Genomic DNA, 112,910 nt, shown 5'->3' with positions numbered 1-112,910 from the left:
GCCGACGGTCCGCGCCACGGAGTCCTTGAAGTTGTTGTTCTTGACGACGAGCTGGCTGATGATCAGCCCGATCGCGGTCGGGACCATCATCCACGTCACGTACTTGAGGATGGTGGAGATGCCCGTACGCAGCTCGGAGTGGACGAGCGTGAAGCGGGACGCCTCTTCGGCGAGCTGCGCCGCGTACGCCTCTCGGCCGACCTTCGTCGCGGTGAACGCGCCGCCGCCCGCGACGACGAAGCTGCCGGACATGACCGCGTCACCGGGCTGCTTCACGACGGGGTCGGCCTCACCGGTGAGCAGCGACTCGTCGATCTCCAGGCCGTCCGCCTCGACGCAGGTGCCGTCCACGACGACCTTGTCGCCCGGCCCGAACTCGATGACGTCGCCGAGCACGATCTCGGAGGTGGAGATCTCGCTGGCGGTCCCGTCCCGGCGCACCGTCGGCCGGGCCTCGCCGATGACGGCGAGACTGTCCAGGGTCTTCTTCGCCCGCAGCTCCTGGATGATGCCGATGCCGGTGTTCGCGAGGATCACATAGCCGAAGAGGCTGTCCTGGAACGGCGCGACGAACATCATGATCACCCAGAGCACGCCGATGATCGCGTTGAACCGGGTGAAGACGTTCGCGCGGACGATCTCCTTGGTGGAGCGGGAGCTGCGGACGGGGACGTCGTTGACCTCGCCCCGGGCCACCCGTTCGGCGACCTCGGCCGTGCTCAGACCGGTCGCCGAGAGGGCGACAGGTATCGGCACCGGATGTACGGGATCGAGTTCGGCGCCCGCGTCGATATGCGTCATGCCTCTGACGGTACGTAACGAAAGTGCGGTTCACCCGCCGGGGGCCCCAAAGATCCGACCACGGGAGGAGGAATTTTCGCGAAAGGCGGTCCTGTGGGTGTACTCAACCCTGAGACGCGGGCGCGTTCCGGGTGGCGGCGTCGCGCTTGATGGCCGCGTCCCGCTTGCGCACGTACCAGATCCCGATCAGTCCGAGTCCGCCGCCGGCCAGGCAGGTCCACAGCCACCACAGGTGCCCGTGGTCGTCGAACCAGCCGTAGAAGGGGAGCTGGGCGAGGAAGAGGACGAACCAGAGGATCGTGCCGCCCACGATGGTGGGCACCACGGGGCCTTCCAGGGGCTCCGGCGCCTCGTGCCGGGGGGTCCACTTCTCCATGCGCACAGCTTACGGGGGCCTTACCGGGTCCCTGTCGGAGCCCCGTACAGCGCCTGTCCATGTGCCTGTCTACGCGCGGAGATGGCGTTGACCCCCTTGATATGTTCATACTGAACCGGTTCCGGAATGGCCCGTTTTCTTCGTACGAACATACAACTGAGGTTACGCATGTCCCCCTCGGCCACCGCCAAGGTCGACGCAGCGGCCGAGCCGCCTGCGCCCCAGTCGCCCACCAACGGGCTGGACCGTTTCTTCAAGATCTCCGAGCGGGGCTCCAGCGTCCCCCGGGAGATCCGTGGCGGCTTCGCCACCTTCTTCGCGATGGCCTACATCATCGTGCTGAACCCGATCATCCTCGGCAGCGCGAAGGACATGTACGGGCACCACCTCGACAACGGCCAGCTGGTCACCGCCACCGCCCTCACCGCGGCCTTCACCACCCTCCTGATGGGCGTCATCGGCAATGTGCCGATCGCGCTGGCCGCCGGACTCGGCGTGAACACGGTGGTCGCCCTCCAGCTCGCGCCCCGGATGTCGTGGCCCGACGCGATGGGCATGGTCGTGCTCGCGGGCTTCGTCGTGATGTTCCTGGTCGCCACCGGGCTGCGAGAGCGCGTCATGAGCGCGGTGCCGCTGGGGCTGCGCAAGGGCATCGCGATCGGTATCGGCCTGTTCATCATGCTGATCGGCCTGGTCGACTCCGGTTTCGTCTCGCGCATCCCGGACGCCGCCCACACCACCGTGCCGCTCCAGCTCGGCGGCGACGGACACCTCAACGGGTGGCCCATCCTGGTCTTCGTCCTCGGCACCCTGCTCACCCTCGCGCTGCTGGTGCGCAGGACGCCCGGCGCGATCCTCATCTCCATCGTCTCGATGACGGTCCTCGCGGTGATCATCGAGGCGGTCGCGAAGGTGCCGTCCTGGGGTCTGACGACGCCCAAGTGGCCCGGCAGCCCGGTCGCCACACCGGACTTCGGCCTGGTCGGCAAGGTGAGTCTGTTCGGCGGCTTCGACAAGGTCGGCGTCCTCACCGGCGTCCTCTTCGTCTTCACCGTGCTCCTGTCGTGCTTCTTCGACGCGATGGGCACGATCATGGGCATCAGCGACGAGGCCAAGCTGACCGACGCCGAGGGCAATCTGCCCGGCATCAACAAGGTGCTCTTCGTGGACGGCATCGCCGTCGCCGCCGGTGGCGCCTCCTCGTCATCGGCGACCACCTGCTTCGTGGAGTCCACGGCGGGCGTCGGCGAGGGCGCGCGCACCGGCTTCGCGAACGTCGTCACCGGCGGCCTCTTCACCGTCGCGCTGTTCCTGACCCCGCTCGCCACGATGGTGCCGTCCCAGGCGGCGACCCCCGCGCTGCTCGCGGTCGGCTTCCTGATCCTGTCCGGCTCGATCCGGCAGATCGACTGGGACGACTGGACGATCGCGATACCGGCGTTCGTGACGATGGTGATGATGCCGTTCACCTACTCGATCACCAATGGCATCGGCATGGGCTTCCTCACCTTCACGGTGCTGCGCCTGGCGGCGGGCCGCGCGCGCGAGGTGCCGGTCGCGATGTACGTGGTGTCGGCGGTCTTCGGCTTCTACTACCTGATGCCGGCGCTCGGGCTGACCTGAGGCACGGTGCCGGGCTGCCCGGCGGCCGTCCCCCGGCCGGGGTCCTCGGCCGGGAGTGGCTCCGGGGACGTCCCGTAGAACCGTTCCGTCTCCTCGACGGCCGCGCTGAACCGCGCGTCGAAGTCATCACGAATGAGCGTCCCGACGACATAGTCCTGGACGCTCATTCCCCTTCTGGCGGCATGCCGCCGGAGCCGTTCGAGCAGCTCCTCGTCTATCCGCAGGCTGAGCACTGTGGTCCCCATAGGGACGAGGGTCGCCGCCCCGACCCCGGCGATGGGTCACTTTCCGCATCCGACTCACTCGTACGGGTGATGGTGAGATGAAGTGTGCGGACTCACGCGTATCGCGGTGGTCTTTAGAGAGAGTAATGAGTTACGCTAAAGACTATGCCTGACCTTAGCCATGGCGACGACGCAGCCGCCGTGAACGCGCTGCGCTCAGCGGTGATGCGGTTGTCGCGCCGACTCAAACACCAGCGGGTGGACGAGTCGCTGAGCCCGACCGAGATGTCGGTGCTCGGCACCCTCGCCCGCTGCGGCTCCGCGACGCCGGGTGAGCTGGCCCGCAAGGAGCATGTGCAGCCGCCGTCGATGACCCGCATCGTCGCGTTGCTCGAAGCCAAGGATCTGGTCAAGCTGGAGCCGCACCCCGAGGACCGCCGCCAGAAGGTCGTCACGCAGACCGAGCGAGCCGAGGCCATGCTCGAAGAGAGCCGCCGCCGGCGGAACGCGTGGCTGGCCGGCCTGGTGGAGGACCTGGACGAGGACGAGTGGGCGAAGTTGCGCGCCGCCGCCCCCGTGTTGGAGAAGCTCGCCCACCTCTGACCCTCGACGCCCAGGAGGCGAACGCTTTTGAGTACGGGACCCGGAGCAGACTCCGCACCCGCACCTTTGCCCGACCCCGACCAGCCCGGTATACCGGGCGACCCCGCGCCCACCCGGCGCGGCAGCATGTTCTCCTCGCTGAAGATACGTAACTACCGGCTCTTCGCCTCGGGCGCCGTCGTCTCCAACACCGGCACCTGGATGGCGCGCATCACCCAGGACTGGCTGGTCCTCAGTCTCACCGGCTCGTCCGCCGCCGTGGGTGTCACCACGGCGATGCAGTTCCTGCCGATGCTGCTCTTCGGGCTGTACGGCGGGGTGATAGCCGACCGGTTCCCCAAGCGGCGGCTGCTGTTCATGACCCAGGGCGCGATGGGTCTCGGGGGACTGTTCCTGGCCGTGATGACCCTCAGCGGCAACGTCGAGGTCTGGCACGTGTACATAACGGCGTTCTTCACCGGCCTGGTCACCGTGGTCGACAACCCGACCCGGCAGTCCTTCGTCTCGGAGATGGTCGGCCCCGAGCAGGTGCGTAACGCGGTCAGCCTGAACTCCGCCAACTTCCAGTCCGCGCGACTGCTCGGCCCCGCCGTCGCGGGCGTGCTGACCGCCGCCGTAGGACCCGGCTGGGCGTTCCTCGCCAACGGCCTGTCGTTCATCGCCCCCCTCACCGGCCTGATGCTGATGAGAACCGCCGAACTGCACCACACGCCCCGCACCCCGCGCGGCAAGGGCCAGCTCCGCGAGGGCCTTCAGTACGTCTCGAAGCACCCGGAGCTGATCTGGCCGATCGTCCTGGTCGGATTCGTCGGCACCTTCGGCTTCAACTTCCCGATCTGGCTGAGCGCCTTCGCCGACGACGTCTACCACGGCGGGTCGGGGATGTACGGCATGTTCAACACCCTGATGGCCGTCGGCTCGGTCGTCGGCGCCCTGCTCGCCGCGCGGCGCGCCACCTCACGGCTGCGGGTCCTGGTCGGGGCCGCCGTCCTCTTCGGCGTCCTCCAGGTCGCGGCGGCGTTCGCGCCCTCGCTCTGGCTGTTCGTCCTACTCCTGGTCCCGATCGGCATCGTCGGCCTGACGACCAACGTCACCGCCAACTCCTCGGTCCAGATGGGGACGGATCCCGAGATGCGGGGCCGGGTGATGAGCCTGTTCATGATGGTCTTCGTCGGCGGCACCCCCCTGGGCGGCCCACTGTTCGGCTGGCTCACGGACGCGTACGGGGTCCGCCTGAGCTTCGCGGTGGGCGGCCTGGTCTGCGCCCTCGCGGCCCTGGCCATCGGCCTCATCCTGGCAAGAGCGGCCAACCTCCGCCTGAAAGTCGACCTGCGCAGGGGCCGGCAACACGTCCAGTTCGTACCGAGAGAGGAACTGGCACCAGCGGCGTGACGGTACTCCGGTCACCCGGAAGACTGACGGCATGAGACTCTTCGCCGCCGTTCTGCCGCCGGCCCCCGTGACCGCCGAACTCGGGCGGGCCGTCGACCCGTTGCTCGCATTCCCGGGCGCCGGTGATCTGCGGTGGACGGGGCGGCCGGGGTGGCATCTGACCCTTGCCTTCTACGGCGAGGTCCCGGACGACGCCGTACCGGAGCTGACCGAACGGCTGACGCGGGCCGCGCACCGTACCGCGCCGTTCCCCCTCGCCCTGCGCGGCGCGGGCCTCTTCGGCGAGCGGTCCCTGTGGGCCGGGGTCGCCGGGGACACCCGCGCGCTGCGGCACCTCGCGGACCGCTCGGAGGCCGCCGCGCGCCATGCGGGGCTGCCGACCGAGGAACACCACCGGTTCCGCCCGCACCTCTCGCTGGCCCGCAGCCGCATGGCCCCCGTCGACTTCGGCCCGTATGTCGCCGGGCTCGACGGATTCACCGGAAGCGAGTGGACCGTGGGCGAGCTGGCCCTGGTCCGCAGCAACCTGCCGCGCGGCGGCGTACCGGGGGAGCAGCCCCGTTACGAGACGGTCGCCGCACCGCCGCTCGAAGGCGCCCGTTAACCTCGGACACGTGGACCCCAAAACCCGTAACCGGATCATGGCCGGTGTGCTCGTGCTGATGTTCCTCGTGGTGGCCGTGGCGGCAGCGGCCGGCGGATGACCGACCGCGACCGCCACGTGCACCGGTGGTGACCCCTACCAGGCGAACGCCTCCGGGGAAGGACCCGGACCCGGGAAGATCTCGTCCAGGGACTTCAGCAGCTCGTCCGACAGTTCGAGTTCGGCCGCCCGCAGCGCCGATTCCAGCTGCTCGGTCGTGCGCGGCCCGACGATCGGCCCGGTGATCCCCGGCCGCGTCAGCAGCCACGCGAGGGCCACCTCGCCCGGCTCCAGACCGTGCTTGGCGAGCAGATCCTCGTACGCCTGGAACTGCGCGCGCGCCGTCGGGTCGGCCAGCGCCTCTGCGGCCCGCCCCGACGCGCGCCGGCCGCCCTCGGTCTCCTTGCGGATCACCCCGCCGAGAAGACCGCCGTGCAGCGGGGACCAGGGGATGACCCCGAGCCCGTAGTCCTGCGCGGCCGGGATGATCTCCATCTCGGCGCGGCGCTCGGCGAGGTTGTAGAGACACTGCTCGCTGACCAGACCGAGGGTGCCGAGGCGCAGCGCCGTCTCGTTGGCCTGGGCGATCTTGTAGCCGGGGAAGTTGCTGGATCCGGCGTAGAGGATCTTGCCCTGCTGGACCAGGACGTCGACGGCCTGCCAGATCTCCTCGAAGGGAGTGCTCCGGTCGATGTGGTGGAACTGGTAGATGTCGATGTACTCCGTCTGGAGCCGCTTCAGGCTCGCCTCGACGGCCCGTCGGATATTGACGGCGGAGAGCTTGTCGTGGTTGGGCCAGGCGTCACCGTCGCCTGCCATGTTCCCGTACACCTTGGTCGCGAGGACGACCTTGTCCCGGCGGTCGCCGCTCTGCGCGAACCAGGAGCCGATGATCGATTCGGTACGGCCCTTGTTCTCGCCCCAGCCGTAGACATTGGCGGTGTCGAAGTAGTTGATCCCCGAGGCCAGCGCCGCGTCCATGATGGCGTGACTGTCGGCCTCGTCGGTCTGAGGACCGAAGTTCATGGTGCCGAGGACGAGTCGGCTGACCTTGAGTCCCGTGCGTCCGAGCTGCGTGTACTTCATTCCCCCAGCCAACGACCTGGAGCCCACTCCAGGCAAGACCAACCGCCTCCGGCGCGTCAGTCGCGGGGGAAGTCGGCGGTGGCGAGGGTGAGCCCTTCGAGGGGGCCGCCGAGGTCGATGTCCCGGCCGAAGGTGACGGTGGTCTCGACGGTGTAGTCGCCGTCCTTGGGCTCGGAGTAGAGGTGGCACCTGCCCTGGTAGGGGTCGGCGATCAGGTAGACGGGTACGCCGGCTTCGGCGTACGCGACCTTCTTCGGGCCGTAGTCGTTGGCGGCGGTGCCCCGGGAGATCACCTCGGTGATGAACTCGATGTCCTCAACATGCCATCGGCCGTTGCCATCCTGCGTTGCGGTGTGCCGGAGCAGAGCCACGTCGGGGCAGAAGATGTTTTGGTCGCCGGGAAAGTCGATGCGGACATCCGACAGCACTTTGACGTTCATGCCGAATTGGTCTTCGAGCGCCCGCACGATCCGGCGGATGATCTCCCAGTGCGCAGCACGCTGAGGGGTCATAAAGAAGGTTCCCCCGACGATCTCGGCCTTGTATCCCTCGGGGACGGACACTTGCTCGAACAAGTCGTCGAGGTTTGACATGTCTCCGTCGGCCATCTCGATCCTGTCGGTCTCTGCGACGGTCATCGTGGCGCTCCTCCCCGGCCATACTCGGTCCTGTATGGCCGCGCAGTACAACGATACGCACGGTGAATGGGTTACGCGGGCGGCCCGCCCATGTCCCACCCCTGATACAGGGCACTCGCGAACGCCGCCGCCACCTTCCGCTCACCGGCCCCATTGGGGTGGGTCCCGTCATACGTGTCGTGGTCGATGTCGTACTGCGACGGCGGTGAGGCGAGCAGAAGAGGGGAACGGGGCTCGTCCAGGTCGGCGACCGTCTTGGCGAGGAGTTCGTTGAAGAGGGCGACCTCGGCGGCGAAGTCCGCGTCGTCGCGGGCGCGGACGTTGGGGATGACCGGCAGGACCACCATCCGGATCCGCGGGTTCGCCGCGCGGGCCTCGGTCACGAAGCGGCGGACGTTCTCGGCGGTCTGCCGGGCGTCCGTGTAGAAGCCGAGGTCGATCAGACCGAGGGCGACCAGCAGGACGTCCGCCCGCCGCACCCGTATCTCCTCACGGATCACCGGCGCCATATGCGTCCATCCCTCGCCCCAGCCGGCGAGATGGGCGCGCGGAAACTCCGGGTCGGCGTACTCGTACGACGACGGCTCCGCGCACGCCATGTCGTACAGCGCCTCACGCGGCCCCACAATCTTGAACGGCCCGTCCAACGTCTCCCGCAGGTGCTCCCACAGCCGAAACCGCCAGGTGTGATCGCCCGCGCTACCGATGGTCTGAGAATCGCCGACGAACATGAACCTGAGCATCGGGTCATCATGGCGGATCGGTGGGGGCGGTGGGGGCGGCAGGGGCGGTGGGGGTACATGGCGCATCTCACGGCTCCGCAGGACTCCGAACGCCCACCGTCGTTAAGGGAACCCCTCGCTGTTAAGGGAACCCCTCGCTGCGGTGCCGCCCCCGGCACCCCCTACCTCCCGCACCCGACACCTCCAAGGCCCGAACGCCCAGTGGGATGGCAATCTTGGGGCATGCGTTCGTATCTGTCGGCTGCTGGGGTCGTGCTGTTCGCCGCCCTGACCATTCCGCTCATCCCCGCCTCCGCCTCGGCCGAGGACATCGGGGCCGGTGGCTTCACGCTCAAGGATCCGCGGATCACCGAGTCCAGCGGGCTTGCCGCGTCCCGTACTCACCCGGGCGTCTACTGGACGCACAACGACAGCGACGACGGCGCGTATCTGTACGCGGTCGACGCCCGCACCGGTGAGACCGTCGCCACCGTGACGATGAGCGGCGTCGGCAGCCCCCGCGATGTCGAGGCCATCTCGCTGGGCCCCGACGGAAAGCTCTACGTCGGCGACATCGGCGACAACCTCGACGGCTCCTGGGACCACGTGTGGATCTACACGCTCCCCGAGCCGAAGGAGCTGCGCGACCAGACCGTCAAGGCCACGCAGTACGACGTGCGGTACGCGGACGGCGCCCGTAACGCCGAGGCGCTGATGGTGCATCCGAAGACCGGGCGGGTCTACATCGCCGACAAGAAGGAGGACGGCGGCTCCCTGTACGAGGGCCCGGCCCAGCTGTCCACGACCGGTACCAACGTGTTCCGGCGGATCGCGGCGACCGATCTGTGGGTGACGGACGGCGCGTTCTCACCCGACGGCACCCATCTGGCGCTGCGCGGTTACTTCGGCGGTGTCCTGTTCTCCTGGCAGGACGGCAAGCCCAAGCGGCAGGGGCGGCTCAGCGTCCCCCTCCAGGGCCAGGGCGAGTCCGTCACGTACACACCCGACGGAACGACCCTCCTGTACGGGAGCGAGGGCGAGCAGTCGGCGGTGCAGCCGGGGAAGGTGCCGGGCGCCGAGGGCGGGGCTTCGGCGGACGGGAGCGACCCGAAGGGCGACGGCGCGGATTCCGGCGCCGACGGGATGACCGCCGACTTCAAGGTGGGCGCCCTCGCCCTGGCCGTCGGACTCGCCGTGGTCTTCGGGCTGAAACGGCTGCTCCGGAGAGGCTAAGAGTTCCCGAGAGGCTAGGAGTTCCCGGGCGCCCGGCCCGGTGCCGTGTCGCCCGCCGCCTCCGGAGTCCGCAGCCGTACCTCGTAGTACACGTCCTTGTCCCGCTGGATCTTGTGCGCCAGCGAGACGATTACGCCGTGCGTCACGGGGTACTTGCGGCGGATCACCTTGGCCGCGTGCCGGAACTCGTCGCTGCCCTCGTCCAACTCCCGTACCCGCGCCTTCACCTCGGGTCCGGTCGGCTTGCCGCGCACGGTGGACGGGGCCAGCTCCACCTCGGGGTTGTTGCGCATCCGCTTCACCTTCCACGCCTTGCCGTACGTACGGACAAAGGCGTGGTCGCCCTCGACGGCGATGTTGACCGGGGTGCCGACCCCGGTGCCGTCGCGCTTGTGGCTGGTCAGCAGGGCCGCGTACCGCTTCACGAACGGGGTCAGCGCCCCGCTCGGTTCGTGTGCTGTCGTCATGAGTCCATGGAGGCACGTGACGAGCCGTCTGTCATCCGGCCGGCCACCATCAGCTCCAGTCCGTCGAGGATCCGCTCCAGTCCGAACGTGAAGTGGTCGAAGTCCGGCCCGAAGGTGTCCTCGGACAGCGTCGCCATGTGCGGATAACGCCCGCTCGTCATGACCTTCGCCAGATGAGGTTCCTGCGCAAGCCAGAACTCGGCGTCCGTCAGACCCGTGCGCTGCTCCGCCTCGACCTCGTGCACATGGGTCCGCGCGACCCCGGTGACATACCCGTCGACCAGGAGGATCACCGACAGCATCTCGGGGTCGGTCAGGCCCATCGGGCGGATTCTGCCGATCATCTTCTCCAGGCCGCTCATCGAGCCGGGGCCGAGCACCGGCCGGGCCTGGTTGACCTGGAGCAGCCAGGGGTGCCGCTCGTAGAGGGCGAGGATCTCGCGGGCCCTGATCTCCAGCGCCTCGCGCCATCCCGCGTCGAACGCCTCAGGTTCCTCGGCCGGCGCCTGCACCCGGTCCAGCATCAGGTCGAGCAGCTCGGCCTTGCCCGGGATGTAGCGGTAGAGGGACATCGTGCCGGTGCCCAGCTCGGTGGACAGGCGCCGCATCGAGACGGCGTCCAGCCCCTCGGCGTCCGCGATCCGGGTCGCCGCGTCCACGATCCGGTCCAGCGTGAGCGCGGGTTTGGGGCCCCGGCTGGGACGGTGGCCGGTGTCCCAGAGCAGTTCCAGGGTGCGTTGGATGTCACCGCTGCCGCTGCGGGGCGCGCTGCCGTCGCTGCCGTCCTTGCCGCTGTCCTTGCCGGTCGTAGCGCCCGCCGTGGGGTCCGCCGTAACGCCCGTCGTGGGATCCGCCGTGGCGCCCGCCGTGGGGCCCTTGCTCGCCTTGCTCGCCATGGGTCCAGCTTAATCGGTGGCAACCTGAATTGGGTGCGGTGTACTCTCAATAGAGTACGGTGTACTCAGTTGATGGTGATCGGTCGGGTGATCGGTCGACGGAGCCGACGGAGGGTTGGAGCCGATGGAGGGGATGAGCACGTTGCGCGAGGGCGGCTACCCGGACGGGTACGCGGTGAGAGCCGAGGGGCTGGAGAAGCGGTACGGCGAGAAACGGGCCCTGGACGGCTTCGACCTCGCCGTCCGCGCGGGCACGGTGCACGGCCTCCTGGGGCCGAACGGCGCGGGCAAGACCACCGCCGTACGCATCCTGTCCACCCTGATCAGAGTGGACGGCGGCCGGGCCCGGGTCGCCGGGCTCGACGTGGCGAAGGACCCGCGCGCGGTGCGCGGCCGTATCGGTCTCACCGGTCAGTACGCGGCGGTGGACGAGGTCCTCACCGGCCGCCAGAACCTGGAGATGTTCGGCCGGCTCTTCCACCTCGGCGGGCACCGCGCCGCCCGTCGCGCGACCGAACTCCTCGCCCGATTCGGCCTCGCGGACGCCGCCGACCTGGGCGTCGCCAAGTACAGCGGCGGTATGCGCCGGCGGCTCGACCTCGCCGCCTCGGTGATCCTCACACCGGACGTCCTCTTCCTGGACGAGCCGACGACCGGACTCGATCCGCGCGGCCGGGGCGAGGTCTGGGACACCATCCGGGACCTGGTCGCGGCCGGCACCACCGTGCTGCTGACCACGCAGTACCTCGACGAGGCCGACAAACTCGCCTCGCACATCACCGTGATCGACCAGGGGCGGGCCATCGCCGACGACACCCCGGACGGTCTGAAGAACACCGTCGGCGGCGACCGTATCGAGGTCGTCGTCGCCGAGGCCGCCGACATCCCGCGCGCGGTGAAGGCCGTCGCCCGGGTCAGCGACGGCGAACCCGGCACCGACGAGACCGAGCGCCGGGTGCACGCCCCGGTCACCGATCGCGTGGCCGCGCTCACCGAGGTGGCCCGCACCCTTCAGGACGACGGTGTCGCCGTCGAGGACATCGGGCTGCGCCGACCCAGCCTGGACGACGTGTTCCTGACCCTGACGGGACACCGGACGGAGGGGAAGGCATGAGCGTCACGACGAAGGCGGCCAAGGCGACGAAGGCGGCCGGGACGGCGGGGGCGGCGGGGGCGGGCGGGGCGACCGACGACGACCGGCTCGGCGCGGCCCCCGGCGACTCCCACGGCCGCCTGTACTGGGCGGTCGCCGACTCCTGGAACCTGGTGCGCCAGGGCCTCACCCACTTCCGCCGCCAGCCGGCCTTCATCGCCTGGCAACTCGGCTTCCCGATCATCTCGGTGCTCCTGTACGGCTATGTCTTCGGCAGCGCGATGGTCGTCCCCGGCGGCGGCGACTACCGGGACTTCCTGATGCCGGGCATGTTCGTCATGACGATGACCTTCGGCTTCATCAACACCGCGGTGATCGTCGCCACCCAGAGCACCAAGGGCGTGATCGACCGGTTCCGCTCCATGCCGATGGCGCCGTCCGCGGTCGTCAACGGGCGGGGCATGACCGATCTCCTGGTCGCCTGTGCCGAGTTGGCGATCCTGATGCTGACCGCGCTGGCCATGGGCTGGCGGCCGGACGGTCCGCTGGGTGTCCTCGGGGCGTTCGGACTGCTGATGCTGCTGCGGTTCGCGCTGATCTGGGTCGGCGTCTGGCTCGGCCTCCTGGTGCCCAACCCGGAGGCGGCGGGCAACCTGTTCGCGGTCGCCTTCCCGCTGACGATGATCTCCAGCATCTTCGTCGCCCCGCAGCTCATGCCGGACTGGCTCGGCTGGGTCGCCGCCTGGAACCCGGTCTCCTCGACCGCGATAGCCGCCCGCGAACTCCTCGGCAGCCCGGTCGGCGGCGGGACCTCCTGGATCGAGCAGAACGGTCCGCTGATGGCGGTGGTGTGGCCGCTGGTCCTCACCGCGATATTCCTGCCGCTGGCGGTACGGAGGTTCCAGCGGCTGAGCCGGTGACGTACACGGGTGACGTGCACCGGTGCGCGTACGGGGAGCTGCGTACGGGGGTGCGTACGGGTGTCTGTACGGGTGTGGGTACGGGGACGGGGTGGGCGGCACCCACCGGTGCCGTCCACCCCGTCCCCGTAACAGGCGCTCGGGCGCCCTCGGTCAGAGCTGCTCGATGACGTAGTCCACGCACTTCGTGAGCGCCTCGACGTCCGCCGGGTCGATCGCCGGGAACATCGCCACGCGCAGCTGGTTGCGGCCGAGCTTGCGGTACGGCTCGGTGTCGACGATGCCATTGGCGCGCAGCACCTTGGCGACCGCCGCCGCGTCCACGTCGTCCGCGAAGTCGATGGTGCCGATGACCTGCGACCGCTTCGCCGGGTCCGTGACGAACGGGTTCGCGTACTTGATGTCCTCGGCCCAGCCGTACAGCGTCCGCGCGGACGTCGCCGTGCGGCGCGTCGACCAGTCGAGACCGCCCTGGCCGTTCAGCCAGTTCAGCTGCTCGCCGAGCAGGAACAGCGTGGCGAGCGCGGGGGTGTTGTACGTCTGGTTCTTGCGGGAGTTGTCGATCGCCGTGGGCAGCGAGAAGAACTCCGGCACATGCCGGTCGCTCGCGTGGATCCGCTCGGCACGCTCGATCGCGGCGGGCGAGAACACGCCGATCCACAGACCGCCGTCGGACGCGAAGGACTTCTGCGGCGCGAAGTAGTACACGTCGGTCTCGGCGATGTCCACGGGCAGACCGCCCGCGCCGGACGTCGCGTCCACCAGAACGAGTGACCCCTCGTCCGCGCCGGAGACCCGCTTGATGGGCATCGCGACACCGGTCGAGGTCTCGTTGTGCGTGAAGGCGTACACGTCGACGCCCGCCTCGGCCGCCGGGTCCGGGTGCGTACCCGGGTCCGATGCGATGACCGTCGGGTCCGCGAGCCAGGGCGCGAGCTTCGCGGCCTTCGCGAACTTCGACGAGAACTCGCCGAACGACAGGTGCTGCGACTTGGACTCGATGAGCCCGTGTGTCGCGATGTCCCAGAAGGCGGTCGAGCCGCCGTTGCCCAGGATCACCTCGTACCCGTCGGGCAGCGCGAACAGGTCGCGTACGCCCTCGCGGACCCGGCCGACCAGGTTCTTGACGGGGGCCTGCCGATGGGAGGTGCCGAGCAGAGAGGTACCGGTGGCGGCGAGCGCGTCCAGCGCCTCCGTACGCACCTTCGAGGGGCCCGCGCCGAAACGGCCGTCCGCGGGCTTGATGTCAGCGGGAATCTGGATCTCAGCCACGGAACGAGCCTAGCCGCTCGCCGAGCGCACCCGGGTGCGCTGTCCGTGGGATGAGACGAGGGTGTCACCCCACGGACGGTGCCTCGTCCATGCTGGTGCCATGACCGATTCCGATCAAGACGGGGCAGGAGAACTGGCGGCGAGGCTGCGGGGCGTGGTGCGGGGTGAGGTCGACTTCGGGGTCACCGCACGGGCGTTGACCACGATGGACGCGTCCAACTACCGGCGCGTCCCGGTGGGCGTGGTCGCGCCCCGGGACGCGGACGACGTGATCGCGGCGCTCACCGTGTGCCGGGAACACGGCGTGCCGGTCGTCGCGCGCGGCGGCGGCACCTCGATCGCCGGCCAGGCCACCGGCACTGGCGTGGTCCTCGACTTCACCCGGCATCTGAACCGGCTGGTCTCCCTCGACCCCGGGACCCGTACCGCGGTGGTCCAGCCCGGTCTGGTCCTGGACCGGCTCCAGGAGGCGGCGGCACCGCACGGGCTGCGGTTCGGCCCCGATCCGTCGACGCACGGCCGGTGCACGCTGGGCGGGATGATCGGGAACAACTCCTGCGGTTCGCACTCGGTGGCGTACGGGACGACCGCCGACCAGGTCCGCGAACTGACCGCCGCTGTCTGCGGCCCCGAGTCCGTCGGCCTTCATCGGCTGGGCCGCGGCTGGTCCGGCGCCCCCGACGCGCTGCGCCCCCTCGTGGACGGCGACCTGGCCCTCCTGCGCACCGGCTTCCCCGATCTGCCGCGCCGGATCTCCGGGTACGCGCTCGACGCGCTGCTGCCCGAGAACGGCGCCGATGTGGCGCGTTCGCTCTGCGGTTCCGAGGGCACCCTCGGGATCGTCACCGAGGCGACCGTCCGGCTCGTCGATGCACCCCGCGCGCGTGCGCTCGCCGTGCTCGGGTACGCTGACGAGGGCGCGGCGGCCGACGCGGCGGCCGGGCTGCTGCCGTACGGTCCGCTCACCGTCGAGGGCATGGCGGCCGACCTGGTGCCGGCCGGTACCGGCGGGCTGCCCGGCGGCGGGGCCTGGCTGTTCGTCGAGACGGGCGGCGACAGCGCGGCGCAGGCACGCGCGCGGGCCGACGCGATCGTGCGGGCCGCCGACGTCGTGGACTCGGTCGTGGTGACCGACCCGGCCGGGCAGCGCGCCCTGTGGCGGGTCCGCGAGGACGCCAGCGGGACCGCGACCCGGATGCCCGACGGCAGCGAGGCGTGGCCCGGCTGGGAGGACTGCGCGGTGCCGCCCGCGCGCCTGGGCGCCTATCTCCGGGAGTTCCGGGCGCTGCTGTCCTCGTACGGGCTGCGCGGCACGCCGTACGGGCACTTCGGGGACGGCTGCATCCATGTGCGGATCGACTTCGATCTGCTGAGCGCGGAGGGGGTCGGCCGGTTCCGGGCGTTCTCGGGCGACCTCGCGGACCTCGTCGTCGCGCACGGCGGGTCCCTCTCCGGTGAGCACGGCGACGGGCAGGCCCGCGCGGAACTCCTGCCGAGGATGTACGGCGCCGAGATGGTGGGGCTGTTCGAGCGCGTGAAGGCCGCGTGGGACCCGGACGGCGTCCTGAACCCGGGCATCCTGGTGCGCCCCGCCCGCCTGGACGAGAACCTGCGCTTCGCCGTCCTGCCGCGCCGCCCGGTCGACGTCGCCTTCGGGTACCCGCACGACGGCGGCGACTTCGGGGCGGCGGTGCGGCGGTGCGTGGGGGTGGCCAAGTGCCGTACGGAGGCGGTGGTCGCGGGATCCGGCGCCTCCGGGGGTTCGGGGGGCTCGGGAGTCATGTGTCCGTCGTACCGGGTCACCGGCGAGGAGGAGCACTCCACGCGTGGGCGCGCGCGAATGCTGCACGAGATGCTGGCGGGCATGGCCGGTGCCCCGGACGCCGTGGTGAAGGACGGCTGGCGGTCGACCGAGGTACGGGACGCCCTTGACCTGTGCCTGTCGTGCAAGGGGTGCCGTTCGGACTGCCCGGTGGGCGTCGACATGGCCACGTACAAGGCGGAGTTCCTGCACCACCACTACGCGGGCCGCAGGCGTCCGGCGGCGCACTACGCGCTGGGGTGGCTGCCGCGCTGGCTGCGCGCGGTGTCGGCGACCCGTACGGCGCCGCTGGTCAACGCCCTCGCGCGCGTGCCTTTGCTGACGTCGGTGGCGAAGCGGCTGGGCGGTATCGCGCCGGAACGCGACATCCCGCGCCTGCCGCGCGAACCGCTGACGCGCTGGTTCACGCGCCGGACCCCGTCCGGCACGATGATCCTGTCCACCAGTGAACTCGCGGTGCTGTGGCCGGACACGTTCACGAACCATCTCGCGCCGGAGGTGGGTAAGGCGGCGACACGGGTCCTGGAGGACACGGGCCGCACGGTGGTACTGGCGCCGACCGGAGTGTGCTGCGGCCTGACATACCTCTCGACGGGCCAACTCGACCGCGCGCGAGCGGTGTTGCGCCGCACCCTTGACCTCATGGAACCGGCCCTCCTCGGCCTCCCCGTCACGGTCCTCGAACCGAGCTGTGCGGCGGCGCTGCGAGCGGACCTGCCGGAGCTGCTGCCGGACGACCCGCGCGCGCGGGAACTCGCCGATTCGGTACGGACGTTCGCCGAGGCCCTGGAGGAACTGGCCCCCGACTGGCGCCCCCCGCTCGTCTCGCGCCCGGTCGCGGGCCAGACCCACTGCCACCAGCACGCGGTCCTGGGCGACGCGGCGGACCGCCGGCTGCGCGAGGCCGCCGGCCTGACCGGCACCCTCGCGGCGGGCTGCTGCGGCCTGGCGGGCGACTTCGGCTTCGCACGCGGCCACTACGAGATCTCGAAAGCCTGCGCCGACGAGACCTTGCTCCCGTCGGTCGAGGCGTCCCCGGACGACGCGGTCGTCCTGGCGGACGGCTACTCGTGCCGTACGCAGTTGGAGCAGTTGGGGGGTCGGCGGGGGCGGCACATGGCGGAGGTGTTGGCGGCGGCGCTGGACGAATCGCCGCGTGACGCCTCAGGTCACTCCGCACGTGACTCCCCGCGCGCGGGAGGTACTTCGGGCTGATCCCCTTTGGTGGAGATGGCCTTTGGTGGGCGTGGCCCTTGGTGGACAGGGCGCTCAGTGGGTGTCGATCACCTCGTGGATCAGGTGGACGAAGGCTTGCAGGGAAGGGTGGGTCGGGCTGGGGCGCCAGGTCAGGGTGACCGGGAGCGGCGGGGCATCCGGGAGGGGGACGTAGGTCACCGAGGTGTGCGGGTGCATGTCCGCGGTGGCCGTTGTCGTGATCCCGATGGCGCAGGTCGCCGCGATGGCCGCCAGCCAGTCGTCCGTGTTCGCCACAGGAATCGTCGACGTCGGGCGGATCTCCGGAGGCCAGAGGTCGAGTGCCGTCGAGCCGGACACCCTGTTGAGGGCGATCGTGCGGTCGGACAGGTCGGCGAGGGTGAGTTCCGCGCGGCCCGAGAGCGGGTCGTCCGAGGGCAGGGCGGCCACCCGGGACTCCTCGTACAGGAACTCGGTGACCAGGCCCGGCACCCGTACCGGGCCTCGCAGCAGCGCCGCGTCGACAAGCCCGCGCGTGAGGCCCGCCGTCCGGTCGTCGATCCGGAGGAGTTCGAGCGGCACCTTGGGGTGCGTCTGGCGCCAGCGCCGCAGCAAAGGCGTGGTGTACGGGCCCGCCGCCGACCACGCGTGCCCGACCCGCAGCGGCCGGTGCGCCGCCCGCCCCGTGTCGAGGGCGTCCTCGAACGCCGCCACCGCGACCACCGCCCGCTCCCGGAACGCGCGCCCCTCCGCCGTCAGCTCCAGGTGATGCGTCGACCGGTCGACCAGGCGGACGCCCACTGCGCTCTCCAGCGCCGCCAGCGTGCGGGACACGGCGGGCTGCGTCAGCCGCAGCCGGGCCGCCGCGCGCGTGACGTTGCCTTCTTCGGCGATCGCCAGGAAGCAGCGCAGATGCCGAATCTCAAGAGCCCGGAGACCGCTCATGGCCGCCAGCCTGCCATGGCGGCGACCGTCATGCGTACGGTGCATAACGGGAGCGCGCTCGGCATTTCCCAGGGCGGGGCGTGGCGCTTAGCGTGAGGTATGCGCGCGGTGACGGGAGCGCGGCACGCGAGGGGTGCGCGTGAGGTGGGCGTGAGGGTGCGCGCGAGGGTGTGCGTGAGGTTCGGCACTCCGGGGGCGTACAGCAGCTAATTGGGTTCACAGTCCTGGTGTGGTCCATTACCGTGGACTGATGAGTTCAGTGTGATGGACCGTTCGATCGTGGCCTGTCCATCGCGCGTCATCTCGTTCTGGAAGGACACCCGTGAACGTCCCGTCCGCCGACCGGTCGGCAACCCCGGCCCCCGTCCCGGCCTCCGCTGTCGTCGCACAGCCCGAGGCCGTCGCCGCGCTCCCCGCGCGCGGGCGACCCGGCGGTACGGACAACGGACCCGGCGGCGGAACAGGTGCCGGCAAGGGTCGGCTGCGCGCCCTCGGTCCCGTCGGACTCGTCCTCGCGGGCGGCGTCTCCGTGCAGTTCGGCGCCGCCCTCGCCGTCAGCCTGATGCCCCGCGCGGGCGCGCTGGGCGTTGTCACGCTGCGCCTGTTCTTCGCCGCACTCGTACTCGTCGTTGTCTGCCGGCCCAAACTGCGGGGGCACTCGCGCGCGGACTGGGGCACCGTCCTCGCCTTCGGCGCCGTGATGGCCGCCATGAACGGGCTCTTCTACCAGTCCGTGGCCCGTATCCCGATCGGCACGGCCGTCACCCTGGAAGTGCTCGGCCCGCTCGCCCTCTCCGTGATCACCTCGCGCCGCCTGGTCAACCTGGTCTGGGCGGGCCTCGCGCTGGCCGGTGTCTTCCTGCTCGGCGGCGGCGACTTCGGCGGCCTCGACCCGGTGGGCGTCGCCTACGCCCTCGGCGCGGGCGGCATGTGGGCCGCGTACATCGTCTTCAGCGCGCGTACGGGACGCCGTTTCCCGCAGGCCGACGGGCTCGCGCTCGCCATGGTCGTCGCGGCCCTCCTGATCCTGCCCTTCGGGCTCGCCGAATCCGCCGCGAAGATGACCGTCCCGAGCACCCTCGCGCTCGCCGCCGCCGTCGCCGTCCTGTCCTCCGTACTGCCGTACACCCTCGAACTCCTCGCCCTGCGACGGATGCCCGCACCCACGTTCGCCGTTCTGATGAGCCTGGAACCGGCCATCGCGGCCACCGCCGGATTCCTGGTCCTGAGCCAGGCGCTGTCCGCCTTGCAGGCAGCGGCGATCGCGCTGGTCATCGCGGCAAGCATCGGCGCGATCCGCACCCAGGTGGGCGTCGGACGCTCCAAGTCGTCCCCACGGGAACGCTCCGTCGACTGATGCGAGCAGTGTTGTCGGCCAACTGACGCGACCAATACCGGTCGGCGGCGCGGAGATTAATGCAAGCATGCTTGCTTGTTTCTTCGCCCGCTGCCATGCTCCGGGGCACATCACCGTGCCCCGAGGGAGCGCAGCGTGTCCGACCCGTCGTCCGTGCCGCCCGATGCCTCGTCGCCCGTAGGTCCCGAAACCGCGTCCGCCGAACCTGCTGATCCCCCCGATCGCGCCGATCCGTCCGGGCCACCGGGGTCCGCCGAGAGCCCCGCACCCCGCGCCGACGTCACGGCGCCCGTGATCGATGATCTACGTGCCGAGGCGCTGGACCTCGACCGGATCGTCGCGGGGCTGCCTGAGGGCCGCTGGAGGGCCGCGACGCCCGCGCCGGGCTGGACGGTCGCCCATCAGATCGCGCATCTCGCCTGGACCGACCGCTCGGCGCTGCTCGCCGTAACCGATCACGCCGCCTTCGCCGCGCTGGTCGAACGGGCCGTCGCCGCGCCCGACCGGTTCGTCGACGAGGGCGCCGAGCGGGGCGCCGCGCTGCCGCCCGCCGAGCTGCTCGACACCTGGCGCACGGGCCGCGACGCCCTCGAACGCGCCCTGCGCGACGCCCCGTCGGGCACCCGCTTCCCCTGGTACGGCCCGCCGATGTCGGCCGCGTCGATGGCCACCGGGCGGCTGATGGAGACCTGGGCGCACGGCCAGGACGTCGCCGACGCGCTCGGCGTGACCCGGGTCCCGGGCGACCGGCTGCGGCACGTCGCCCGGATCGGCGTCCGCGCGCGGGACTTCGCCTACGCGGTACGGGGCCTGGACGCGCCCGCCGACGCGTTCCGCGTCGAACTCACCGCCCCGTCAGGGGAGATCTGGGCGTACGGCCCCGAGGACGCCGCCCAGCGCGTCACCGGGCCCGCCCTGGACTTCTGCCTGCTGGTCACCCAGCGGGCCCACCGCGCGGACCTCGCGGTACGGGCCGATGGCGCCGACGCCGACCGGTGGCTGGACATCGCCCAGGCGTTCGCGGGGCCACCGGGCGCGGGGCGCGCGGCCAAGGGGGCGGTGGGTGAGGGCGGCGACAAGGGCGGCGGAATGGGCGTCGGCGAGGGCGGAACCAGCGGAGAAGCCACCGACAAAGGCGTCACCGACAAAGGCGTCACCGACAAAGGTGCCACCGACAAAGGCGTCACCCGCAGCCATGAGTCCAAGGGCGCCACAGGCGAGGAGGCCGGCCGATGACGGCCCCGGTCACGTCGGCTCCCCGCCCCCGCCCCCTCCGCATCGGCAACGCCTCCGGCTTCTACGGCGACCGCTTCGACGCCCTGCGCGAGATGCTCACCGGCGGTGAACTCGACGTCCTCACCGGGGACTACCTCGCCGAACTCACCCTGCTCATCCTCGGCCGCGACCGGCTGCGCGACCCGGACACCGGGTACGCGAAGACGTTCCTGCGCCAACTGGAGGACTGTCTGGGGCTCGCGCACGAGCGGGGCGTACGGATCGTCACCAACGCGGGCGGCCTCAACCCGGCAGCGCTCGCCGACCGGATCCGTGCCCTGGCCGACCGGCTCGGTATCCCCACGCGCGTGGCGCATGTCGAGGGCGACGACCTCCTCGCGCGCGGGGGCTGGGGCGAGGGCGTCCTCACCGCCCACGCCTACCTCGGCGGCGCCGGCATCACCGCGTGCCTGCGCGCGGGCGCCGACATTGTCGTCACCGGACGCGTCACCGACGCCGCGCTCGTCACCGGACCCGCCGCCGCGCACTTCGGCTGGGAACCCGGGGATCCCGACTACCACGACCGGCTCGCGGGCGCCGTGGTCGCCGGGCACGTCCTGGAGTGCGGCACCCAGGCCACCGGCGGCAACTACGCCTTCTTCACTGCACACGCCCCGCGCGCGATGCGCCGCCCCGGCTTCCCACTCGCCGAGATTTACGAGGACGGCTCCTGCGTCATCACCAAGCACGACGGCACCGGAGGCGTCGTGGACGTCGGCACGGTCACCGCGCAGCTCCTGTACGAGACGTCGGGCCCCCGGTACCTGGGACCCGACGTGACCGCGCGCCTGGACACCGTGTGGCTCACCCAGGAGGGCCCCGACCGGGTCCGCGTCCACGGGGTGCGCGGCGAGGCACCCCCGGCCACGCTCAAGGTCGGCCTCAACCGGCTCGGCGGCTGGCGCGGCGAGATCGTGTTCGTACTCACCGGGCTCGACATCGACGCCAAGGCCCACTTGGTCCGCGCGCAGATGGAGGACGCCTTCGACGCCGCCAAGTCCCGCCCCGCGCACGTGCGGTGGGAACTGGCCCGCACCGATCACGCCGACGCCGACACCGAGGAGACCGCGAGCGCCCTGCTGCGTCTCGTCGCGCGCGACGCCGACCAGGACACCGTGGGCCGCCGCCTCGGCGCGGCGGCGGTCGAGCTGGCCCTCGCCTCGTACCCCGGCTTCCACGTCACGGCCCCACCGGACAAGGGCACGCCGTACGGGGTCTTCGACGCGGCCCGGGTCGAGCAGGCCGCCGTCGAGCACGTCGCCGTACTGCCGGACGGGCGGCGCCAAGTGATCGCGGCACCCAGCCGGGTCACGGCCCCCGTTCCCGTACCACCGCGGGAGCCTCAGGAAGCCCCTGAGCGGGCCCGGGAGTTGCCCGAGCCGCTGCCTACCGGGCCGACCCGCCGGGCGGCCCTGGGGCGCGTCGTGGGGGCCCGCAGCGGCGACAAGGGCGGGGACGCCAACATCGGCGTCTGGGCGCGCGACGAGGACGCCTGGCGCTGGCTCGCGCACACCCTCACCGTCGACCGGCTGCGCGCACTCCTCCCGGAGACCGCGGGGCTGACCGTCGTACGCCATGTCCTGCCGAACCTGCGCGCGCTCAACTTCGTCGTCGAGGGAATCCTCGGCGAGGGAGTCGCCGCCCGGCACCGCTTCGATCCGCAGGCGAAGGGCCTGGCCGAGTGGCTGCGCGCCCGCCACCTGGACATACCGGAGGTACTCCTGTGACCGTCCTGGCCTCGGCCCTCGACACCGCGGGGCCCGACTTCGCGGATGCCCGTGACGTGATGATCGGCAAGCTCGCCGACCTGGACGCCGAGCACGCCAAGGCGCTTGCGGGCGGCGGTGAGAAGTACGTCGGGCGCCACCGGGGGCGCGGCAAGCTCCTCGCGCGCGAGCGTGTGGAGTTGCTGCTCGACCCGGACACGCCGTTCCTTGAGTTGTCGCCGCTCGCCGCCTGGGGGAGCGAGTACGCGGTCGGCGCCTCGCTGGTCACCGGGATCGGCGTGGTCGAGGGCGTGGAGTGCCTCATCACCGCGAACGACCCGACCGTGCGCGGGGGTGCCAGCAACCCGTGGAGCCTGAAGAAGGCCCTGCGCGCGAACGAGATCGCGCACGCCAACCGGCTGCCCTGCGTCAGCCTGGTCGAGTCCGGCGGCGCCGATCTGCCGTCGCAGAAGGAGATCTTCATCCCCGGCGGCGCGATCTTCCGCGATCTCACGCGTCTTTCGGCCGCCGGGATCCCGACGATCGCGGTCGTCTTCGGGAACTCGACCGCGGGCGGCGCGTACATCCCCGGGATGTCCGACCACGTGATCATGGTCGAGGAGCGGTCCAAGGTGTTCCTCGGCGGGCCGCCGCTGGTGAAGATGGCCACCGGCGAGGAGAGCGACGACGAGTCCCTGGGCGGCGCCGGGATGCACGCGCGCGTGTCGGGCCTCGCGGACTACCTCGCGCACGACGAGCGGGACGCGATCCGGCAGGCCCGCAGGGTCGTCGCCCGGCTCAACCACCGCAAGGCGCACCCCGATCCGGGCCCGGCCGCACCGCCGACGTACGACCCGGAGGAACTGCTGGGGATCGTGCCGGGTGACCTCAAGGTGCCGTTCGACCCGCGTGAGGTCATCGCGCGCGTGGTCGACGGCTCCGACTTCGACGAGTTCAAGCCGCTGTACGGGCCGAGCCTGTGCACCGGCTGGGCCGCCCTGCACGGCTATCCGGTCGGCATCCTCGCCAACGCGCGCGGGGTGCTGTTCAGCGAGGAGTCGCAGAAGGCGGCGCAGTTCATCCAGCTCGCCAACCAGCGCGACATCCCGCTGCTCTTCCTGCACAACACCACCGGCTACATGGTCGGCAAGGAGTACGAACAGGGCGGCATCATCAAGCACGGCTCGATGATGATCAACGCGGTGTCCAACTCGCGCGTGCCGCACCTCAGCGTCCTCATGGGCGCCTCCTACGGTGCCGGCCACTACGGCATGTGCGGGCGCGCGTACGACCCCCGCTTCCTGTTCGCCTGGCCCGGCGCGAAGTCCGCCGTGATGGGCCCTCAGCAGCTCGCCGGCGTCCTGTCGATCGTGGCCCGGCAGTCGGCCGCCGCGAAGGGGCTTCCGTACGACGAGGAGGCCGACGCGGCGCTGCGCGCGATGGTCGAGCAGCAGATCGAGTCGGAGTCCCTGCCGATGTTCCTGTCCGGGCGGCTGTACGACGACGGTGTCATCGACCCGCGTGACACCCGGACCGTCCTGGGCCTGTGCCTGTCCGCGATCCACACGGCACCCTACGAGGGCGCGCGTGGTGGCTTCGGCGTCTTCCGGATGTGAGGCGTTCCCTGATGATCACTTCTCTGCTCGTGGCCAACCGGGGCGAGATCGCCTGCCGGATCTTCCGTACCTGCGCGGCGGCGGGCATCCGTACCGTCGCCGTCCACTCGGACGCCGACGAGAGCGCCCTCCACGCGCGCGTGGCCGATGTCGCCGTACGCCTTCCGGGGTTCGCCCCGGCGGACACGTATCTGCGCGGCGACCTGATCGTGAAGGCCGCGCTCGCGGCGGGCGCCGACGCCGTCCACCCCGGGTACGGGTTCCTGTCCGAGAACGCGGACTTCGCGCGCGCGGTCACCGACGCGGGTCTCGTCTGGATCGGGCCGCCGCCCGGGGCGATCGAGGCGATGGCGTCCAAGACGCGCGCGAAGGAGCTGATGGGCCTCGCGCCGCTGACCGAGGTCACCGAGGACGATCTGCCGGTCCTGGTGAAGGCGGCGGCGGGCGGCGGCGGACGCGGGATGCGGATCGTGCGCGAACTCGCCTTCCTGGACGACGCGTTGGCCTCCGCGCGCGCGGAGGCTCTGAGCGCCTTCGGCGACGGCGAGGTCTTCGTCGAGCCGTACGTCGAGGGCGGTCGGCACGTCGAGGTGCAGATCCTCGCCGACGGGCACGGCACCGTCTGGCCGCTCGGCACCCGCGACTGCACCCTTCAGCGCCGTCACCAGAAGGTCGTCGAGGAGGCCCCGGCGCCCGGCCTGGGGCAGGGGCTCACGGACGAGCTGTACGGGACGGCGGTACGGGCCGCCCGCGCGACCGGCTACCGGGGCGCGGGCACCGTCGAGTTCCTCGTCGTCGGCGACCGGGCGCACTTCCTGGAGATGAACACCCGCCTCCAGGTGGAACACCCCGTCACGGAGGCCGTGTTCGGGATCGACCTGGTCGCCCTCCAGATCCGGATCGCGGAGGGCGAGCCGCTGGCGAAGGACCCGCCGCGCGCGCGGGGGCACGCGATCGAGGCCCGCCTGTACGCGGAGGACCCGGCCCGGGACTGGGCCCCGCAGACCGGCACCCTGCACCGCCTCGCCGTACCGGACGGCATGCGTCTCGACACCGGTTACACCGACGGCGACACCATCGGCGTGCACTACGACCCGATGCTCGCCAAGGTCATCGCGTACGCCCCCACGCGCGCGGAGGCCATCCGCGCACTCGCCGGCGCCCTGGACCGGGCCCTGATCCACGGCCCGGTCACCAACCGCGATCTGCTCGTACGGTCGCTGCGGCACCCGGAGTTCACCGGCGCGGGCATGGACACCGGCTTCTACGACCGGCACCTCGCCGCCCTGACGGCACCGGACCCGGATCCGTGGGCGCCGCTCGCCGCCGCGCTCGCCCAGGCCGGGGGACGGTCCCGGTTCGGCGGCTGGCGCAACCTTCACTCGCAGCCGCAGACCCGCGCCTACCGCACCGACGCGGACGGCACCGAGCACGAGGTGCGCTACCGGCACACCCGCGAGGGCCTGGCCGCGGACGGCGTCCAGGTGGTGCGGGCCGCCGCGGACCTGGTGGTCCTCGACATCGACGGTGTGCGGCGCACGTTCCACGTCGCCGTGTACGGGGACCGTGTCCACGTCGGGAACACCGCCCTGACCGCCCTGCCCCGCTTCCCCGACCCCACCGCCCGGCGCGCCCCCGGCTCACTCGTCGCGCCGATGCCCGGCACCGTCGTGCGTGTCGCCGAAGGGCTGGCCGAGGGCGCCCGTGTACGGGCCGGAGAGGCTCTGCTGTGGCTGGAGGCGATGAAGATGGAGCACAAGGTCGTCGCGCCCGTCTCCGGCACGCTCACGGCCCTGCACGCCGCCCCGGGGCGCCAGGTCGAGGTCGGCGCCCTGCTCGCCGTCGTCCACGCGGACGACGAAGTCACCCTCGCGGAACCGGAGGAACAGCCCGTATGAGCACCGTCATCGAGACCGAAGAGCAGAAGGCGCTGCGCGCCGCCGTCGCCGCGCTCGGCAAGCGCTACGGCCGCGCGTACTTCACGTCCGTCGTGCAGGCCGGCGGGCACCCCGACGAACTGTGGTCGGAGGCCGCGAAACTCGGCTACCTCGGCGTCAACCTGCCCGAGGAGTACGGCGGCGGAGGCGGCGGCATCACGGAACTCTGCCTCGTCCTGGAGGAGTTGGGGGCCGCCGGAAGCCCGCTGCTGATGATGGTGGTGTCGCCCGCGATCTGCGGCACCGTCATAGCCCGCTTCGGCACCGACGCGCAGAAGCACGCGTGGCTGCCCGGCCTCGCCGACGGCACCCGCGCCATGGCCTTCGGCATCACGGAACCCGACGCGGGCTCCAACTCGCACCGCATCACCACCACCGCGCGCAGGGACCCCACCACCGGAGAGTGGCTGCTGACCGGCCGCAAGGTGTTCGTCTCCGGCGTCGACATCGCCGACGCGACGCTGATCGTCGGCCGCACCGAGGACGCCCGTACGGGGAGCCTCAAGCCGTGCCTGTTCATCGTCCCGCGCGACGCGGACGGTTTCCGGCGGCGGCAGATCGACATGGAACTCCAGGCCCCGGAGAAGCAGTTCGAACTCGTCCTGGACGACGTGCGGCTGCCCGCCGACGCCCTGGTCGGCGACGAGGACGCGGGACTGCTCCAGCTTTTCGCGGGCCTCAACCCGGAGCGCATCATGACGGCGGCCTTCGCGCTCGGCATGGGCAGGTACGCCCTCGCGCGTGCCGTCGACTACGCCAAGGAACGCAGCGTCTGGAAGACCCCCATAGGCGCCCACCAGGCCCTCGCGCACCCCCTCGCCCAGGCGCACATCGAGCTGGAACTGGCCCGCCTGATGATGCAGAAGGCCGCCCGGCTCTACGACGACGGCGACGACGTCGGCGCCGGTGAGGCCGCCAACATGGCCAAGTACGCGGCGGCCGAGGCGTGTGTGAAGGCCGTCGACCAGGCCGTGCACACACTCGGCGGGAACGGCCTCACGCGCGAGTTCGGGCTCGCGTCGCTCGTCACCGCCGCGCGCGTGGCCCGTATCGCACCGGTCAGCCGGGAAATGATCCTCAACTACGTGTCCCACCAGACCCTCGGACTGCCCAAGTCGTACTGACCCTGTCGTCGCCCGGCCCTGAGGAGAACTCATGGTGTTCCACAGCGAGTACGCCGATGTCCCGGCCGTCGAGGAGCCCATCCACGAGGCCGTCCTCAAAGGCGCCGCCGGGTTCGGTGACGCGCCCGCCCTGATCGACGGCGTGGACGGCACCACACTGTCGTACGGGACGCTCGACACGTTCCACCGCCGGCTGTCCGCCGCGCTCGCCGAAGCGGGCGTCCGCAAGGGCGACGTACTGGCACTGCACAGCCCCAACACGCTCGCCTTCCCCGCCGTGTTCTACGCGGCCACGCGCGCGGGGGCGTCGGTCTCACCGGTGCACCCGCTCGCGACGGCCGGGGAGTTCGCCAAGCAGCTCAGCGACTGCGGCGCGCGCTGGATCGTCACCGTGTCGCCGCTGATGCCCACCGCGCGCGAAGCCGCCGAACGCGCGGGCGGCATACGGGAGATCTTCGTGTGCGACCGTGCGGAAGGGCACCGGTCCGTCCTGGACATGCTCGGGTCGACCGCGCCGGAACCCGACGTGACCATCGACCCGGTGACCGACGTGGCGGCGCTGCCGTACTCGTCGGGCACCACCGGCGTCCCCAAAGGCGTGATGCTCACGCACCGGTCCATCGCGACCAACCTCGCGCAGTTGGCGCCCCTGATGCCGATGGGACCGGGCGACCGCATCCTCGCGGTGCTGCCGTTCTTCCACATCTACGGCCTGACCGCCCTGATGAACGCGCCCCTACGCCAAGGCGCCACCGTCGTCGTGCTGCCCCGCTTCGACCTGGACACCTTCCTCGGCGCGATCGAGAAACACCGCATCACCGGTCTGTACGTGGCCCCGCCGATCGTCCTCGCGCTCGCCAAGCACCCCGCCGTCGCGCGCTACGACCTGTCGTCCCTGAGCTACGTCATCAGCGCCGCCGCACCCCTCGACGCCCGGCTCGCCCAGGCGTGTTCACGCCGCCTCGGCCTGCCCCCGGTCGGCCAGGCGTACGGCATGACGGAACTGTCGCCCGGCACCCATGTCACACCCCTGGACGCCGTCGACGCGCCGCCCGGTGCCGTCGGCAAGCTCATCCCGAGCACCGAGATGCGCGTCCTGTCCCTCGACGACCCCGCGCGCGACGCGGAGCCCGGCGCGCAGGGCGAGATCGCGTTCCGCGGCCCCCAGGTCATGAAGGGCTATCTGGGCCGCCCCGACGCCACCGACGCGATGATCGACGCGGACGGCTGGCTGCGCACCGGAGACATCGGCCGGGTGGACGCCGACGGCTGGCTGTTCGTGGTCGACCGCGTGAAGGAACTCATCAAGTACAAGGGCTTCCAGGTCGCCCCCGCCGAACTGGAGGCCCTGCTGCTCACCCACGAGGGCATCGCCGACGCGGCCGTTATCGGCGTCTACGACGACGACACCAACGAGGTCCCCAAGGCGTACGTCGTCCGGCAGCCGACCGCGCACGGGCTCACCGAGGACGACGTCATGGCGTATGTCTCCGCGCGCGTGGCCCCGTACAAGAAGGTGCGGCGGGTGGAGTTCATCGACGGGGTGCCGCGCGCGGCCTCCGGGAAGATCCTGCGCCGGGAACTGCGGGAGCGGGCGTGACGTTGATCCTGACGAACCATGAGCGCGGTGTGCGGTCGCTCGCCCTGAACCGCCCCGACCGTCGCAACGCCCTGTCGGCGCCCCTCGTCCGGGCCCTCGCCGCCGCCCTGGACGAGGCGGTCGCCGACGGAGGCGTACGCGCGGTCGTGCTCACCCACACCGGGAACACCTTCAGCGCGGGCGCCGACCTGAAGGAGCCGCCGGACCCGGAGGCGTTCGTCGGCCTGCTCCGGCAGATCGTGGAGCTGCCCAAGCCGGTCGTCGCGCGCGTGACGGGTCATGTCCGCGCGGGCGGTCTCGGCCTGCTCGGCGCCTGCGACATCGCGGCGTCGGGCCCGGCCGCGACCTTCGCGTTCACGGAGGTGCGGATCGGTGTCGCGCCCGCCGTGATCTCGCTGCCGCTGCTGCCACGCGTCGACCCGCGCGCGGCGGCCCGCTACTACCTGACGGGCGAGCGTTTCGACGCGGCCGAGGCCGCCCGGATCGGGTTGCTCACCCTGACCGGCGACGATGTCGACGCGGCACTCGCACCCGTACTGGGGGGGCTGCGCAAGGCGTCGCCCGGCGCCCTCGCGGAGTCCAAGAAACTGCTCACGGCTAAGGTACGAGACACCTTCGACCGCGACGCGCGGGCCCTCACGGAGCTGTCCGCGCGCCTCTTCGCATCGGCCGACGCCCGCGAGGGGATGACGGCCTTCCTCGAACGACGGGATCCCGCATGGGCGTGGTGACACCACCGAAGCAGGACCGCAGCCGGGTCACCCGGCAGCGGCTGCTCGAAGCCGCCGTGGGGTGCCTCGCCGAACACGGCTGGGCGGGCTCCACGGTGTCCGTCGTCGCCGAGCGCGCCGGTGTCTCGCGGGGCGCGGCCCAGCACCACTTCCCGACCCGTGAGGACCTGTTCACGGCGGCCGTCGAGTACGTAGCCCAGGAGCGCTCCACCGCGCTGCGCGCTCTGTTCCCGGAGCGATCCGGCACCGGCACCAGCACTGGTCCCGGGCGGGGCGCCGGCGACCGCCGTGCCGTCGTCGTCGCGCTCGTCGACCTGTACACCGGGCCGCTGTTCCGGGCCGCGCTGCACCTGTGGGTGGCCGCGTCCGACGAGGACCAGTTGCGGGCCCGCGTCACCGAACTGGAGGCGCACGTCGGCCGTGAGACCCACCGGATCGCCGTGGACCTGCTGGGCGCCGACGAGTCCGTCCCCGGCACCCGGGAGACCGTCCAGGGCTTCCTGGACATGGCCCGCGGCCTCGGCCTCGCCAACCTTCTCACGGACGACGCGGCCCGCAGGGAACGGGTCGTCGCCCAGTGGGCGGCCATCCTGGACCGGACCCTCGCCTGACCCCCCGGACCGGACCCTCGCCCGACCCTTACCGAGCCCAGTACGCTGGCCGCATGCTCACCCTGGTACGCCGCCGCCACGTGGACTACGTCCGCGTCACGAGCACGGGCTGTCGACGCTCCGTCTGACCCCGGCCACCTCACCAGCTCGGCACCCGCGCCCCGCCGCCACCCCCGGCACGCGCGCGGGCACCCGTACACCCCACGGACACAGCCATGACGTACTCCTCGGCGCACCCGTCGCCGTACCAGCAGCTCCCCATCATCGATCTCTCCGCCGCCGACCGGGGCCCGCAGGCGCGCGGCCTGCTGCACGCCCAACTGCACAACGCGGCGCACGGCGTCGGCTTCTTCCAACTCGTCGGGCACGGCGTCACGGACGCCGAGACCACCGCGCTGACCACCGCCATGCGCCGCTTCTTCGCGCTCCCGGCGGCCGACCGGCACGCCCTCGACATCCTCAACTCGCCGCACTTCCGCGGCTACACCCGCACCGGCGACGAACAGACCGGCGGCGCCCGCGACTGGCGCGACCAGCTCGACATCGGCGCCGAACGGCCCGCCCGCACCCCGGCCCCCGGCGAACCTGCGTACTGGTGGCTCCAGGGCCCCAACCAGTGGCCCGCCGCGCTGCCCGAACTGCGCACGGCCGCGCTCACCTGGATCGAACGACTCAGCCAAGTCGCCGACCGGCTGCTGCGCGAACTGCTCACCGCGATCGGCGCCCCGCCCGGCTTCTACGACCCGGCCTTCGGCGACGGCGCCCATCCGCAGCTCAAGCTGGTGCGCTATCCGGGCAGCGCGGGCGACGGCGCGGACCAGGGCGTCGGCGCGCACAAGGACTACGGTTTCCTGACGCTGCTCCTCCAGGACACGGTCGGCGGGCTCCAGGTGATGCGTGAGGACGGCGCCTTCCACGACGTGCCGCCGCTGCCGGGCGCCTTTGTCGTCAACCTCGGCGAACTCCTCGAAGTCGCCACCGACGGCTATCTGCTCGCCACCAACCACCGCGTCGTCAGCCCGCCGGGCGGCACGGAGCGGTTCTCGGTGCCGTACTTCCACAACCCGCGCCTGGACGCGCGCGTGGCGCCCCTGCCGTTCCCCTACGCGGACACGGCGCCCGGCGTCACCGACGACCCGGCCAACCCGCTGCACGCGGTGTACGGCCTCAACGTGCTGAAGGGAAAGCTCCGCGCCCATCCGCAGGTCGCCGCCCGCCACCACGCGCAGCTACTGACCCCGGCCTGAGCACGGGTCCCGTACGGGAACGGACCGGCGCCGCGTCCGCGAGGGAAGCGGCGCCGGCCACGCGCGCGTGGAGGACGATCAGTTGCCCAGGTCGGGGATCCTGTCGAACCCCGGGATCGCGCGCGGATCGCGCGTGCCGGGGCCCACGTACCGGGCGGACGGCCGCACCAGCCGGCCGGTGCGCTTCTGCTCCAGGATGTGCGCCGACCAGCCCGCCGTACGGGCGCAGGTGAACATCGACGTGAACATGTGCGCGGGGACCTCGGCGAAGTCCAGGACGATGGCCGCCCAGAACTCGACGTTCGTCGCCAGGACCCGGTCCGGGCGGCGCGCGTGCAGCTCCGCCAGGGCCGCCTTCTCCAGGGCCTCGGCGACCTCGAAGCGCGGGGCGCCCAGATCGCGCGCGGTACGGCGCAGCACCCGCGCGCGGGGGTCCTCGGCCCGGTAGACGCGGTGCCCGAAGCCCATCAGGCGATCACCCCGGTCGAGGGCCTGCTTCACGTACGCCTCGGCGTCACCGGTGCGTTCGATTTCCTCGATCATGCCCAGCACGCGCGAGGGGGCGCCGCCGTGCAGCGGCCCCGACATCGCGCCCACGGCACCCGAGAGGGCGGCGGCGACATCGGCGCCGGTCGACGCGATCACGCGCGCGGTGAACGTCGACGCGTTCATGCCGTGCTCGGCGGCGGACGTCCAGTACGCGTCCACGGCGGCGACATGCCGGGGGTCCGGCTCACCGCGCCAGCGGATCATGAACCGTTCCACGACGGACCGCGCCTTGTCGATGTCGCGCTGCGGCACCATCGCCCGGCCCTGCCCGCGCGCGGACTGGGCGACGTACGACAGGGCCATGACGGCGGCGCGGGCGAGGTCCTCGCGGGCCTGCGCCTCGTCGATGTCGAGCAGTGGCTTCAGGCCCCAGACGGGCGCCAGCATGGCCAGCGCCGACTGGACGTCCACCCGGATGTCACCGGAGTGGACGGGGATCGGAAACGGTTCGGCCGGAGGCAGACCGGGGTCAAAGGCGCCATCGACGAGCAGGCCCCAGACGTTCCCGAAGGAGACGTGACCCACGAGATCCTCGATGTCGACGCCCCGGTACCGAAGGGCGCCGCCCTCCTTGTCCGGTTCGGCGATCTCCGTCTCGAACGCGATGACTCCTTCGAGCCCGGGTACGAAGTCGGACATCAGGCGGCTCCTCATGATGTGGACGACAGGGTGGATGAGATGCGGATGAGCTGAATACGGATGAACTCAATACGGTGCACGAGAAACGCTGGACGAGAACGCTGGACGGGAACGCTGGACGGGAACGCTGGACCGACCGCGTATGACTGGTGACAGGGGTGCTGCGGATCCGCGGTCGCTCTCAGGACTCGCGGTCCGGTCGGTACCCCGGTGATGCCCCGTGCGGCTGGCGGTCACCCAACCGGCTCGGCAGCAGGACGATATCCCGTAGTGCCACGGAAGGGGAGAGTGTGCGGCACTGAGTGCCACACGCCACTTCACCGACGCGGCCACGTCATACGGCAAGATGACCGCGTGAACGACCGCGAATCCGCCGTGTCCGAGCCCGTGTCCGAGTCCGCATCCGTGCCCGCGTCAGTGTCAGGTCCGGCCGATCCCGCCGCGATGCGTGAGCAGTACCGCACCGAGGGACTCTCCGAAGCGGAACTCGCCGCCCACCCCATGGAGCAGTTCGCGCTCTGGTTCCAGCAGGCCGTACGGGCGGCGGAACAGGGGGCGCTGTACGAGGCCAACGCCATGGTCGTCTCGACGGCCGACGCCGGAGGCCGCCCCAGCTCCCGCACGGTCCTGCTGAAGCAGTACGACGCGCGCGGGTTCGTCTTCTACACGAACTACGACTCCCGCAAGGCCCGTGACCTTGCCGCCAATCCGCGGCTCGCGCTGCTGTTCCCGTGGCATCCGATCGCGCGCCAGGTCGTCGTCACCGGTACGGCCGCGCGCACCGGACGCGACGAGACGGCCGCGTACTTCCGGACCCGGCCGCACGGCTCCCAGCTCGGCGCCTGGGCCAGCGCGCAGTCGTCGGTGATCGGCTCCCGCGCGGAACTCGACCGTGCCTACGAGGAGTTGGCGGCCCGCTATCCGGAGGGCGAGCAGGTGCCGGTGCCGCCGCACTGGGGCGGGTACCGCGTGACGCCCGACGCGGTGGAGTTCTGGCAGGGCCGCCGGAACCGTCTGCACGACCGGCTGCGGTACGTACGGGAGCCGGACGGCACCGCATGGCGGGCGGAGCGGCTCAGCCCGTGAGTAGGCGGCTCACGGGGTCGTGGCGGGTCGCTCAGCCCGTCAGGACGCCGTCCAGGAACGGTTCGATCGCGGTGCGCCAGGCGTCCGGCCGGTCGTAGTGCACCAAGTGGCCCGCGTCGGCCACCTCCGCATAGGCGCCGAGCGGCAGCACGCGGACCATCTCCTGCGCCTCCGCGCGGCCCAGCTCGCCGTCAAGGCCCCGGACCACCAGGGTCGGGCAGCGGACCTGGGCCAGCTCCTCCCAGTGCGCGTCGTGCACCCAGGTCTCACGGGACGTCAGCATCTGTCCGGTGTCGAAGACGGGCCGCCAGCCGTCGGGCGACTCGGCCATCACCTCGGCGTAGAACTCCCCGCGCGCGGGGAGGGGCCGTTCGACCCAGGGGTCGTCCTCGCCGAACCACTTGCGGACGTCGGCGAGGGTCGCGAAGGGCACCGGCCAGGAAGCGAACCAGTCCGACCACTCGCGCTGCGAGGCGGCGCCGAGCGCGGAGGCCCGCATGTCGCAGATGATCAGCGCCCGGACCAGATCGGGCCGGCGGGCTGCGACCTGCCAGGCGGTCAGCGCGCCCATGGAGTGGCCGACGAGGACGGCGGGCGCCAGATCGAGCTGGTCCAGGGCCGCGATGGCGTCCTCGATGTACGCCTCACGGTCGTAGGGGCCCGCCGGGGGCTTGTCGCTGCGGCCGTGACCGCGCTGGTCGAGCGCGACGGGGCGGTGCCGCTCGCCGAGCCAGCGGGCCGTGTCCGCCCAGTGCGAGGCGCGGCCCATCAGTCCGTGCAGTAACAGCACGCCCGGAGCCCGCGTGACCTCGCCGGACTTCGGCGGGTCGGCGAACTCCCAGGCCGCCAGGCGTACGCCCCCGGCTCCGGTGACGTCGATGCGCCGCATCATGGTCTGGCACCCCCCTCTGTCATGGGCTCACTCGGCCTGTGCTGGGCCACTCCTGCCAACGTACGGGCATCTTATCGAACAGTCGTTCGAAAGTGTCCTTTTGCCCGACAACACCCCTCGTTCGAGTGACCAGGTGCCGGGGTTGATGGGCGTGACCGGGGGGAGATCTTCTGCGGGAGGCGGGCCGCTCGGGGAAATCGGTCCGAAGGGGATGACCCTGGGAGCTCGGGGCTCCGGGTCAGCACAGGGGAGGACAGGCCCCGGCGCCGATGGGCGCCGGGGCCCTCTGTCGGTCCGTAGCGCATTGCCCCCGCCCCTCTCCGGCCGTGCGGCCGGACCCGTCCGACACGGTGCAAGAGCCCGTCAGGTCATATGCCTCAGCCCACAGCCTCGCACGCGAAACGTCCGAGCGCTGCGATTCCGCACACTGAATCTTGATTCCCGCGCACGGTCGAACAGACAACAACTTCCCCCGGGGTAACGGAAGTTGAATTCGGTCGGTAAAGGGCCCGGGGTTTACCTCTTGGCCACGAACACATGCGACGCGACGTCCGACTCCAGCTCCGCCGCCTCGCCGCCGCTGCCGACCAGGACGCCGCCCGCCGACTCCGTCACGCTGACCACGGAACCGGGCTGCACGCCCGCCCTGCGCAGGGTGTACATCAGCTGGGCGTCCGTCTGGATGGGCTCGCCGATGCGGCGGACCACGACCGTCTTGCCGTCGCTGCCCGGGTCCAGGTCCGCCAGGGACACCATGCCCTCGTCGAGGAACGGGTCGGCGCCGTCCTTCTCGCCCAGCTCTTCCAGACCGGGGATCGGATTGCCGTACGGCGACTCGGTGGGGTGGCGCAGCAGTTCCAGGACGCGCCGCTCCACGGCCTCGCTCATCACATGCTCCCAGCGGCACGCCTCCGCGTGGACCTGCTCCCACTCCAGGCCGATCACGTCCACCAGCAGACACTCCGCGAGCCGGTGCTTGCGCATCACGCGCGTGGCCAGCCGGCGGCCCTCCTCGGTCAGCTCCAGATGCCGGTCACTGGCGACCGACACCAGGCCGTCGCGCTCCATGCGCGCCACGGTCTGGCTGACCGTCGGGCCGCTCTGGTCGAGCCGCTCCGCGATCCGGGCGCGCATGGGGACCACACCTTCCTCCTCCAGCTCAAGGATGGTGCGGAGATACATCTCCGTCGTGTCGATCAGTCCGGACATACGTGCCCCTCATGGCTCTGCTACAGCTCTGCTGGATCGGCGGGTGCTGTTCTGGCGTTGCGCTGGCCCTCACCCCATACTGACGCATCGCACCGACAACCGGGCCTCACGAACGCAACAGCGCCACCCGCCCTCGGATTCCGGACCCGGCCGGGGACCGTGCCCCGGCCGTCCCGCCGTATTGACAGGCCACTGGTCCAGACCGCACCGTGATCCGCGACACGACACCCCCACCCCCGCAGGAGCCTCGCCGATGAGCGACAGCCAGCCCGCCGAGAGCAAGCTCGCCGACCGGTTCTTCGACGCCGCGATCAGTCTGCTCCAGCGGGTACGCGACGAGGACTCCGCCGCCATCGCCGCCGCGGGCACCCTGATCGCCGACACCGTCGAGGCCGAGGGACGGCTGTTCGCGTTCGGCGCCGGGCACTCCTCGCTGGCCGCGCAGGACGTCGTCTATCGCGCGGGCGGCCTCGCCCTGATGAACCTGCTCGTCGTCCCGGGTGTCGTCGGCGTCGACGTCATGCCCGCCACGCTGGGCTCCGCCCTGGAGCGGGTCGACGGCCTCGCGGGCGCCGTCCTGGACTCCAGCCCGGCCACCGCCGGCGACCTCCTGGTGATCATCTCGCTGTCCGGGCGCAACGCGCTGCCCGTCGAGATGGCGATGAACGCGCGCGCTTTGGGCATCAAGGTGATCGGCGTGACGTCCGTCGCGTACGCCACGGAGACCCGTTCACGCCATGTTTCGGGGACCTATCTCAAGGACCACTGCGACCTCGTCCTCGACACCAGGATCTCCGTCGGGGACGCCGAACTCACCGCCGACGGCATCGCGGCCCCCTTCGCGCCCGCGTCGACCGTCGTCACCAGCGCCGTACTTCAGGCCGTCATGGCGACCGCCGCCGGCGAACTCGCCGCGCGCGGGATCGAGCCCCCGCTGCTGCGCTCCGGCAATGTGGACGGCGGCCACGACTGGAACGGCCGAGTCATGACCGAGTACAGCGACCGGATCTTCTACCGCCACTGACCGCGACTCAGCCACCGCCTGTGCCTGAGCGCTACTCCGGTGCCACGCGCGCTAGGACCCGTCCCCGGCGTCCAGCACCTGCGCCAGATCGAGCGCCGCGGCGATCCGTACGGCGATGCTCTCCGCGTACGTGGCGTCCGCGCGCTCGAACTGGGTGCGGCTCGCGCCCCGCAGGAACGTCACCACGCCCAGGGTCCGCCCCCGGCTGCGCAGCACCGTGCACAGTCCGTGCACCGCGTCCGGCGGCCACTGCCGGTCCTCCGCCCACGCGCGGGACCGGTCGGGCGCGGTCGCCGGCGCACTGGCCCGTACCGAGTTGACGCGCTCCACGGACTGGAGTGCCGGGTGCCCGTCCGCGTACCGCACGGGCAGCTCCGTACGCCCCGCCGTGAGGGCCGCGCCCGGGGTGCCGGACGGTGTGCTCACCGCCCGCACGAGACGCACCGGGGCGTCGTCCGACGAGTCGTCGCCGACGACCAGGTCGAGCAACGCGTGATCGGCGAACCCGGCCAGCGAGAAGTCCAGCTGGACCGTCACCGCCTCGCCCGGGTCCTCGCACTCGGCCGCCGCGCGCGCGGCCCGGTGCAACTGGTTCGCCCGGAACCGCAGCTGCGCCGCCTCCTGCTCGGTCCGCTTGGCCGCCGTCACGTCCTGGAACAGCCACGCGACACCCAGCGGTACGGGCTCCTCGGCGAGCGGCGAGGCCAGCCGCACGAACCCGCTGCGCCAGCATCGACGCGCGTCACCTTCCGGCGTACGGACGGTCACCCACATCTCGGTGGGCGCCGGCGGTGCGCCTTCCGCGAGCACATGCGCCAGGGCGCTCTCCAGCTCCTCCACGCCCTGCGCGAGCAGTTCACCGAGGGGGCGCCCGAGCAGGGCCGTACGCCCGCCGCCGAGGGCCCGCGCGGCGAACGCGTTCACCACGGCCGGGCGCAGATCGGCGTCGACGAGGACCACGCCCCAGGACGCGTCGTCGAGCAGGGCCTCGCTCAGCGCGATGGACCGCTCCAGATCGATCTGCGCGTGCACCTCGCTGAACGCGCAGTACAGCCCGGCGGGCTTCCCGTCGGGACCGCGCACGGCCGCCGACTGCGTCCGCACCAGGACGCGTCCGCCGTCCTTGGTCAGCAGCGCGAACTCGTGGACCTGGCGGCCCGGCGCGTGCATCGCCGACAGCAGCCGTCCCTCGACCTCCGCCGCGTCCCCGGGGCGCACCGCCCAGCCGGAGAACCCGCGCCGGCCGACGGCCTCGTCGGCCGTCCAGCCGAGTATCCGTTCGGCCTCACGGTTCCAGTGCGTCACCACACCGTCCGCGTCGAACGCGCACAGCGCCGCGTCCATGCCGTCGAGCAGCGCGGCGAGCAGATCGGAACCGTCCCGCTCGGGCTCGGGCGGACCCAGCTCGTCGGTGGTTCCGCTACGCCGGGAAGCACTCACCTGGAACCCCCTGCGGGCCGTATCCCTGATGTCGGGGTCTTGGATGTCGGGGTCTTGCGGGGCTGAATCGTTGCTGGCCTTCCACTGCGCCACCGCAATCATTGAACTCGAACGTGACCCAGCACACACAGTGTTCACCGAAACAGCCGCCTTAGGGAAACGTCTCCCGGAAACCGGCGCACCTGCGCGATGGGGGGAGCGCACAAGGGGCGCACGAAATGCGTGTGTGATCCAGCAAACATCTTGAAAAACCGGTTGAGAGTCCCGGGCGACGTTCCTATGGTGGTGCGCAATCGGGAAAGGAGGTGGTTCGGCAGATGTATGAAATCCGGACGCGAGAGGTGGCTGCGGGCTAGCGGCCCGTCACCCTACGCAGTGCGGTGCCGGACCAGCGTGTGAACCAGACACGCAGCCGGCCCAATCCCAGCAGTCACCCGACCCGCGGGCCGCCGGTACGTCCGGCCGGCTTCCTCCGCCTCGTGCGGCAGGAACCATGGCCCGCGGGTCGCCTGCGTTTCCGGTCCCGCCCGAACCGGCCGGGACCACCCGGTCCCCCCGGCGCCCGGTCTCACCCCGTCTCACCCCGCGCTGACGTCACCCCTTGCTGACGGCGTACAGGATCTCCGGCAGCCGGTGCGCGGTGCGCGGCGCCGCCATCCGCAGGCCGAGGAGCGTGATCAGCGCCCCGTACCCGGCACCGAGCGGCAGCAGGAGCCAGGTCCACTCGTCGGCGCCCGACAGATGCAGCCACATGGTGAAGGCCAGGACGGGGGCGCACAGAAGCGCGGCGGCCACCATGCCGCCGAAAATTGCGATCCACGCGAGCCCGGCCTGCCCGGGGGCCACGTTCTTGTAGCCCTCCTGCGGAATCGAGTACGGGAAGCGCGCCGACGACCAGGCGCCCGTCGCGAGCATCGCGCCGAGCAGCGCGAAGGACAGCCCCAGCACCTCGGGCAGCGCGCCCCAGTCGCCCAGGAGGGCCGTCGTCACGACGGTCACGAGCGTCGCGTACGGCAGCGTGATCACCAGCAGCGCCAGCGCGCGGCCCCGCAGTTCGACGTACGCGTCCCGGGGCGAGGAGATGGTCAGGGCGACCATCCAGAACGCGGACGTGTCCTGCCCGAACTGGTTGTACATCTGGATGCCGAGCATGCCGGCGGCGAAGCACGCGAAGTACAGGGAGCCGGTGCCCTGGAGCGCGTTGAACACCGGCACGATGAGCCCGATCGCCAGCGAGGTCACCCACGCCGCCTTGGTCTTGGGATCGCGCCACACGTACCGCAGGCTGCGCTCCATGACCGTGCCGGTGCGGCCGGACGGCAGCAGCCGTCCCAGGCCCGTCGAACGGCCGCCCTTGTCGCGGCTCCCACCGGCGCCCTGGAGCGTCGAACCGTCGGCCGAGACCATCAGCTTGGTGAGGCTCTGCTGCCAGCCGTACAGCAGCGCCACCAGCGCGGCGGCCGTGAGCGCGAGGCGGGCCAGCGCCACCCCCAGGTCGCCCTCGCTCGCGGCGTGCACGGCGCCGATCGCCGCCGCCGGCGGGATCCAGTCCAGTACGGCCGCCACCGGGTCCAGCTTGGACAGGCCGCCCGAGGAACCGAGCGACTGCGCACCGAAGTTGACGAGCTGCGCGCCCACCGCGATCACCAGACCGCTCAGCACGGCGAGGTCGCGGCCCCTGCGCGACGTCAGCAGGCGGGTGTTGGCGGCGGCCATCGCGCGCGCGAGCGCGACACAGACCAGCAGGGTCAGCGCCACCGCGATCACCCCGACGGTGAGACCGGCCACCCCGCGCGCGACGGCGATCACCGAACCCACCGCGAGGCAGAGCGTGAACAGCGGCCCGATCCCGACGAGGGACGAGACGAGCAGCGCCCGGACAAGCGGCCGTGGACGCAGCGGCAGCATCACCAGACGGGTCGCGTCGAGGGTTTCGTCGCCGCTCGCGAAGAACAAAGGCATGAACGCCCAGCCGACCGCCAGAAGGGCGACCAGGAGCACGCACACGGTCGCCGCGTGCTCGTTGCCGCGCAGCGCGATCAGCCCGAGGAGTTGCAGCGCCGCGAAGAGCAGCACGACGACGACCGAGGCGATGTACGCGGCCCTGCGCCCGGACGACTGCCGCAGCCCGTTGCGCAGCAGGGACAGCTTGAGACGGACCATAACGGGCGTCAGGGAGGCCGTGGGGGCGGCTGTGGGCGCCGTGGGGCCCACGGGACCACCGGCGGTCACCGGGGCGGACCCGGGGCGGCTCAGCGGGTGCTCCAGCGGCCCGCTCATCGGGCGCCGCCGCCCAGCCAGTCGAGGTCGCCGCCCGCGTCCTGACCGCCCGCGCCGACGAGTTCGAGGAACGCCTCCTGGAGCGAGGGCGCCGCGCCCCGTACCTCGGTGAGCGGCCCGTGCGCGCGGATGCGGCCCGCGGCCAGTACGGCGACCCAGTCGCACAGGGACTCCACCAGCTCCATGACGTGGCTGGAGAAGACGACGGTCGCGCCGGACGACGTGTAGCGCTCCAGTACCCGGCGGATGGTCTGCGCGGAGACCGGGTCGACGCCTTCGAAGGGCTCGTCCAGGAAGAGCACTTCGGGGTTGTGGAGGAGCGCGGCGGCGAGCCCGATCTTCTTGCGCATGCCGGTCGAGTAGTCCACGACGAGTTTGTGCTGCGCGCCTGCGAGGTCGAGTACGTCGAGGAGCTGGGTCGCGCGCTTGTCGACCTCGTCCCCGGGCAGCCCGCGCAGCCGGCCCGTGTACGCGAGGAGTTCCCGCCCGGAGAGCCGCTCGAACAGCCGCAGGCCCTCCGGGAGTACGCCGATCCTGGCCTTGACCTCGGCCGGGTCCCGCCACACGTCGTGGCCGACGACCTCGACGGTGCCCTGGTCGGGGCGGAGCAGTCCGGTGACCATGGAGAGCGTCGTGGTCTTCCCCGCGCCGTTGGGGCCCACGAGGCCGATGAACTGTCCGGCGGGGAGGTCGAGGTCGATCCCGGCCACGGCGACGTGCGGGCCGAAGGATTTCCAGAGCCCTTGTACGCGTACCGCCGGGGCGGCGCTTGCCTCGGTCACGTGTTCTGGCCTTCCGCGGGGGTCTGTGGCTTCGGCCCCGCACGATACGTGACGTGTGCACCGGGCTTCGGCGACGGAATCCGGCTACCCCTTCCGGGGCTCCCTTCCGCACGCGTACGACAGTGGGCTGATCAGTTCTTCCGCGTCCGGGAGCCAGCGGTTGGCGGGCGTGGGGCGGCAGGCCCACTGGGCGGCGCCCTGGGTGCCGAAGCGGGTGGGCGGGGCCTCGACATAGGCGCCCTCCCCGCGCGCGACGAGGTCGAGTGAGGCCGGGGGCCAGCCCATCCTGCGGATCAGGTCGGGGACCTTGGCCGCGGCCCCGGGCAGTACGAAGAACTGCATCCGGCGGTCGGGGGTGCAGGTCACAGGGCCGAGCGTCAGCTCCATCCGCTCCATCCGGGCCAGCGCCAGGAAGCCCGCGGTCTCCGGTACGTCGATCGCGTCGAAGGTGCGGCCCGTCGGCAGCAGGATCGACGCGGTGGGCTGCTTCGACCACAGGCGGCGCGCGACGGTGGCGCTGCCCGTCGCCTGGGTCGCCCAGTCCTCGCGCGCGGGGTGGGCGCCCGGCGAAGCGCACTCCCTCTCGCCGCACGAGCACCGCGGGACCCCGTCGTGGGACTCCATCCAGGTGCCGGGGAACACGTCCCAGTGCCGCTCCTCGGCGTACCGCACGGCGGTGTCCGGGAGGGCTTCTCCACGCTGCTTCGGGATCTGGGCGGCCGATGTGACTCCGATGGTCTCTTCCACGTGCTTCTCAACTCCCGTCGCCACCTCGGGTTACGGCTTCCCGCGCGCGCGGGGGAGGTGCATCGATCCTGCATCCGGGGCGCACGGAGGCATGTTCGGGGGCGCGCGGAGGGAAACGCGGCAAGGGCGGGTAACCAGGGGAGGGGCGGGCAACAGGCGCGAACCCCGGCATTTCTGGAATGTCCCGCATCTTCCGTTTGTCACCGGGGCATTGGTGATCAGGGACGCGTACAGCGCAGGCGATCCGTACCGGGACGATACAGGCGCGACAGACGTGATAGACGCGACATATATGACACGACGAGACAGACGAGTCACTTCGACGCGGCGCACGGGCAGGTGCCGCAGCCTCAGGGGGTTATGCCATGGCCGCACGGCCACTCGTCGCGCGGCAGCCGAACGAAAGGCTGCAAGCGCTCATCCAGGAAGCCGCGTGCTCCAACGCGGGCCTCGCCCGCCGCGTCAACATGTGTGGCGCGGAGCACGGCCTCGATCTGCGGTACGACAAGACGTCGGTAGCGCGCTGGCTGCGCGGTCAGCAGCCGCGTGGCCGGGCGCCCGCGATCATCGCCGAGGCACTGGGCCGCAAGCTGGGCAGGACCGTGACGATCGACGAGATCGGCATGGCCAACGGCAAGAACCTCGCGTCCGGTGTCGGGCTCCAGTTCTCGCCGACCGTTCTCGGCGCCATCGAGCAGGTCTGCGAGCTGTGGCGCAGTGACGTGGGCCGCCGTGACTTCCTCTCGGGTTCCTCGGTGGCCGCGTCCGCCCTGGTCGAGCCCAGCCGCGACTGGCTGATCTCCGCGCCCGACGCGCAGGTCGCCCGGCAGGCCGGGCCGCGCGTCGGCATGTCCGACGTGGCGGCGGTACGGGCGATGACGCAGGCCCTGATCGACCTCGACCACCAATACGGCAGCGGCCATGTGCGGCCGGTCGTCGTGCACTACCTCAACAGCGTCGTGTCGGGACTGCTCGCCGGGTCGTACCGGGAGGCCGTCGGACGTGAACTGTTCGCGGCCGTCGCCCGGTTGACGGAACTCGCGGGCTACATGGCCGTCGACACCGGCCAGCCGGGACTCGCCCAGCGGTACTACATCCAGGCACTGCGGCTCGCCCAGGGCGCGGGCGACCGTGGTTACGGCGGGTATGTCCTGGCGGCGTCCATGAGCCATCTCGCGGCGCAGCTCGGCAACCCGCGGGAGATCGCGCAGTTGGCGCGCGCCGCGCAGGAGGGCTCACGCGGACGGGTCACCCCGCGCGCGGAGGCCATGTTCCACGCGGCCGAGGCGCGCGGGCACGCCCTCCTCGGCGATGTGCGGGCCGCGCACGGGGCGGCAGGCCGCGCGGTGACCGCGATGGACGGCGCGGACCCGGAGTCCGGTGACGACCCGGTGTGGATCGCGCATTTCGACGCGGCCTATCTGGCCGATGAGTTGGCGCATTGTCACCGCGACCTCGGGCAGGCGGACGCGGCGGCCCGCTGCGCGCAGGAGTCACTCGCCGGGCATCCAGAGTCGCGGGCGCGGCGGCGCGCCATCGGCCTGGTCCTGCTGGCCACCTCGCAGGTGCAGCAGCGCGAGGTCGAGCAGGCGTGCCACACGGGCCTGCGCGCGGTCGAACTCCTCGGCACCCTGCGGTCCAACCGGGGCGCGGAGTACCTGGAGGACTTCCAGCAGCGCCTGGAGCCGTACCGGGAGGAGCCGGTGGTAAGGGAGTTCGGGGCCAGGCTGGACCTTCAGGCGGCGGCGTGACCCTCGCGCGCGACGTGGGCGGAACGTGACGTGACACACGTCCGCCCGCGCGCGTGAGGGCCGTGTGAAGGCCCTAGGAGGGCGCGGGAGAGCCGTTGGGGTGCCATTACCAGCGTCCCGCGCGGGTGTTTCGTTACCTCGGTGCGCGGGGGCCGCCGGCGGTCCCTGAGCTGCGTGGCACCGGGGTCCGGACACCCGGTAGCGTAAACCGACGATTCCCGACGTCCCCCATTCGTAGGAGTCCCGGTGACGCAGAGCGGACAGGGCGATGATCCGCACCTTCCCTCGGTGAGACAGCCCCGCGAAGGCATCGTGCTGCCCGCTGACGGAAGTGAGCCGCTGATGCCCGGTACCGCCGGAGGCGACCACACGGCTCCGGCGGGCGGCGCCCCCTGGGGCAGCCCCTGGGGTCCCGACGCCGCCGGGCCCCCGCCGCCTCCCGCCGCCCCGGGACAGCCCTGGGGCGCGGCACCGCCCGCGGCGGCCCCCCTGCCGCCCGAGAGCGGGGCGCTGCCCTACGAGGGGCAGCCGACCGGGTACGACGGGCAGCCGACCGGATACGACGGCCGACAGGCCGGGTACGACGGTCAGCAGCAGGCCGGGTACGACGGTCAGCAAGCCGGGTACGCGGACCCGGGGGCGTACGGGGGCGGACTGCCGTACCCCCAGCAGCAGCCCCCGCACATACCGGCGCCGCAGCCCCCTCAGGTCCCGCCGCAGGTTCCGCAGCCCCAGGCTCCGCACTCCCAGATTTCCCACCCCCAGTTTCCCCAGGCGCCGCCCCTGCCGCCCGTGGCGATGCCGGGCGGTGACGTCGACGCCACGCAGTTCATCCCGCCGATGTCCTACGCCCCGCCCGGTGAGTTCCCCGCGCCCGGCGCGGCCGACGCCACCCAGCTCATACCGCCCGTAGCGCCGGGCGCGCTGCCGCCCGAGACGCCGCCGGACGTGCCGGCGGACGCCACGCACTACCTCGGCCGCGCGACCCCCGCCGGGCCGGTCGCCGGTCACGCCGCGCCGGGCGGTGACGCCGACGCCACGCAGTTCATCGCGCCGGTGCCCCCGGCGCCCGCCGCCGCGGCGCCCGTACCCGAGCCGCCCTCCAACGCCCCGTACGGCATCCGTCCCGGCGCGCCGGGCGACCGCCCGCCGCCGGCCGAGTTCGACAGCCTTTTCCGGACCGAACCGGAACCCGAAGGTCCGGCGGCCACCCAGCAGATGCCCCGCTTCGACCCGCGGGCGCACACCCAGGCCCCCCACGGAACGCCGCCCCAGGCCCCGTACGCGGCCTCGCACGCCGGTTCCGGCGGAGAGGGCGGGGGCAGGGCCGCGAGCCGTCGAGGCGGCGGCTCGGGGCGCGGTGGCCGGAGCGGGTCCAAGACGCCGCTGTTCGCCGCGCTCGGCGTGGGGCTCGTCGTCGTCGGAGTGGGCGTCGGCGCGCTGCTCAGCGGCGGCGGTGACGACGGCAAGACGGGGGACGACAGCACGCCCGTGTCCGCCACCGCGCCCACGGGCGACGGGTCGGGCAAGGAGTCGCCCGCCGAGGATCCGGCGAAGCAGCAGGCCGTGGAGCTGGACAAGCTGCTCGCCGACAGCGGCGGCAGCCGGGCCACGGTCATCAAGTCCGTCGCCGACATCAACAAGTGCGACAACCTGGACGGCGCCGCATCCGATCTGCGGGACGCCGCGAAGCAGCGCAATGACCTGGTCACGCGCCTCGGGGAGCTGTCCGTCGACAAGCTGCCGCAGTACGCGAAGCTGACCAGCGCGCTGACCACCGCCTGGAAGGCGTCCGCCGAGGCCGACGACCACTACGCCGCCTGGGCCGGCGAGGTCGACTCCGGCAAGGGCTGCAAGAAGGGCCACGCCCGGCAGACCGGACACTCCGCGTCCGGCAACCGCGCGAGCGGCGAGGCGACCAAGGCCAAGCGCGAGGCGTCCGCCCTGTGGAACACCATCGCGAAGAAGTTCGGGCTGACGACCCGGCAGCCCACGCAGCTCTGAGCCGTGCCGTACGGGCTCGTGCCCTACAGGCCGGTGCGGGCCCGTACGGCACGGGCCCGCACGCGTGGCGGTCAGCCTGTCCGCCGCCGTGGTCCGTCGGCGGCGGTCACCTCGCGGTGGGCGCCTTCTCCAGGGTCTTCGAGACGTTCACGAACCCGGGCCGCTGGGCCACCATGCGACCGCCCCGCACCACCTGGAAGGTGACCTCGGCGTTGACGATGCGCGGGTAGTCCTTGGCGGCCAGCATGTCCTGGAAGCGCCAGCTCAGCGTGGGCGTGACCCCGCCGGTGTCGACTTTGAGGCCGTCGTCCAGGACGCGCCGCACGGACCGCGCCGACACCTCGCCCTCGCCGATCGACTCGATCACCTTCTTGAACACGGTGTACGCGATCCACGTCGTCTGCACCCCGGCGTCCGTCGCGTCGATCCGGTTGTCGCCGAACGCCTCCTCGCTGATCACCTTGCGCATCGCGTTCCAGCGCGCGTCCGCGGCGACCGGGTACCAGCCGGAGACGTACGCCCCTTCGTACGGGCTCGACTTGCCGCCCGTACGGTCCACGACGGACTGGTCGACGCTGCCGAACACCGTGCCGACCCGTACCGCCGCGTAGTCGTCACGCGTGCGCCGGAACGAGTCGAAGAACGTGTCCGTACGGTCGCCCAGGGCGGCGGCGACACAGCCCTCCTTGGCCGGGTCCGAGGTGGCACGGGTCAGCGCCTGTTCGGCCTGCTTGGTGTACTCGGTGGCGTCCTCGGCGGCCAGGACGTCGATCGCGGGCGCCCGCTTGCCCGTGGAGAGGCCGGAGTTGAGCAGCAGCGGCAGGTCGTCGCCCGCGATCGTGTCGGGCCGGACGACCGCCACGCGCGCGCAGCGGTCGGCGAGTTGCTGCCCCATGCCGGCCATCAGCGCGGGCTGGCCGCCGTTGACGGGGTACGACACCGAGCTGGTGAACTCCGCGTCGGTGACGCCGTATCCGCCGATGTAGGCGATGCCCGCGGCTTCGAGCGGGGACAGGAACGACCGCCCGAACTGGCTGTAGGAGCCGACCACGGCGACCGCGCCCGCGTCGACGGCCTGCCGGGCGCACTGGTCGGCGCCGACGGTGTCGTTGTGGTCGTTGCAGGTGATGACGTTGAGTTCACGGCCCGCGATGCCCCCGTTGTCGTTCACCCAGCGCGCGTACGCGCGTGCCAGGGCGGGCATTCCGGGCATGTTCGTCGCTTTGGTCTTCTCCGGTGCCCACGTCATCACGGTGATCGGCGCCTTTGTGCCCCCGGAGACTCCTGGGACGACACCACAGCTCGCGGCCAGGGCGGCGGTCGCGCCGATCGCGACGACGGATGCCGCGGTGGCTCTCGCGCGCCGGGAGAGACGGGGCTTTCCGGGCGTGCCGGTGCCGGTACGGCCGGTGGAAACGGAATGAGGTGTGCGCTTGCGGCGCATGCCGGTCATACATCCACACGATTCCGCCGCATCCCTAACCTGCGAGTGACCCATGGGTAACAAGAGGTGTCACAGAGGTGAATTGAGGGGGGTGAAACCGGGGCGTACGCGCGGGAACGTACGATCGGTGACCGTGCAAGCTTCGGAGAACTCTTCCCGTCGTGGCCGCCGCTCCTCCACCATGGGCGACATGCCACTGAATGACATGCCGTGGTGGCGCTGGCGCAGCAATGTGCGCTCCGCGCTGCACATGCTCTCCGACCCGGGGTTCCAGCGTGAGTGCTGGCTCGCGGGACGCACCGAGTACGGGGACGTCACCGACGCCGTGTACCGACTGGTCGAGGACACCTGGCTGGACAGCTGGTCCGCCGAGAAGTACGTCGGGACGATCTTCCGCGACTCGCAGGAGGCGTCCCTGGTCGACGTCGCCGTGCTGCGGGTGCTGCGGATCATGCACCAGGTCGGCCCGGACGCGCCGGTGTCCGCGTATCTGGACCACCACGCCTGGCCGGAGGCGGTGCGCGCCGCGCGCGACGCCCATGTGCGGATGGCGACGGGCGACGGCGAGGACCCGGACCAGCCACCGCGCACCCTTGAGGTACTGCGGATCATGACGCGTACGGCGTGACGCGTACGGCGTGACGCGTACGGCGTGACGCGTACGGGCGGGACGGGGCGGTGCGAAACGTAGGCCCACGCGCGCGGGGGATCGCGTCGGCGTGGGACGCGCCCCGGGATGAGACGGGCACGCCGTCCGGGGCGGCACTGTGGGACGCTTGCGGGCATGACCGATCAGGCCGCCGCCCCCGCCGAGCAGTACGTCCTCACCCTGTCCTGCCCCGACAAGCAGGGCATCGTCCACGCCGTGTCGAGCTATCTCTTCATGACCGGCTGCAACATCGAGGACAGTCAGCAGTTCGGCGATCACGACACGGGCCTGTTCTTCATGCGGGTGCACTTCTCGGCCGAGCCCCCCGTCACCGTCGACAAACTGCGCGCGAGCTTCGCGGCGATCGGCGACGCCTTCCAGATGGACTGGCAGATCCACCGGGCCGCGGACCGGATGCGGATCGTGCTCATGGTCAGCAAGTTCGGACACTGCCTGAACGACCTGCTGTTCCGCGCCCGGATCGGAGCGCTGCCCGTGGACATCGCGGCGGTGGTGTCCAATCACACCGATTTCGCCGAACTGGTCGCTTCGTACGACATTCCGTTCCGGCACATTCCGGTCACCAGGGACAACAAGCCGCAGGCCGAGGCGGAACTCCTTGAGCTGGTCCGTGCCGAGGACGTCGAACTCGTCGTCCTCGCGCGCTACATGCAGGTCATCTCGGACGACCTGTGCAAGCAGCTGAGCGGCCGGATCATCAACATCCACCACTCCTTCCTGCCGAGCTTCAAGGGCGCGAAGCCGTATCACCAGGCCCACGCGCGCGGGGTCAAGCTGATCGGCGCCACCGCGCACTATGTGACCGCCGACCTCGACGAGGGCCCGATCATCGAGCAGGAGGTCGAGCGGGTCGGCCACGACGTCACCCCGGACCAGCTCGTGGCGATCGGCCGCGACGTGGAGTGCCAGGCGCTGGCCCGCGCGGTCAAGTGGCACGCGGAACACCGCATCCTCCTGAACGGCCACCGAACGGTCGTCTTCACCTGACGCACCACCGGTCCGCGCTCCACCGGTCCACCCGCCCACCTGCCCGCCCGGCCCCCGGACCGGAGCGGCGCTAAAGGCGGCTGAGGCTCGCGGCGGCCGAGAGCACGTCCCGTATGGCCTCACGGTCGCCCGTCTGGCCCGCTGCCGCGTCCTTCGGTGGTACATGGCCCGCCGCGAGGCGGCAGAACTCGACGCCGTCCAGGGCGATGTGCGCGACCTCGTGTGCCGCCGAACCGAGCGCCGCCGGCGAGTCGAGCGGAATGAACCAGTCGCCGCCGCCCACCCCTTCGATCTCCAGGCGCAGACTGCGCCCCGGCCGACCGGCCTCGGCCAGGCCACGGGCCGGGGAGGCGAGCCCGGCGCGGCGCCGCGCGGCCAGCGTCTCGGGCAGCATCCGGGCCGCCAGGTCGATCATGCGGTGCAGATGCCGGGGCGCGGGCGGGCCGTAGGGGTAGGCCACGGCGTCCGCGATGTCGGTCGCGTGGATCCAGCACTCGAAGGCGCGGTCCAGCATCGCGTCCCGCAGCGGCAGCGTGAAGTCGCCGTACGACACGGGCAGTTGTCCGGAGCCGGGAACCTTGGCCGTGGCGCCTCCGGCCGCGAACGCCACCGTGCGCACCAGGCTGTGACTCTGCTCACGCCACGGCGTGCGCACCGCGCGCGTGGGCGGCGGCCCCGCGCCCCGCCAGTACGCCTCCGTACGGTCCGCGGGTCCGAGCCCTTCCTTCGCGCCGGGCCCTTCGCCGGGCGCGGCGGCGCGCAGCGGGTCGTCGAGGCCGAGCGCGGTGGCCACCAGGCCGTCGACGGCGAGCAGATGCGCGATGACCCCGGCGACCGTCGTCTTGCGCGCGACCGGCGCCTCACCCTCGTACCAGCGCAGCCGTACGGGCGCGTGCCACTCGGAGTCGGCGATGTCCTGGAGCAGCGCGTCGAGCCGGGCCGTCTCCGCGTCGTACGCGGCGGCCCAGTCCGGTACCGGGATCCGCGGCGGACGCCGGTCGAGGCAGTCCTCCAGGACCCGCGTCCGCAGGCCCGGGTCGAGGTCCAGGGTCTCGGCGGGATGCAGCAGTGCGACGGCGTCCCGCAGCCGCAGGGCCTCCTCGGCGCAGGACCCGCAGCAGCCCAGATGCTCCTCGACGGCCGCCGCCTCCGGCGCGGAGCACGCCGCGAGCGCCCACGCGCCGAGCAGGGACTTCAGCACCCGGTGCGGCAGGAGCGGGGGCGGCGGGCCCTGCGGGTCGGAGGGCGCGGGCGCGGCGGGTGCGGCTTGTTCCGATACGGGCCTCTCCGATACGGGCCGCTCCGGTGCCGGGCGATCCGGTCCCGTGCGATCCCGTGCCGGGCGGTCCGGTGGCGTGTCATCGCTCGCCGCCGGCAAGTCCGGCAGCGGCCGGCCGCTGTCCTCGACGGACGTACGAGGTGTGGGTATGCGCGGCCCCGGCCGGGCGCCCCCGGATGCGCCGCCGTCGGGATCCTCGCCGTCGTCCCCGCCGCCGCCGTACGTCTCGAACCGTCCCGAGTCGCTCACCGGGACCTCCCCGGTCCGGGTGGCGTCCCGGAGGCGTCGTTCGCCGTCGCGAGCAGTTGCAGGCCGAGGCGGAGCCGGCGGCGGGCCTCCTCCTCCGTCACGCCCAGGTCGGCGGCGGTCTGGCGGTAGTCCCTGCGCTGGAAGTAGGCCAGGTCGAGCGCGCTGCGCAGCGGGGCGGGCATCGAGGTGGCGATGTAGTCGGCGCGGGCCGCGGCCGACGCCCCGCGGACCTTGCGTTCCAGGTCCTCCGACGTACCCTCGCCACCGCGCGCGAAGGCCGCCGTCTCCGTTGTGCGCAGCCGCTGCACCGCGAGCCGGTGCGTCAGGGTCGCGAGCCAGGAACGGAACGGTCCCTGCCGCGGGTCGTACCCCTCCGGGTGCTCCCAGATGTGGGCGAAGACCTCGCGCGTGATGCGGTCGGCGCCGGTCTCGTCACCGAGCACCCGGTGGGCGAGTCCGTGCACCAGGGAGGAGAAGCGGTCGTACAGCTCGCCGAGCGCGGCGGCCTCACCGCGCGCCAGCCGCTGTTGCATCTTGCGGTCCCAGCGCGGCGGAGTGTCCTTCGCCATCCGGCCCCCTCACCACGGGTCGTTTCTTGGCACCTGGCCTTGTTCGTCACCCTTCTCCGTCTTCTCGAATGTAGTCGGAGCAACCGGCGGCGCACGTCCCTTTGGGTTATGAGATTTCTTGTAAATCCGCAGATGGTGACCGTTCCGGCACTCTGCGCCGACGCTTCGGCGCCACGCCTACCAGGCGTTGTTCGCAGCTGTCCGAATGTGATCGTGACAGTACGAACACTTGTCTTCACGATCTGGAGGCGGGTGTTTCATGGAAGGGCGGCGGGGCAGCCGCGCAGTGGAAGCGTAGGGATTGCTTCCGGATCGGCCCAGTGACATCGACCGGCGATGTCGGCGAGCGAGAGGTATCAGCGTGACGCTCAAGGTGACCGAGAGCGAGCAGGACGGCTGGGTCGTGGTACAGGCCGCCGGCGAACTGGACCTGGTGACCTCACCCGTCCTGCGCCAGCGCGTCCACGACGCCGTGGCCGAGGGCCGGCACGAACTCGTCCTCGACCTCTCCGGTGTCTTCTTCTGCGACTCCAGTGGCGTCGGCGTCCTCATCGCGACACGCCGTCTGCTGCGTTCCTGTCAGGGCCGCCTGCGGCTGATACTCCCCGCGCGCGGGGCCCTCGACGGCTCCCATGTGAACCGCGTCCTGTCGGCGCTCGGTGTCCGTCGTCTGTTCGACGTGTACCCGGATGTCGAGGCGGCGGTGAACGAGGAGACGACACCGCTGTCGGCGTAAGGGGCGCACGTAAGCGTTTACGCAAGCGCGTACGTAAACGTTTGCGCCAACGCTTGCGCAAGCGGGTACGTAAACGCTTGCGCAAGCGTTTACCCCAGCGTGTGCGCGACCGTCGCGCCATCGCCACGCCATCGCCGCGGAACCGTCTGCGCAAGCGTGTGCGCAATCGTTTACGTAAGCGTTTACGCCGTCGGCCGCGGCGGCCCGCCCGCGGTGTTCGGACGTGCGCGTTCCGCGACAGTGGTACAGCGTTGTCGCGGAATTTCCGCGGTCTTGGCACAAGCGTCGGTTTCCAGGCCCGGGGCGGCCGTCCAGGACGTACGCTCCCGTGCAGACACACCAGGCAACCCCGTTATGTGAGGCGGTCCGACACCACATGGTCAGCAGTGAGAACGAGCGCAGGATCGCCGCCCGGTTCGCCACCTTCGACCAGGACGGCAACGGCACGATCGACCGTGAGGACTTCAGTTCGGCGGCCAAGTCGCTGCTCGCCGAGTTCGGTACGACGGCGCGGTGCGACAAGGGGCAGGCGCTGTACATGGGGGCCGAGGCGCTCTGGCAGGGCATGGCGGGGATCGCCGACCGGGACGGGGACCAGCGCATCACGCGCGACGAGTTCGTCAACGGCGCGGTGAAGCGGTTGCGGGACAACCCCGAGCGGTTCGCCGAGATCGCCCGCCCGTTCCTGCACGCCGCGCTCGCCGTCGCGGACCACGACGGGGACGGCGCGGCCACTGTCGGGGAGGTCGAGCGGGCGCTCAAGGCGCTCGGCGTGAGCCAGGACATCGCGGGCGCCGTGGCCGCCGCGCTCGACGCGGACGGCGACGGGCGCGTGACGGAGCCGGAGATCGTGACGTCCTTCGCGCGCTACTTCACGGTTCCGGAGTAACCCGGAGGTCCGAGAAGCGCTCCCGGAGCTTGTACTTGAGGACCTTGCGCAGCGTCTCGTTGCGCGGCAGGGCCTCGACGATCTCCAACTGCTCCGGGAGCTTGTGCACGGACAGCCCCTGATCCCGCAGGAACGCGGTCACCGACTCCAGGGTGAGCCCCTCCACCGCTCCCTCCGCCGACCCGTCCGCACCATCGGATACGACGAGTTCCACGACCGCGCAGACGCGTTCCCCGCGCTCGGGGTCCGGCAGACCGATCACCGCCGCGTCGCCCACGCGCGGGTGCGCGTGCAGCAGGTCCTCGATCTCCTTGGCGGAGATGTTCTCGCCTTTGCGGATGATGACGTCCTTGGCGCGTCCCGTGAGCACCAGGTGCCCGCTGGGTCGCAGATGGCCGAGGTCGCCGGTGACGAGGAACCCGTCGGTGTCGAAGACGGCCGCCGACTGCACGGGGTCCAGATAGCCCTGGCACACCGCCTCGCCGCGCAGCCGTACCTCGCCGTCCACGCCCGGCGGCAGCGGCCGGCCGTCCGCGTCGGTGATCCGGATCTCCATCCCCTCGGGCGGCCGTCCCTCGGTCGTGGCGAGGTTCTCGTCGGTGTCGTCCGGGGCGCCCATGGTGATCATCGGCACCTCGGTCATGCCATAGCCGTGTGTGAGAAGGCACTTCATCTCGCGGACGACCGCGTAGTAGATCTCCGGCGGCTTGGGCGCCCCGCCGCCCGCGAGGAGCCGTAGCGAGGGGATCAGCGGGCGGGTGGGGTCCTTGCGCTGCTCGGCCAGGAACATCGCGTAGAAGGCCGTGGAGCCGCCCGCGACGGTCACTCCGTGGCGCCGGTAGCCGGCCAGCGCGGCGGGCAACGCGAACTGCTCGAACATGACCGCGGGGAATCCGTACAGGAGCAGCATCACCGTGTAGTCGGGGCCCGCGATGTGCGCGAAGGGGAAGGCCATCGAGCCGACGTCGGACGGCGCCAGGCGCAGCGCGTGCGCGAGGCAGGAGCCGCCCGCGATCAGTGAACGGTCCGTGTGCAGCACGCCTTTGGGGTCGGACGTGGTGCCGGACGTCCAGTAGATCCACCGCACGGTGGTGCCGTCGGCGGGCGGCGGGGGCAGCATCGAGGGGTCCCCGTCGGGCAGGTCCCCGTACGCGTCGAAGACGCCTTTGGCACCGAGCCGGTGGGCCATCGCGGTGTGGTCGAAGCCGCGCCAGGTGCCCGGTACGGCGAAGTACTCGGCCTTCGACTCCCGTAGCGCGAAGCCGACTTCACGGTCACGGTAGAACGGGATCACGGGGGACTGCACGGCGCCCAGTCGGGCGAGCGCGAAGGACAGCAGGGCCGTCTCGATCCGTGTGGGTAGCTGCCAGGCGACGACGGTGCCGGGACGTACGCCCATGCCGTACAGGCCCGCAGCGACCCGCTCGGAGCGGTCCCTGAGCTGTCCGAAGGTCAGGGTGCGGTCGTCGGCCGGGTCGTCGGCCGCCTGGATCAGTACGGGGGCGTCGGGGGTGAGCGCGGCGCGGCGCGCGACGAGCGACCAGAGCGTGAGCGCGTCGCCCAACTCGCGCGCGGTGTCCTCGCTGCGGCGCCCGGACATCCCGGTGTCCTTCGTCGCGGTTTCCTTCATCCTGAACCTCCCGTAGCTGACGGGTAGTCAGATCGTGCGGAGAGCGTAAGGCTCACCGCCTTGTCGGTCCAGGGGTGCGGGGCTAGCCTGATCTGACGGCCCATCAGATAATGACCCATCAGATAACGGTACGGTGAGGGGACCCCGATGGAACTGCCCCGGATCATCAGCGTCGACGACCACGTGATCGAGCCCGCCCACCTCTTCGAGACGTGGCTGCCGAAGAAGTACCAGGACCGCGGACCCAAGCCGCTCACCGCCGGTATCGGTGAACTCGCCTACGTCGGCGGCAAGTACCAGATCACGATGGACCCGGAAGGACCCCCAACCGACTGGTGGATCTACGAGGACCTCAAGTTCCCGTACAAGCGCAACATCGCCGCCGTCGGCTTCGACCGGGACGACATGACGCTGGAGGGCATCACGCGCGCGGAGATGCGTCCCGGCTGCTGGGACCCGGTCGAACGGCTCAAGGACATGGACGCCAACCATGTCGAGGCGAGCCTGTGCTTCCCCACCTTCCCGCGCTTTTGCGGGCAGACGTTCGCCGAGGCGCACGACAAGGAGGTCGCCCTCGCGTGCGTGCGCGCGTACAACGACTTCATGGTGGAGGAGTGGTGCGGCGACAGCGGTGGGCGGCTCATCCCGCTGTGCATCATCCCGCTGTGGGACATCGACCTCGCGGTCGCCGAGATCCGGCACAACGCCGCGCGCGGGGTGACGGCCGTGACCTTCTCCGAGATCCCCACCCACCTCGGCCTGCCGTCAATCCACTCCGGCTACTGGGACCCCTTCTTCGCCGCCTGCCAGGACACCGGTACCACCGTCAACATGCACATCGGCTCGTCCTCGCAGATGCCCGCCGCGTCCCCGGACGCGCCGCCCGCCGTACAGGCGTCGCTCAGCTTCAACAACGCCATGGCGTCGATGATGGACTTCCTGTTCTCCGGCGTCCTGGTGAAGTTCCCGCGCCTCAAACTCGCCTACTCCGAAGGCCAGATGGGCTGGATCCCGTACGCCCTGGAGCGCGCCGACGACGTGTGGGAGGAACACCGCGCGTGGGGCGGCGTCCGCGACCTGATCCCGGAACCCCCGTCGACGTACTACTACCGGCAGATCTTCTGCTGCTTCTTCCGCGACAAGCACGGCATCGCCTCGCTCGACGTGGTGGGCCGCGACAACGCCACCTTCGAGACCGACTACCCGCACGTCGACTCGACCTTCCCGCACACCAAGGAGGTCGCCCTCGACCATGTGAAGGGCCTCGACGACGAGACGGTCTACAAGCTGATGCGCGGCAACGCCATCCGCATGCTGGACCTGGACTTCGACCGGAACGGCAAGTAACCCGGCGTGGACCTCACGTACACGGACGAGGAAGAGGAGTTCCGCGCGCGGCTGCGCGCCTGGCTCGGCAAGGCGCTGCCCGCGCTGCCCCCGAAGCCGTCACCCGGGGACTGGCCGGGCCGGCGCGCGTACGACATGGGCTGGCAGCGCGCGCTGTACGACGCCGGGTACGCGGGACTGCACTGGCCCGCCGACGCGGGCGGCCGGGGCGCGACGCCGACCCAGCACCTGATCTTCCTGGAGGAGACCGAGCGGGCCGGGGCGCCCTATGTGGGCGCGGGCTTCGTCGGCCTGCTGCACGCCGGCCCCACCATCGCCGCCGAGGGCACCGCCGAACAACGCGCGCGATGGCTGCCGTCGATCCTGCGCGGCGACGAGGTGTGGTGCCAGGGCTTCAGCGAACCCGGCGCCGGTTCCGACCTCGCGTCGCTGCGCACGCGCGCGGTGCGCGACGGTGACGCGTACGTCGTCACCGGGTCCAAGATCTGGACCTCGCACGCGGAGGTCGCCGACTGGTGCGAACTCCTGGTCCGCACCGAGCCGGTCAGCGCCTCCGTACCGAAGCACCGGGGGATCACCTGGCTCGCCATGCCGATGGACGCGTCCGGGGTCACCGTCCGGCCGCTGCGCACGCTCGCGGGCTCCACGGAGTTCGCCGAGGTGTTCCTCGACGAGGTGCGCGTCCCCGTCGCGAACCGGGTCGGCGCCGAGAACGACGGCTGGCGCGTCACCATGGTGACCCTCTCCTTCGAACGCGGCACCGCCTTTGTCGGCGAAGTCGTCGCCTGCCGCCGCGTCCTGGGCGAACTCGCGCGCGAGGCCCGTGCCAACGGACGCTGGGACGACCCGTGCCTGCGCCGCGGACTGGGCCGCCTGTCCGCCGAGTTCCGTGCTCTGTGGCGGCTGACCCAGTGGAACGTCAGCGAGGCGCAGCGGTCCGGCGGTGTCCCCGGGATCGGGGGTTCGGTGTTCAAACTGCGGTACTCGCACGCGCGCCAGGAGCTGTACGACACGGCGGCCGACGTCCTCGGGTCCGACGCGCTCGACCTGTCCCGCGAGTGGACCCTCGACCGGCTGTCGTCACTGTCGTACACCATCGCCGCGGGCACCTCGCAGATCCAGCACGACATCGTCGCCGAGCGCATCCTCGGCCTGCCGAAGGGACGGTGAGGGCGTGCGCTTCCAGCTCACCGACGAGCAGCGGGACCTGCGGACCGGCATGCGGGAGTTGCTCGCGGGCCGCTTCGGACGCGACGCGCTCCGGGCCGCCGTGGACGCCGCCGAGGCCACGGGGGGAGATCAGGAGACCACCGGCGCCCCGCGCGGCGCTCAGGGGGCCACCGGAGCCCTGGACCGGGCCCTGTGGCGGGAACTCGGCGACGCCGGATTCTTCGCGCTGCGACTGCCCGAGGCGGTCGGGGGGGTCGGACTCGGCCTCCCGGAGGCCGTGTTGCTCTTCGAGGAGACCGGCCGCGTCCTGCTGCCGGGCCCCCTCGTGGCGACCCATCTCGCGGCCGGCGAGGTCCCCGGGGCGGCCGACGGAACGGCCGTGGTGACGGCGGTCGACGGCACCCTGGTGGAATGGCTCGACGCGGCGGACGTCGTGCTGGGCGACGTCACGGACGCCGCCCCGGTCCGCCCGGTCGACCCGCTCACGCCCCTGCACCGCGTACCGGGACCGCGCCGCCCGTACGCCGACACCGTGGACACCGCCGACCTCCTCACCGCCGCGCAACAACTCGGCAGCGCGGCCCGCACGTGTGAGATGGCCGTCCAATACGCCCAGGAACGCGAGCAATTCGGACAGCGGATCGGTGCGTTCCAGGCGGTGAAACACTTGTGCGCGCGGATGCTCGTCCGCGTGGAGACCACCCGGTCCGCGGTCTACGCGGCGGCCGTCACCGGGGACCGGCTCGACATCGCGACCGCCGCCCTGCTCGCCGACGAGGCCGCCGTACGCGGCGCCCGCGACTGCCTCCAGGTGCACGGCGGCATGGGCTTCACCTGGGAGGCCGACGTCCATCTCCATCTGAAGCGGGCCTGGGTGCGCGCGGAGCGGGGCCGCACGACGGCCGAACGCGAGGAGGCACTCGCCGCGGCGCTCTGAGCGTCGGCCCCTGACGGCCGGTGCCCGACGAACGGTTCCCGACGCCCGATCTCCGGCCGCCGATCCGGCCGTTCCGCCCGTCCCGCGCGTGGGACACCACGTTCCGTAGGCGCCGCGCCGCGCGCGGGACGTACGACGGGTTCCGATGGGTCACGCTGCGTCGATACCAGGTCGTGTCCAACGCGTGACTCGTCACGGCCCGGAGTCGGCACCAGGCTCCGGTACCTTGTGTGAGATGCGAGTGGTTCTGGTGCCGAGCCATCACGGTGTTGCCTCTGAGGCGGCGCCGGATCCGGCGTTGCGCGCCTCTCGCCGCGCAGGACGGGGCCGCACGCCCGCCTGTTCGACTCCCCACGGCACGCGTCGCACAGTATGCCGCACGCGTACTCCTTCGCGCTGGAATATGCCCGAAGCGCTTGTTGGGGTGACTGTACGTCAACCATGCTGTCTCGTAAGGAGATCACGGTCCGTGAACTCCGTAGATCATCAGAGGCGCGAGGCGATGTGTCCGCCGGTTCGGATGGTGTGAGCGGTGCAGGTGCTTCAGGTTCAGTTGGAGGTCCGGCCCGACCCCGCGGAGGTGGGGCGAGCCCGGAGGTGGGCCCGCTCGCGGCTCGCCGGGTCCGGGATACAGGCCGATGAGCCGCTCGCGGAGACCCTGATCCTGCTCGTCTCCGAACTGGTCACGAACGCCGTGGTGCACACCGGTTGTCCCGCCGTACTGCGCATCCTGCTCTCCGGCCGCCCCGAAGCGGCCCCCGCCACCGTGCGGTTGGAGGTCGCCGACAGCAGCGAGTGTCCCCCGCGCCCGCGGCACGCCGACGGCGACGAGACCAACGGCCGCGGCCTGGAACTCGTCGACGGACTCGCGGACCGCTGGGGCTGGCAGCCCGAGGGTGCCGGTAAGCAGATCTGGTGCGAGATCGACCGCGGGGACGCCAAGGTGTGCGGGACGGTCGTCGGGTTCGAGGGGATGGCCTACGAGGCCGTCTGACGGCCCGCCCGCCGCCCGGCGACTCGACGCCAGACAACCTCGACGCCCGACACCTCGGAGGCGACTGCTCAGAGCACCGCCACCGGCGCGACGGGCCCGCCCGTGCCCCCGGCGAACGGCTCCGGTGTCGCCGTCAGCAGGAACGCGTAACGCCCCGCCTCCGCGCACGCCGTGGACAACTCCTCCAGGTTCCAGTTCTGGCCCTGGATCATGCCCATCTCGACCAGGTCGAGCGCGTGCACGCCGAGCCACAGGTTCTCGATCTCCGGCGGGAAGATCTCGAAGGTCAGCGTGTCATTGGCGACGGCGGCCACATCGCGCGCGTGGAACCACTCCGGCGACCGCACCGACATCCCCGGTGACGGATACGCGTACGCGTGCCGGTCGCCCGCCAGATACGTCTGCACGTGCCCTGTGCGCACCAGCACGATGTCTCCCGCGCGCACACGCGTGCCCGCCAGTTCCTCCGCCTCGGCCAAGTCGTCCGGCGTGACCGCGTGGTCGCCCGGCAGCCGGTCCACGCCCTTCGCGCGCGCCACGTCGAGCAGCACCCCGCGCGAGACGACGGGCCCCACCTTGTCGATGCCGTCGAACCGTGCCCTCTCATGGGCCGTGATCGTGTCCGCGGGGCGGCCGTTGTAGAGCCTGCCCGCGTGCGAGGCGTGCGCCAGGGCGTCCCAGTGGGTGGCCGCCTGCAACCCCATGGTCACGCTGTCGTCGCTGGTCGCGACCGTGCCGGGGCCGAACAGCTCCTGGTTGATCTGCACCATCGTGTGCAGCGGGTTGACGCGGCCGGGGATCACGCCCGACTGCACGCCGTCCTGGAGCAGCGGCAGCGCGAGCGCGATCCGGCGCCCGTCACGTACGGTCGCCGCCGCCTCGCGCACCACCTCGTCCGTGATCAGGTTCAGCGTCCCGATCTCGTCGGCCTCCCCCCAACGGCCCCAGTTGTTCACGCGCTTGGCGATCTCGTGGAACTCCGCCGGCAGCGCCGACGGAAGGGCCGGTACGGACATGAGTACTCCCCGGGTCTTGTCTTCCGGTGTCTGACGGGACATAAAATCTAACGGTCCGTCAGAAACCGCGGGAAGGGGCCGGGCGTGGGGAACTTCTTGGCAGGCAAGGTGGTGGCCGTGACAGGTGCCGGCCGCGGTATCGGGCGCGCGGTGGCACTCGCCTGTGCCGCCGAGGGCGCGAAGGTCGTCGTCAACGACTACGGGGTCTCCATGGAGGGCGCCGAACCCACCAGCGAGGTGGCCGAGTCCGTCGTCAAGGAGATCACGGCGGCCGGCGGTGAGGCCGTCGCCGTCGCCGACGACATCTCGACCATGGCGGGCGGCCAGCGCGTCGTCGACACGGCGCTCGCCGCCTACGGGCGCGTGGACGGCGTCGTCTGCGTCGCGGGCATCCTCCGTGAACGGATGCTCTTCAACATGTCCGAGGAGGAGTGGGACCCCGTCCTCGCGACCCACCTCAAGGGCACCTTCACCGTGTTCCGCGCCGCGTCCGCCGTGATGCGTACCCAGCGCGCGGGGACCCTCATCGGCTTCACCAGCGGCAACCATCAGGGGTCCGTCGCGCAGGCCAACTACAGCGCCGCCAAAGGCGGCATCATCTCGCTGGTGCGCAGCGCCGCGCTCGGCCTGCACAAGTACGGCGTGACCGCCAACGCCGTCGCGCCCGTGGCCCGTACGCGCATGTCCGCGAACGTCCCCATGGAGCTGAAGGAGATCGGCGAACCGGAGGATGTCGCCGCTCTTGTGGTCTATCTGCTGTCCGACCGCGCCCGTGAGGAGCGGATCACCGGGCAGGTGTACACGATCGCCGGGCCCAAGATCGCGGTGTGGGCGCAGCCCCGGGAACTGCGTGCCGGATACGCCGAGGGGGCCGGGTGGACGCCCGAGCGGATCGCGGACTTCCTGCCGGGCACGGTCGGGGTGGATCCGATGCCGCTGCTTGAGCAGGTGGCGGGGATGGCTCGGGCGGCCCAGGCCGGGGAGCGGCCCAATCAGTAGGGCGGTCCAGTCGGTGGGGCGGGCCAATCCGTAGAGCGCCCCGATCAGGAGGGCGGGCCAATCCGTAGGGAGGCGTGTTGTGGAGTTCGGGAGCGGGGCCGAGGACGACCTCTTTCGGGAGCGGGTGAGGGAGTGGCTGGCCGAGCACCTCACCGGGTACAGCGGGACGTGGGAGCGCGAACTGGGTACCGGGGGCTGGATCGGCCTCGGCTGGCCCGAGCAGGGCTACGGCAACCGCACGGCCTCCCTCATGCAACAGGTCGTGTTCGCCGAGGAGTACGCGCGCTGCGGCGCCCCGGCACGGTCGGGCCACATCGGCGAGAACCTGCTCGCGCCCACCCTGATCGCCCACGGCACCGAGGAGCAGAAGCGACGGTTCTTGCCGCCCATCGCGCGCGGGGACGAACTCTGGTGCCAGGGATACAGCGAACCCGGTGCGGGATCCGACCTTGCGGGCGTGCGGACAAAGGCGGTGCGCGACAACGCGGCGGGGGGTGGGGCCGGCGCGGGGGGCACGCCTTTGTACCGCGTCACCGGGCAGAAGATCTGGACCTCGCTCGCGCGGGACGCCGACTGGTGCTTCGTCCTCGCGCGCACCGAGCCCGGCTCGAAGCGGCACCATGGGCTGTCGTTCCTCCTCGTGCCGATGGACCAGCCCGGCCGGATCGACGTACGCCCCATCCAACAGATCACCGGCACCAGCGAGTTCAACGAGGTCTTCTTCGACGGCGCCCACGCACGCGTGGACCACGTCGTCGGCGGCGAGGGCAACGGCTGGCGCGTCGCCATGAGCCTCCTCGGCTACGAACGCGGCGTCTCCACCCTCGCCCAGCAGATCGGCTTCGCCGAGGAGTTCGACCGCGTCCTGCGTCAGGCCGTCGCCTCGGGAACCGCCGACGACCCCGTCCTGCGCGACCGCCTCGTCCGCGCCTGGGCCGAACTGCGCACCCTGCGCTGGAACGCCCTGCGCACCCTCGGCACCCCCGTCCCCGACCCCGGCGCCGCCAGTGTCGCCAAACTCCTCTGGGGCGGCTGGCACCAGCGCCTCGGCGAACTCGCCCTCCACGCGCGCGGGGCCGCCGCCACCGAGGGCCCCGCCGACTGGTCCGCCGACCACCCGTACGTCCTCGACGCCGCCCAGCACCTGTTCCTCTTCAGCCGCGCCGACACCATCTACGGCGGCTCCGACGAGATCCAGCGCAACGTCATCGCCGAGCGCGTGCTCGGCCTGCCCAGGGAGGTACGGGTTCCGTGAGAGGTGTCCTGTTCGACGGCAAGCAGCCCCTGGTGGTCGACGATTTGGAGATACGGGATCCCGGCCCCGATGAGGTCCTCGTCGCGATCACCGCGGCCGGACTCTGCCACAGCGACCTGTCCGTGATCGACGGCACCATCCCCTTCCCCGTACCCGTCGTCCTGGGCCACGAAGGCGCCGGCGTGGTCGAAGCCGTCGGCGCGGACGTCTCCCACGTACGCCCCGGCGACCATGTCTGCCTGTCCACGCTCGCCAACTGCGGTGCCTGCGCCGACTGCGACCGGGGACGGCCCACCATGTGCCGCAAGGCCATCGGCCGCCCGGGACAGCCCTTCACGCGCGCGGGTGAGCCCCTGTACCAGTTCGCCTGCAACTCCGCCTTCGCCGAGCGCACCCTCGTCAAGGCCGTCCAGGCCGTGAAGATCCCGACCGATCTGCCGCTCACCTCGGCCGCCCTCATCGGCTGCGCCGTCCTCACCGGTGTCGGCGCCGTCCTCAACCGCGCGCGCGTGGACCACGGTGACACCGTCGTCGTCATCGGCACCGGCGGTATCGGCCTCAACGTCCTCCAGGGCGCCCGGATCGCCGGCGCCGCCACGGTCGTGGCCGTCGACACCAACCCCGCCAAGGAGTCCGCCGCCCGGCAGTTCGGCGCCACCCACTTCCTCGCGTCGACCGACGGGGTCCGCGACATCCTGCCCACCGGCGCCGACCACGTCTTCGAATGCGTCGGGCACACCGCCCTCGTCCGGGAGGCCGTCGACCTCCTCGACCGGCACGGTCAGGCCGTCCTCCTGGGGATGACGGCGCCCACCGCCGAGGCCGCGTTCGCACCCGCCGCGATGTTCCTCGACAAGTCCATCCTCGGCTGCCGGTACGGGAGTTCCCGGCCGCAGCGGGACATTCCGCTTTACGCCGGTTTGTACCGGAGTGGGGCCCTTCTCCTCGATGAGCTGGTCACGGCCGTGTATCCGGTGGAGGACTTCGCCCGCGCGGCGGAGGACGCCCGGGAAGGACGGGTGGCGCGGGGGGTGCTGACATTCTGACTGTGCTGAATCTTCTGACCGACCACCGCTCCGACCTGCGGTTTCCGTATTTCGCTGGGGCGTTGTCAGTGGCGTCGCCTACCTTCGGGGCATGAGTTATCGCGACGTGGCGTCGAAGTCCGTCCTCGCCTGGGCCGCCGTGGCCGTGGGGGCGCGGATGCCGGTGGCCATGGCGCCGCTGGCCGTGGTCTTCCTCGTCCGGGAGCGGCCCGGCGGCTATGCCCTCGGCGCCGTCCTCGCGGCCGTCTACGTCGTAGGTGAGATCGTCGGCGCGCCCCTGCTCGGCCTGCGGATGCGGCCCGAGCGTGCCCGCCCCCACCTCGTCGCGGGCCTCCTCGTCGGCGCGCTCGGCTTCGCGGGGCTCGGCATCTTGCCCGGAGCGCACCCGCTGGTCCTCGGCGCGCTGGCGTTCGTCGCGGGCGCCGCACCGGCCGCCGCGCCCGGCGGGCTGCGCGCCCTGCTGACCAGCCTCGTTCCCGAACGGGCCGTACCGCAGGCCCTGTCCGCCGAGTCCATGCTCACCTACGGCGTCTGGGCCGTGTCACCCGCCGCTGTCACGGGCCTCGCGCTCGGCGTCGCGCCGCATCTGCCGTTGCTCCTCGCTGCGGGACTGATGGCCGCCTCGGTCGCCGGGCTGTGGCTGCTCCCGGCGGGCTGGCCCTCCGACGCCGACGACCGTGGCGGCGACTCGATGCTCCGCATCCTGGCCAGGGCCTGGCCGGTGTACGTGACGGGCGCCGCCAGTATGTCCCTGTTGGCCCTCGCCGAACTGGTGCTGCCCGCCCTCCTGGAGCAGCGGGGCGTCGCCGTCGGCTGGGCGGGCCCGCTGCTCGCCCTGTTCGCGATCGGCTCGGCCGTCGGTGCGTATGTCTACGGCCTGCGGACCTGGCCCGGCCGGCTGCCCACGCAGAGCCTCGTCCTGCTGCTCACCATCTCCGCGTGCGTGGCCGTCGTCGCGCTGCTGCCGACCGTGCTCTGGATGGCGGTCGGGCTCGGTGTCGCGGGCTTGCTCCAGGCGGGCGCCATGATCAGCCGGAACCTCTCCCTGCGCATGGTCCTCCCGGCCAGCGCCCTGGCCGCCGGGTATTCGGTGATGTACGCGGCGGTGGGCGCCGGTTACGCGGCGAGCGGGTCCCTCGCGGGCGGGCTGCTCAAGGTCGTCGCGCCGTCGACCGCGATTCTGGCCGGGGTGGGGCTGACGGTGGTGCTGACCGTGGCCGGGGCGGTGGGGGAGTGGCGGGTACTCACGCGCGCGTCACGCGCGGACGCCGGTGCCGCCTCTGGTTCCGGTACCGGTGCCGGACGCGGTGAGGTCGTCGCCGGTGGTGACGGGGGCGGGGGCGCCGGTGATGACGGGAACGCCCGTGATGCCGGTTCCGTTGGCGGGGTCGCCGGTGGCGCCGGAGCGGAAGGTACGGCGATACGCGGTGGGGGTGACGCCCAGCGCGGCCTGTAGATGCTGCCGCATCGACTGGGCGGTGCCGAAACCGGCGTCCCGCGCGACCTGGTCGATGGACAGATCGCTGGACTCCAGGAGGTGCCGGGCCCGTTCGACGCGCTGCCGGGTCAGCCACTGACCCGGACTGATCCCGACCTCCTCGCGGAACCGCCGGGTGAAGGACCGTACCGACATGGCCTCCTGCTCGGCCATGTCCCGCAGTTGGATCGGCTCGTGCAGTCGCCCCAGCGCCCACGCGCGCGCGGCCGTCGTCGTCGCCACCTGCGGTTCCGGGATGGGCCGCTGGATGTACTGGGCCTGGCCGCCGTCCCGGTGCGGGGGAACGATGGTGCGGCGGGCGACATCGTTGGCGACGGCGGTGCCGTGGTCGCGGCGCACGATGTGCAGGCACAGATCGATACCGGCGGCGACCCCGGCCGAGGTCAGCACGTCGCCGTCGTCTATGAACAGCACGTCCGCGTCGACCTCGATCAGCGGGAACGTCCGCTGGAAGTGCTCCGCGTGCGACCAGTGCGTGGTGGCGGGGCGGCCGTCCAGGTACCCGGCGGCGGCCAGGACGTAACCGCCGGTGCAGATCGAGACGAGCCGGGTGCCGGGGCGTACCAGGGCGAGCGCGGCGGCCAGCTCGTCGGTCAGCCTGCCCTCCTCGAACACCGGCCCGAGTTCGTACGAGGCCGGGATGACGACTGTGTCGGCGGTGGTGAGGGCTTCCGGACCGTGCTCGACAAGGATCGAGAAGTCGGCCTCCGCGCGGACCGGTCCCGGGGGCCGGACGGAGCAGGTGACCACCTCGTACAGGGACCGCCGCCCGGACTGGCTGAAGGCGCGGCCGAAGATGCGCTGCGGGATGCCCAGTTCGAAGGGGAGGACACCGTCGAGCGCGAGGACGACGACGCGGTGGGGCTGACCCACGCTTTCCGGTACGGGCCCCACGCCTCTCGGTACGGGGCTCACGCTTTTCGGTACGGGTCCGGTCATGGCCCGATCGTAGCGAATGCTGTCCATCAGGCCACTCGTCGGCTTTGACGGTCGCGCGGAGGCTGTAGGGCGTGACGCAGACAACCGAACCCGTGGACGCACCGGACCGCCACACCTCCACCCGCAGCCCCCGGCGCCCCCGTATCCACCGCGCCTGGTTCGTCGCGGCGGTGACCTTCGTGACGATCATCGGCGCGGCGGCGTTCCGTTCGCTGCCCGGCCTGCTGATCGACCCGTTGCACACGGAGTTCGGCTGGTCGCGCGGCACGATCGGGCTCGCCGTCTCGGTCAATCTCGCCCTGTACGGACTCACGGCGCCGTTCGCCGCCGCGCTCATGGACCGGTTCGGTATCCGCCGCGTCGTCGCCGTCGCCCTGCTGGTGATCTCGGTCGGCTCGGTCCTCACGGTATGGATGACGGCGCCGTGGCAACTGATGCTCTACTGGGGCCTGTTGGTGGGCCTGGGCTCGGGTTCGATGGCGCTCGCCTTCGCGGCGACGGTCACGAACCGGTGGTTCACCGAGCGGCGCGGCCTGGTCACCGGCATCCTCACCGCCGCCTCCGCGTCGGGCCAGTTGATCTTCCTTCCCGTCCTGTCCTGGATCGTGGAGCACCACCACTGGCGCCCGGCCGCCGTGACCGTCGCGCTCGCGGCACTCGCCGTCGTCCCGTTCGTGTGGCTGCTGCTGCGGGACCACCCGGCGGACGTGGGGCTGCGGCCGTACGGGGCCGAGGAGTTCGTACCGAAGCCGCCGCCCGTCACGGGAGCGGCCCGGCGGGCCCTGAAGGTGCTGTTCTCGGCGGCGCGTACCGGCCCGTTCTGGCTGCTCGCGGGCACCTTCGCGATCTGCGGCGCGTCCACCAACGGGCTGATCCAGACGCATTTCGTGCCCGCCGCCCACGACCACGGTATGCCGATCACGGCGGCGGCCTCGCTGCTCGCGGTGATCGGGGTGTTCGACGTGGTCGGAACGATTGCCTCCGGCTGGTTCACGGACCGCTTCGAACCGCGCCGCCTGCTGGCCGTCTACTACGCCCTGAGGGGCATCTCCCTCCTCTTCCTCCCCCTCCTCCTCGCCCCCTCCGTCCACCCTCCGATGCTGTTCTTCATCGTCTTCTACGGCCTCGACTGGGTGGCCACCGTGCCGCCGACGATCGCCCTGTGCCGCGAGCACTACGGCGACGACAGCGCGATCGTCTTCGGCTGGGTCCTCGCGTCCCACCAGGTCGGCGCGGCTGTCGTCGCGTTCCTGGGCGGGATGGCACGCGACGTGTTCGGTACGTACGACGTGATCTGGTACGCGTCGGGCGCGCTGTGCGCGGCGGCGGCGCTGATGGCCCTGATCATCCGAAGGCGCCCGGCGGAGACGGTGCTGATCAAAGGCTGATCAAGGGCTGACAAAGGGGCTGACAAAGGGGCTGATGAAGGGGTTGATGAAGGGCTGAGGTGGCCCGCCCTCCACCGAAGTGTTTGACTTGACAAAGAGGCCCGTACGTGTATCTCCAAGGAGGTGGCTGTCATGACGGCCACGGTGAACCGGGGCGAGATCGAGGCCGACATCAAGCAGACCCTCGGCCTGGTCCCGCACTTCTTCCAGCGGATTCCCACCGAACTGCTGGCCCCCGAGTGGGAGATCTTCAAGCACATCGAACTGGGCGAGACCCTCATCCCCAACAAGTACAAGGAACTCATCGGCGTCGGCCTGCACGCCGAGACGAAGTGCCACTACTGCACCCTCTTCCACACGGAGGCCGCGAAGCTGTTCGGCGCGACCGACGAGGAGATCCAGGAAGCGGTGCACTACGCGAAGGCCAGCCTGGGCTGGAGCGCCTACATCAACGGCATGCGGGAGGACTACGACCAGTTCGCCTCCGAGGTGAAACAGATCACCGAGTACGTACGCGCCCAGGCGTGACCCGATGGAACTGGAACGCCTCCGCCCGACGGTACTCAGGGCCACCTTCCACACCTACGAACTGGCGACCCTGATAGCGGCGGCCCGCTACCTGGCGGAAACGGCCCCCGAGGACGTCCCCGAGGGCTCCCTGTCCCAACTGACCGCCCTACTGAAGGACTATGACACGCAACTCAGCCACCTCGACAGTGGCGCCGGCACGTGAATTTCGCCCTGATGGGTGAACTCACCCTGACGCGCCCGCTCAGTCCGCCAAGCCCCCGAATCGGCCCCGGTGAAACAACAGAGGTCCGGTCTCGTAGGCCGATGTGCCCAAGGCGTCCACCCGCCCCACCACGATCAGGTGGTCGCCGCCCGTGTGGACCGTGTGGACCGTGCAGTCGATCCACGCCGGCGCCCCCGTGAGGCGCGGGGAGCCGGAGACCGGGGACGGCTCGTGGGGCACGCCCGCGAACTTGTCCGCACCGCTCACCGCGAAGCCCCGGCACAACTCGCCCTGGTCCGCGCCCAGTACGTTCACACAGAACACGCCCGCGCGAGCGATCCGTGGCCAGGTGGTCGACGTACGCGCCACCATGAACGCCACCAGCGGCGGATCAAGCGACAGCGACGAGAACGACTGACACGCGAATCCGGCCGGCCCCTCGGAACCCGCCCCCGAACCCTCGGAACCCGTCCCCGGCGCCGTAATCACCGTCACCCCGGTCGCGAAGTGCCCCAGTACCCGCCGGAATTCCCCCGGGTCCAGCGGCGCCCGCTCATCGTCCCCGACCGCGCGCAACTCCGGCCGGGGCAACGCCTCGACGCCCCCGGCGACCGTTGGCGCCCCGACGGACCTGAGATACCGCACGACCGTGGCAGCCATCCCCGCATGTCCCATCACACCAGTCATTGAAGCTGACGGTGCGTCAGATGGGAAGCCCTCGTCGAACCCCCGTCAAGCGCGCGGTCCGCCTCCGCGTACCTTTCGTCGTATGGGGTGGGGGCAGGGTTTCGTGGGAGGGCGCGCGGCGAGAGGTCGGAACGATCGGCGCCTCGCGGCTGCCGCGTCCGTGGCCGCCGTACAACTGGCACTCGTACTGCTGTTCGAGATCGTGCGACCGGCCACCGGCGACAACTACGGCGTGGGATACGGCGGCGCGCTCGCCGGACTCTTCCTGTGCTGCCTGGGCCTGGTGGCGCCCGCCGGTTTCGCCCTCGCCGGCCTCCTGCACGCGGTGACCCTCACGCTCCCCGCCGTTCAACTCGCCAGGTTCGCCAGCCGGTTCGTACCCCAGTCCCGGAAACCGACCGCCCGCCGGACAGCGGCCCCCGCCACCCTCCTCACCCTCGGCCTCCTCTGGGCCGTCCTCCTCGCGCACCTTCTCGGCCTCCCCTACCTCGCCACCGCCGCCTGGACCGTCGGCAGTGGCGTCCTCCCGATGGCCGCCGTGGCCTACTGCGCCCGCCGCGACCTCACCCCCGGCCGGATCTGGGGCCGCTCCACCCTCACCGGCGTGCTCCTGTCCGGCGCGGTCCTCGGCGGCACGCTCGTCGCCACGCACGCGGGCCTGCTCAAGGAGTACGAGCCGCCGCGCTTGACGGCCGCTCAGCTCACCGGCGTGTGGGAGGGCGAGGACGACGAATCCGCCGTTCTGCGACTCGACGCGGACGGCCGGGCGACCCTCACCGCCCTGCCGTACGAAGATGTCACGGCAAGCTCGATATACGGCGACCTCGCGCTGTGCGACTCCGCCGCCACCTGGACCCTCGGCACCGACACCGCGAGCGAACGCGACGCGGTCGAACTGGACCCGACCGGCGAGAGCTGCCCCGGCGAAACCGGCCTGACCTGGACGATCGGCGGCACCGAGACCGAGCCCGAACTCTTCGCGCTGTACGGCGACCCCGACGCGGGCGACGTCGTCATCCTCGTACGCCGCCCGTCCTGACGCGGTCAGCGGCCCTCGTACCGTGGGCTCCTGCGGTCCACGAAGCTCGCCACGCCCTCCTGGGCGTCCTGCGTGGTCATGTTGATCTCCTGAGCCGCCGCCTCCGACGCGAATGCCCCGGCGCGGTCCGAGTCGAGTGACGCGTTGACCAGCTGTTTCGTGAGGGCCAGGGCGCGGGTGGGCCCCTGAGCCAGGCGTTCCGCCCAGTCGCGCGCCGTCTTCTCCAGGTCGGCGAGCGGGACCACGCGGTTGACCAGGCCGAGCCGTTCCGCGTCCGCCGCCGGCACCGCGTCGCCGAAGAACATCAGCTCCTTCGCCCGCTGCGGCCCGATCAGCCGGGGCAGCAGATACGCCCCGCCCCCGTCCGGTACGAGTCCCCGCCGTACGAACACCTCGATGAAACGGGCCCCTTCGGCGGCGATCACCAGATCGCAGGCGAACGCCAGATGCGCACCGATGCCCGCCGCCGTGCCGTTCACCGCCGCGATCACCGGCTTCTCGCAGTCGAGTACGGCGGCGATCAGGCGCTGGGCGCCGAGCCGGATCGTACGGGCCACGTCACCCGGGACGCGCTCGCCACCGGTGCCGGGGCCGCCGCGCAGGTCCGCGCCCGCGCAGAATCCCTTGCCCGTCGCCGTGATCACCACGGCCCGTACGTCCGGGTCGGCGGACGCCTCGGCGAGGAGCCCGATGACGCGTTCCCGCTGCTCCCAGGTCACGGCGTTCATGACCTCGGGCCGGTTCAGCGTGATCCACGAGACCCCGTTGTCAGTGGCGTGGAGTATCAATGAGGGGACGGGATCGGAAGCGGGGTTGGACGCGGGATCGGGCGCGAGATCGGGGGGTGTGGACATGAGGGAGTGGCTCCGTTTCGTACGGGGGTGGGTGCGCCGGTGCGTACCGGGGACGCGGGGTCTGTCGGTCGGCGTGACCGATGGGTCAGCGGCAGATCGCCAGCGCGTCCAGGGCCACCGCCCCCTGCCCCCGAGGCAGCACCATCAGCGGATTGATGTCGAGTTCGGCCAGCTCGTCGTCCAGTTCGAGGGCCATCCGCTGTACCCGCAGCACCACCTCGACCAGCGCCTCCACATCCACGGCGGGCCCGCCGCGCACACCGTCGAGCAGGGCCCTGCCGCGCAGTTCGCCGAGCATGGCCCGCACCTGGTCTTCGCCGAAGGGCGGCACGCGTACGGCGGTGTCCCGCAGCACCTCGACCAGGACGCCGCCGAGCCCGACCGTGACCGTGGGCCCGAAGAGCGGGTCGTGCGTGACGCCGACGACCATCTCGACGCCCCGCTCGACCATCTGGCACACCAGGACACCGTCCAGCGCGACGCCCTCGTAGCGCGCGATGTCGGTCAGTTCGCGGTATGCCTCGCGGACCTGGCTCGCGGAGGTCAACCCGACCTTGACCAGGCCGAGTTCGGTCTTGTGGGCGAGCTGAGCACCCGACGCCTTCATGACGACCGGATAGCCGACGAGACCGGCGGCGCGCACGGCCGCCGCAGCGCTCGTCACCAACTGCTCACGCGGCACCCGGATGCCGTACGCCCGCAGCAACTGCTTCGCCGCGTGCTCGCTGAGCCGGCGCCCCGGCCGCATCAGCGACTGCGCCTTGCGGAAGGACGGCGACGGGGTGCGCGGGGCGTCCTCGAAGGGGGAGCGGTAGGCGGTGGTGAAGCGATGGTGGTCGAGGTAGGCGCGGACGGCGGTGATGCAGTTCGCGAAGGTGCGGAAGGTGGCGACCCGGGACGAGCCGAGGAGTGTGGTGCGGTAGGCGTCCTCGGTGCCCACCGGCGAACCCCACACCACACACACCAGCTTGTCCGTCTGCTCCGCCGCGTCCACCAGGTCCTGCGCGAGCTTGTCGCTCATCGGCGGAAAGGGCCCGGTGATCGGACAGATCAGGACGCCCACGGACGGGTCGGCGAGGATCGCGTCGATGATCTTCCGGCCGCGCCAGTCGCCCACGGGGTGACCGCCGTTGTCGATGGGGTTGGCGACGTTCAGGTACGGGGGTATCCACTCGTGCAGTTCCGCCTGCTTGGCGTCGGACAGACGGGGCAGGGTCAGCCCGGCCTCGCTCGCCAGGTCCGAGAAGTGCGCGCCCGTGCCGCCCGAGATCGAATACACGACGACGCCGTCGGCCAGCGGCCTGCGGGCCCGCGCCAACAGCGCGGCGGTGTCCTGGAGTTCGTCGAGTCCGTCCACCCGGATCACGCCGTACTGCCGCATCGCCGCGTCCACCACCGCGTCCGCGCCGGTCAGCTTGCCGGTGTGTGAGGCGGCCATCCGGGCGCCGGTCTCGGTGCGGCCGACCTTGATCGCGACGACGGGTACGCCGTTGCGGGCGGCCCGGTCGGCGGCGAGGAGGAAGGCGCGGCCGTCCTTCAGGCCCTCGACGTAGCAGGCGATGGCGCCGACTTCGGGCCGTTCGGCGAAGTAGGAGAGGAAGTCGGCGGTCTCCAGGTCGGCCTCGTTGCCGGTGGGCGCCCAGTGCGAGAGCCGTACGCCGAGTTCCTGCATCGTGAAGACGGGGCGGCCCTGGTGGCCGGACTGGGTGATCAGGGCGATGGCGGGGCCTTCGAGGTCGTCGCGGATCTTCTCGAAGGCGTTGAGGTTGGTGTTGGGGCCGAGGAGGCGCAGGCCGGAGCGGGCGACGGCGGCGGCGAGGCGGTCCTGCGCGGCGGCCCCGGCCTCGCCGGTCTCGGCGAACCCGGAGGCGAAGGCGACCGCGAACCGCACTTTGGCCTCGGCGAGTTCCTCGATCACGGGAAGGGGGTCGGCGACGAGGAGGACGGCGAGATCGACCGGTTCCGGCAGGTCGGCGACGGAGGGGAAGCAGGGGACGCCGAAGACGGCGGGTCGGGTCGGGTGCACCGGGTGCAACCGGGCCCCGACGCGCTCGGCCCAGGCCATCAGCTGCCGGGTGATACCGGTGTTGGGCCGTCCGTCGGCGTCCGAGGCGCCGATCACGGCGACGGACTCCGGCCGGAAGAACCGGTCCAGATCGGGGACGGTGGAGTGCAGCGGCCGACCGCTGACGTCCAGGTCGTCGCCGCCGGGCGCCCTGCTGTGCACAGCGGGTGCCGGGGGCTCGCCGCAGGCCACGACGCGGGCGCGGCGGGAGTCGGTGGTGAGGGTGCCGTGAGTAGATCCAAGCATCGGTCCGCCCGCTCCTGTGTGACAGCAACTTAACTGACGCACAGTCAGATTACTGAACTGACGCTGCGTCAGGAACGGGTATGCAGCAAGGGAATGGGGCGGAGCCGGGGCCGGCACCCTTCACCGGCCCCGGAGGCTCACCCTCCGGGGACCACCCCTCACGCATCCGCCGCCCCGGACGTACCCGCGAGTAGCGTGTCTCATCCGTGGCGGCGGGGGAAATGGCCGGTAATGGGGGCCGGTCGGCGGGTCTTTGGCGCGTCGGTGGACTCAGCCGGATTCCTTGGCGGTGATCGCCTCGCGCTCCGCGGTGCTGACCTCTATGCAGAATTCGTTGCCCGCGGGGTCCGCGAGGACGGCCCAGCCGCGGCCGTTCGGCTTGCGTCGGTCGTCCGCGATGGTGGCGCCGAGGGCCGTGAGGCGTTCCACTTCCTCGTCGCGGGGGCGGTCCGGCTGGAGGTCGAGGTGGACGCGGTTCTTCAGAGTCTTCGCTTCCGGTACGCGGACGAAGAGGAGCGTGGGGAGGCCGTCGGGGACCTCAAGGGCCACCTCGTCGTCGCCGGGGGAGTCGATCGGGTCGACCGGGTGGCCGAGGACCTGGCTCCAGAACTCGGCGATCGCGTACGGCTCGTGCGGGGGTGCGCAGTCGAAGGTGATGTGCCGGACGATGGACGTCATGTGATCTCCCGTGCCGTATGTCTGGTGGTCGTTCCTGCCGTGGGTCGGCCGGACTGTACCGGGACGGGTCGGGTGACCGGTAAGGAATTTCCGCGCGTTGGGTCCTGATGGGTGGGGGCGCGGGGGCAGGGGGTCGTGCGGGAGAAGTGGCCGGATCGAAGAGGGGTATTGGCGATCTGGCCACTTTTCCAGGAAGGGTCCCGGGGCGGGCCCTCAGCGCAGGAGGGACGCCGCGTGGTCGGGCACGTACGTCTGGAGGTCGCGCGGCGGGCGCTCGTACCCCGTGGACGGCGGTCGGGGCGGGATCGAGACGGCGGGCGGCGGGATCTCGCGGTACGGCACGGTCGACAGCAGGTGGGCGATCATGTTTAGCCGGGCGCGGCGCTTGTCGTCGCTCTCGACCACGTACCAGGGCGCCTCGGGGATGTCGGTGTGGACGAGCATCTCGTCCTTGGCGCGCGAGTACGCCTCCCAGCGGTTGATCGACTCCAGGTCCATCGGGGAGAGCTTCCAGCGCCGGGTCGGATCGTCCAGACGCTTGTGGAACCGCCGCTGCTGCTCCTCGTCGCTCACCGAGAACCAGTACTTGCGCAGCAGGATGCCGTCCTCGACCAGCATGCGTTCGAAGATGGGGCACTGGTGCAGGAAGCGCTGGTACTCGACCTTGGTGCAGAAGCCCATGACGTGCTCGACGCCGGCGCGGTTGTACCAGCTCCGGTCGAAGAGGGAGACCTCGCCGGGTGCCGGGAGATGGGGGGCGTACCGCTGGAAGTACCACTGGCCGCGCTCGCGCTCGGTGGGCGTCGGCAGCGCGACGATACGGGCGACGCGGGGGTTGAGGTGTTCGGCGACGCGCTTGATGGTGCCGCCCTTACCGGCGGCGTCACGTCCCTCGAAGACAACAACAAGCCGCACACCCTCAGCACGCACCCACTCCTGAAGCTTCACCAACTCAACCTGAAGCCGCAGCAACTCCCGCTCATACGGCTTACGAGGCACCCGCTCAACCTTCGACCCACCCATAACCCACCTCCGAGACAGATCTCACGCTACGGGACGGCCGGTCGGGGCGCCTGTCCCGCGCGGCAAAGCGCCCCGTCAGGGGCGCGGGGAACTGCGCGATCAGCCACCGACGGCCTGAGGCTTCCGCACCGGCGCTCCGGCGGGGGTTAAGGGGCGCGGGGCTGTGACATTTGCGGCTCCGCCGCGTGGGCGCAACCAGCACCCACGGTCCGAGGCCCCCGTACCGGCCCTCTAGCGGAGCGTCCCCGCGACGGCCCGCGCTATGCGTCCCGCGTCGATCGCCATCTCCCGGAACATTCCGCTGATGGGATTGGTGAAGCCGGTGAAGAAGAGGCCGGGGGCGTTCTTCGGGGCCCGGGAGCCATGGCCGAGCGGGTGGCCGCCCGCATCGAGGACATCGAGATGGCCGACGAGGTGCTCAAGACCCCGGCGGTACCCCGTCGCGGCGACGACGGCGTCCGGTTCGATCCGCGTACCGTCCGCGAGGACCACCTTGCCGTCCTCGAAGGATTCGACGGCGGCCACGATCTCGACCCGCCCCCTGCGCACCGCGTCGATCAGCCCGACGTCCTGCACGGGGATCGCCCCCTCGCGCACCCGCGAGTACAGACCGGTCTCCGGCCGCGGCAGCCCCTGGGCCGACAGATCGGGCACGCTGATCCGGGCGAGCGGACGCGCGAGCCGGTCCACGACGCGTACCGGAAGGCGCCGGCAGATGATGCCCGTGGCCTGGGCGGGCCAGCCCGCCGTGGAACGCCGGACGATGTGCGGAACGGTCCGCACGGCGAGCCGTACCCGCGCGGCGCCGCCCTCAAGCAGGTCGACGGCGATCTCGGCGCCCGTGTTGCCGACGCCGACCACGAGGACGTCGCGACCGGCGTAGGGACCGGGTGCGCGGTACTCGCTCGCGTGCCGCAGCTCACCGGCGAAGCTCTCGCGCCCCGGCCAGGACGGCAGATACGGGGTGTGGTTGTAGCCGGTCGCGATCACCACGGCGGCGCCGGACAGTTCCCGGCCGCCCGTGGCGTGCAGCAGCCAGCCCTCGCCGTCGGGGTCCCGGTCGACGCGGTGCACCTCGACGCCGGTGACGATCTCCAGCTCGTGGTGCTCGGCGTATTTCTCCAGGTAACGGACGACGTTGTCGCGCGCGACCCAGCGCCCGAAGGAACGAGGCATCGACAGTCCCGGCAGTGCGGACAGCCGCCGCGTCGTGTGCAGCCGCAGCCGGTCGTAGTGCCCGCGCCAGGACGCGCCGACACGGTCGGACCGCTCCAGGACGACGGCCCGTACACCCCTGGCCCGCAGCGCGTACGCCGCCGCGAGGCCGCCGGGGCCGCCGCCGATGACGTACACCGGGCGGTCCGAGGGGCGGGGTGCGGCGGCGCGGGGGCGGGCTGTGGAGTCGGCCATGAACGGGAGCGTAATCCCGTTCTGAGTTGATTGGTCTCGGTCAAGGCCGGAATGCGTTGCGAATTGATCACAGGACCCGAAGTGTCCCGCCTCTTGCGAGGCCCCCGTCCGATGCGCTGAACTGACGTACCGTCAGATGAGAACCCCCCGAGGAGAGTTCCGGCATGGACGCGATCTGGCTCACCGGCGCCGAATGGCTCGCCGTGCTGCGTATCGGACTCGGCCTGTGGTGGCTGGAGAGCTGGCGGCACAAGGACAAGAAGGGCTGGTTCGAACGCGGTACGGGTATCGCGTGGGCGTCGGACGTCGCCGCGAAACACCGCTGGCCGGTGGTGCGTAGCGGCTTCGATCGGGTCGTCGCGCCGCGCCCCCGCGCCATGGCGTACGTCGTCGTGTACGCCGAACTCGCCCTCGGCCTCGGCCTCGTACTGGGCTTCCTCACCCCGGTCGCCCTCGTCGGCGGCCTCCTCCTCAACCTCCTCTATCTCGTCCTGATGATCCACGACTGGGCCGAGCAGGGGCAGAACGCGATGATGGCGCTCATCTCGGTCGTCGCGCTGTTCGCGATGTCCTGGCAGACGTGGTCCGTGGACAACGCGATCGGACTGTTCGGATGAGTCCGAACAACTCGGCTGAGATCCGTTACGACGTGCCCGAGCCCGATGCCTTCACGCGCCCGTACTGGGAGGCCGCCGCCGAGGGCCGGCTGCTGGTGCGGCGGTGCGGGGCGTGCGGGCGGGCGCATCACTATCCGCGCGAGTTCTGCCCGTTCTGTTGGAGTGAGCACGGGAGGTGGGAGCGGGCGAGCGGCCGGGCGACGCTCTATACGTGGTCCGTCGTGTACCGCAATGACCTGCCGCCGTTCGGGGACCGTACGCCGTATGTGGCGGCCGTGGTCGACCTGGCGGAGGGGCCGAGGATGATGACGGAGGTGGTGGACGGCGCCCCGGAGACCGCCCCGGACCTGCTGGAAACCGCCTGGGACCTGGAGGTGGGGATGGATCTGGAGGTCGCCTTCCGTACCGTCGCCGACGGTCTCGCGGTACCGGTGTTCCGCCCGCTGGGAACCGACGGACATGTACGTGTTCAATGAAACGATGACGACGCACTCGCTGACCGACGCCGAGATACGGGGCCAGGGCCTCCACCTCCGCCCCTGGCGGGCCGACGACCCGGTGGACGCCGACGCCTGGCTGCGCGGCCTGATCGATCCGGAATTCCGCCGCTGGAACACCCCGCTGAGACAGGTGGACGACCTCGCGGACGCGTACGAGTCGCTGCGGGCGCGCGTCAAGAGCGCGGAGACGGGCAGGGTCGCCTCCTTCTGCGTCACGGACGCCGACACCGGCACGATCCTCGGGCACATCGGCCTCAACGAGATCGACCAGAACATGCGACTGGCCCGCGTCGGCTACTGGATCCTGCCGGAGGCCCGGGGGAGGCGGGTCGCGGGCCGCGCGCTCGACCTGGTCAGCGGGTGGGCCTTCACCGAGCTGACGCTGTTCCGTATCGAACTCGGACACGCGCTCGGCCATGACGTGTCGTGCCGGATCGCGGAGCGCTGCGGGTACCGGTACGAGGGGACGCTGCGGGGGGCGATGCCCGAGGCGGGGCGGTGGGATCAGTTCCGGGACGCGCATCTGCACGCCCGACTCGCCACGGACCCGGAACCGGAGCCGTACGAGGTGCCGTAGCGGGCGAAATCAGTGGGCGAAATCAGTGGGCGGAAAGTGGGTGAGCGAAAAAAAAGGGGTGCCCGTGAGGGCCGCCGCTTGATACCTCGTACCCCATGACAGTCCCCATCACGGATACGCCCGGCTGGCACCTCACCCACGACCTGGACCGCTTCCTCGACCGCGCGGGCCCGCACCTGCGCTCCACCCCCGCCCCGCACACCGTGCTGCTGAGCGTCACGGACGCCCTGCGCCGCAGCGGACTTCAGGCGTACGGGGACGAGCCGCCGGTGTTCGGGACGCTGGTCGGCGAGGGCGGCACCGTCACGGGGGCGTGGGTGCGGACGCCCCCGCGCCGGCTGCTGCTCGGTACGGTGCCGGAGGACGCGGTGGAATCACTCGCGGCGACCCTGGCGGACGACCAGGCCACGGCGGGGCTCTCGGGAGTGACCGGCCGCCGCCCCACGGTCGACGCCTTCGCCACCGCCTGGCACACCCGTACCCACACCCGTACCCGCACCAGCACCGGCGCCCACCCCACCCCCCTCCGCGCCGAACGCCTCTACCGCCTCGACACCCTCACGCCGCCCGACCCCGCCCCACCGGGCACCCCGCGCCCCGCCATCGAGGCCGACCGGGACCTGCTGCGCCGCTGGCACGTCGCCTTCGCGCGCGACATCGGTGAACGGAACCTGATGGATTCGGACACCTGGGTCGACTCCCGGCTCATGTACGCCGGCCTCACCCTCTGGGAGGTGGACGGCACCCCGGTCGCCCTGGCGGGCGTGACGCGGCGCATCGCGGGCCAGGTCCGCGTAGCCCCGGTCTACACCCCGCCCGACCAACGCCGACGCGGGTACGCGGCGGCGGTGACGGCGGAGGTCTCGCGGGCCGCGCGGGACGGGGGAGCGGACGAGGTCCTGCTCTTCACGGACCTCGGCAACCCGACGAGCAACAGCGTGTACCAGCGCATCGGTTACCGCCCGATGGGCGACTTCGCGACGTACGACTTCACGGCCACAGCAACTCCTTGACCCAAGTGCCCTGTGCGCCTTGTCGGCTGTCCCTCCGGTACCGCAGCCGCACATGTCGTCGTCGCTCGTCGCCCTGGAAGAACTCGACCTCGTCCGGGGCGAGGGTGTAGACGGTCCAGGAGGGGACGGGGGTACGGGGTTCGCGCCCGGCCCGTTCCCAGGCGAGGTCGGATACGCGGGCCAGCTCGTCCGCGTCTCCGAGAACGTCACTTTGCCGGCCGACGAGGGCGGCGGCGAGAGCTCCCGTGGACCGGGCGTGCAAGTCGCCCTGACTCTCGGCTTCGGACGCCGGGACGACTGGCCCCCGTACCCGTACCTGCCGTCCGAGCGCGGGCCAGTAGAAACCGAGCGCCGCGTACGGGCGTTCCGCGAGTTGCCGACCCTTCCGGCTGACGGCGTGCGTCGCGAACTGCCAGCCGCGCCGGTCGGCGCCGTGCAGCATCACGTACCGCACATCGGGCAGCCCGTCCGCGCCGGCGGTCGCCAGTGACATCACGTGCGGCTCGACCTGCCCGGCGGCCACGGCGTCCGCGAACCACGACTCGAACAGGGGTACGGGGTCGGTCGGGGCGGATTCCGGGTCGAAGTCGGGCAGGTCGACGTCCCAGACGCGGAGGGTGCGCAGGAGGGCGGGAAGGCCGGTGGGGGTTTCGGATTCCATGGGGCGAGTATCACGAAGGATCACGGCGTATCGCGCGACTTGCGTGACTTGCGGAACACGGCGTCCAGTTCCGCCTTGAGCAGCCGGTACTCGACCGACTCCCGGATCGCGTCCGCCGCCGGATCGGCCAGTTCGAAGCTGTGCGCTCCGGGGTGCCGGGTGAACAGGGTGCAGGCTTCGTCGTACGGGATGGGCCGACCGTTGTCGGCGGGGCAGTCCGGCAGTACCGCGACCCAGCCGGGTTCGCACCCGTCCGTCCAGTGCACCCAGACCTCCCCGCGCGCGGAGCCGTCCAACTGCCAGACGAGATCGATGTGTTGACCGGTGGCGTGCTCCTCGATCTCACACCGGAGAAAGGTCTCGACGTCGAGCGGATTACCGCCGGACAGCGGAAGGGACCGCAGCATCATGGCGACGAGTCGTAAAGGCATGAGCGCCTGCGCCCCGCATACACGACGGTGAGTGGTCATTCCTCAATTTCCCTTACGGCTACGGGTGTTGGCCTCGGCGACGGCTTCGCTGAGGGCGTCGGAAAGGGGGGCGGGTCTGAGGTTCGAGGGCGCGGCGTCCCACTCGACACCGCCGTTCAGTGGCCGGAGCTGATAGCAGCCGCCGACCCGGTCCATGACGCGTCCGGTGCGACCGTTCGAGACGTCGCTCACGATTTCACCGAACAGGGGCTCGAATGGGTGGCGCGGTGGGGTCTCGGATTTCTCCGGCACGGCAGGGAACTCCCTTCTACGCTGGGTGAGCTGGGATGTTCAGCCTGCGACCGGCTGTGCGTCCTGCGGAAGGGTTTTCTTATCCAACCTGCACGTTGGGCTGCGCGGCATATGCGGATGCGGCTGACGTGCGGGAACGGGAGCAGGGCCGGAATTTTCAGAGCCGTGGTGGAGGAGGCAAAGAGTGGTCGAACAGAGCGAGGGTGACGGCAGGGTGAGCAATCCCCGACAGGAATTCGGGGAGGCGCTTCGGGACGCCAGGGAGTTACGTCCGGCGGGGAAGTGGACCCAGGCCCAACTGGCTCGGGAGGTAAGGACGTCCAGCTCCACGATTTCCCGAATCGAGAGCGGCGGCGACTTCCCGATCCCACCTCATCTACCGGCGGGGTTCGATCGAGTATTCGGTACGGAGGGGAAGTTCAAAGAGATTTACGGGCGGATCCAGGCCGAGGGGCATCCGGCGCGAGTGCGAAAGCGGATGAAGCTGGAGCCGGACATGGTAGCCATCGCTGAGTGGTCGTCGAGTGTGGTGCCGGGCCTTCTCCAGACGCCCGAGTACGCTCGCACTCTGTTCCGGAAGGCCAATCCCCGTCCCAGTGAGGAAGAGATCGCGGCCATGGTGCGATTCCGGATCGCCCGGCAGAAAATCCTCCAGCGGAGTGTGCCAACCGTCTTGTCCGTCGTGATCTGCGAGTCGGTGATCAGGCGCACTGTTGGGGGCCCGGACGTGATGCGGGAGCAGTTGGTTGCGTTGCTCTCGCACGGAAAGCGCCCCACGAGCCTGATCCAGGTGCTGCCCTTGAACGCGGGCTGCCACAGTCTGATGGCCGGTCCCCTGTCGGTCCTGACGCCCCGCACCGGTCCTGTAGTTGTGTACACGGAGGGAATCAAGTCGAGCGCGATCATCGAAGATCCCGAGACGGCGAGATATCTGAGCCGGTCCTACGATGTGCTCACGGCGCTGGCACTCTCACCTGACGCATCCGCAGAACTCATCCGCAATGTTATGGAGACACTGTGACCTCCCATGGCTCCGTCGACTGGGTCAAGTCGAGCTACAGCGACGAAGAGGGCGCCAACTGCCTGGAATGGGCTCCGTCCCACGCGCACGGAACCGTCCCCATCCGCGACAGCAAGACCCCGTACGAGCCCTCGCTAACCTTCAACGCCTCGGCCTGGTCGAAGTTCATCGAGGGCATCAAGGGCGACGGGCCGCGCTGAACATGACCCCCCTCCCTGAACGGGAACTACTGTCGCGGGCATGGTCGAACACGATGCCCTGAGTGCCACCCGCGAGTCCTACGACGCCGCCGCCCCCACCTACGCGGAACTGTTCCGCGACTCGCTGCGTGACAGTCCCCTGGACCGCGCGATCCTGGGCGCCTTCGCCGAGGTCGTACGTGCGAGGGGGGACGGGGTCGGAGGCGGTCAGGTCGCGGACCTGGGGTGTGGGCCCGGCTATGTCACTGCCTATCTGGGTGAGTTGGGGCTGGCGGCGTTTGGTGTTGATGCCTCTTCCGCGATGGTCGAGTTGGCTCGACAGGACCACCCGGGTCTGCGATTCGACGTGGGCTCGATGGCCGCGTTGGACATCGCTGACGGCGTGCTAGACGGCGTACTCTCGCGGTGGTCCGTCATCCACACTCCGCCGCCGGAACTCCCTGTCATCCTGGGGGAGTTCCACCGTGTGCTGGCACCTGGCGGCCACCTTCTGATCGGCTTTTCGGCGAGCGAGGGTCCGTCTCATCCGACGCAGGTCTTCGATCACGCGGTCGCGCCGGCCTACCGGTGGTGGCCTGATCACCTGGCCGCGATGCTGAGCGAGTCCGGGCTGGCGGAGGTGGCCCGGATGGTGCGCGAACCGCAGCCCACCGACCGGCGGCAGTTCAAGGAGATCCACCTGCTCGCCCGCAAAGCCGCCTAGCACTCTGCTGTAGAACGTGACCTTCCTCGTGGCTTGGGTGGGTCGGCTTGATCAGTCACCTGTCGGCTACGGTGCAGGCCATGGACAGCCGCGTGTACGTGCCCTGGTTCTCAGTAGGAGAAGCCGACAAGGACGGGTTCGAGACGCTGGATGGCGCACGGCGCAGGTTCGTGTCCGTCCTGCGTGAGCGCGCCGTCACCTGGCCGTGCGACCCGGACGACACCCTTGTCCTCCGCCCCGAGGAGACAGGGTTCGCGCATCTGCTGGCCCTGCTCTGTGCGGTGACGCCGGGAACCAATGTCACTTCCCATGTCTTCGGTGCGTTCTTCGACGGGCAGGGCGTGCTCGGCACCGAACTCCACGACCAGATGCACATTCCTCTCCAGGGGTCTGTGGTGGGGATACTCCGCGTGGCCGGTTCACCTGGTCGATGCGCGGAACTGACTGCGGACTGGTTCGAACGCATCCTGCGGGGCCAGGCCGGCAACTTGGCCGCCCCAACGTCGTGATCTTCAATGCCGAGTTGCGGCTTGTCGCCGCTAATGACAGACGCGTGATCGTCCCTGATGGCGGCTCCATGGTGGCGGCTCATACCGGTCAGCGCGTGTGGCGGCGTACCGCGTCGAGGAGTTGGTCGATGTCGTCCGCGCTGTGCGAGAAGGCGGTGACGAAGCGGACGATCCCCGGTTCCCACCGGTCGTGGTAGAAGGCGTACCCCTCGGCGAGGAGTCCCTCCGTGACCTGCGGGGGCAGGCGGCAGAAGAGGATGTTGGCCTGCGGGGTGGCCAGAAGGCCCGTACCGGGGATGGCCTTGAGTCCGTCGCCGAGCCGGGAGGCCATGGCGTTGGCCTGGCGGGCGTTGCGCAGCCACAGGCCATCGGTGAGGTACGCGTCGAGCTGGGCCGTCTGGAACCGCATTTTGGCGGCGAGTTGGCCCGCGCGTTTGGTGCGGAAGGCGAGTTCGGTGGCGAGTGCGGAGTCGAAGCAGACGATGGCGTCGGCGGTCATCGCGCCGTTCTTGGTGGCGCCGAAGGACAGGACGTCGATTCCGGCTTTCCAGGTCATCTCGGCCGGGGTGGCGCCGAGATGGTCGAGGGCGTTGGCGAAGCGGGCGCCGTCCATGTGAACGCGTAGCCCCGCGTCCTTGGCGATGGCGGACAGGCGGCGGATCTCCTCCAGGGTGTGGACGCTGCCGCTCTCGGTGGCCTGGCTGATGCTGACGGCGGACGGCTGCACGGTGTGCACGTCACCGGCCCTTCGGCGGACCGCCACCCGCAACGCGTCGGGGTCGATCTTGCTGTCGGGACCCGGTACACCGACGAGTTTGGCGCCGTTGGTGAAGAACTCCGGGGCGCCGCATTCGTCGTGGTTGATGTGGCTGTCGGGGTGCGAGAGCACGCTGCCCCAGGGTGGGGTGAGGGCGGCCAGGCTCAGGCCGTTGGCGGCGGAGCCGGTGGAGACCGGGAAGACATCGACGTCCCGCTCGAAGATCTCGTTCAGCTTGTGGCGGGCCCTGTCGGTGAAGGGGTCGTTGCCGTAGGGCAGGACGTGTCCGGTGGCGGCGTCGGTGACGGCCTGGGCTATCTGCGGGGATGCGCCGGCCATGTTGTCGCTGATGAAGGCGCGGCTGGCGGGGGTGGCGGGGGTGGTGGCGATGTGGGTGACGCTGGTGCCCATGAGGGGTGTTCCTTGGTCTCAGGCTCAGGTGTTGATGACGCGGGGGTTGATGACTCAGGGGGTTGCGGCTGAGGTGCTGATGGCTGAGTTGCTGATGACTCAGGTGCTGATGGGGGAGGCGAAGACGACGGTGATGTCCACTTCGTCGGCGCCGGTGCGGTAGAAGTGCGGGGCGTCTCCGGCGAAGGCGAGCATGTCGCCGGGGCCGAGATCCTGCGGGGCGTCGACGGGGCCGGCGGTGACATACCCGGTGGCGATGAGCAGGTGCTCGATCGTGCCGGTGGCGTGCGGGACGCCGGGCAACTCCGTCTCGGGCGGAATGCGCAACCGCCAGATCTCCAGACTGTTGCCGCTACTGATACGGCGCAGAAGTTCCCGGGACACCTCACCGGGCTCGACGTCCGTACCCGGCCGGAAGACCGGCCCGGTGTCGGCGTCACGCGCGAGCAGGTCGGCGATCGGGATGCGCAGGGCGACGGCGATCGCGTCGAGGGTGTCGATCGTCGGATTGCCGTTGCCGGATTCCAGTTGGGACAACGTGGCCTTGCTCAGTCCGGCGCGGCGGGCCATTTCCGCGGCGCTTATGCCGCGCTGCTGCCGACGCAGGCGGATCTTCGCGCCGACGGCGGCGGCGGTACTGCTGACGGGTCGGCGGCCGGACGGCGGGGGCGCCATCAGAGAGACCAGTACCGGATTGAATGAACCATACGTTCACTATATCGAACTGCCTCATCCTGTCGTGCCCGACGGACTGCTCCAGCTTCCTTCGCTGCCTTCGCTACCTGGCAGGGTGATGTGGACAACCAGTGGGCCGGTAGCCTCCGGCCATGAGTGATCAATCGGTCCCCGTCAGGAACGCCATCAGCCCGGCCGAGGGAACCGCTGGGTACGCCGAGGCGGCGGATGCGCTGGCCGTCCAGTACGAGGAGGTCACTTTCGGCGAAGTCCACCGCGACGTGCTGAAGCTGGTCCCTGCCGAGCCCGGACGCATCCTCGATGTGGGTGCGGGGACCGGGCGCGATGCTGCCGCGCTGGCGGCCCGTGGACACAGGGTCGTGGCTGTCGAGCCGACTGCGGAGCTGCGCGCGCATGGCCAACGCATCCATGCGGACAGCGGGATTGATTGGGTCGACGACGTTCTTCCGGACTTGACGCTGAGCCGGCACGCAGGCCGGTTCGAAGCGGTCTTCGCCACGGCGGTGTGGATGCATTTGGACGCCGAGGAACGCGAACGCGCCATGGCCCGGATCGCCGCGTTGCTGCTGCCTGGCGGCCGGTTCTTCGTCAATCTGCGCCACGGCCCTGTGCCCGATGGCCGCCACATGTTCGACGTGTCCCCGGCCGAGACGACCGAACTGGGCGCCGCGTACGGCCTGCGGACGGTCCACCGCAGTGAGCGTCCCGATCTTCACGGCCGCGACAGCGTCCGGTGGAGCTGTCTCGTGCTTCAGACGAAGGACACGGACAGCTCCGCCAACTGAACGCGAACTCCTGATGGCGCCCTTCCGCGCGGCCAGCTGGTGGAGAACCCCGCTCCTGCGGCTGGTGCTGAACCGGACGGATTCCCCTCCCGAGATGGCCAGATCCATGCGCCCCTGGCTAGGCCGGCCACTTCTTGGGCACCAACCGGTCGAGCCACGGGCAGACTTGCCAGAACAGGGGCGAGAGGGGGTACGGCCGTGGTCACGTTGCCTACTCCGGAGTCAGCGCTCAAGCGAGCCCGGCTCGCCCGGAACATGACACTGGAGGAAGCGGCCGACGCGTTGAACGGGATCACCGGTGGCGCTGCCGACGCGAGTCTCTTGAGCGCGTGGGAGTCCGGTCGGCGCCGCACGGGGACCAGGAACCGCGCCGGGCTCTGTCGCCTCTACCGAGACAGGCCGGAGGTGCTGTTCGCCCATCAGGACGGTGCGGCGACCAGTGCCCTGGAGAACTCGGGCACCGCCGTCGTCGTCAAGGTATTGACCCGCTGGGCCGATCTGGTCGAGGCGATGGTCGATGTCGTGACCGGTGCCCGTGAACAATTGGTCGTCACAGGCAGTCGTAGCCGCGAAGGGGCGTATCTCGCGGCGATCGAGGAGGCGGTGACGCGGCAGCCGGACCTGGTGCACTACCGAGTGCTGTACGGCATTCCCCGTCACAGTGCCCTTGCCGACCACCTCGTGCGGCTGCTGGAACTGCGCGACCCGTCGGCGCGCCGCAACGGCGTGAAGACGCTCCACGTCGGCCTGGTCGACTCGCCGGAAGCCCTGGAGCGTTTCTTCGTGGCTTCGGAGACCGCGGCAGTCGTTCCACTGCCCAGCTTTCATGGTGCGGAGGGATTCGACTGCGGTGTCCTCCTCAGCCGTGAGGCTGCGGCGGGCCTGGTCCACCATGGTCGGGAGGCATGCGCGTCGGCACGGCCCCTGGAGACCGTCCAGGCGATCCGCGCCCTGCCGGTACGGTCCACCTGACAGGTAGCGGGGAGAAGCGTGAGCGACAGCATTCAGTGGGCCACCGAGGCCCGGTCGGCGTCCGTAGTCGCGCTGGCCCAGCAGTTGATCAGGCAGCCGAGCCGGGCCGGGATCGACGAGTACGGACCCGTCCTGTCCGTACTGGAGACGTGGCTCGCCGAAAATGGGCTGCCGCACCGTCGCCTGCACGACGACTCGGGGCGGGCGGTGGGGCTGCTCGTGGAGATCACCGGCGGTCGGCCAGGCCCTTGGTGGACGCTGGATGCCTGTGTGGACACCGCGCCCTTCGGTGACGAATCCGCCTGGTCGTTCCCGCCGGTCTGCGGGGACGTCACGGACGGCTGGCTCCTGGGCCGAGGCGCCGCCGACTCCAAGCTCGCGGCGTCGATGTTCTGCCACATTGCCGCCGACCTGCAAGAACACGCCGAAACCCTGCATGGCGGGCTCGCCGTCCTGCTCGACGTCGATGAACACACGGGAGGCTTCGGCGGTGCCCGCGCCTACCTCGCCGACCCCGGGGCCGCCCGTCCCGCCGGAGTGCTCATCGGCTACCCGGGACTTGACGAGATCGTGGTCGGCGGCCGTGGCCTGTGGCGGGCCTCCATCGCGGTGCACGCTCCGTCTGGCCACTCCGGCTCCCGCCACACTGTGGTGGGAGCGATCTCCCGTGCCGCTCACCTCGTGCGCCTGCTGGACGCCGCCGAACTGCCAGGCGTCGACCACGACTCAGGGTTCCCCCTGCCACCGAAACTGTCCGTGACGTCCATCCACGGTGGCCAAGGGTTCTCGGTGACTCCGGACCTGTGTGAGCTGAACGTCGACGTACGCACCACCCCCGCATTCGACGCGGATCACGCCGAGATCCTGGTACGAAAGGCCGTCGCCGAACTGGATGCCGAGTTGCCCGTCCCCCGCCCGACCAAGGTCACCCCGGTGTCGAGTTGGCCCCCGTTCCGCCTCCAGGAACACCAGCAGCCGGCCGGAGCGCTGCTACGCGCCGCCGCGGCGGCCGGGCTCTCCGTACGCGCCAAGACCGCTGGCCCGTCGAACATCGGCAACCTGCTCGCGGCCGAGGGCATCCCGGCGACCGCCGGGTTCGGCCTGGCGTACGAGGGCCTGCACGGCGTGGACGAACGAGCCCGGATCGCGGAACTGCCGCAGGTCCACGCCGTCTACCAACAGGCTGTCCGCGACCTTCTCCAGCCGGGCTGAGCCTCCCAGTCGCGTCCCACTTACCTCCCACCTCCGCTCCCAAAAACGTCCCGACTCCGTCTCTGGGAACCGGTCGGCGATCCCGGTGTCATGGAGACAGTTGCACCATTCACGACGGTGCATATGAGAGCAGGAGGACGCACATGGACCATCAGAACGACCTCACGACGTGCTCGGAGAGCGCGGAGGACGGCAGCACTCTGCCGCTCGTGATCGACCTGGGTGACGCGGTCAGCCTGACGCAGGGCAGCACCAGCAGCAGCGTCGAGTCCAAGCAGACCCCGTACAGCTGACCCTTAGGGCGGCGGTCTCCCCGGCGGAGGCCGTCGCCCGGTCGATTCGCCCAGGAACGGAGGGAGTTGAAGGTGCGGTGGTTCGGGGGAAGTGTGTCAGCAGGAAGAGCGGCGATTCCGGTCGGCGCACGGATGGTGTGGAGTGATCCGCCCTTGTGGACGGCTGGTCCCTGGCCGGACCGGCTGGTGCGGACGCGGGACGGCGAGGGAGCCCGGATCACCGTCTTCGGCACCTGCTCGGCCCAGCACGCCGATCTCGGCGAAGCCCTCACGGCCCGGAACCTCGCCTCTACGGTGGGCGATTGGGCCGGTACGTACACGGTCGTCCGGCTTCAATCGTCAGGTGATGTCGAGATCATTACCGACGCCGCCTCGGCCTGTCCGCTGTACATGGTCCGGACGTCCGGCGGCGTGGTCTGGGGTTCGAGTTCGTTCGCCCTGTCGAGCCTGACCCGTAGCCGTGTCGATGCCGACTGGCTGGCCTCATATCTGTGCGACCGCCAGATGCCCCGGGCGGATCGCAGTGCATGGACGGGGGTTGTGCCCATTCCGCCGGGGCACTGCCTGACCCTGGCCGCAGGGACGGGTGCAGCGTCCGCGTCCGAGTGGTGGGTTCCTGCGGCGAGGTCGTACGAACAAGCCCTGCTCGTGGTGCGCCGCACCTTGACCGAAGGGGTGCGGACCCGAGTTGAAGGGGTCACGGCCTCGGCGGACCTCGCGGGGACGGACTCCACGACGCTCGCCGTCATCGCGGCACGGTACGGACCGGTCGCGACGACAACTCTGCATCCCGAGGACGTCACGGAGGGCGGCGACCTGACCTATGCCCGTGCCCTCACCATCCCGTCCCTCAGCCGCACCTACTTTCCCCTCGGGCCCCGCCACCTTCCCTTTGCTCCTGGCCGCGATCGGCTGCCGGTGACCGACGAACCTGCGCCGTCTACTCCTCTGTGGTCCCTGTTTTCCGAGCAGTTGAGAGCCGTTGCCAGAACCGGCACGGTGTGTCACCTGACGGGGGACGGTGGCGACAACCTCTTCCTTCCCCCGCCCACTCACCTTGCCGACCTCGCACGCCACGGTCGTCTGATCCGCACTACCGCCGACGCCCACGCGTGGGCAAGGCTGCGGAGAACCAGCCCCTGGCCGGTCATTCGCTCAGCCTTGCGAGGTGACGCCCACAGGCTGGCTCGCCCCTGGCTCGCCACGCCCCCGTGGGCCGCCGCCCCGGCTGTGACCGCAGGGACGGGCCGGAATGCGGACGCGGTGCTCGTGGCGGATGTCCGAGGGGCTGCCCGGCTCGCCCACGCCGACATCCAACTCGCTGAGACCCTGGGTGTCGACCTGCACAACCCGTACTTCGACGGAGCCCTGCTGGAGGCGGTCGTCTCCGTACCGTCCTGGCAACGGTTCTCGGCTCGCCGGTACAAGCCGGTGCTCATCGACGCGGTAGGTGACCTGCTGCCGCCGTCCCACCGTGGCCGCGCCGCGAAGGGCGTCTTCGCCGCAGACTTCCACCACGGAGTACGGTCCCACCTCGCGCGCGTCCTCTCGATGGCCGATGGCCGACTGGCTGCGATGGGACTGATCGAACCGGCGCCTCTCCAGGCCGCGATACGCGCGGTCGCACTCGGCGCGGACACTGTCTGGCCCTCACTGTTGACCGTTCTGGGCGCCGAGATGTGGCTGGAGTCCGTCGAGGGCGCCCCGGCCACGGTCTGGGAGCGGCAACGGAGGCTGAACGATGACCGGTGCTGATCAGGTATCCGTCCGAACACCGAACGCCCTCGTCACAGTCGACTACCGCACCGGAAACACCACACTGCGCGCCCTCGTCCGGGACTCGGATTCCGCACCGCCCGGTAGCGTGGTGCGGCATGACGGCTCTGCCTTCTCATGGGGGACGCTCGAAGTCCCCACGGTTCTACCGCGTCCGCATCCGGTGCCGCTCCGGTGGCTGCTGGGTGCGGTGCCTGCCATCGTCGTGACCCTCGCCGTCAAGGCGGTGGGGACCCGGCGGAGAAGGTTCGCCCGTGTGGTGCGGCTCGCCGGCATAGGCCGCTCACTCCCTCCTGCGTCCGACACACAGACCCTGCTCGCCGTGCGCGCCGTGCGCCTTGTCTCCGCGGTGGTTCCCGCCCGTTGGGCCTGCCTGGAGCAGTCCACCGCAGCGGCGGTCCTCCTGGCCCTGGCCGGGCGGCGCGGGGAGTGGCGTCACGGTGTCGCCACGGACCCGGTACGGCTGCATGCCTGGATGGCCGGCCGTGCCGGGCATCCCGTCGCCGAGCCCGCCGATACCGCTCACTACACCCCGACGTGCACACCAGACGGCCCTGTCCGCGCCCAGCGGTGAGGCATGACCAAGGATCGACCCATGACCCACAACCCTCCGCACCCGCTCCTCACCTCCGACCGCCTCGGTCTCGCGCAGCCGCGTCGCGAGATGCTGGCCGAGTACCACCGGTGGGAGAACGACCCCGGCACCTTGCTCGGCTACGGCAATCAGTTTCCTCAGTCCTGGGAGGTCCGGGAGGCGGGCTGGGAGGGGCAGCGGGGCAATCACCACTACGCGCAGTTCGAGGTTGTCCGTTTGGAGGACCTGGCCCCGGTCGGAATGACCGTGCTGAGCGTCAACCCATTCGTCCGCACCGCCGAGTTCGTGATGCTCCTCGCCCCGGAGCAGCGGGGGAAGGGATACGCGGCCGAGGCAGCCCGCCTCACCCTCGACTGGGGGTTCCACCTCGGGGCGTTGCGCATGGTCTGGCTGAAGGTGCTGGCGCCGAACGCCGCCGGGATCGCCGCCTACGAGAAAGCCGGGTTCCGTACCGCCGGGCGGCTTCGGCAGGCGGGCTATTGGCTCGGGCAGCCCGTCGACGAACTGCTCATGGACGCCGTCCCGGCCGAGTTCCAGGGTTCCTCGGCGGTCGGAGGGGCTGGGGCCTAGAGGTGGGGCGTGTTCGCGGCGGTTGGTCCTCGGAGTAGAGCCGTCGCCTCGTTTGCCAGTGGGCCGGCGGGGCGGGTGCGGAGGTCCAGGGTGGGGCCGGGGATGGAGACGGCGTGGGTGGCCAGGAGGGTCATCAGGGGCCAGATCAGGTCGGGGCGGTTCGTGAGCGAGTGCTCCTCGCCGTCCAAAGAGATGACCTTTGCCGGGGTGACGCCCGCCAGGAGGTTGGTGCGGGCCCAGTCGATCACGAAGGAGCGGCCGTTCGGGGCGACTTGGAGGACGATTTCGTGGGTCCGGTGCAGGACCGCGAGGTAGTTCATCGGGAGCGTGAGGCGTCGCTCGGCGAGGAAGGGAGGGCTGCCGTGCGTCGGTTCGACCCGCAACACCGTGTCCAGGACCGGGCCGTGCGTCTGGAAGGTGCACGTACCCCGTAGTTCGAGGAACCGGCCGCGTGCCAGGTGGCCGCCCCGCCGCACCCACCGGCGGCTGACACGGCCGAACTCACCTTTCTCGCCCGGTAGTTCGTCCACGATCCAGCGGGCCTCCTCGCCCGGCTCCGTGATCGGCGCGCGGTCCGCCGGAAGGGCGCGGGCCCGTTCCGCCAGAGCCCCGTACCGGGCCGCCGTCTCCGCGTCCAGGCGCCGCAGGTCGATCGCGTCGGCGGTCATCGGGATACCTCCGGCCGGCCCCGTACCCCGCATTCCTTCCAGGAGGAGGTCCGGGCGTCCGGTCAGTTCCGTGCGCTGTCCGTCGAGGCCGATCACCTTGAAGGCGCGTACGCCCGACAGCATGAGACTGCGCGGCCACCGGACCATGGCCTTCCCCGGGTCCGCCGGGTCGACGTTGACCACCAGGCGGCCCGCCGTCACCGCCGCCAGGCACAGCGACGGCACCAGCCGGTCGTCCGTCGTCTCGAACCCCGCCACGCCGTCGGTCTCGTGCACCCGCAGCGTCAGCCGCACCCGGGCCGTGAACTCCGCCGGGGCGTAGTTGCCCCCATAGGTCGTGAACGTGGCCTCGTTGTCCGGGTCGTAGCTGACCAAGGTGGCCTTCACGACGTCCGCCCGTGCCACCCGCGCGCCGTCCGTCGCCGCCGAGGAGCGGGGGACCAGCATGACGAAGGTGTCGTCGTCGTAGGTTTCGGCGCCGTCGGCCAGGCGGTTCCTGAGGGTGATGCCGGGGAAGTCCTCCCGCGCCGCCTTGAGGGCGACGAACGGTATCGGCACCGTGATGGCGAGGCCGATACCGATCGCGGGTCCCACGAAGGTGAACTCGGCACCGTCGCGCCAGGCCATGTAGCCGACGACGAGGCAGACCGGGCCCATGAAGGTGAAACAGATCAGCACGAAGATGAGCTTGCCGATGAACACTCCGGCAAAACTGCGCACGGTCCCGCCTCCAGTCGCCGACTTCCCGAGGTACGGGACGCCGGACCGGTGCCGAAGGGTTCCCTGCCCCAGGTCCCGTCAGCTCCGCCCCAGTACGACTGTCCCGGACGAACAGAACCATCCTCCGGTCCCGGACGCCACCGCCAGTTCCGGAAGGCGGCCCCCCGCCTTCCGTACCTGCCCCTCACCGCCCTCGCCCCGGAGCTGCCGTACCGCCTCCACCAGCAGGAACAGTCCCCGCATCCCGGGATGTTGGGCCGAGAGACCGCCGCCGTCCGTGTTCGTCGGCAACCCGCCGTCCCGCAGCAGCCGCCCCTTCGCCACGAACTCCCCGCCCTCGCCCTTGCCGCAGAAGCCCAGATCCTCCAGCGTGACCAAGGTCATGTAGGTGAAGGCGTCGTAGATCTCCGCGACGTCGATCTCCGAGGGCCGGACCCCGGCCCGTTCGAACGCCAGCCGTCCGCTCACCGCCGCCGGCGAGACCGTGAAGTCGTCCCACTCGGACATCGTCGTGTGCGAGACGTGCTCCCCGGTACCGAGGACCCACACCGGCGCCTTCGCGCAGTCCCGTACCAGGTCCTCCGCGACCAGCAGGACCGCCGCGCCCCCGTCGGACCGTATGCAGCAGTGCAGCTTGGTGAACGGGTCGGCGATCATCGGGCCCGACAGCACCTCGTCGACCGTGACCGGCGTGCGGAACATCGCGTCCGGATTGTGTGCCGCGTTAGCCCGCGCCTGCACCGCGACCTCCGCCAACTGCTCAAGCGTGGTGCCGTACTGGTGCATATGGCGCCGGGCCGCCATCGCGTACTTGGCGATCAGCGTGTGCCCGTACGGGACCTCGAACTGGAGGGGGCCGCGCGCGCCGAAGGACAGGTTCGACGTACGCCGCCCCGCCCTGATGTCGGCGCGGGCCGTCGAGCCGTAGACGAGGAGTACCGCCCGCGCGTGGCCCGCCGCGATCGCGTCCGCCGCATGGGCCGCCATCACCTCCCACGTCGAGCCGCCCACCGACGTCGAGTCCACCCAGCGGGGCGCGAGGCCCAGGTACTCCGCGACCTCCACGGGCGCCAGCGTGCCGAGTCCCGCCGACGCGATGCCGTCCACCACCTCGCGTTTGAGTCCCGCGTCCGCGAGCGCGCGGCGGGCCGCCTGGGCGTGCAGCGCGTACGGCGTCGCGTCGTCCACCCGCCCGCAGTCCGAGAGCGCGACCCCCACCACGGCCACCCTGCGATGCCTTGAAGTCATAAATCTGACGGTACATCAGATAGATTTGGATCGGATGCGTCAGATCCGGGCGCCGGCCCGCAACTGACCATCGGCTGATCGACAGTTGGTGGAGGCGTCCCACCCGAGGAGCCCCGACCTCTGTGCATCTCCGCCCCCGCGCCCTAATATGACGCGCCGTCAGATCAACGGAGACCGGCCGGTCGCCGGAAGGGGAGCCCATGGACGCCACCTTCACCGCCGAACAGGACGAGATCCGCCGCACCCTGCGGGAGTTCGTCGCCAAACGCAGCGGCCCCGACGAGGGCAGGGCCGCCGTCCGTACCCCCGCCGGATACGACACCGCCCTGTGGGCCACCCTCTCCGGACAGCTCGGTCTGCCGGGCCTCGCCCTTCCGGAGGCGTACGGGGGCGTCGGTTGCACGGTCACCGAACTCGCCCTCGCCTGCGAGGAGTCGGGCCGCGCCCTCGTACCGTCCCCGCTGTTCGCGACGGCCGCGCTCGCCGCGCCGCTGATCCTCGCCCTCGGTACCGAGCCGCAGCGCGCCGCGCTTCTGCCGCCACTCGCGCGCGGTGAGTCGACCGCCACGCTCGCCGTCCCCGGCACGGGACTCGCCACCGCGCTCGGCCTCACCGGCGACAACCACGGCGACTGGGCGGGCGGGGGGCGTTCCGGCGGCGTTCAGGCCACCCTCGCGGACGGGACCTGGCGGCTCTACGGTCAGGCCGACCAGGTTCTCGACGGCCACAGTGCGGGGCTCCTCCTGGTCGCCGCGCACACCGGCGGCTTCGCCCGTTCCCGCATTCTCCTGTTCCTGGTGCGGGCGGAGGCCGATGGGCTCGTACGGACCCGGCGTACCGTCCTGGACGAGACCCGCCCGCAGGCCCGGCTCGAACTACGTGACGTGCCCGTCGAGTTGCTGGGATCCGGCACCGCCGCCGACATCCCCGCCGCGCTGGCGGCGACGGGGGAGCGGGCCGCGACCGTGCTCGCCGCCGAAGCGGTCGGCGCCGCGGACCGCGCCCTGGAACGCACCCTCGACCATGTCACCCAGCGCGAACAGTTCGGCCGCGCCATCGGCTCCTTCCAGGCCGTCAAACACCGCTTGGCCGATGTGTACGTACAGGTGCAGGCGGCCCGTTCGGCGGCGTACTACGCGGCGTGGGCGGCGGGCGGGGAGGGCCGGGGTGAGGCGGTGGGCGGGCTGGCCCTCGCCCAGGCGCTGGAAGCGCTGCGCACGGCCGCCTCGGAAGGCATCCAGTTGCACGGCGGGATCGGTTTCACCTGGGAGCACGACGCGCACCTCTACTTCAAGCGGGCGTCCGCCGACGATCTGCTCTTCGGCCCGGTCCACCGGCTGCGGGCCCGCGCGGCGGAACGCTCGGGCCTGTTCCCGCCGGATACGCCATACGCGACGGACACGACGGATGCGAGGGATACGCCATACGCGACGGGCGCACCGGGCGCACCGGCCACCTCGGGCACACCCGCCACGCCGCTCCCCGGTACGGAGGTCGCGTGATGCCGCCCGGAATCCGCCTGGTGCAAAGGATGTCGTCCACCCGCGCCTTCGCGAAGGTCGCCCCGCACGTCATCCCCGCGATGGACCGTGTGGTGCACCGGATCACCCGGGGGAAAGTGCTGCTCAGCGCCCAGATGCTGCCGGGTGTGATCCTCACGGTACGGGGTGCGAGGTCCGGGCTGCCGCGTCGCACACCGCTCGCCTGCATGCCGGAGCCGTCCGGCACCTGGCTCCTGGTCGGCTCCAACTTCGGCCGCCCCGGCCACCCGTCCTGGACCGCCAACCTCCTGGCCCACGGGGAGGCGGAGATCAACTGGAAGGGCGAGGACATCCCGGTCGCGGCCCGCCTGTTGGAGGGCGAGGAACGCGACGAAGCCTGGCAGGCGGCCTTGAAGTTCTGGCCCCCGTACGCCACTTACCAGTCCCGCGTGGACCGACAGATCCGCTTGTTCCGCGTGACTCAGAGCCCACCTACCGGGTCGGCTTCTTCCCGGTGACCCCCAGGTGCACCAACAGGGCCAGATTCGGCTTGAGTTCGGCCTGCTTCACGCCCCAGCTCTGGAAACCCTTCTGATGCGAGGCCACCGCGGCGAGCATCGCCACGAGCGAACCGGCCATCGCGGCGGGCGACACATCGGCGTCGACCTTGCCCTTGGCCTGAAGCTCCCTGACCGTGTCCGTAAGGGAGTTGTTCACCGAGTTCAGGATCTTCATACGGATCTTGTAGAACCGTTTGTCCCCCTCGGCGGCCCCCAGGTCCACGACCCGCAGAATGGCATCGTGACGGCGCCAGAAGTCGAGGAAACCGTCCACGAGTTCCTGCGCGGTCTGCCAGCCGGCCTTGCCGACCCAGGAGCGGCCTTCGAGCAGCGCGGTCAACCCGGCACCCTCTGCGGCCATTTGCTCCGCGATCTCCAGGACGGCGCCTTCGACGTCCGGGAAGTACTGGTAGAAGGTGGCCGGTGAGGTGCCTGCCTTCCGGGCCACATCAATGACTTTGACGTCCCGGTAAGGCGAGGAGCTGAGCATCTCGCCGAGGCAGTCGAGCAGCTTCTGACGCGTCGCCTGCCCGCGCCGTCCTGCCACGCGGCCGTCGACGGTACGTACCTGTCCTGTCATGCCGTCAGCTTACCGAGGGGTGATCGGAGCGCTATTCGGCCGACTGCAAATGGGGTTGGGTCCCCATGCGGCGGGGACCGGTCGGCGGGCGCCCGCTCTGTCAACAGGCTGTGGACAACGGTCGGCGACCGGGCCCGCAAAATTGACCAAGTGTTCGAATTATCGGGCTGCGCGGCCGGTCAAAGGCCGTTAACTTGGGCGCGACGGACACGGTGACGCCACCGCGTCGGACACCGTACGGGAAGGACCGAGCCCATGGCCGCATTCGCAGAGGGTGTTCCGTGCTGGGTCGACGCGATGCTCCCCGACGTAGAGGCGGGCAAGCGTTTTTACGGAGATGTTCTCGGCTGGACCTTCGACGAGGGCGCCGGCGCCGAGTACGGGTACTACACACAGGCGTACAGTGACGGCGCGAACGTCGCGGCGCTCGCGCCCAAGTCCGACGGCCGGATGCCCACCGTGTGGACGGTCTACCTCGCGACCCCGGACGCGGTGGCCCTCGCCGGACGGATCAGGGGCGCGGGCGGGCAGATGGTGATGGAGCCGATGCCCGTGGGGCCGTTCGGGACGATGGCGCTCGCCGCCGATCCCGGGGGCGCGGTCTTCGGGCTCTGGCAGGCCGGCACGCACATCGGCTTCGAGGCGGAGCGGCGCCCCGGTTCCTACTGCTGGACGGAGCTGTACACCCGGGACAAGGCGGCCGTCGACCCGTTCTACGAGGAGGTCTTCGGGTACGTGGGCGCGGAGCTGCGGGACGAGGACCTGTCGGGCGCCGCCGGTGACGACGTACGGGTCTGGTCACCCGCCGGGGCCACGGCAGGGCTCGAATCCGCGATCGGCGGGCGCGTGGTCATGGGGGACAGTTTCCCGGCCGAGATGCCGCCGCACTTCCTCACCTACTTCACCGTTGCCGATTGCGACGCCACCGCCGATGCGGTGACCCGGCTCGGCGGCCGGATCCGGCAGGCGCCGCTCAGTACGCCGCACGGCCGTATCGCCGTCTGCGCGGACAACCAGGGCGCGACTTTCGCCGTACTCCAGGACTGATCTTCGCGGCCCTGACCGTTTGCTCAATTTGCCCATCTGATATGAAGATCAAGGACACCCCCCCCCGGTCCGTGGAAGAGCCTGCCCGGTTCTTCGTCGCCCGCCCCACAGGACAGCGACCAAAGGAACACGTTGAAGAAGTTGCAGAAACTGAAGAAGAGCCTGACCCTGCCCCTGGCCGCCGGCGCGCTCGCCGTCGCCATGGTGGGTCTCTCCGCCGGAGGAGCCCAGGCCGCGACGTACAAGTTCACGGGGGCCAGCCTCACCTGGACCGCAAACGGCGAGGTCCTCAAGGTCAACGACACCAAGAGTGACGGCCGTTACATCTACGCCATGGGCCAGTTCGCGGGGACGAACGACAACCTCACGCCCTATTGCAGCACCCGGGGCAAGAGCAGCAAGACGTGCGACTACTCGGTCGCTGAAGGCCGGAAGATCAACTTCATCGTCTACTCGGTCAGGGGCACCGACATGAGGAAGCTCGGCACGTTCACCGTGACCGCCTGACGGCTGACTGACGCCTGGCCGACGCTCGATCGACGCGTCCCGGATTCCCCCGGCCCTGTATGTGGCCGGGGGAATCCGCGTCTCCACTCCCATGCTGCCGTACACAGGATCGACGTACAGACGTCCGTATTCGGTTGAGACACCCCGATTCCGCCCCTGGTTCGCCACCGGTGGCCGGGACAGGAAGAATCGGGGTGCGTGCCGCCGGTGCGGTTCGGTGGTGAGACGCTGCACGGGGCCGTATTCGTGGACGCGGCCGTACGGGGAGGTGGCAGGCAAGTGGTGGATCAGCTGACTCAGCATGATCCGAGGCGGATCGGGCCGTTCGAGGTACTGGGCCGGCTCGGCGCCGGCGGTATGGGACTCGTCTACCTCGCACGCTCGGCGTCCGGGCGGCGCGTGGCGATCAAGACGGTCCGGACCGAACTCGCCGAGGACCAGCTGTTCCGCGTCCGTTTCACCCGTGAGGTGGAGGCCGCGCGGGCCGTGTCCGGCTTCTACACGGCCGCCGTGGTCGACGCCGACCCCCGGGCCGCCGTGCCATGGCTGGCCACCGCGTATGTGCCCGCGCCCTCGCTCGAAGAGATGGTCAACGAGTGCGGGCCGCTGCCCGCGCAGGCCGTGCGCTGGCTGGGTGCCGGTATCGCGGAGGCCCTCCAGTCCATCCACGGCGCCGGACTCGTGCACCGGGACATGAAGCCGTCCAACGTCCTGGTGGTCGAGGACGGTCCCCGCGTCATCGACTTCGGTATCGCCAGCGGAGTGTCCAACACCCGCCTGACGATGACCAACGTCGCCGTGGGAACTCCCGCGTACATGTCGCCCGAGCAGGCCAAGGACTCCCGTAGCGTCACCGGCGCCAGCGATGTGTTCTCGCTCGGCTCCACGCTGGTGTTCGCCGCCACCGGACACGCGCCCTTCCACGGCGCCAACCCCGTCGAGACCGTCTTCATGCTGCTGCGCGAGGGCCCCGACCTGGAGGGGTTGCCCGACGAACTGCGGCCCCTCATCGAGTCCTGTATGCAGATGGAGGCCGCCGCGCGCCCCAGCCCGGCCGACCTTCAGGCGCAGCTCGCCCCGCATCTGTTCGCGTCCGGCTCCGACGACAGCGGTACGGCGTCGGCGTGGCTGCCTGAACGGGCCACCGGGCTCATCGAGTCACGCCGGGGCGGGCGTCCGCCGGTGAAGCCGTCCGGGGGGCACAGCCGGGGCGGGCGCAGCGGCGGCCGAGGCGTCTCCGGTCACGGCCCTGGTGCCGGTCACGGTGGCGCTCACGGTCACGGCGGCGCTCACGGCGGAGGTCATGGCGGAGCGGGCGGGCCCGCAGTGCCGCCGCCCCCGCCCCACGCCCCTCCGCACGTGCCGTCCCACGCCCCTCCGCACGCCCCGCCCGTCCCCGTCACCGGCCGGGGTGGCGGCGGCCGGCATGGGGCGCCCGACTCCGGTCCCGTGCGGCTCGCGGGCGGTCAGGTGCCCATCGGCCCCGGGCCCCGGGTCTCCGACGCGCGCGCCGCCGCCGTACGGGCCGAACCCGCCGTCGCCGGGCTCGCCGCCACCTGGTCCCGGTCCCGGGCCGGGGCCAACGGCACCGACCCCGTCGTACCCGGCCCCGCCGCCCCCGTCGTGCCGCCCGCCCCGCCCGACGCGGGCGCGCCGGCCTCCTGGCGGCCCTGGCGGTTCCGGATGTCGAACGACGTATGGGGCACGCCCGCCGTCGACGGCGACCTCGTGTACGTCACGTCCTTCGAGGTGCACGCCCTGGACGTGGGTACCGGGAGGCGCCGGTTCAAGACGCGGGACGTCGCCTGGTCGATGGCGGTCGCGGACGGCCGTATCCACGCGTCCGACGGGCCGACCCTGTTCGCGCTCGACGCCCGCGAGGGCACCGATCTGTGGCGGCTGCCGACCGACGGCTGGATCTACTCGCTCAAGGCCGACCGGGGCACCCTCGTCACCGGCACCCGAGGCGGCGGCGTCCAGGCGTGGGACGCGTCCGGCGGCCGGAAACTCTGGGAACTGACCGGCGCTCAGGCCGACTTCGAGACCCCCGAGGCCGGACCCGTCGTCCACGACGGCACCGTCTACGTCTGGCAGGACGCCCGGCTGCGCGCCCTCGAAGCACGTACCGGCGAGGAGCGCTGGTCGTACCCCATCGGCGACGCGGCCTCCTGCGGCGGAGTCCCGGTACGGCTCACGCAGGTGCCGGACGGGTACGTGTATGTGTCCGCCGGTACCAGGGTGCTCGCCCTGGACGTGGCGAGCGGGCATGTCCGCTGGCACTTCGAGGCGCCCGCCGTCTTCCTGTCCCCGCCCGCCTTCGCGCCGGGCCCCGCGGTCACCGGGGGAGGGGTCTACCTCGCCGACTACCTCGGCACCGTCTACGCCCTCGACGCCACCGACGGCCGCGACCGCTGGCGTATCGCCACCGAGGCGCGGTCCTCGGTGGAACCGGTCCTGGTCGCCCAGGGCCATGTCCATGTCGGCAGCGGCAAGGGCCTCTACACGCTCGACGCGGTCACCGGCACCCCGAAGTGGCGGTTCCAGGCGGGCGGCGACGTGGTGGGCGCGCCCGTCGTCGCCGAGGGCCGTATCCACTTCGGCTCCACCGACCATCTGCTCTACACCCTCAAGGCCGACGACGGCCGACTGCGCTGGAAACTCGCCACCGGCGGCGAGATCACCGGGGCACCGGTGGTCCGTGCGGGTGTCGTGTACGCGTGCAGCAAGGACCGGTGCGTGTACGCGCTGGACGCGAAGGAAGGGACGGGCTCCGCCGGTCGACCGGTTTGAGATGTGCCGGTCGTCGGCGGCGGTTGCGCCCACGCGGCGGAGCCGCACATGTCGCAGCCCCGCGCCCCTGATTGCGCCGTTCCCCGCGCCCCTGGGTGTGTGCGCGTGGTTCGCCGCGTCCGTGGGGTGCGCAGTTCCCCGCGCCCCTGGGGGGCTGCGCGCCGTTCTCCGCGTCCGTGGGGGTGTGCGGGCGTGGTTCGCTGCTTTCGTGGGGTGCGCCCGCTGTCACAGCCCCGCGCCCCTTTGGGGCGCTTTCCTTAGCGGAGTCGGTGTTTGTTCGGAGCGTGTCTGTTGGTGAATAGGGGCCTCTGGGCTTTCGTCGGCAGGTTGCCCAGGCTGACCAGGAGGGGGGCCTGGGGGAGGGTTTGGGTCAGGAGGGTCTGGCGGGTGGTCCACAGGGCGCGGACCGTGCCCTCCACCGCGGTCGGGGGGTACGTCGCCAGGGTGCGGGCGCAGGCGACCGCCGCGGGGACCGCCTCGCCGGGAGGGGTCAACTCCGAGACGAGGCCCGTCTCGTAGGCGCGGCGGGCCGAGACGCGTTCCGCCGTGCCCATCAGCGCCATCCGCGCGACCTCGCCGTACGGCATCCGCTGGGCCAGGTACATCGTCTCGTACGCGCTGACCATCCCGTACGTCGTGTGCGGGTCGAAGAAGGTCGCCTCCGTGTCCGCGACGATGAACTCGGACTCGCCGAGCAGGTAGAAGGCGCCGCCGCAGGCCATGCCGTTGACCGCCGCGATCACCGGTTTCCAGAGGTCGTTGGACTTGGGGCCGATGCTCGCGAGCGGGTCGTCCACGGCGTACGGGGACGCGGGCTGGGGGACTTCCGTGTTTCGGTCGATTCCCGTGCAGAAGGCGCGTGTTCCGGCGCCCGTCAGGACCACGGCGCGGATCGTGTCGTCGAAGCGGAAGTCCCGCCACACCGACACCAGTTCCTCCATGGTGGCCAGATCCAACGCGTTGTGCTTGAGCGGGTCATCCAGCACGACCACCGCCACCCCGGTGTCCCGGTCGGCCTCCACCTTCACCGTCACGGCCGCTCCAGAACCCAGCGCGGGACGGCGATCCCGTCCACCTCCGCGAACACCACCTGCACCTTCGCGCCGATCCGGAGTCGGTCCTGCGGGAAGGAGTTCAGCGGTGCGTCCGGGCCCGTCACCAGGTTGCCGACGAGGCGGATGCGCGGGGCGTCGGCCAGTTCGACCACGATCGCGTTGTACGGCGCCACGGCCGCGTACGCCGGGAGGAGCGGGGGATGCGGGACGACGTACGACCAGACGCGGCCCCGGCCGCTCATCCGGCGCCACGAGGAGGCGAAGGACTGGCAGTGCGGACAGCAGGGGCGGGGCGGGAATCGCAACTCCCCGCAGCCGTCGCAGGATTGGACGCGCAGCTCGCCCTCGGCCGCGTACGACCAGAAGGGCGCGCCGTCCTCGTCGATGACCGGGGTCAGCAGGCCCTCGTATCCAGGTGCCGGTGTCGTCATGGGTCTCAACTCCTCAGCAGCAGGGCCGATGTGGGCACGCCTTCGCCCGCCGTCACCAGACAGGTCCCGGCCCCGGGCACCTGTGCCGTGCTTGTCCCGCGCAACTGCTTCACCCCTTCGTTGATGAGGTTGAACCCGTGCACATACGCCTCGCTCAGCCCACCGCCCCCGGTGTTCAGCGGCAGCCGGCCGCCGATCTCCAGCGCCCCGCCCTCCGTGAAGGCACCGCCCTCACCCCGGCCGCAGAAGCCGTAGCCTTCCAGGGAGAGCGGGATGAGGGGCGTGAACGCGTCGTAGATCTGCGCCGCGTCCACGTCGTCCGGGCCGAAGTCCGCCCGCTTCCACAGTTGCCGCGCCGCCGCCCAGGCCGGGCCCGACAGCGGGTCGTCGTTCCAGTAGTTGACCATGCCGTGGTGCTGCGCGGGCAGGCCCTGCGCGACGGAATGGATGTACACGGGTTGCCGGCGGCAGTCCCGGGCGCGTTCCGCCGACACCACGACACAGGCCAGCGCGCCGTCCGTCTCCAGGCAGTTGTCGAACAGGCACAGCGGTTCGCTGATCCAGCGGGCGGTCATGTACATCTCGCGGGTCAGCGGCCGTTCGTACATCATCGCCGCCGGGTTCTGGTTGGCCCGGTTGCGGCAGGCGAGGGCGACGTTGAAGAGATGGTCGCGGGTCGCCCCGTACTCATGGAGATAGCGGCGGGTGAGCATCGCGATCTCGTCGGCCGGGCGGAGCAGTCCGAAGGGCCGTGTCCACTGGGCGGGCGTGGGGAGTTGGACCGCCGTGTTCCGCCACGGGCGCGGGCCGCTGCCGCGCTTGCGGGACCGCCAGGCCACGCCGACGTTCGCCTGCCCGGTCGCGACGGCCGCCACCAGATGCGCGACGGTCGCGCACGAACCCCCGCCGCCGTAGCCGACCTTGCTGAAGAACGTGACGTCGCCCGCGCCGATCGACTTGGCGATCTCGACTTCGTCCGTCTCCTCCATCGTGTACGAGGCGAACGCGTCGACCTCCGACGGAGCGATACCGGCGTCGTCAAGGGCCGCCAGGATCGCCCGGCACGCCAATGTCTTCTCGGGTTCGGGGAGTTGTTTCGCGAACGCCGTCTGGCCTATCCCGACGATCGCCGTGGCGTCCTTGAGTGCCGCCGTCATCGACCCACCTCCTGCTGACAGGCTGCTGCCAGGGTTGCTGACAGGGCGTCAGGCTACAGCTAATCTGACGGGTAGTCAGCTAGTGATGTGGGAGGCGTTCTATGCGCGGGGACCTGGAATGGGGCACCGTCCCGAGGCTCGTACGGGACGCGGCACGGCGGTTCGGCGAGCGGGAGGCGGTCGTGGACGGCCGTACCCGCGTCACCTACCGCGACCTCGGCGACCGCGTCGAACGGGCCGCCGCCGCCTGTGTCGCGAGCGGCGTACGCGCCGGTGACCGGGTCGCCGTCTGGGCCCCCAACACCCTGGACTGGATCGTCTCGGCGCTAGGCGCGGTGAGCGCGGGCGCGGTCCTCGTCCCGCTCAACACCCGCTTCAAGGGCGCCGAGGCCGCCTATGTCCTCGCCCGCAGCCGCGCCCGCCTTCTCTTCGTCACGGGCACCTTCCTCGGCACCTCGTACGTGGCGTCGCTGCGCCGTGCCGCCCAGGACGGCGACGGCACCGGGCCGCTGTCCGGCCTGCCGGACCTGGACCAGGTGGTCGTCCTCTCCGATGACGCGCCGGCCGACTTCCGTACCTGGAAGGACTTCCTCGCGAGCGGCGACACGGTCCCGGCGGAGCGGGTACGGGAGCGGGCCGACGCCATCGACCCGTCGGCGGCGTCCGACATCATCTACACCTCCGGCACCACGGGCCGCCCCAAGGGCGCGGTGATCAGCCATGCGCAGACCCTGCGCGGATACGCCGTATGGAGCGAACTGGCCGGGCTGCGCGAGGGCGACCGCTATCTCATCGTGAACCCCTTCTTCCACACCTTCGGCTACAAGGCGGGCGTCATCGCGTGTCTGATGCGGGGCGCGACGATGGTGCCGCAGCCGGTGTTCAACGTGGACACGGTCCTCGCCAACATCGCCGCCGAACGGATCTCCGTACTGCCGGGCCCGCCCACCCTGCATCAGTCGCTGCTCGACCATCCGGCGCGCGACGCCCACGACTTGACGGCGCTGCGGCTGGTGGTGACCGGGGCGGCCGTCGTCCCGCTGCGGCTCGTGGAACGGCTGCGCGCGGAGCTGCACATCGGCACGGTCCTGACGGCGTACGGCCTGTCGGAGGCCAGCGGCATCGTCACGATGTGCCGGCGCGGCGACCCGGCGGAGGTGATCGCGTCGACGTCGGGTCGGGCGATCCCGGGGACCGAGGTCCGTGTGGTCGCCTCGTCCGGTACGGCCCTGCCGCCGGGGGAGCCCGGTGAGATCCTGGTCCGTGGCTTCAACGTCATGGGCGAGTACTTCGAGGACCCGGGCGCGACGGCACGGGCCATCACGCCGGACGGATGGCTGCGTACCGGGGACGTCGGTGTCCTGGACGACGACGGCAATCTGCGGATCACCGACCGGATCAAGGACATGTTCATCGTCGGCGGCTTCAACGCGTATCCGGCCGAGATAGAGCAACTGCTCGGGCTGCACCCGGATGTCGCGGACGTCGCGGTGATCGGCGTACCGGACGGGCGGCTCGGCGAGGTCGGCCGCGCCTATGTCGTCCGTCGCCCGGCGGCCACGCTCACCGCCGATGACCTGATCGCCTGGGCCCGCAGGGAAATGGCCAACTACAAGGTCCCGAGGTCGGTGAGCTTCGTCCCGGAACTGCCACGGAACGCGAGCGGCAAGGTGGTGAAGGGGGAGCTGCGGGGGGCGGCGGCCACCTGAAAGGACCATCCCTGGACCCGCGTTGACCGGTCCCGGACCCTTGCCTCCCGGTCCACGACCCTTGCCTCCCGGTTCCGGACACGCGTCGGCCGCGACGGCTCCCCTCCGCGCCGTCGCGGCCGACTTCCCCCGCGCTGTTCCTCAGTGGCTCGATCCCCCGCACCCTGGTCCCCCCGGACCGTGGTGCTCAGGTGCCTCGATCCCCCCGGACCTCGGCACCCCCGTACATCGACCCCCGTATTTCCCCCGGTACTTCCCCCGTACGTCCCCCGTCATCCGGTCCCGGTCATCAGGTCCCCGGTCATCCGGTCACCCGGAAGGGGTGGTTCAGGCGGGCTCGCCCGAGGCGTGGTTGTCGAGCGGCTTGGTCGGCTCGCTGGACGCGTGGTTGTCCAGGGGCTTGATGACGCCGCCGGACGCGTGGTTGTCCTTCGTGGTCAGCTCGCCGTCCTGCACGTCCGACGCGTGGTTGTCCTGCGGCTTGACGACCGGCTGCTTCTTCTTGGCTGCTTCGCTCATGCTGTGAAACTCCCGTCAGAGAGATGATGGGGCGAGCACGCCCGGCCATTCCCCCGAGGTTGGCCGGACGAGCCCTTTATGGGCCGCTCACACTAGTTCGTCTTCAAGGGGCCCTCTTCCGCGACCCGTCTGCCCCCCGACACGACGGATCGTTGCTGTAAGCGTGCCTAGGGCCGATAAACGAACGATGAACGCCTACGGGCGTTCCGCCGCGCTCGCCGCCACTCCCACAGCGCCCCTCGGGTCCGGCCTGTTCAGGCGACGGCCGCCGGTGTCAGCAGGGCCCGTACCTCGTCCGCCTCCGGGGAGCCCAACTGCTCGTAGATCGACAGCGCTTCCTGCCAGCAGGCCCGCGCCCGGTCGGGCTGGTTGATGCTGACCAGGGCCTTGCCGAGCACGGTGAGTACGGTGCCGCGCCGCCATTCGCCGCCGATGCCGCGCAGCGCGATGGCCTGCTCCGCGTGGCTCGCCGCGAGCGTCGGGCGGCGGGCCGCGAGATGCACCTCGGCGATACGGAAGTGGGTCACGCCCTCCCACAAGGGCTGCCGGTTGTCGTGGAACAGGGCCAGCGCCTCGGTGAGTTGGTCCAGCGCCTCGGACAGGCGCTGGGCCTTGGTCAGGGCGATCCCGAGCGCGTACCGGCCGTTGGCGAGGCGCAGCGTGAGCCCCATCCGGTCGTAGATGTCGATGCCGCGCTGGGCCAGCTCTATGGCGCTGGCGGTCCGGCCCATCGCGACCCGGATCCGCGAGAGGTTGCACAGCGCGCTCGCCTCGCCGACGTCGTTGCCGTCGGCGCGGAAGTTGTCGATGGCCTGCTGGAGATGGCCCTCGCCGTCGGCGTGCCGGCTCTGGTAGAGCGCGATGATGCCCCGGTCGTTGGGGGCCCAGCAACTGGGCAGCGGGTCGTCGGCCCGGTCGGCGAGGAGCATCGCCTGCCGTGCCTCCTCGTCGGCCTCGTTGAACCGGCCGCCGATGAGATGCACCGTGGTGAGGGTCGTCCGGGCGCGGCCCTCGGCGTGCGGGTCGCCCGCCGTCCGCGCGGCGTCGCGGGCCGCGAGTGCGGCGATCTCGTACTCGCGCGCGTTCGCCCCCGACTCCGCCAGGTCCTTGGCGGCCCACAGCAGGTCGACCGCGCGGCGCAGCCGGCTGTCGCCGACGGACTGGCGGACGCAGGCCATCAGGCAGTTGGCCTCGGCGTAGAGCCAGTCCTGCGCGACATGGCGGTCGCCGAACTCCAGGCCGGGGTGGCGGGTCGCCTCCAGATGGTCGACCAGCCGGTCACCGGGCCGTTCGAGCGCGTACACGGCCGAGGCGGACGCCAGATAGAAGTCGAGGAGCCGTGACATCGCCGAGTCCCGTTCGCTCGGCGGCTGTTCGTCCCTCTCGGCGCAGGCACGCGCGTAGAGCCGCACCAGGTCGTGGTAGCGGTAGCGGCCGGGCGCAGCCGACTCCAGGAGCGAGGTGTCCACGAGGGATTCGAGGATGCCCTCGGTGTCGGTGAGCGGAAGATCGAGGACGGCCGCCGCCGCCGCGAGCGAGACATCCGGGCCGTCCGCGAGACCGAGCAGCCGGAAGGCGCGGGCCTGCGCGGGCTCCAACTGCCCGTAGCCCAGCTCGAAGGTGGCCTTGACCGCGAGGTCACCGGCCTGCAACTCGTCCAGGCGGCGCCGCTCGTCGGCGAGCTTCGCGGCGAGGACCGACACGGTCCAGGTGCGCCGTGCCGCGAGCCGTGACGCCGCGATCCGGATGGCCAGCGGCAGGAAACCGCAGGCCGCGACGGTGTCGAGCGCCGCGTCCCGCTCCGCGGCGACCCGTTCCGCGCCGACGATCTTCGTGAAGAGCTGAAGGGCCTCCTCGGGCGACATCACGTCCAGGTCCACCAGATGCGCCCCGGCGAGGTCCACCATGCGGATGCGTGAGGTGACCAGCGCCGCGCAGCCCTCGGTGCCCGGCAGCAGCGGCCTGACCTGGGCCGCGTCCCGGGCGTTGTCGAGGAGGACGAGGATCCGGCGGCCGTCCAGGACCGACCGGTACAGCGCGGCCCGCTCGTCCAGGGTGTCCGGGAGCGCCGGAGGTTCCGTCGTGCCCAGTGCGCGCAGGAACTGGCCGAGTACCGCCTCCGGGTCGGCGGCCCGCGCGCCTGTGCCCTGGAGGTCCACGTACAACTGGCCGTCGGGGAAGCGGGAGCGCGCCAGATGGGCGACGTGCACGGCCAGCGTGGTCTTGCCGACACCGCCGATCCCGGCGAGCGCGGAGACCGCCATGACGCGGCCCTCGGCGGTCGACAGGACGTCGCTGAGTTCGTTGACGAAGGAGACCCGGCCGGTGAAGTCCGGCACGGTGGCGGGAAGTTGCGCGGGGCGTACGTAGGTCGCCGAGGGTTCCGGGGCGGGCGTCGACGGTTCGGCGAGGCCCGGGTCGGCGCGCAGGATGCGCTGCTGGAGGTCGCTGAGGCCCGCGCGCGGGTCGACGCCCAGCTCGTCGGCGAGCAGCCGTCGGGTGTCCGCGTACACGGCGAGGGCCTCCGCCTGCCGGCCGCTGCGGTACAGGGCGAGCATCAGCAGCTCGCGGAGCCGTTCGCGCAGCGGGTGCGCGGCGGTGAGGGCGGTGAGTTCGGAGATCGCCTCCGCGTGGCAGCCCTGCTCCAGGTCCATGTCGAGCCGGGATTCGAGGAGTTGGAGACGCCACTCCTCAAGGCGGGCCCGCTGGGTCTCGGCGAACGGCCCCGGCACGCCGGCGAGCGGCTCCCCGTCCCACAGGCCGAGCGCCTTGTTGATCAGCGACCGGGCCTGGCACAGGTCCCCGGTGCCGCGCGCCTTCTCGGCGTCGGCGGCCAACTCCTCGGCGAGGGACAGGTCGAGCGCCTCGGCGGGCACCCGGATCGCGTAGCCGCCGGCCTCGCTGAGCAGGACGCCCGGCAGGACCTTCCGCAGCCGTGAGGCGTACGTACGGACCGCTGCGAGGGCCTGCGACGGCGGGTCGTCGCCCCACAGCGCGTCGATGAGCTGCGCCGCGGTCGCCGTCCGGCCGTCGCGGAGCAGCAGGGCGGCGAGCAGGGCGCGTTGCTGCGGGGAGCCCATGGGCAGCGGTTCGGAACCGCGCCAGGAGCGGACGGGGCCGAGTACGCCGAAGCCGAGCGCGGGTTCGAGGCCGTGCACGGAGGGGACGCCCTGCTGGGACCCGGCACCGTGCTGTGACCCGGGGCCTGTTTGTGCTCCGGCACCCTGCTGGGACCCGGCAGCCGTCTGTGCCCCGGTGCCCTGCTTGGACCCTTCCAGGCCGGCACCCGCAGCCGGACGCCACTGCTCCGGAACTCGCGGTCCACCGTCCATCGCCGTCCCCCTGCCGTACCGGTCGATTCGCTTCCGCCAGTTTGCCTTGTTCATGGCGGATACGTCAGCCGTGCGAGACACCTCTCACAGGGTCCCCTCACCGGTGGGGCCCGGTACCGGCCGTCCGGGGGGGTGCCGTCAAGGTAGCTGACGGTTCGTCAGATCGGCGCTACCGTGGACGGCATGGAGACCATGGAGACCTTCCCGAAGATCATCTCGGTGGACGACCACACGGTGGAGCCGCCGCACGTCTGGCGGGACCGGCTCCCGTCGAAGTACCGGGACATCGGCCCGCGTGTGGTCCGCGCCCCGCTGAAGGAAATGACCTTCCTGGGCGGCAAGTTCGCGCCGGTCATGGGCGCGCCGGGCGACGACGGACCGATCGGCGACTGGTGGGTGTACGAGGACCTGCACCGCCCGCTGACCCGCCTGGACACGGCCGTCGGCTACGACCGGGACGAGATCAAGCTCGAAGTCATCACCTACGAGCAGATGCGCCCGGGTTCCTTCTCGGTCCCGGACCGCCTGGCGGACATGGACGTGAACCACGTCCAGTCGGCCCTCTGCTTCCCCACCTTCCCCCGCTTCTGCGGCCAGACCTTCACGGAGGCCAAGGACCGCGAACTGGGACTCCTCGGGGTCCGGGCGTACAACGACTGGATGGTGGAGGAGTGGTGCGGCCCGGATGCCCAGGGCCGCCTGATCCCCCTGACCCTCATCCCCCTCTGGGACCCGGAGTTGGCGGCGGCGGAGGTACGGCGGAACGCGGCCCGTGGCGTACGGGCGGTCGCCTTCTCGGAGATTCCGCCGCACCTGGGTCTGCCGTCCGTCCACACGGACGCCTGGGACCCGTTCCTCGCGGCCTGCGACGAGACCGGCACGGTGGTGGCGATGCACATCGGCTCGTCCTCAAGGATGCCGTCGACATCGGCGGACGCGCCGCCGGCCGTCGGCTCCACGATCACCTTCGCCAACTGCTGTTTCTCGATGGTCGACTGGCTGATGAGCGGCAAGTTCGAACGCTTCCCGAACCTCAGGATCATGTACGCCGAGGGTCAGATCGGCTGGATCCCGTACATCCTGGAACGCGCGGATGTGGTCTGGGAGGAGAACCGGGCCTGGGGCGGAGTGGCGGACAAGGTCCACCGCCCCCCGTCGGAGCTGTTCTCCTCCCACGTCTACGGCTGCTTCTTCGACGACGCCTTCGGCCTCCGGAACCTGGACGCGATAGGCGTCGGCAACGTCCTCTACGAAACGGACTACCCGCACTCGGACTCGACCTGGCCGAAGTCGAGGGAGGTGGGCGAGGCCCAGATGTCCCACCTGGACGGCGAGACGGTGGAACGGATCGTGCGCGGCAACGCGATTTCCCTGCTGGGGCTGACGGGGGAGGGGTTGTGGGCGGGGGCGTGACGCTTCAGGCGGCGTTGTGGCGCGGTTCGCCGGTCGGGTGCGGGTGGAAGGTGAACGCGGAGGTGCCCTCGTCCAGGCTGGTGATCAGCTTCGCGTCCAGTGCCTGTGCCAGTCGGGTCAGGAGCGGAATCGTCGGAATGCCGTCGCCGCCCTCGATGTTCGAGATCTTCGGCTGCGCCATGCCCGCGCGCCGGGCGAGTTCCGCCTGGGACAGGCCCAGTTCGGTGCGCCGGTCGTACACGGCCTGACCGAGGTCCCAGGCGGCATCGAGTTCCGCCGCCAGGGCCGCTTCCTTGGGACCTTCCTGGTAGCCCTCGGTGGCCTTCTTGTCCCGGGTGAGCTTCCACTGGTGGTGGTTCACAGCTCCTCCTCGATGTCACGGCTGCCTGTCGGCCGGGTGGGTTGTCGGTGGGGGAGGTGGGGCGTCACCATCGGCTCATGACATCGACGCTGACGCTGACAGTGCCAGAAGCGGAACGGATTCTCGCCGGGAACTTCGCGCCTTGGGTGCTTGACCTTGGGCTTGTGGTGATCGAGGTCGGGGAACGGCGGGCTGTGTTGCGGTTGCCCTGGTCGGAGCGGTTGGCCAGGGAGGGGGGCGCGCTGTCGGGTCAGGCGTTGATGGCGGCGGCGGACACGGCGACGGTGATCGCGGTCTCGGCGGCGCGGGGCGCGTTTGTCCCGATGACGACGGTGCAGCAGTCCACGACGTTCCAGCGCCCGGTCACCGGCACGGCCACCCTGATCGAGGCGAGCGTCACCAAGTTGGGGCGCCGTATGGCGTTCACGGACATCGCGATGACGGTGGAGGAGTCGGGGGAGTTGGCGGGGCGGGCATCGACCGTGTACGCGCTGCTGGGGTGAGCGGTGACGGAGGGAGGGTGTCCGACGTCGGTGGCGACGGCTGAGCCGGACACCCTCTCGACCGCACCGCATTTCTAGCCGACGAAATACGTCGGGTTCGGCACCTTGTACGTACGGGCGGCATATCCGCCGTCCAGGTCCGAGTACTGGTCGCCGAAGTTGGCGATGATTTCGTACCCGAGGTCCTTCTCGATGTGCTTGCGGGTGCCGGACTTGTACTGGACCGTCGTGCAGGTCCATGCGCCCGGAGTGGCACAGGACTTGAGGTACGACGGCGGGTTCGCCGCGTCCTTCAGATACATGTGACCGGCGTCGAGATTCACATCGGCGCCGATCTTCTTCAGGTTCTCGACCGCGGCCGAACGCTGCGCCTCGGTCAGACCCGAGTTGTAGAAGACCTCGACGCCCTTCTTCTCGGCATAGCGCACGAGTTCCGCGCTGCCGAAGACGCCGGGCCGGTCGGCGCGGTTGACATAGGCCGCCCAGGAAGCCGAGTTGTACGTGTAGTTGTAGCGCTTCTCGTAATCGAGGCTGAGCAGCAGCGTGTCATCGATGTCGAAGACGACCGCGGGCTTCTGCTTCTTGTGCTGCGCCTTGCCGGCCGCCTGGTCGATGTACTTCTTGGCGTCGGCGTCGATACGCGCGAGGTCCTTGGCATACGGGCTGGTCGACGACGCCTGGTAAACGCCGGCGCTGTCCGTGGTGATGCCGTAGTAGGTGTCGATGTCCTTCACCAACAGCCCTATGTTGTAGGGCTCCTTGGTGGAGTTGGCCGTCGTCTGCCCGGCGGTGGCCGCGCCGGCGCCGTACAGGGCGCCTCCGGCGACGGCACAGACGGCGACGAGCGCGGCGGCTCTGAGGGACGTGCGCATGGACTCTCCGAGTCTGCTCTGAGGGTGTGCGTTGTAGCAGGTCAAGGAGTGTCTACGCGCATCACATCAGAAACGCGAGGGTCTTTAACCGATCTATAACCCCTCTATACGAACTCGCCGCAGGACCGTGTTCCGGCCGCCTCGCGAAGTTAACCTGGGCTACTTCGAGGTGGCCGGGGAGTGACGCCCCCGCGAGCGGCGAACGATCAAGGCCGCCCCTGGATCAGGCCCTGGTGATGTCCCTGCCCGGCATCGGCTCCGCGAGTGCTGTCCGCCATTCGGGCGCACCGAATGTGTCCGCGAAATACTGCGTTTCGTGCACCACATGCCCGTGGGCGAATTCCATGACGCTCACCGAGTAACTGGGCACCCCGTCATAGGTGATGACGCATTCGCTCACCCACAAATCCCCACCACCGACAATCCGTTGGACAGTGAAATGCCGATCGGCGGGGTGCCCGCCACGCTGCCCCGAAATCGCCGCACGACCCCGGAACCGTTCACCTGACTGGGGGTAGTCGAGGATCGCGTCGGCGGCGTAGATGGCGTGCTCGGCTTCGATATCCCCCCGTTCCGATGCCCGCCAGTGTTCCTCGATCGCGGCCCTGGTCCGGATTTCGGGATCCATCGCACCGTTCCTTCTTCAGGCGGCCGAGGCGGTCCGGGAACGCTCGGCCGCTGACCGTCATGGGTGACGGTGTCACCGTAGACCGCCGCATACGGGAGGAACCGGGCAGTGCCGCCGCGTACCGGCGAGCCCTCCACCAAATGGCTGTCAGGGGAAGGCGCCGCGGCCCGCGGCTCAGGTAGCCGATCGCAGGAACGCCGAGTGGGCCGCCTTGCCCAGGTAGGTGAAGCGGGTCTCGCCCGTCAGATGCTTGTCGAGGGCGTCCTTGACGCCGGGCCACTTGGCGTCGCCGTAGTCGTCGAGGACGATGACCGCGCCGGGCGCGGCGATCTCCTCGGCCCACTCCAGGTCCGCCTGGACGCCCGCCGCCGAGTGGTCGCCGTCGATCACGATCACGCCGTAGCGGCGGTCCGAGACGGCCGCGCGGGTCTTCGGGTCCTCGGAGAAGCCCCGTTGGATCCGGGCCGCGGCGCCCGCGGGGCCGGCCAGCGCGAGATTGGTGCGCACGGCGTGCTCGTCCACCGGCGCGCCGGTCGGGTCGGAACGCTCCGGGGTACCCGGCTGGAGCTGTACGCCCGCGAACGGGTCGACGATCGTCACGCTCGGGCTGCGGCCGTCCCGCTCCATCATCCGCACCAGCCCGGCCGAGAACATGCCGTACAGCGTGCCGATCTCCAGGATGTCGTCGTTCGGCGGGTCGAGCAGGGGTATCGTGCCCAGCTTTCCGCAGATGTTCATGGTGCCGCCGGCGATCCGGCCGACGCCGAGCGACTCCATCGCCACCAGCAGCCGGTACGCGGCGGCGACATTGCGCTGCGCGGCCTCCTGGCTGCCGACCAGCTTCTCGACCTCGGCGTGCAGCCGCTTCAGCGGGCCGTGGGCGACGATTCGGGAGAGTCCCCGCCCGCGCGGGCCGAGCAACAGCTCCACGGTGAGCTGGTGTTGCTTCATCAGCTCGATCGCGTCCTTGAGCTGGTCGTGCTCGGCGGTCCGGGCCGCTGTCGCCGCGCGGGTCCGCCGGTCGATGCGCTGGTCGATGAGGTCGGCCACCGGGCGCAGCAGGCGCCGGGATACCGAACTGGTGAGCAGGGAGCGGCTGTTCATGGAAACGAAGACCTCGATCTGTCGGGTGTTCGAGTCGGAAGTGTGCGGCTCGCGGTTTCCAGACAGGCTAGGTCGGCCGTTCCCTGGGGAAAGGTGTGTGAGCTGAGCGGGGAGTTAACAGCGGCGGAACTCCCCATGGCGGACGAGGGTGGTCCAGGCGTGGGGGTGGGTGTCCGGTCGTCGTACGTCCGCGTGAGCGTCGTGGACGCGCCCGTATCGCAGCAATGCGAACGGCGGGCGGGGCGGGGCCACTCGGGCGCCCCGCCCCACCGCCCCCGGGAGGGGGAGGCCCCCGCGGCCC

The 112,910-nt window shown here is 71.0% G+C and carries 105 protein-coding genes and 2 pseudogenes (1 of these 107 cut by a window edge); 61 read left to right on the top strand and 46 right to left on the bottom strand.

Going from position 1 to position 112,910, the window contains the following annotated elements; genetic code table 11:
* Both ACFVT5_RS11690 and ACFVT5_RS11685 read right to left on the bottom strand, forming a co-directional pair.
* Positions 1-801, bottom strand: partial view of an HAD-IC family P-type ATPase gene (locus tag ACFVT5_RS11690; protein ID WP_389884636.1) — the 5' end (the start) only. Its footprint begins 1,605 nt before the window's first position; the window shows 801 of its 2,406 coding nt (coding positions 1-801); its start codon is at positions 799-801; the stop codon falls past the left edge of the window.
* A gap of 103 nt (positions 802-904) precedes the next feature.
* Complete coding sequence (locus tag ACFVT5_RS11685) at positions 905-1,177, bottom strand: DUF2530 domain-containing protein (protein WP_389884633.1); 273 nt, start codon at positions 1,175-1,177, stop codon at positions 905-907.
* 168 nt (positions 1,178-1,345) lie between these two features.
* Here ACFVT5_RS11685 and ACFVT5_RS11680 point away from each other — a divergent pair, with 168 nt between their 5' ends.
* Entirely contained in the window at positions 1,346-2,800 is a 1,455-nt protein-coding gene (locus tag ACFVT5_RS11680) for an NCS2 family permease (protein ID WP_389884630.1), read from the top strand.
* Here ACFVT5_RS11680 and ACFVT5_RS11675 read toward each other — a convergent pair.
* Positions 2,770-3,045 carry a ribbon-helix-helix protein, CopG family gene (locus ACFVT5_RS11675; protein ID WP_389884627.1) on the bottom strand — a complete coding sequence of 92 codons (276 nt, stop codon included), beginning with the start codon at positions 3,043-3,045 and terminating at the stop codon, positions 2,770-2,772. The genes ACFVT5_RS11680 and ACFVT5_RS11675 overlap by 31 nt on opposite strands.
* A gap of 144 nt (positions 3,046-3,189) precedes the next feature.
* Here ACFVT5_RS11675 and ACFVT5_RS11670 point away from each other — a divergent pair, with 144 nt between their 5' ends.
* The 3 genes from ACFVT5_RS11670 to thpR are packed head-to-tail and all read left to right on the top strand — an operon-like array spanning position 3,190 to position 5,623.
* Complete coding sequence (locus ACFVT5_RS11670) at positions 3,190-3,627, top strand: MarR family winged helix-turn-helix transcriptional regulator (protein WP_389884624.1); 438 nt, start codon at positions 3,190-3,192, stop codon at positions 3,625-3,627.
* Between the two features lie 27 nt (positions 3,628-3,654).
* Positions 3,655-5,019 carry an MFS transporter gene (locus ACFVT5_RS11665; RefSeq protein ID WP_389884621.1) on the top strand — a complete coding sequence of 455 codons (1,365 nt, stop codon included), beginning with the start codon at positions 3,655-3,657 and terminating at the stop codon, positions 5,017-5,019.
* A gap of 31 nt (positions 5,020-5,050) precedes the next feature.
* Positions 5,051-5,623, top strand: a complete 573-nt coding sequence (thpR, locus tag ACFVT5_RS11660) for an RNA 2',3'-cyclic phosphodiesterase (RefSeq protein WP_389884618.1) — start codon at positions 5,051-5,053, stop codon at positions 5,621-5,623.
* Positions 5,624-5,758: 135 nt separating this feature from the next.
* Here thpR and ACFVT5_RS11655 read toward each other — a convergent pair whose 3' ends face one another.
* The 3 genes from ACFVT5_RS11655 to ACFVT5_RS11645 all read right to left on the bottom strand — a co-directional run bounded on the left by ACFVT5_RS11655 (position 5,759) and on the right by ACFVT5_RS11645 (position 8,129).
* On the bottom strand, positions 5,759-6,748 hold the full coding sequence (locus ACFVT5_RS11655; RefSeq protein ID WP_389884615.1) for an aldo/keto reductase: 990 nt from the start codon (positions 6,746-6,748) through the stop codon (positions 5,759-5,761).
* Positions 6,749-6,804: 56 nt separating this feature from the next.
* Positions 6,805-7,386, bottom strand: a complete 582-nt coding sequence (locus ACFVT5_RS11650; RefSeq protein WP_389884612.1) for a Uma2 family endonuclease — start codon at positions 7,384-7,386, stop codon at positions 6,805-6,807.
* Positions 7,387-7,457: 71 nt separating this feature from the next.
* Positions 7,458-8,129, bottom strand: coding sequence for a GDSL-type esterase/lipase family protein (locus ACFVT5_RS11645; RefSeq protein WP_389884609.1), 672 nt, complete (start codon positions 8,127-8,129; stop codon positions 7,458-7,460).
* A 222-nt stretch (positions 8,130-8,351) separates the two neighbouring features.
* On the opposite strand from ACFVT5_RS11645, the gene ACFVT5_RS11640 reads away from it, so the two are divergent.
* Complete coding sequence (locus ACFVT5_RS11640) at positions 8,352-9,341, top strand: WD40 repeat domain-containing protein (protein ID WP_389884606.1); 990 nt, start codon at positions 8,352-8,354, stop codon at positions 9,339-9,341.
* Between the two features lie 14 nt (positions 9,342-9,355).
* Here the strand turns inward: ACFVT5_RS11640 and ACFVT5_RS11635 are convergent, their stop codons facing one another.
* Both ACFVT5_RS11635 and ACFVT5_RS11630 read right to left on the bottom strand, forming a co-directional pair.
* A complete protein-coding gene (locus tag ACFVT5_RS11635) occupies positions 9,356-9,808 on the bottom strand; it encodes a PPOX class F420-dependent oxidoreductase (RefSeq protein WP_389884603.1) in 453 nt (150 codons plus the stop codon).
* Positions 9,805-10,704, bottom strand: a complete 900-nt coding sequence (locus ACFVT5_RS11630) for a TetR/AcrR family transcriptional regulator (RefSeq protein ID WP_389884600.1) — start codon at positions 10,702-10,704, stop codon at positions 9,805-9,807. Before ACFVT5_RS11630 ends, ACFVT5_RS11635 begins: the two co-directional genes overlap by 4 nt.
* Before the next feature lie 133 nt (positions 10,705-10,837).
* Here ACFVT5_RS11630 and ACFVT5_RS11625 point away from each other — a divergent pair, with 133 nt between their 5' ends.
* Positions 10,838-11,818: an ATP-binding cassette domain-containing protein gene (locus ACFVT5_RS11625; protein WP_389884597.1), complete on the top strand. Its 981-nt coding sequence runs from the start codon at positions 10,838-10,840 to the stop codon at positions 11,816-11,818.
* Positions 11,815-12,717: an ABC transporter permease gene (locus ACFVT5_RS11620; protein WP_389884594.1), complete on the top strand. Its 903-nt coding sequence runs from the start codon at positions 11,815-11,817 to the stop codon at positions 12,715-12,717. Before ACFVT5_RS11625 ends, ACFVT5_RS11620 begins: the two co-directional genes overlap by 4 nt.
* 153 nt (positions 12,718-12,870) lie before the next feature.
* Here ACFVT5_RS11620 and serC read toward each other — a convergent pair whose 3' ends face one another.
* A complete protein-coding gene (serC, locus tag ACFVT5_RS11615) occupies positions 12,871-13,989 on the bottom strand; it encodes a phosphoserine transaminase (protein WP_389884592.1) in 1,119 nt (372 codons plus the stop codon).
* Positions 13,990-14,089: 100 nt separating this feature from the next.
* On the opposite strand from serC, the gene ACFVT5_RS11610 reads away from it, so the two are divergent.
* Positions 14,090-17,026: an FAD-binding and (Fe-S)-binding domain-containing protein gene (locus tag ACFVT5_RS11610; RefSeq protein WP_389884589.1), complete on the top strand. Its 2,937-nt coding sequence runs from the start codon at positions 14,090-14,092 to the stop codon at positions 17,024-17,026.
* Positions 17,027-17,080: 54 nt separating this feature from the next.
* On the opposite strand, the gene ACFVT5_RS11605 is transcribed toward ACFVT5_RS11610, so the two are convergent.
* Positions 17,081-17,950, bottom strand: a complete 870-nt coding sequence (locus ACFVT5_RS11605) for a LysR family transcriptional regulator (protein ID WP_389884586.1) — start codon at positions 17,948-17,950, stop codon at positions 17,081-17,083.
* Positions 17,951-18,272: 322 nt separating this feature from the next.
* Between ACFVT5_RS11605 and ACFVT5_RS11600 the strand changes: the two genes are divergently transcribed.
* The 10 genes and pseudogenes from ACFVT5_RS11600 to ACFVT5_RS11555 all read left to right on the top strand — a co-directional run bounded on the left by ACFVT5_RS11600 (position 18,273) and on the right by ACFVT5_RS11555 (position 31,154).
* Positions 18,273-19,307, top strand: coding sequence for a DMT family transporter (locus tag ACFVT5_RS11600; protein ID WP_389884583.1), 1,035 nt, complete (start codon positions 18,273-18,275; stop codon positions 19,305-19,307).
* A gap of 291 nt (positions 19,308-19,598) precedes the next feature.
* Positions 19,599-20,363, top strand: a pseudogene (locus ACFVT5_RS11595) (TIGR03084 family metal-binding protein); the annotation flags it as partial.
* Between the two features lie 176 nt (positions 20,364-20,539).
* Positions 20,540-22,309, top strand: coding sequence for an acyclic terpene utilization AtuA family protein (locus ACFVT5_RS11590; RefSeq protein ID WP_389884581.1), 1,770 nt, complete (start codon positions 20,540-20,542; stop codon positions 22,307-22,309).
* Entirely contained in the window at positions 22,306-23,904 is a 1,599-nt protein-coding gene (locus ACFVT5_RS11585; RefSeq protein ID WP_389884578.1) for an acyl-CoA carboxylase subunit beta, read from the top strand. The genes ACFVT5_RS11590 and ACFVT5_RS11585 overlap by 4 nt, the downstream gene beginning before the upstream one ends.
* Positions 23,905-23,915: 11 nt before the next feature.
* Complete coding sequence (locus tag ACFVT5_RS11580) at positions 23,916-25,802, top strand: acetyl/propionyl/methylcrotonyl-CoA carboxylase subunit alpha (RefSeq protein WP_389884575.1); 1,887 nt, start codon at positions 23,916-23,918, stop codon at positions 25,800-25,802.
* Complete coding sequence (locus ACFVT5_RS11575) at positions 25,799-26,965, top strand: acyl-CoA dehydrogenase family protein (protein WP_389884572.1); 1,167 nt, start codon at positions 25,799-25,801, stop codon at positions 26,963-26,965. The genes ACFVT5_RS11580 and ACFVT5_RS11575 overlap by 4 nt, the downstream gene beginning before the upstream one ends.
* A gap of 34 nt (positions 26,966-26,999) precedes the next feature.
* Positions 27,000-28,565 carry a 4-coumarate--CoA ligase family protein gene (locus ACFVT5_RS11570; protein WP_389885269.1) on the top strand — a complete coding sequence of 522 codons (1,566 nt, stop codon included), beginning with the start codon at positions 27,000-27,002 and terminating at the stop codon, positions 28,563-28,565.
* Positions 28,562-29,296 carry an enoyl-CoA hydratase family protein gene (locus ACFVT5_RS11565; protein WP_389884569.1) on the top strand — a complete coding sequence of 245 codons (735 nt, stop codon included), beginning with the start codon at positions 28,562-28,564 and terminating at the stop codon, positions 29,294-29,296. The genes ACFVT5_RS11570 and ACFVT5_RS11565 overlap by 4 nt, the downstream gene beginning before the upstream one ends.
* Complete coding sequence (locus tag ACFVT5_RS11560; protein ID WP_389884566.1) at positions 29,284-29,907, top strand: TetR/AcrR family transcriptional regulator; 624 nt, start codon at positions 29,284-29,286, stop codon at positions 29,905-29,907. The genes ACFVT5_RS11565 and ACFVT5_RS11560 overlap by 13 nt, the downstream gene beginning before the upstream one ends.
* Before the next feature lie 215 nt (positions 29,908-30,122).
* Entirely contained in the window at positions 30,123-31,154 is a 1,032-nt protein-coding gene (locus ACFVT5_RS11555; RefSeq protein WP_389884564.1) for an isopenicillin N synthase family dioxygenase, read from the top strand.
* A 78-nt stretch (positions 31,155-31,232) separates the two neighbouring features.
* Here the strand turns inward: ACFVT5_RS11555 and ACFVT5_RS11550 are convergent, their stop codons facing one another.
* Positions 31,233-32,342 carry a citrate synthase 2 gene (locus tag ACFVT5_RS11550; protein WP_389884561.1) on the bottom strand — a complete coding sequence of 370 codons (1,110 nt, stop codon included), beginning with the start codon at positions 32,340-32,342 and terminating at the stop codon, positions 31,233-31,235.
* Between the two features lie 444 nt (positions 32,343-32,786).
* Here ACFVT5_RS11550 and pdxH point away from each other — a divergent pair, with 444 nt between their 5' ends.
* Positions 32,787-33,428, top strand: coding sequence for a pyridoxamine 5'-phosphate oxidase (gene pdxH, locus ACFVT5_RS11545; protein WP_389885266.1), 642 nt, complete (start codon positions 32,787-32,789; stop codon positions 33,426-33,428).
* Between the two features lie 31 nt (positions 33,429-33,459).
* Here pdxH and ACFVT5_RS11540 read toward each other — a convergent pair whose 3' ends face one another.
* A complete protein-coding gene (locus ACFVT5_RS11540) occupies positions 33,460-34,320 on the bottom strand; it encodes an alpha/beta fold hydrolase (RefSeq protein WP_389884558.1) in 861 nt (286 codons plus the stop codon).
* A 516-nt stretch (positions 34,321-34,836) separates the two neighbouring features.
* A complete protein-coding gene (locus ACFVT5_RS11535) occupies positions 34,837-35,529 on the bottom strand; it encodes a metal-dependent transcriptional regulator (protein ID WP_389884555.1) in 693 nt (230 codons plus the stop codon).
* Positions 35,530-35,782: 253 nt separating this feature from the next.
* On the opposite strand from ACFVT5_RS11535, the gene ACFVT5_RS11530 reads away from it, so the two are divergent.
* Positions 35,783-36,553, top strand: a complete 771-nt coding sequence (locus ACFVT5_RS11530) for an SIS domain-containing protein (RefSeq protein ID WP_389884552.1) — start codon at positions 35,783-35,785, stop codon at positions 36,551-36,553.
* A gap of 51 nt (positions 36,554-36,604) precedes the next feature.
* Here ACFVT5_RS11530 and ACFVT5_RS11525 read toward each other — a convergent pair whose 3' ends face one another.
* The 4 genes from ACFVT5_RS11525 to ACFVT5_RS11510 all read right to left on the bottom strand — a co-directional run bounded on the left by ACFVT5_RS11525 (position 36,605) and on the right by ACFVT5_RS11510 (position 41,802).
* Entirely contained in the window at positions 36,605-37,993 is a 1,389-nt protein-coding gene (locus ACFVT5_RS11525) for a PAS domain-containing protein (RefSeq protein ID WP_389884549.1), read from the bottom strand.
* Positions 37,994-38,587: 594 nt separating this feature from the next.
* Positions 38,588-40,273, bottom strand: coding sequence for a transporter (locus tag ACFVT5_RS11520; RefSeq protein ID WP_389884546.1), 1,686 nt, complete (start codon positions 40,271-40,273; stop codon positions 38,588-38,590).
* Positions 40,270-41,055 (bottom strand): ABC transporter ATP-binding protein, encoded by a 786-nt coding sequence (locus tag ACFVT5_RS11515; protein WP_389884543.1) that lies wholly within the window; start codon positions 41,053-41,055, stop codon positions 40,270-40,272. The genes ACFVT5_RS11520 and ACFVT5_RS11515 overlap by 4 nt, the downstream gene beginning before the upstream one ends.
* Positions 41,056-41,139: 84 nt before the next feature.
* Positions 41,140-41,802, bottom strand: coding sequence for a bifunctional DNA primase/polymerase (locus ACFVT5_RS11510; RefSeq protein WP_389884541.1), 663 nt, complete (start codon positions 41,800-41,802; stop codon positions 41,140-41,142).
* A gap of 365 nt (positions 41,803-42,167) precedes the next feature.
* Here ACFVT5_RS11510 and ACFVT5_RS11505 point away from each other — a divergent pair, with 365 nt between their 5' ends.
* Positions 42,168-43,553 carry a transcriptional regulator gene (locus ACFVT5_RS11505; RefSeq protein ID WP_389884537.1) on the top strand — a complete coding sequence of 462 codons (1,386 nt, stop codon included), beginning with the start codon at positions 42,168-42,170 and terminating at the stop codon, positions 43,551-43,553.
* Positions 43,554-43,841: 288 nt separating this feature from the next.
* Positions 43,842-45,557 carry a hypothetical protein gene (locus tag ACFVT5_RS11500; protein ID WP_389884534.1) on the top strand — a complete coding sequence of 572 codons (1,716 nt, stop codon included), beginning with the start codon at positions 43,842-43,844 and terminating at the stop codon, positions 45,555-45,557.
* A 106-nt stretch (positions 45,558-45,663) separates the two neighbouring features.
* On the opposite strand, the gene ACFVT5_RS11495 is transcribed toward ACFVT5_RS11500, so the two are convergent.
* Positions 45,664-47,010: an ABC transporter substrate-binding protein gene (locus ACFVT5_RS11495; protein WP_389884531.1), complete on the bottom strand. Its 1,347-nt coding sequence runs from the start codon at positions 47,008-47,010 to the stop codon at positions 45,664-45,666.
* A gap of 118 nt (positions 47,011-47,128) precedes the next feature.
* Here ACFVT5_RS11495 and ACFVT5_RS11490 point away from each other — a divergent pair, with 118 nt between their 5' ends.
* Positions 47,129-47,629 carry a hypothetical protein gene (locus tag ACFVT5_RS11490; protein WP_389884529.1) on the top strand — a complete coding sequence of 167 codons (501 nt, stop codon included), beginning with the start codon at positions 47,129-47,131 and terminating at the stop codon, positions 47,627-47,629.
* 156 nt (positions 47,630-47,785) lie between these two features.
* Positions 47,786-48,658, top strand: coding sequence for a formyltetrahydrofolate deformylase (purU, locus tag ACFVT5_RS11485; protein WP_389884526.1), 873 nt, complete (start codon positions 47,786-47,788; stop codon positions 48,656-48,658).
* 70 nt (positions 48,659-48,728) lie between these two features.
* Here the strand turns inward: purU and ACFVT5_RS11480 are convergent, their stop codons facing one another.
* A complete protein-coding gene (locus ACFVT5_RS11480; RefSeq protein ID WP_389884523.1) occupies positions 48,729-50,186 on the bottom strand; it encodes a maleylpyruvate isomerase N-terminal domain-containing protein in 1,458 nt (485 codons plus the stop codon).
* On the bottom strand, positions 50,183-50,755 hold the full coding sequence (locus ACFVT5_RS11475) for a sigma-70 family RNA polymerase sigma factor (RefSeq protein WP_389884520.1): 573 nt from the start codon (positions 50,753-50,755) through the stop codon (positions 50,183-50,185). The genes ACFVT5_RS11480 and ACFVT5_RS11475 overlap by 4 nt, the downstream gene beginning before the upstream one ends.
* A gap of 355 nt (positions 50,756-51,110) precedes the next feature.
* On the opposite strand from ACFVT5_RS11475, the gene ACFVT5_RS11470 reads away from it, so the two are divergent.
* Positions 51,111-51,491, top strand: coding sequence for an STAS domain-containing protein (locus ACFVT5_RS11470; RefSeq protein WP_389885263.1), 381 nt, complete (start codon positions 51,111-51,113; stop codon positions 51,489-51,491).
* Between the two features lie 376 nt (positions 51,492-51,867).
* Positions 51,868-52,380 carry an EF-hand domain-containing protein gene (locus ACFVT5_RS11465; RefSeq protein WP_389884517.1) on the top strand — a complete coding sequence of 171 codons (513 nt, stop codon included), beginning with the start codon at positions 51,868-51,870 and terminating at the stop codon, positions 52,378-52,380.
* Here the strand turns inward: ACFVT5_RS11465 and ACFVT5_RS11460 are convergent.
* On the bottom strand, positions 52,364-54,010 hold the full coding sequence (locus tag ACFVT5_RS11460) for a class I adenylate-forming enzyme family protein (protein WP_389884514.1): 1,647 nt from the start codon (positions 54,008-54,010) through the stop codon (positions 52,364-52,366). The two genes, ACFVT5_RS11465 and ACFVT5_RS11460, sit on opposite strands and share 17 nt — an antisense overlap.
* A gap of 147 nt (positions 54,011-54,157) precedes the next feature.
* Between ACFVT5_RS11460 and ACFVT5_RS11455 the strand changes: the two genes are divergently transcribed.
* The 4 genes from ACFVT5_RS11455 to ACFVT5_RS11440 all read left to right on the top strand — a co-directional run bounded on the left by ACFVT5_RS11455 (position 54,158) and on the right by ACFVT5_RS11440 (position 58,458).
* Positions 54,158-55,357, top strand: coding sequence for an amidohydrolase family protein (locus ACFVT5_RS11455; RefSeq protein WP_389884511.1), 1,200 nt, complete (start codon positions 54,158-54,160; stop codon positions 55,355-55,357).
* A gap of 6 nt (positions 55,358-55,363) precedes the next feature.
* The gene (locus ACFVT5_RS11450) at positions 55,364-56,527 is read left to right on the top strand and encodes an acyl-CoA dehydrogenase (protein ID WP_389884508.1); all 1,164 of its coding nucleotides are present in this window, start codon (positions 55,364-55,366) and stop codon (positions 56,525-56,527) included.
* 4 nt (positions 56,528-56,531) lie between these two features.
* Positions 56,532-57,464: an acyl-CoA dehydrogenase family protein gene (locus tag ACFVT5_RS11445; protein WP_389884505.1), complete on the top strand. Its 933-nt coding sequence runs from the start codon at positions 56,532-56,534 to the stop codon at positions 57,462-57,464.
* Between the two features lie 532 nt (positions 57,465-57,996).
* Positions 57,997-58,458: an ATP-binding protein gene (locus ACFVT5_RS11440; protein ID WP_389884502.1), complete on the top strand. Its 462-nt coding sequence runs from the start codon at positions 57,997-57,999 to the stop codon at positions 58,456-58,458.
* 68 nt (positions 58,459-58,526) lie between these two features.
* On the opposite strand, the gene ACFVT5_RS11435 is transcribed toward ACFVT5_RS11440, so the two are convergent.
* Positions 58,527-59,474 (bottom strand): cyclase family protein, encoded by a 948-nt coding sequence (locus ACFVT5_RS11435; protein WP_389884499.1) that lies wholly within the window; start codon positions 59,472-59,474, stop codon positions 58,527-58,529.
* An 84-nt stretch (positions 59,475-59,558) separates the two neighbouring features.
* Between ACFVT5_RS11435 and ACFVT5_RS11430 the strand changes: the two genes are divergently transcribed.
* The 4 genes and pseudogenes from ACFVT5_RS11430 to ACFVT5_RS11415 all read left to right on the top strand — a co-directional run.
* Positions 59,559-60,473, top strand: coding sequence for an SDR family oxidoreductase (locus ACFVT5_RS11430; protein ID WP_389884495.1), 915 nt, complete (start codon positions 59,559-59,561; stop codon positions 60,471-60,473).
* A 79-nt stretch (positions 60,474-60,552) separates the two neighbouring features.
* Positions 60,553-61,728, top strand: a complete 1,176-nt coding sequence (locus ACFVT5_RS11425) for an acyl-CoA dehydrogenase family protein (protein ID WP_389884492.1) — start codon at positions 60,553-60,555, stop codon at positions 61,726-61,728.
* Positions 61,725-62,774, top strand: a complete 1,050-nt coding sequence (locus ACFVT5_RS11420) for a Zn-dependent alcohol dehydrogenase (RefSeq protein WP_389884489.1) — start codon at positions 61,725-61,727, stop codon at positions 62,772-62,774. Before ACFVT5_RS11425 ends, ACFVT5_RS11420 begins: the two co-directional genes overlap by 4 nt.
* A 91-nt stretch (positions 62,775-62,865) precedes the next feature.
* Positions 62,866-64,032: pseudogene (locus tag ACFVT5_RS11415) on the top strand (MFS transporter); the annotation flags it as partial.
* Here ACFVT5_RS11415 and ACFVT5_RS11410 read toward each other — a convergent pair.
* Positions 64,030-65,211, bottom strand: coding sequence for a GlxA family transcriptional regulator (locus ACFVT5_RS11410; RefSeq protein WP_389884486.1), 1,182 nt, complete (start codon positions 65,209-65,211; stop codon positions 64,030-64,032). The pseudogene ACFVT5_RS11415 and the gene ACFVT5_RS11410 sit on opposite strands and share 3 nt — an antisense overlap.
* Positions 65,212-65,282: 71 nt before the next feature.
* Here ACFVT5_RS11410 and ACFVT5_RS11405 point away from each other — a divergent pair, with 71 nt between their 5' ends.
* From ACFVT5_RS11405 to ACFVT5_RS11395, 3 genes are all read left to right on the top strand, one after another.
* Positions 65,283-66,599 carry an MFS transporter gene (locus ACFVT5_RS11405; protein WP_389884483.1) on the top strand — a complete coding sequence of 439 codons (1,317 nt, stop codon included), beginning with the start codon at positions 65,283-65,285 and terminating at the stop codon, positions 66,597-66,599.
* 132 nt (positions 66,600-66,731) lie between these two features.
* A complete protein-coding gene (locus ACFVT5_RS11400) occupies positions 66,732-67,127 on the top strand; it encodes a carboxymuconolactone decarboxylase family protein (RefSeq protein WP_389884480.1) in 396 nt (131 codons plus the stop codon).
* A gap of 4 nt (positions 67,128-67,131) precedes the next feature.
* Positions 67,132-67,332 carry a hypothetical protein gene (locus ACFVT5_RS11395; protein WP_389884478.1) on the top strand — a complete coding sequence of 67 codons (201 nt, stop codon included), beginning with the start codon at positions 67,132-67,134 and terminating at the stop codon, positions 67,330-67,332.
* A gap of 39 nt (positions 67,333-67,371) precedes the next feature.
* On the opposite strand, the gene ACFVT5_RS11390 is transcribed toward ACFVT5_RS11395, so the two are convergent.
* A complete protein-coding gene (locus ACFVT5_RS11390; protein ID WP_389884475.1) occupies positions 67,372-68,007 on the bottom strand; it encodes a flavin reductase family protein in 636 nt (211 codons plus the stop codon).
* Between the two features lie 94 nt (positions 68,008-68,101).
* Here ACFVT5_RS11390 and ACFVT5_RS11385 point away from each other — a divergent pair, with 94 nt between their 5' ends.
* On the top strand, positions 68,102-69,058 hold the full coding sequence (locus ACFVT5_RS11385) for a hypothetical protein (RefSeq protein WP_389884473.1): 957 nt from the start codon (positions 68,102-68,104) through the stop codon (positions 69,056-69,058).
* Between the two features lie 5 nt (positions 69,059-69,063).
* Here the strand turns inward: ACFVT5_RS11385 and ACFVT5_RS11380 are convergent, their stop codons facing one another.
* The 5 genes from ACFVT5_RS11380 to ACFVT5_RS11360 form a co-directional block, all read right to left on the bottom strand.
* Positions 69,064-69,912, bottom strand: coding sequence for an enoyl-CoA hydratase/isomerase family protein (locus ACFVT5_RS11380; protein ID WP_389884470.1), 849 nt, complete (start codon positions 69,910-69,912; stop codon positions 69,064-69,066).
* Positions 69,913-69,997: 85 nt separating this feature from the next.
* Positions 69,998-72,223: an acetate--CoA ligase family protein gene (locus ACFVT5_RS11375; RefSeq protein ID WP_389884467.1), complete on the bottom strand. Its 2,226-nt coding sequence runs from the start codon at positions 72,221-72,223 to the stop codon at positions 69,998-70,000.
* A 270-nt stretch (positions 72,224-72,493) separates the two neighbouring features.
* Positions 72,494-72,901, bottom strand: a complete 408-nt coding sequence (locus ACFVT5_RS11370) for a VOC family protein (RefSeq protein ID WP_389884464.1) — start codon at positions 72,899-72,901, stop codon at positions 72,494-72,496.
* 213 nt (positions 72,902-73,114) lie between these two features.
* Complete coding sequence (ppk2, locus tag ACFVT5_RS11365; protein WP_389884461.1) at positions 73,115-73,924, bottom strand: polyphosphate kinase 2; 810 nt, start codon at positions 73,922-73,924, stop codon at positions 73,115-73,117.
* 231 nt (positions 73,925-74,155) lie between these two features.
* Positions 74,156-75,334: a flavin-containing monooxygenase gene (locus tag ACFVT5_RS11360; protein WP_389884458.1), complete on the bottom strand. Its 1,179-nt coding sequence runs from the start codon at positions 75,332-75,334 to the stop codon at positions 74,156-74,158.
* Positions 75,335-75,498: 164 nt separating this feature from the next.
* Here ACFVT5_RS11360 and ACFVT5_RS11355 point away from each other — a divergent pair, with 164 nt between their 5' ends.
* The 4 genes from ACFVT5_RS11355 (at position 75,499) to ACFVT5_RS11340 (ending at position 78,041) form a co-directional block, all read left to right on the top strand.
* Positions 75,499-75,951: a DoxX family protein gene (locus ACFVT5_RS11355; RefSeq protein ID WP_389884455.1), complete on the top strand. Its 453-nt coding sequence runs from the start codon at positions 75,499-75,501 to the stop codon at positions 75,949-75,951.
* The gene (locus ACFVT5_RS11350; RefSeq protein WP_389884453.1) at positions 75,948-76,427 is read left to right on the top strand and encodes a Zn-ribbon domain-containing OB-fold protein; all 480 of its coding nucleotides are present in this window, start codon (positions 75,948-75,950) and stop codon (positions 76,425-76,427) included. Before ACFVT5_RS11355 ends, ACFVT5_RS11350 begins: the two co-directional genes overlap by 4 nt.
* Before the next feature lie 4 nt (positions 76,428-76,431).
* Positions 76,432-77,028, top strand: coding sequence for a GNAT family N-acetyltransferase (locus ACFVT5_RS11345; protein ID WP_389884450.1), 597 nt, complete (start codon positions 76,432-76,434; stop codon positions 77,026-77,028).
* Positions 77,029-77,123: 95 nt separating this feature from the next.
* A complete protein-coding gene (locus ACFVT5_RS11340) occupies positions 77,124-78,041 on the top strand; it encodes a GNAT family N-acetyltransferase (RefSeq protein ID WP_389884447.1) in 918 nt (305 codons plus the stop codon).
* Here ACFVT5_RS11340 and ACFVT5_RS11335 read toward each other — a convergent pair.
* The 3 genes from ACFVT5_RS11335 to ACFVT5_RS11325 are packed head-to-tail and all read right to left on the bottom strand — an operon-like array spanning position 78,019 to position 79,364.
* Complete coding sequence (locus ACFVT5_RS11335) at positions 78,019-78,702, bottom strand: pyridoxal 5'-phosphate synthase (protein ID WP_389884444.1); 684 nt, start codon at positions 78,700-78,702, stop codon at positions 78,019-78,021. The genes ACFVT5_RS11340 and ACFVT5_RS11335 overlap by 23 nt on opposite strands.
* Before the next feature lie 20 nt (positions 78,703-78,722).
* Positions 78,723-79,133 carry a hypothetical protein gene (locus ACFVT5_RS11330; RefSeq protein WP_389884441.1) on the bottom strand — a complete coding sequence of 137 codons (411 nt, stop codon included), beginning with the start codon at positions 79,131-79,133 and terminating at the stop codon, positions 78,723-78,725.
* 42 nt (positions 79,134-79,175) lie between these two features.
* Entirely contained in the window at positions 79,176-79,364 is a 189-nt protein-coding gene (locus tag ACFVT5_RS11325; RefSeq protein WP_389884438.1) for a hypothetical protein, read from the bottom strand.
* A 244-nt stretch (positions 79,365-79,608) separates the two neighbouring features.
* On the opposite strand from ACFVT5_RS11325, the gene ACFVT5_RS11320 reads away from it, so the two are divergent.
* The 4 genes from ACFVT5_RS11320 (at position 79,609) to ACFVT5_RS11305 (ending at position 81,857) form a co-directional block, all read left to right on the top strand.
* The gene (locus tag ACFVT5_RS11320; RefSeq protein ID WP_389884435.1) at positions 79,609-80,445 is read left to right on the top strand and encodes a Scr1 family TA system antitoxin-like transcriptional regulator; all 837 of its coding nucleotides are present in this window, start codon (positions 79,609-79,611) and stop codon (positions 80,443-80,445) included.
* The gene (locus tag ACFVT5_RS11315) at positions 80,442-80,645 is read left to right on the top strand and encodes a DUF397 domain-containing protein (protein ID WP_389884432.1); all 204 of its coding nucleotides are present in this window, start codon (positions 80,442-80,444) and stop codon (positions 80,643-80,645) included. The genes ACFVT5_RS11320 and ACFVT5_RS11315 overlap by 4 nt, the downstream gene beginning before the upstream one ends.
* Before the next feature lie 40 nt (positions 80,646-80,685).
* Positions 80,686-81,348 carry a class I SAM-dependent methyltransferase gene (locus tag ACFVT5_RS11310; RefSeq protein ID WP_389884430.1) on the top strand — a complete coding sequence of 221 codons (663 nt, stop codon included), beginning with the start codon at positions 80,686-80,688 and terminating at the stop codon, positions 81,346-81,348.
* An 80-nt stretch (positions 81,349-81,428) separates the two neighbouring features.
* Positions 81,429-81,857: a hypothetical protein gene (locus ACFVT5_RS11305; RefSeq protein ID WP_389884427.1), complete on the top strand. Its 429-nt coding sequence runs from the start codon at positions 81,429-81,431 to the stop codon at positions 81,855-81,857.
* Positions 81,858-81,945: 88 nt separating this feature from the next.
* On the opposite strand, the gene ACFVT5_RS11300 is transcribed toward ACFVT5_RS11305, so the two are convergent.
* Both ACFVT5_RS11300 and ACFVT5_RS11295 read right to left on the bottom strand, forming a co-directional pair.
* Positions 81,946-83,025 (bottom strand): threonine aldolase family protein, encoded by a 1,080-nt coding sequence (locus tag ACFVT5_RS11300; protein WP_389884424.1) that lies wholly within the window; start codon positions 83,023-83,025, stop codon positions 81,946-81,948.
* 99 nt (positions 83,026-83,124) lie between these two features.
* Positions 83,125-83,700, bottom strand: a complete 576-nt coding sequence (locus tag ACFVT5_RS11295; protein ID WP_389884421.1) for a helix-turn-helix domain-containing protein — start codon at positions 83,698-83,700, stop codon at positions 83,125-83,127.
* 152 nt (positions 83,701-83,852) lie between these two features.
* On the opposite strand from ACFVT5_RS11295, the gene ACFVT5_RS11290 reads away from it, so the two are divergent.
* From ACFVT5_RS11290 to ACFVT5_RS11260, 7 genes are all read left to right on the top strand, one after another.
* On the top strand, positions 83,853-84,506 hold the full coding sequence (locus ACFVT5_RS11290; protein ID WP_389884418.1) for a class I SAM-dependent methyltransferase: 654 nt from the start codon (positions 83,853-83,855) through the stop codon (positions 84,504-84,506).
* 198 nt (positions 84,507-84,704) lie between these two features.
* The gene (locus ACFVT5_RS11285; RefSeq protein WP_389884415.1) at positions 84,705-85,478 is read left to right on the top strand and encodes an XRE family transcriptional regulator; all 774 of its coding nucleotides are present in this window, start codon (positions 84,705-84,707) and stop codon (positions 85,476-85,478) included.
* 18 nt (positions 85,479-85,496) lie between these two features.
* Entirely contained in the window at positions 85,497-86,690 is a 1,194-nt protein-coding gene (locus ACFVT5_RS11280; RefSeq protein ID WP_389884412.1) for a M20 family metallopeptidase, read from the top strand.
* 143 nt (positions 86,691-86,833) lie between these two features.
* Positions 86,834-86,983 carry an albusnodin family lasso peptide gene (locus ACFVT5_RS11275; protein ID WP_389884409.1) on the top strand — a complete coding sequence of 50 codons (150 nt, stop codon included), beginning with the start codon at positions 86,834-86,836 and terminating at the stop codon, positions 86,981-86,983.
* Between the two features lie 72 nt (positions 86,984-87,055).
* Positions 87,056-88,738, top strand: a complete 1,683-nt coding sequence (locus ACFVT5_RS11270; protein WP_389884406.1) for an albusnodin/ikarugamycin family macrolactam cyclase — start codon at positions 87,056-87,058, stop codon at positions 88,736-88,738.
* Positions 88,725-89,333: a lasso peptide biosynthesis B2 protein gene (locus tag ACFVT5_RS11265; protein ID WP_389884403.1), complete on the top strand. Its 609-nt coding sequence runs from the start codon at positions 88,725-88,727 to the stop codon at positions 89,331-89,333. Before ACFVT5_RS11270 ends, ACFVT5_RS11265 begins: the two co-directional genes overlap by 14 nt.
* A 21-nt stretch (positions 89,334-89,354) precedes the next feature.
* A complete protein-coding gene (locus tag ACFVT5_RS11260) occupies positions 89,355-89,924 on the top strand; it encodes a GNAT family N-acetyltransferase (protein WP_389884400.1) in 570 nt (189 codons plus the stop codon).
* Here ACFVT5_RS11260 and ACFVT5_RS11255 read toward each other — a convergent pair.
* Together ACFVT5_RS11255 and ACFVT5_RS11250 are read right to left on the bottom strand one after the other, a co-directional pair.
* On the bottom strand, positions 89,921-91,312 hold the full coding sequence (locus ACFVT5_RS11255) for a hypothetical protein (RefSeq protein WP_389884398.1): 1,392 nt from the start codon (positions 91,310-91,312) through the stop codon (positions 89,921-89,923). The genes ACFVT5_RS11260 and ACFVT5_RS11255 overlap by 4 nt on opposite strands.
* Before the next feature lie 78 nt (positions 91,313-91,390).
* Positions 91,391-92,560 (bottom strand): acetyl-CoA acetyltransferase, encoded by a 1,170-nt coding sequence (locus tag ACFVT5_RS11250; protein ID WP_389884395.1) that lies wholly within the window; start codon positions 92,558-92,560, stop codon positions 91,391-91,393.
* A 200-nt stretch (positions 92,561-92,760) separates the two neighbouring features.
* Here ACFVT5_RS11250 and ACFVT5_RS11245 point away from each other — a divergent pair, with 200 nt between their 5' ends.
* Both ACFVT5_RS11245 and ACFVT5_RS11240 read left to right on the top strand, forming a co-directional pair.
* Positions 92,761-94,062 (top strand): acyl-CoA dehydrogenase family protein, encoded by a 1,302-nt coding sequence (locus ACFVT5_RS11245; RefSeq protein WP_389884392.1) that lies wholly within the window; start codon positions 92,761-92,763, stop codon positions 94,060-94,062.
* Positions 94,062-94,559, top strand: a complete 498-nt coding sequence (locus tag ACFVT5_RS11240; protein WP_389884389.1) for a nitroreductase family deazaflavin-dependent oxidoreductase — start codon at positions 94,062-94,064, stop codon at positions 94,557-94,559. Before ACFVT5_RS11245 ends, ACFVT5_RS11240 begins: the two co-directional genes overlap by 1 nt.
* Here ACFVT5_RS11240 and ACFVT5_RS11235 read toward each other — a convergent pair.
* Complete coding sequence (locus tag ACFVT5_RS11235; protein WP_389884386.1) at positions 94,534-95,181, bottom strand: TetR family transcriptional regulator; 648 nt, start codon at positions 95,179-95,181, stop codon at positions 94,534-94,536. The genes ACFVT5_RS11240 and ACFVT5_RS11235 overlap by 26 nt on opposite strands.
* 255 nt (positions 95,182-95,436) lie before the next feature.
* Between ACFVT5_RS11235 and ACFVT5_RS11230 the strand changes: the two genes are divergently transcribed.
* From ACFVT5_RS11230 to ACFVT5_RS11220, 3 genes are all read left to right on the top strand, one after another.
* A complete protein-coding gene (locus ACFVT5_RS11230) occupies positions 95,437-96,228 on the top strand; it encodes a VOC family protein (RefSeq protein WP_389884383.1) in 792 nt (263 codons plus the stop codon).
* Positions 96,229-96,360: 132 nt separating this feature from the next.
* Positions 96,361-96,735: a hypothetical protein gene (locus tag ACFVT5_RS11225; protein WP_389884380.1), complete on the top strand. Its 375-nt coding sequence runs from the start codon at positions 96,361-96,363 to the stop codon at positions 96,733-96,735.
* A 279-nt stretch (positions 96,736-97,014) separates the two neighbouring features.
* On the top strand, positions 97,015-99,525 hold the full coding sequence (locus tag ACFVT5_RS11220) for a PQQ-binding-like beta-propeller repeat protein (protein ID WP_389884377.1): 2,511 nt from the start codon (positions 97,015-97,017) through the stop codon (positions 99,523-99,525).
* 257 nt (positions 99,526-99,782) lie between these two features.
* Here the strand turns inward: ACFVT5_RS11220 and ACFVT5_RS11215 are convergent, their stop codons facing one another.
* Genes ACFVT5_RS11215 through ACFVT5_RS11205 form a run of 3 tightly spaced genes read right to left on the bottom strand, consistent with a single transcriptional unit; the run spans position 99,783 to position 102,168 of the window.
* A complete protein-coding gene (locus tag ACFVT5_RS11215) occupies positions 99,783-100,559 on the bottom strand; it encodes an enoyl-CoA hydratase/isomerase family protein (RefSeq protein WP_389884374.1) in 777 nt (258 codons plus the stop codon).
* Positions 100,556-100,981 (bottom strand): Zn-ribbon domain-containing OB-fold protein, encoded by a 426-nt coding sequence (locus ACFVT5_RS11210; RefSeq protein WP_389885260.1) that lies wholly within the window; start codon positions 100,979-100,981, stop codon positions 100,556-100,558. The genes ACFVT5_RS11215 and ACFVT5_RS11210 overlap by 4 nt, the downstream gene beginning before the upstream one ends.
* Positions 100,982-101,016: 35 nt before the next feature.
* Positions 101,017-102,168 carry a lipid-transfer protein gene (locus tag ACFVT5_RS11205; RefSeq protein WP_389884371.1) on the bottom strand — a complete coding sequence of 384 codons (1,152 nt, stop codon included), beginning with the start codon at positions 102,166-102,168 and terminating at the stop codon, positions 101,017-101,019.
* Positions 102,169-102,269: 101 nt separating this feature from the next.
* Between ACFVT5_RS11205 and ACFVT5_RS11200 the strand changes: the two genes are divergently transcribed.
* A complete protein-coding gene (locus tag ACFVT5_RS11200) occupies positions 102,270-103,877 on the top strand; it encodes a FadD3 family acyl-CoA ligase (RefSeq protein WP_389884368.1) in 1,608 nt (535 codons plus the stop codon).
* A gap of 327 nt (positions 103,878-104,204) precedes the next feature.
* On the opposite strand, the gene ACFVT5_RS11195 is transcribed toward ACFVT5_RS11200, so the two are convergent.
* Both ACFVT5_RS11195 and ACFVT5_RS11190 read right to left on the bottom strand, forming a co-directional pair.
* Positions 104,205-104,396: a hypothetical protein gene (locus tag ACFVT5_RS11195; protein ID WP_389884365.1), complete on the bottom strand. Its 192-nt coding sequence runs from the start codon at positions 104,394-104,396 to the stop codon at positions 104,205-104,207.
* A gap of 254 nt (positions 104,397-104,650) precedes the next feature.
* Positions 104,651-107,476, bottom strand: coding sequence for a BTAD domain-containing putative transcriptional regulator (locus ACFVT5_RS11190; protein ID WP_389885257.1), 2,826 nt, complete (start codon positions 107,474-107,476; stop codon positions 104,651-104,653).
* A gap of 444 nt (positions 107,477-107,920) precedes the next feature.
* On the opposite strand from ACFVT5_RS11190, the gene ACFVT5_RS11185 reads away from it, so the two are divergent.
* Complete coding sequence (locus ACFVT5_RS11185; RefSeq protein ID WP_389885254.1) at positions 107,921-109,141, top strand: amidohydrolase family protein; 1,221 nt, start codon at positions 107,921-107,923, stop codon at positions 109,139-109,141.
* A gap of 4 nt (positions 109,142-109,145) precedes the next feature.
* Here ACFVT5_RS11185 and ACFVT5_RS11180 read toward each other — a convergent pair whose 3' ends face one another.
* Positions 109,146-109,502: a helix-turn-helix domain-containing protein gene (locus ACFVT5_RS11180; protein ID WP_389884363.1), complete on the bottom strand. Its 357-nt coding sequence runs from the start codon at positions 109,500-109,502 to the stop codon at positions 109,146-109,148.
* An 89-nt stretch (positions 109,503-109,591) separates the two neighbouring features.
* Between ACFVT5_RS11180 and ACFVT5_RS11175 the strand changes: the two genes are divergently transcribed.
* Positions 109,592-110,005 (top strand): PaaI family thioesterase, encoded by a 414-nt coding sequence (locus ACFVT5_RS11175; RefSeq protein WP_389885251.1) that lies wholly within the window; start codon positions 109,592-109,594, stop codon positions 110,003-110,005.
* Positions 110,006-110,079: 74 nt separating this feature from the next.
* Here ACFVT5_RS11175 and ACFVT5_RS11170 read toward each other — a convergent pair whose 3' ends face one another.
* The 3 genes from ACFVT5_RS11170 to ACFVT5_RS11160 all read right to left on the bottom strand — a co-directional run bounded on the left by ACFVT5_RS11170 (position 110,080) and on the right by ACFVT5_RS11160 (position 112,609).
* The gene (locus ACFVT5_RS11170; RefSeq protein ID WP_389884360.1) at positions 110,080-110,877 is read right to left on the bottom strand and encodes an HAD family acid phosphatase; all 798 of its coding nucleotides are present in this window, start codon (positions 110,875-110,877) and stop codon (positions 110,080-110,082) included.
* A 223-nt stretch (positions 110,878-111,100) separates the two neighbouring features.
* Positions 111,101-111,505 carry a nuclear transport factor 2 family protein gene (locus ACFVT5_RS11165; protein ID WP_389884357.1) on the bottom strand — a complete coding sequence of 135 codons (405 nt, stop codon included), beginning with the start codon at positions 111,503-111,505 and terminating at the stop codon, positions 111,101-111,103.
* 174 nt (positions 111,506-111,679) lie between these two features.
* Positions 111,680-112,609: a class I SAM-dependent methyltransferase gene (locus ACFVT5_RS11160; protein ID WP_389884353.1), complete on the bottom strand. Its 930-nt coding sequence runs from the start codon at positions 112,607-112,609 to the stop codon at positions 111,680-111,682.
* Positions 112,610-112,910 lie beyond the last annotated feature (301 nt).

The organism is Streptomyces sp. NPDC058001 (genome assembly GCF_042886315.1).
GTDB lineage: Bacteria > Actinomycetota > Actinomycetes > Streptomycetales > Streptomycetaceae > Streptomyces.
The sequence above is the reverse complement of the archived record's forward strand: the minus strand, read 5'-3'. Positions and strand labels throughout refer to the sequence as shown.

Coding starts and splice junctions, on each gene's coding strand:
- ACFVT5_RS11670 (WP_389884624.1), top strand. CDS start 3,190: ATGCCTGACCTTAGCCATGGCGACGACGCAGCCGCCGTGAACGCGCTG.
- ACFVT5_RS11550 (WP_389884561.1), bottom strand. CDS start 32,342: ATGTCCGACTTCGTACCCGGGCTCGAAGGAGTCATCGCGTTCGAGACG.
- ACFVT5_RS11635 (WP_389884603.1), bottom strand. CDS start 9,808: ATGACGACAGCACACGAACCGAGCGGGGCGCTGACCCCGTTCGTGAAG.
- ACFVT5_RS11335 (WP_389884444.1), bottom strand. CDS start 78,702: ATGGAATCCGAAACCCCCACCGGCCTTCCCGCCCTCCTGCGCACCCTC.
- ACFVT5_RS11200 (WP_389884368.1), top strand. CDS start 102,270: ATGCGCGGGGACCTGGAATGGGGCACCGTCCCGAGGCTCGTACGGGAC.
- ACFVT5_RS11185 (WP_389885254.1), top strand. CDS start 107,921: ATGGAGACCTTCCCGAAGATCATCTCGGTGGACGACCACACGGTGGAG.
- ACFVT5_RS11385 (WP_389884473.1), top strand. CDS start 68,102: ATGGGGTGGGGGCAGGGTTTCGTGGGAGGGCGCGCGGCGAGAGGTCGG.
- ACFVT5_RS11610 (WP_389884589.1), top strand. CDS start 14,090: ATGACCGATTCCGATCAAGACGGGGCAGGAGAACTGGCGGCGAGGCTG.
- ACFVT5_RS11650 (WP_389884612.1), bottom strand. CDS start 7,386: ATGACCGTCGCAGAGACCGACAGGATCGAGATGGCCGACGGAGACATG.
- ACFVT5_RS11330 (WP_389884441.1), bottom strand. CDS start 79,133: ATGCCTTTACGACTCGTCGCCATGATGCTGCGGTCCCTTCCGCTGTCC.
- ACFVT5_RS11250 (WP_389884395.1), bottom strand. CDS start 92,560: ATGACTTCAAGGCATCGCAGGGTGGCCGTGGTGGGGGTCGCGCTCTCG.
- ACFVT5_RS11170 (WP_389884360.1), bottom strand. CDS start 110,877: ATGCGCACGTCCCTCAGAGCCGCCGCGCTCGTCGCCGTCTGTGCCGTC.
- ACFVT5_RS11465 (WP_389884517.1), top strand. CDS start 51,868: ATGGTCAGCAGTGAGAACGAGCGCAGGATCGCCGCCCGGTTCGCCACC.
- ACFVT5_RS11575 (WP_389884572.1), top strand. CDS start 25,799: ATGAGCACCGTCATCGAGACCGAAGAGCAGAAGGCGCTGCGCGCCGCC.
- ACFVT5_RS11360 (WP_389884458.1), bottom strand. CDS start 75,334: ATGGCCGACTCCACAGCCCGCCCCCGCGCCGCCGCACCCCGCCCCTCG.
- ACFVT5_RS11675 (WP_389884627.1), bottom strand. CDS start 3,045: ATGGGGACCACAGTGCTCAGCCTGCGGATAGACGAGGAGCTGCTCGAA.
- pdxH (WP_389885266.1), top strand. CDS start 32,787: ATGCGTGAGCAGTACCGCACCGAGGGACTCTCCGAAGCGGAACTCGCC.
- ACFVT5_RS11235 (WP_389884386.1), bottom strand. CDS start 95,181: ATGACAGGACAGGTACGTACCGTCGACGGCCGCGTGGCAGGACGGCGC.
- ACFVT5_RS11295 (WP_389884421.1), bottom strand. CDS start 83,700: ATGGCGCCCCCGCCGTCCGGCCGCCGACCCGTCAGCAGTACCGCCGCC.
- ACFVT5_RS11380 (WP_389884470.1), bottom strand. CDS start 69,912: ATGTCCACACCCCCCGATCTCGCGCCCGATCCCGCGTCCAACCCCGCT.
- ACFVT5_RS11560 (WP_389884566.1), top strand. CDS start 29,284: ATGGGCGTGGTGACACCACCGAAGCAGGACCGCAGCCGGGTCACCCGG.
- ACFVT5_RS11625 (WP_389884597.1), top strand. CDS start 10,838: ATGAGCACGTTGCGCGAGGGCGGCTACCCGGACGGGTACGCGGTGAGA.
- ACFVT5_RS11350 (WP_389884453.1), top strand. CDS start 75,948: ATGAGTCCGAACAACTCGGCTGAGATCCGTTACGACGTGCCCGAGCCC.
- ACFVT5_RS11460 (WP_389884514.1), bottom strand. CDS start 54,010: ATGAAGGAAACCGCGACGAAGGACACCGGGATGTCCGGGCGCCGCAGC.
- ACFVT5_RS11580 (WP_389884575.1), top strand. CDS start 23,916: ATGATCACTTCTCTGCTCGTGGCCAACCGGGGCGAGATCGCCTGCCGG.
- purU (WP_389884526.1), top strand. CDS start 47,786: ATGACCGATCAGGCCGCCGCCCCCGCCGAGCAGTACGTCCTCACCCTG.
- ACFVT5_RS11630 (WP_389884600.1), bottom strand. CDS start 10,704: ATGGCGAGCAAGGCGAGCAAGGGCCCCACGGCGGGCGCCACGGCGGAT.
- ACFVT5_RS11590 (WP_389884581.1), top strand. CDS start 20,540: ATGACGGCCCCGGTCACGTCGGCTCCCCGCCCCCGCCCCCTCCGCATC.
- ACFVT5_RS11190 (WP_389885257.1), bottom strand. CDS start 107,476: ATGGGCTCCCCGCAGCAACGCGCCCTGCTCGCCGCCCTGCTGCTCCGC.
- ACFVT5_RS11475 (WP_389884520.1), bottom strand. CDS start 50,755: ATGGCGAAGGACACTCCGCCGCGCTGGGACCGCAAGATGCAACAGCGG.
- ACFVT5_RS11620 (WP_389884594.1), top strand. CDS start 11,815: ATGAGCGTCACGACGAAGGCGGCCAAGGCGACGAAGGCGGCCGGGACG.
- ACFVT5_RS11395 (WP_389884478.1), top strand. CDS start 67,132: ATGGAACTGGAACGCCTCCGCCCGACGGTACTCAGGGCCACCTTCCAC.
- ACFVT5_RS11505 (WP_389884537.1), top strand. CDS start 42,168: ATGGCCGCACGGCCACTCGTCGCGCGGCAGCCGAACGAAAGGCTGCAA.
- ACFVT5_RS11195 (WP_389884365.1), bottom strand. CDS start 104,396: ATGAGCGAAGCAGCCAAGAAGAAGCAGCCGGTCGTCAAGCCGCAGGAC.
- ACFVT5_RS11520 (WP_389884546.1), bottom strand. CDS start 40,273: ATGAGCGGGCCGCTGGAGCACCCGCTGAGCCGCCCCGGGTCCGCCCCG.
- ACFVT5_RS11400 (WP_389884480.1), top strand. CDS start 66,732: ATGACGGCCACGGTGAACCGGGGCGAGATCGAGGCCGACATCAAGCAG.
- ACFVT5_RS11605 (WP_389884586.1), bottom strand. CDS start 17,950: ATGAGCGGTCTCCGGGCTCTTGAGATTCGGCATCTGCGCTGCTTCCTG.
- ACFVT5_RS11655 (WP_389884615.1), bottom strand. CDS start 6,748: ATGAAGTACACGCAGCTCGGACGCACGGGACTCAAGGTCAGCCGACTC.
- ACFVT5_RS11530 (WP_389884552.1), top strand. CDS start 35,783: ATGAGCGACAGCCAGCCCGCCGAGAGCAAGCTCGCCGACCGGTTCTTC.
- ACFVT5_RS11230 (WP_389884383.1), top strand. CDS start 95,437: ATGGCCGCATTCGCAGAGGGTGTTCCGTGCTGGGTCGACGCGATGCTC.
- ACFVT5_RS11375 (WP_389884467.1), bottom strand. CDS start 72,223: ATGCTTGGATCTACTCACGGCACCCTCACCACCGACTCCCGCCGCGCC.
- ACFVT5_RS11275 (WP_389884409.1), top strand. CDS start 86,834: ATGGACCATCAGAACGACCTCACGACGTGCTCGGAGAGCGCGGAGGAC.
- ACFVT5_RS11680 (WP_389884630.1), top strand. CDS start 1,346: ATGTCCCCCTCGGCCACCGCCAAGGTCGACGCAGCGGCCGAGCCGCCT.
- ACFVT5_RS11495 (WP_389884531.1), bottom strand. CDS start 47,010: ATGACCGGCATGCGCCGCAAGCGCACACCTCATTCCGTTTCCACCGGC.
- ACFVT5_RS11345 (WP_389884450.1), top strand. CDS start 76,432: ATGACGACGCACTCGCTGACCGACGCCGAGATACGGGGCCAGGGCCTC.
- ACFVT5_RS11240 (WP_389884389.1), top strand. CDS start 94,062: ATGCCGCCCGGAATCCGCCTGGTGCAAAGGATGTCGTCCACCCGCGCC.
- ACFVT5_RS11645 (WP_389884609.1), bottom strand. CDS start 8,129: ATGCTCAGGTTCATGTTCGTCGGCGATTCTCAGACCATCGGTAGCGCG.
- ACFVT5_RS11260 (WP_389884400.1), top strand. CDS start 89,355: ATGACCCACAACCCTCCGCACCCGCTCCTCACCTCCGACCGCCTCGGT.
- ppk2 (WP_389884461.1), bottom strand. CDS start 73,924: ATGGGTGGGTCGAAGGTTGAGCGGGTGCCTCGTAAGCCGTATGAGCGG.
- ACFVT5_RS11555 (WP_389884564.1), top strand. CDS start 30,123: ATGACGTACTCCTCGGCGCACCCGTCGCCGTACCAGCAGCTCCCCATC.
- ACFVT5_RS11340 (WP_389884447.1), top strand. CDS start 77,124: ATGACAGTCCCCATCACGGATACGCCCGGCTGGCACCTCACCCACGAC.
- ACFVT5_RS11245 (WP_389884392.1), top strand. CDS start 92,761: ATGGACGCCACCTTCACCGCCGAACAGGACGAGATCCGCCGCACCCTG.
- ACFVT5_RS11410 (WP_389884486.1), bottom strand. CDS start 65,211: ATGACCGGACCCGTACCGAAAAGCGTGAGCCCCGTACCGAGAGGCGTG.
- ACFVT5_RS11685 (WP_389884633.1), bottom strand. CDS start 1,177: ATGGAGAAGTGGACCCCCCGGCACGAGGCGCCGGAGCCCCTGGAAGGC.
- ACFVT5_RS11455 (WP_389884511.1), top strand. CDS start 54,158: ATGGAACTGCCCCGGATCATCAGCGTCGACGACCACGTGATCGAGCCC.
- ACFVT5_RS11640 (WP_389884606.1), top strand. CDS start 8,352: ATGCGTTCGTATCTGTCGGCTGCTGGGGTCGTGCTGTTCGCCGCCCTG.
- ACFVT5_RS11305 (WP_389884427.1), top strand. CDS start 81,429: ATGGACAGCCGCGTGTACGTGCCCTGGTTCTCAGTAGGAGAAGCCGAC.
- ACFVT5_RS11540 (WP_389884558.1), bottom strand. CDS start 34,320: ATGATGCGGCGCATCGACGTCACCGGAGCCGGGGGCGTACGCCTGGCG.
- ACFVT5_RS11205 (WP_389884371.1), bottom strand. CDS start 102,168: ATGACGGCGGCACTCAAGGACGCCACGGCGATCGTCGGGATAGGCCAG.
- ACFVT5_RS11300 (WP_389884424.1), bottom strand. CDS start 83,025: ATGGGCACCAGCGTCACCCACATCGCCACCACCCCCGCCACCCCCGCC.
- thpR (WP_389884618.1), top strand. CDS start 5,051: ATGAGACTCTTCGCCGCCGTTCTGCCGCCGGCCCCCGTGACCGCCGAA.
- ACFVT5_RS11435 (WP_389884499.1), bottom strand. CDS start 59,474: ATGTCCGTACCGGCCCTTCCGTCGGCGCTGCCGGCGGAGTTCCACGAG.
- ACFVT5_RS11535 (WP_389884555.1), bottom strand. CDS start 35,529: ATGTCCGGACTGATCGACACGACGGAGATGTATCTCCGCACCATCCTT.
- ACFVT5_RS11160 (WP_389884353.1), bottom strand. CDS start 112,609: ATGAACAGCCGCTCCCTGCTCACCAGTTCGGTATCCCGGCGCCTGCTG.
- ACFVT5_RS11355 (WP_389884455.1), top strand. CDS start 75,499: ATGGACGCGATCTGGCTCACCGGCGCCGAATGGCTCGCCGTGCTGCGT.
- ACFVT5_RS11265 (WP_389884403.1), top strand. CDS start 88,725: ATGACCGGTGCTGATCAGGTATCCGTCCGAACACCGAACGCCCTCGTC.
- ACFVT5_RS11390 (WP_389884475.1), bottom strand. CDS start 68,007: ATGGGACATGCGGGGATGGCTGCCACGGTCGTGCGGTATCTCAGGTCC.
- ACFVT5_RS11310 (WP_389884430.1), top strand. CDS start 80,686: ATGGTCGAACACGATGCCCTGAGTGCCACCCGCGAGTCCTACGACGCC.
- ACFVT5_RS11290 (WP_389884418.1), top strand. CDS start 83,853: ATGAGTGATCAATCGGTCCCCGTCAGGAACGCCATCAGCCCGGCCGAG.
- ACFVT5_RS11370 (WP_389884464.1), bottom strand. CDS start 72,901: ATGACGTCCATCGTCCGGCACATCACCTTCGACTGCGCACCCCCGCAC.
- ACFVT5_RS11165 (WP_389884357.1), bottom strand. CDS start 111,505: ATGGATCCCGAAATCCGGACCAGGGCCGCGATCGAGGAACACTGGCGG.